A 115,343-nucleotide genomic window follows, 5' to 3' on the forward strand; every position below is an offset into this window, starting at 1 on the left:
AGACGCTAGCGGGAGCGGGGGCCAAAAAAGACAAATTAATTATGAAAAAAATAGTTGTAATAATTATAATTCTACCATTTCTTAGGTATTTTCCATTAAATTTTAATGAATCATTAAACGATTTTTTTGTTAATAACTCTTTCTATTTATCAATTATAGCAATATTCGCACTAACATTTTTTGCTTTTAAGATTAGAAAAAGAATTACTTATATTGGCTTAGGAATAGTTTTATTTCAAATAGTATTAGGTAATCAAATTCAAAACATTTGCAATTATACAGTTATCGAAATCAATAAAGGGAAACAAGTAAAGGATTTTAACAATCCATTTTTAGGAATGAAAATGAAACTAGGAGAAAATAACGCTGTTTTCGATTATGAAAATTATTTCTCCTCATACAAATCGTTGTTATTTGAAAAATCGCACGGCATAAAAGATGAAGACTTAAAAAATGATGAATTAAATTTTGAACTAACCGATGTTATTAAAATATATAATAATGATTGGTATTTAATAAGAGTAGATTGAAGGTAGTGTCAGTAATAGGTCAAACTAGTGCCCCGCCCCTGATGGCGCGGATTTGCAATCCGTGAAACATACCATAACAAAAAACAGTCACTTAATAATGTGACTGTTTTTATCTAAAGAATATAGTATACTTATTCTTTACCATTAATGGATAGCCATTGCTGCATACATTATATTTAGCACATAACATTGCGGGCATAAAAAAAACGGAACGGGTTCTGGTTGTCTGTCATCACCTCCCCCATTGATTTTGGATAATTCTTTTCTATCTAACTTCTTGAAATTTTTAAGATTGTTCATAATCAATTTGTTTTTGTTTACACATTTTTATAGAACGCTTAACCTGCATTTCTAAGCATAGTATAAACCTAATAACAAAATGTTTTTTGAATGTCCGAAATGTTTGAATTTCAAAAAATTCGGACTTTTTAGCGAGCGCTTCTATAGATATCAATTATAATTCTTGCGAAGTTGCGTAGCTTTGACAGCAGATTTAAGGTACAGATCCGTGCTATTTTTTTAACTCCATAATCTTTTTATCAAAGATCGGTTTACGTAAGAAGTACCATTTTAGCCTAAAACCAAATTCTTTATATTCAAAACCTGCTGCTGTAGCCGAAGCAATATTACTATACTTGCCATATATACCTGCTTTAAATCGTTCTGAAAACCGATATCCAAATTTTCCTTCTGCTCTAAAAGTAGATGAACCCGGGTCGTCTTCTACAAATTGTCGACCCAAAGCTGCACTTGCATTATAAAACCACTTTTTTTGTGGGTCACTTACCACTTCTGCAAATAGCTCTCCTAAATTAAATCGTGCAGGACTAAAATAAATTACAGGCACTTGATTCTTAAAAGAAAGGTATTGATAATTAATACCTACTTTTAAAACAGGTCGTTGCAGTACCGTATAGTATAAAGAGGTAAAAAGTAGATTTCTGCTATTATCATCGGTTTGAGAAGTATAGATATACTGGGTATACCACCCCAAATTAAAATTGGTCCCCAGGTTATAATTCAAAAAGTAATTGTTCATTACAATCTCCCGGTTTAATAAATCTGCATTAAAATTTTGCAACTCTCTTTTATATCCAACATCTAAGTTTTGAAGTTTAAAAGGTTTTGTCTTTACTATCGCCTCGGCAACTAATTCTGTATATTCGGTTGTAAATCCATCGGCATTAGTGATTCCTATTTTGGATTGTAGAGAAACTTTTCCATTAAATTTATATACTCCCCCCAGCCAAAAATCATGAGAAGTGGCTTCATTTTTGGTTACTGTATTTTTTGTAGTTCTATAATCGTATTGAATCTCTGATTTGAATTTGGCAGACAGAGGAATCTCGGTCTTTACTGTAATATTTACAGCTTCATTATCTCCGTTATCAAAAGTGAACGCTGTTTTCTCTTCGATAAATGGGGTATGTGATTTCTTTAACGTCTTTATCAATTTTTCTGCATCTTGTTGCTTTGGGTAGTATTCTAATGTTTTAAAGGCATATGTATAGGACTTCATATCCTCCCCCACAGCTCTATATGCATTTGCTATTCCTAAATTACCATCAAAAGATCCCTTATCTTTTTCTAATATCGTATCGTATTTTTGAAGACTGGTTTTAAAATTACTGGTATACATCCCATGAGTAGCCTGTAAAGCCAGTACTCTTGGGTGATCTGGATATAACTGCTGTAATCGGGCTATATCTTCTTTTGCTACGGCAAATTTCCTGTTCCATAATAGCGCTTGTATATATCGTTCTCGTGTAGATAAGTAGAGTTCTTTATCTTCTTTAAACTTTTTTACTTTATGCATCGCCATACCAGCTATAGTTAATGCTTTTTTCTCTTTATGTCTTTTATGCGCTACAAGAGCCAGGCCATTTAGCGATATAATACTATCCTTAGGATTAACTGCCAAAGCAGTATATGCTTTTTCTGCATGATCTAAGTCATTAGTCATGAGATACAGGTTTGCTTTGTTTAACTGGGTATCCTTATCATTAGGAAAATCAATTAGGTTTTGATCTAATAATGCAATGGCCTCATCATATTTTTTGTCTTGTGCAATGGTATTGGCATACCCAAGACGAATATATTTGCGCGATAACAGAGCATTGGGATTTCCTTCTTGTAATTGTAATGCATTGTTAACCATCTTTAATGCATTTTCATATTTTTTGAGATTAGAAAGTGTATTTGCGTACCCCAATACTGCAGGAAAGCTTTTACTATCTTCTTTAATCAATTTTTCATAAAACGTTTCAGCTTTGGCAAACTCGCTATTCCAGAGTAGTGATTCGGCATAATTTAGTTTAATTTCGAAATCATCTGGATATTCTTTTTTTAGCCCTGTAAAAATAGATACCGCCTGTTGCGAATCTCCTAGTAACCCCACTGCTCTTCCGTAACACAAACGTGCTGTTTTGTTATCGGGATATTGTTTTAGAATTTTATCAAAAAAAGATTTTGCCTTATCATATTTACCGGTTTCTAAATACGTAAACCCTTCTTGCATATCTTGTGCAAATAGAAGTGAAAATGAAAACAAAAATATAAGGCTAATAAAAAATGACTTTAGGTGCATTATTTTGTGTAATAGTTGATTAACATCGTTAAAGTAAGAATAACTAAAAAAACAGCAGTCAAAAACTTAATAAGTTTTATAAAAATAATATCTCTACCCTGGATTCATTTAACAAAAAATGTATCGACGTTAACATAATTTTAAATAATTAAGGAGTAAAACAGGGGAAAAACCCCCTTTTTTTAACATTAAAATAATCGAAAAATCATTTTTTTCTTTAACATTTGTAGTATTTTACCTTCTTTTTTAAATCAAAAAATGTTAAAATTTCAGTAAAAAATGTCGATTAATCGACGAAATACACTGTTTTTGGCATTTGCGTAAATATTTTGTGGTTTTACCATAACCAAATTTCAAAAACCAGTATTACTTTTACAACGAGTTGATAACTAGCGCTTAGCATCAATTCGAGATTACAGTAAATTCGTCAAAATGTAAAATAGTCTTCAAAAATCCCCAGAAGAATGTTTAACATGTTTTAAAAGATTAAGGTCTAAAAAAATAATAAAGACCAGTATTAAAAAACCAATACTTCTACTACCCCGGAAGTATGTCCCAAAATCTAAAAAAAATGACGAAAATTACCGGAATTATTATCCCATGCTATAATGAATATAATAGACTGGATCAAAAAAAGTTTTGCGATTTCTTAAGCAAAAATTCTAACTACCACTTATGTTTTGTAAATGACGGCAGTTCTGATGACACTTTAAAAATGTTGTGCGAGCTCAAAGAGTTTGATCCACAAAGGATAGCAGTACTTGATCTCGAACATAACCAAGGTAAGGCTACCGCAGTACAAACCGGAGCAAACTACCTGGCAGATATAGACATTATAGAAAATATTGCTTTTCTTGATGCCGACCTTTCTACATCATTAGAAGAAATGGACAACTTAGTAAAGAAACTAAATAGTGATCCAAAACTAACCATGGTTTTTGGTTCTAGAAAAGCAGCCGAAGCAAACAATATTGAAAGAAATATAATTAGAAAGCTCTTATCAAACTTTGTTGGATTCTTTATCCGATTTATTCTTCAGCTTCCTATTAAAGATACACAGTGTGGTGCAAAAGTATTTAAGAAAAGTATCATCGAAAATGTATATAGCCAACGATTTATAAGCAGATGGCTATTTGATATCGAAATCTTTCTTCGATTAAAAAAACATGTAGGGTTAAAAGATCTGTTAAACTGTATTAGTGAAGAACCACTAGATAGTTGGATTGAAGTAGAAGGCTCTAAAATAACATTAAAAGATTCTTTTCTTATCCCGATCAATCTATTAATGATTTGGTTTAGCTACTTCAAAATTAAAACAAATAGCAAAAGTGCCTCAGATATTTTCAACCTTAAAACAAACTACTATATGGTAAGATAACTACTTTTCTTCTTTAGCAAAATTTAATTCAAAATCTATTTTAACTATCAAAAAAACGTCTGTATTAGTTTTAATACATACGACCAGTATATACTATGAAAAAGATCATTATCCTTTTGATAATTCTCCTAGCGAATATTACGTATGCCCAACAATCTTTTGATTGTAACGAGGGAAAATTTTATCAGGTAATTTCTGGAGCATTACGATCATACGACCCGATAACAGGAACATACTCAGACCCTCTTCATACGCATACAGCGTACAATGCGGGAGGATATAACCCTGTAGATAACTTTTTATATGCAATTAGAAATAGCGATAAGCATTTATTACGTATCGGAACAGACATGGTAGTAGATCTAGGCGCTGTGGCCCAAAACGGAGGTGTTTCTTTTGGTGGTGGTTATGCTGCCGATGTAGATAGCGAAGGAAATCTATGGGTTTTTCAAAACGCACTCGACAAACAATCTTTTCATAAGATTACCAATCTTCAAAGCTATGATGGTTCTTCATCTCCTACATTTGAGATTGTAGTATCTGATCAGGCTTCACCAAGTACTTGTGCAGATATCGTATTTATAGATGGTAATCTATATGGCGGTAGCAAAGGAAATGTGTATAAATGGGATCTTACAACAGCTACACCTGCTTTTAGCTATAAGTCTGTTACAGATTTACCTAGTCATACATTTGGTGCGTGTTATACCGACACCAGTAACCGATTATATGTATCTAGTAATAAAGGTGGATTGTATTTAGTAAATGACTATGAGTCTGCTACTCCTTATGCTACATTATTAAACAATACAGAAGTAACAAATTCTAATGATGGCTTTAAATGTGCAGTTGGAGTATCTCCTATAGACGCTGATAAAGATGAAGTATTAGATCCTTTTGATAAAGATACCGATGGTGACGGAATCCCTGATGTTGTAGAAGGTGGTGGAATAGACCCATATGGAGACGATGACTCTGATGGAATTTTTAATTACCTGGATCCGGATTTTGGTAACACCTGTAATAGTGGAGTGTCTTTGGCTTTTGATACTGATCGTGACGGAGTTCCTAATGCATTGGATCTTGATAGTGATAACGATGGGATATTTGATATCGTTGAAGCCGGACTAGGAAGTTATGACACCAATGGAGATGGTTTTTTTAATTCTGAAGATGATAATTTTGTGGATTCTGATCTTGATGGAATTGCAGACATAGTAGACGTTGATCAAACCGGAGTTGCCTTCTACCCTACCGATACCGATGGTGACTTAATTTATGATCCATACGATATTGATGCAGATCAAGACGGTATTATTGATCTTATCGAAGGGCAAAACAGCGCAAGTTTCGTAACCCTTTCTGGTTCTGATCAGGATAGAGATGGTATGGACGATGCTTTTGATCCAGATCATGGTGGTACTCCCCAAGGATATGTAAATACTGATGGTACTGATAATCCAGACTTTATGGATACCGATTCTAATAATGATGGAACTTTGGATACTGTAGATGGGTATGATACTAACAGTGATGGTACTGCTGATACAGTTGCCGCAGGAAATGATTTTGATCAGGATGGCTTAGATGATAATTTTGATTTAAAAGAAACTGTATTTGATTCTGATAACGGAAACCAAACTCCAAGCAGTTTTCCTGTACTAAGTATCGGTCAGCGATACCAATATCCAGGAACATACAATAGTAACGGAACGCCAGACTATCTGGGAACAAACGAAACACTCGCTTCTGATTATCTCACACGAATCGATAACGCATTACCAGAAGGAAACTCTGTACCAAATCTTAACCCGAATTATATCTACTCGGGATATGACACCAATGTTATTATTGAAAGTACAACGAATGTTTCTGTAACTTTTATTGGTGAAAACACAAATTATAAAAATACACTAGGTTTTTATACCTATGATATCAATAGTCCTTCTGCTGCGGCTCCTAGCCCAGAAGATATAACTATTGTATTTCCTAATGCTTCTAAAACAGGTAGTAATGGTGAATTAAATGCTGGTAACACTGTAAACATAGGAAGTTTTGCAGCAGATACTGGTATTGGCTGGGTATTACTTGTAAACGGTTGGAATGGTAGCACCGTAGACTCTGGGTTATGGCAAATCTATTCTAATCCTGATTACAATCCAGAATGTGATGAAGCCCTACGACCACATAATATCTTGCTTGCTGATACGGCAAATGAGAGTATCGTACTTGGTTTTGAAGATATTAGAAGAGATTATCCGGGAGCAGATCACGATTTTAATGATGTTCTTTTTCATATCAAAGCTGATCAATACTCCTCCTTAAAAACTACAAACATCCCAGAATTAACAGAAGAAGGTGTTGTAACTTCTGGAAACGACGGTGGATTAGAAAGTAATGGTGACCTGGCTAGTTTAATTGCCAAAAGAAATTTTTTAAGATCAAAAACGAACAACGTATACAATCAAAAGAAATTACAGAAACGTTTCGCTCCAGGTCAAAAATCATACAAGTCTGGTAATAACCAAGATTTAAGTATTTATTTCCCAACAACCGGTGCTACAGGAACAGAAACATCTTTTGTTTCTAGCCCAGACGATCTAATTGGTATAACCAATGCTACAGCGGTATTTTCGATAGACTACTACAATCAAAATAAGAGAGTTGGAGCTGCCCTGGCTATGGCAACCAAAGGATCTGTTTATGATCATTCTAAAACGATCTGTGACAGACTTAATGGTTCTGTATTAGAAGATATAAGAACATTAACGATTCGAAATCATACTTTGGTAAATACCAAAATCAGAAGAGTTACCGGAGAAGTTGAACAAGCCTTACATTTTTCTGTAAGAATAGATGAGTTTCAAAATGAATTATATAGCTTATGGAATATCGATCAATATCCAGAAGGCGACTACCTTAACTTCCAGATTTGGGGTGGTTCTATCCCACAGGTAGCAACTATCGCAAATACGATTATCGATAAATTGATCGAACAAAAATCATTAGGTAAAACTTTTATCCCCAATAATATCCCATCTGTATTTGTACAAAAAGGATTTTATAGAGATGGTAAACTTGTTCTGGATATTGTAAATAAATCAGAAGTAAGTCAGTTCAATTTCAGAGGAAACAAAAGAATTACCGAACTTTCTAAAGAAGAACTAATTACCAAAACGATATCCTTATCTGGTAAATATCAAGAAACTATTACTGTAGAAACCGGATACTTATTTGATATTGGATTTGCAATTACGGGAGATAATCCCAATACAGCAGATGTATTATACCTGGCAGATGGTCCATGGGGTATCGATTTTCTTGAGCAGGGAGCTACTGTATTTAATTTTGAAATCATAAAAAATAAAAACAGTGACACGCAAGAAGGGCATTATCAAGTAGAACGAGATGCCAAAGTAAGTGGTAACCTTAAAGAAACCGTGAACTTGTTTAGAAATATTCTTGGTGGTGATCTAACCCTAAATGTTTCTGAGTATGATGCAGTTGAGTTTGAATTATATACAGATAGAGATGTAGAAGTAATTTTAGTAACCAAAGATCTTGTAAACTGGAATGACAGACTTAGATATACCATAAAAGCAAGTGATACAAAAGAAACATATACCATTCCTTTTTCAGAGTTTTCGAGTAAAGCAAAACAAAGTGTTTCTATCGATGAGTTAAGAAGTGTGGTATTTTCTATTCAGGGTGATTACCAAAGCTTTGTTCTTTTTAATCTAGAAGTTGCTAAACTTGCTTTTACCAAGGAGAAAGAAAATACCGATGACACTACCGATGAGGAAGATAGTGATGCTACAATTATTAATAATGATGATATCGAGGACATTGCGCTAACCACAGATAATAATACTGTTATACATAATTCTCCTAACCCATTCAGGACACAAACAACGATCAAAATGCCTACAGTAAATCAAAAAATTACAATTTCTGTAATCGATATGCTGGGTAGAGTTGTACAAAAAGAAGAGTTAGGAAGTGTAGCAGCCCCATCGGATACTTTTACGTTTACTGCCAAGAATTTACAGCAAGGAGTGTATAAGTATATTATTAGAGGAGATGACTTTAAGAAAAGATACGAGGGAAGTTTTTTAATACAATAGCAATAGTTAATAAAAACCACTATACTACCTAAAAAAACAGGTGGTATAGTGGCTTTATAAAAAAGAGATTTTTTTTAGAATAAAATGTAAAGGTTGGAAAATTAAAAACTAACTTTATGAATATGATTCTTAATACTGCTTTAAAAAAATTGAGTGCTGAACAAAAATTTATGATCAGCGTTATCATTGTTAATGGAGGAAACTATCTATATAACCTGATATTAGGAAGAATCTTAGGTCCCGAACAATTTGCAGATGCAGCATTATTAATTACTTTTCTTTTGGTTTTATCGTTTATAGCGATGACATTTCAGCTATCTACCGCCAAATTCTCTGTTCTTTTTGAGGATTCAATATTTAAAAGTTTTATTAATATTATTTATAAATATTCAAGTAGTATCGGGGTTGTCTTTGGTGCACTCTTAGTTATTTTTTCCAAACAACTTCAGTTACTTTTTAATACTCAATCTTCTGCTATGTTTACCATTTTTGGGATTGGTGTCCCTATTTATTTTATAATGAGTGTTAACAGAGGAGTGTTTCAGGGCAGTAAAAAGTTTGACAGCCTTGCAATTACCTACCAGGGAGAGATGCTAAGCAGATTGGTTATTACTCTTATTTTAATTTACACCTTAGGTTTACAATCTTCTATTTTAGTTGCTTTGGGTATTGCAATTTCTTTTTTGTTTGGGTTGCTACCCTTTCGTTCTCAAGATATAGAGATCACAAAAAAACATAAACTACCATCTGCAGAATCTAAATATATCATTAAGTTTTTCTTACTAACAGCTTTCTATGAGCTTACTCAAATCATAATCAACAATAGTGACATCCTGATGGTTAAACATTATTTTGAAACTTATGAGGCAGGTCTATATGCATCCTTAGCATTGATTGGCAGAGTCGTTTATTTTGTTGCCTGGATGTTTGTAATGTTACTATTACCCAAAGTGGTAGAAAAACAAAAAGAAGGAGAATCTCATGCTCCTATCTTGTTTAAGTATGTGTTCTATATCACATTGCTTTCGGCTTCAATTGTTCTGGGGTGTTACCTATTTCCCGAATTCGTGATCAATATCATGTTTGGCTCAGAATATTTAAGTGTTGCGCCACTACTGTGGAAATATGCAATCGCAACTTCGCTTTTTGCTATTTCTAACATTTTTGCCTATTATTTTTTATCCTTAGATCAATATATACCAGTTGTATTATCGGCGTTACTTGGGGTTTCGCAAGTGGTACTTATCATATTCTTTCACGACACATTATCTGATATTGTTATTATGCAAATAATAGCAATGGCTATTCTTCTCATATTTCAGGTCTTCTTTTTTTTAAGCTATCAGAAGATATCTAAAAAAGGCTCAACGAACAATTAAATCAATTCATCGAAGGATACTTGCAACTCAACAGATTTAGCGTAGAGATGCAAAAAAAATGATCCATCTTTGAAATAATAACAACCTACAAAACAAGAAGTTATGGCTTTACAAATTACTAAAAACCAAGGGATTTTTGAAATTAAAGGAAGTATTGTGGCAGAAAATACCAAATCGCTACAGCATCATTTTGAGAAGTTATTATTCAATTCTGATAAAGTGATATTGTGTATTGATAAGGTTAAAAAAATTGATGCTTCAGGTGTTAGAGTATTGACCAAATTATTTAGAAGTGCTATGGAAAGTAACAAGATTTTTTACATCATTGGAAAAGAAAACAAAAAAATAAGTAATGCTTTTGGTAAAGTAAGTTACATACTAAGAAGTGATTTCGTATAAAACATAACCCCCAAATATAAAATATCATGAAACTACAAATAATAAATACCTCAGGAACATTTGAAATCGTAGGAAACTTTACTTTGGATAATACAGAATTAGTAAAAGATCATTTTAACTACTTATTAGATCATTATGAAGAAGTAGTCATGTCTTTAAAAAAAGTAAAAAAAATCGACAAAAAAGCAATAAAAGTTTTAAAAGAAATCTATGCAAAAGCCAATAGAAGAAGTAAAATACTTTTTGTTTTAGGAAAAGAAAATAATGTAATAGCAAACGCTTTCAAAAAAAATAAAGCAGATCATATTTTTAGAGAAAATTACTAACCTCTAGTTATATAAGTTTTGTATCTGTAACACACACAAAACTCTTTCTAATCGACAACATTATAGTTATTCTTCTTATGTTTCAGTTGTTTTTGTTGTCAGGTTATTATAAATTGTAGTTTATTATATTAAAAAAGTAAAGACGTACCCCATTCGTCCTAAAATCTTGAAACCTGTTAACCAACAAGATTTCTACTCGATTTTAATTCGTCTCTGTCTGTTTCTAAAAAAGAATACAAAATTCAACAGATGAAATTAGCAATTGTAACGGCGTATCCGCCTAGTAAGGTGACTTTAAATGAATATGCATACCACCTGGTAAAACATTTTAGACAACATGCCGAGGTATCTGAGCTTGTTTTATTAACCGATGTATCTCCCAAAGATGCCGATACCGTTTTTGAAGAACAAGGATGTAATGTAGTCGTTAAACAATGTTGGAAATTTAATAGTTATAGTAATATCTTCTCTGTTATGAAAGCTATTAAACAAACGCGTCCAGATGCAGTATTGTTCAATCTTCAGTTTATGAAATTTGGTGACAAAAAAATAGCTGCAGCGCTTGGTTTATTATTACCCAAACGTTGTGTCTTTAACAACATACCCACAATAGTTCTATTACATAATATTATGGAGCAAGTAGATCTTGAAAGCTCTGGGTTTACAAAAAATAAAGTTTTACAAAAAATCTATAATGTTATAGGAACAACACTCACCCGGTTTATTTTATCTGCCGATATTGTTGCTGTTACCATTGACAAGTATGTTCACATCTTAAAAGCAAAATATAAAACCGAAAATGTAGTACAGATTCCTCATGGGACGTTTGAGTTACCTGAAGAACCAAAATACACGCTTCCCGAAGGCCCACTGCAGATTATGACTTTTGGTAAATTTGGCACCTACAAGAAAGTAGAAATTATGATTGAAGCGATAGAAAAAATACGATCCAGAACAAATATTGATTTAGAGATTGTAATTGCCGGAACAGACAATCCTAATGTTATTGGGTATTTGCAATCGATGAAAGAAAAATATGCAGATGTACCTCAACTCACTTTTACCGGTTATGTAGAAGAAGCAGATGTACCTCGAATCTTTGCAGAAAGTGCAATGGTCGTATTTCCTTATACCTCTACAACAGGAAGTTCTGGAGTATTACATCAGGCAGGAAGTTACGGCAAAGCAGTGGTTATGCCAGATTTGGGAGATCTAAGTTTATTAGTAAAAGACGAAGGCTACCAGGGGGAGTTCTTTAATCCAGAAAGTGTAGACAGTCTGGCTGATGCAATAGAAAAAATAGTATTGGATCCTGCATATCGCACTGCTTTGGGGCAAGCAAATTATAAGGCAGCAACTGCCCTACCAATGAGTAAAATCACAGCAATGTATTTAGAGCAGTTTAATGCTATCAAAAAAAGTAAAGCACGCAAAATTGAAAAGACATACAAAGGGGCTTCTTTATAAAAATACTTCTGCCGATATACTGGCAGGATTGCCCCAAACTTAATGATTTGTCATAACTGTAAAAACACTTGTACGAGATACAAGTGTTTTTTTATTTATTTATGTACTCAAAAGCAGGTTTCTTGTTGCCATCACGATCTATAAATCCAAAGTGTTTTTGCTTATGTTTTCGCCAGGGCAGCTTGCCTACCACAGTACTAGGCACCTCATCAAAATCATATAAGGTCCAGGAGAGATAATGGATATTATCTTGCTTAATAATCTCTTGAAATTGTTTATAATAATTAGCTTGCCCTTTTTCTGAGGGACCGAAAGGGCTCCAAAACCCTCTATTAGAGGATAATCCAAATTCTTGTAAAACCATAGGTTTCTCAATTTTTGCTCTCATTGCAGTATACGCTTCAGAAAAGGTATCGATATCCAGATAATAATGAAAAGAAATAATATCTACTTCATTTTGTAGTAAGTCAGCAGATGCTGTATCAGACCACCCGATTGTTACCAAATGATTAGGGTCAAATTGTTTGATCTGGTAGATCATTTCTTTTAGCCAGGCCAATACATTTTCTTTTCCTCTGGTATCAAAATCCAGATTAGGTTCGTTCTTTATATCCCAGGCAAGGATAGCATTATGATTTGTAAAAACACTTACAATTTGTTCTGCATGACGATGAGTTAATGTCCAATCCAATACAGAGTAATCTCCATAAAAGTCAAATAGTGTAACAATAACTTTAAGGTTTTTGGCTTCTGCTTTATCTAATACTTGTTTAAGTTTTTCTAATTTTTCAGCTTCTACTTTAGCTTTGCCAAAAACTTCATAGGGTATAAAAATTCGTATCGTATTTAAGCCTGCGTTCTTAATAATATCGAAATCTGTAGCAATCACATTAATATCATAATCATCACCAAACATATCCCATGGTGTTTTCTGTGGGTAATAATTAATCCCTTTGATCTGGTATTCTTCATCTTCAACAAATATTTTGTTTCCCATAACTTTAACCGACCTATTGGTTTGTGTTACTGGATCTGGTGAATGATTTTTTTCTTTTACCATATGGCGTATTCGCCAAAAACCGTCTTCTAGCATTAACAATACTTGATAGTCAGATTGTAATTTTGTTTCTAATAACAGTTCATGATCATGATAAACCCTTTGATATTCTTTTACACCAGTATCTGTTATAACTGCTAATTGGCCATCTGCACTATAAAAATCTAGTGCTACATTATGAGTAGTTGTTGTGCTATGTATAGCAATATTTTTTTCTTTGTTTGATATTAGTGATGCAAAAATGTGTTTTCGTGCACTTTTGGTATAATAATCGTCTATTCCTTTTGGGGTATTAGTTTGATATGCTGTATTACGTATATACCATGCGTTAAGGTAATCTTGTTCTATTTCTAGCAGTGTTTGTTTTTCTATAGGTCGCCCGGGATTGATAGTATCTTTCCATTTTAATTTAGGTAAATACACTTGTTCTTTATGCAAAGCCAGATGTAGCATCGAGCTTCGATCTGCTCCCGTAGTAAGATAGGATAATGTCTGACTGATACCAAAAAGCATTAGTATAATAACTCCAACAAAGGAAATAATGATGAATGACCTATATATATTTCTATTCCAACCCATCATTTTAGTGTTATATTCTTAAATTCTTTTTGTATTCCTAAAGCTTTGATCTGCATATCGTAATTTCCTGAAGCATAGAACCCATCTTGTAACAGGAATCTAACCAACCCATGTGAAGAAGTTTTAACTTTGGTATCTATTTTTTGATTATCCTTAAAAATATCCATCTTTACTATGGTACCGTCGGGGATTAATTGTTCCATAAAACTTATCAGGGGTCCAATAGTAATCTCTCTATTATTGTTGTCAAATTTCACTTCAAAATCATCCAAAACCTGGGTATACGCTATGGTTAGTATATTGCTCTCTGCCATGCCCGGCACATAGGCTTTAATCTGCCACGTATCTTTATGATCGGGATGCAAAATTTTACCTACTGCCTGACCATTAACTGTACTTCCCTGTGTATGTAATAGCTGCCCTTTTTCATCTTTAATTACAAATTTTACAAGAGAACCATCACTTACTATATTACCATATTCATCCTTTATGATAGATGTAATAATCTCGGTAATTTGATTACCATCTGCATATGCATGTTTTCGATTACTTCTAATCTCAAAATTTTGTGGCAGTGAAGGATATACCTCAACAGAAAATTCCTTAGAAACTGTTTCGCCAACCTTCGAAAACAACAATATTCGCCCTGATTGATCATAAGAAAATATGTTTGCCCAACCGATCATATCTTTGCTCTGTAATATCCTTTCTTTTTCTATATCTAAAAATTGATGCCTAATCAATACTGCAGTACTATCCGGCAATGGATTATCAAAAGAATCTGTAGGAACGATAATTTGCATGGTATAATCTTCTCCCCCCGCTATGATACTAGGAGGTCCTATATAGGATTCTAAATGTACTTTTGTTTTGGTATTAGATATAATACGTATTTCGCCTTCATATAAACTCCCCGACTCACCAAGTAAGGTATACGATACTAACCCTTTTTTCTTAGCCATAAACTCTGGAACGGTAAAACGAGCTGTATCATGTGTATCGGGATCGATCACATTGCTGCCAAAAGAGGAATGTATAAAAAGTTGAGTTCGAACAGATGTATTAAGCTTAAAATCTAACACAATAGGATTTCCTGCTTCAAATACTCTTTCTTTGGTTACTAACACTGTAGAAATTCCATCTTGTGTTTTTAGAACAGTCGTAAAAGCAATACTTATAGCACAAATTAATGCTCCCAAAAACAATAGAATGATATGTTTCTTTTTTAGCTTCATTAGTTTGGTGCTCCGATATAGGTATTAATTTCAAACTTAATATAACTAAATCCTTTTCCTTCTATTGGTATAAATTGTACCGATTGGTGTTCAACTTTTCTGCTAGGAACTACTTTATTACTAATTAAAGTATTTAATAACCCATTTACAAAAACGTTCTTCAAATCTTTACTAATAGTTTGTACGCCTGATAAATCCAATAACTGATAATCAAAATATTGTTTGCGTTGTGGGCGAATACCTTCTGGTAAATATTGATGATCGACCCACACTAGCTCATGATCTTTATTGTAATAGGAAACTAATAGTAAAGGAACGGTAACCTCTTCTAGCCCGGAGTTAAACAAGACTCCTTCTACATGATCATTTTTTATAGAAAGCTCATTTATGGCAACGCCTTTATATAAATCTACTGTGGTTACATTTCCTGCACATTGCAAATTAAATTTAGCAGGCTTTTCATCAAATTTCATTGCTGTGAACTGATCGGGGTCAAACGTTTTTGGTTTATGATCTTCTTTATTTATCCAGGCAATTCCTTCAAAATTAATACGGAAACTCGTAATTTCCTTAGGCATTAATTTATGTTTCATTTGGTGTTTGGCATTATACCTAGCTAACTTTTCATCTTTACTATTATACAATGTACCAGTGATTACAACATCGGCTGGTATATTATCAACATTTTGTATTTCGCCTATCAGGCTATATTGATCACTACATTCAACAATTTTTGCTGATAGTACCTCTAATACAGGTTGTTTAAGAACATCTTCATGATAGGTCTGTTCTGAACTAATTCTACGTCTTCCATGATTATAAAAAGCCGTGATGTTTTCTGCAAACAACTGATCAGGAGGAATATCTAAATCATATGGCAATGGTTTTACATACCACTTATTATGATATTTCACCAACTCATGATAGAATGTTTTATCTATTATTTCTAATGGAGTGATCCAATGTGTAATGGCTTTAACTCTGGCAGTACTATCTGTTTGAGTAGTAATACTTACATTAATTGCATCCATTTTGGCATACGAACTCAATAAACCATCTGTTACGGCAACCTCTAACATATATTGATCGACCGTCTTATCACTTTTTGGATCCAGATAAGAATATGCTCTTTTAAATTCTTTAAAATCTAATGCATCATAATATGCTTCTGTTACATTAACGGGACTTATTTGTTTTACATTTTTTATATATATCAAATAAGAACCATACCCTATAATAATTAACATTAGGAACCCCCATAGGTAAGATGCTTTAAAAACTGATTTTTGAAATTCCTTATAGTGTACTCCAAACTTAAAATATACAGGAAAACTCTTATGCTTAGCTTTTAAAGCGTGTATCCATATCAACTGTACATTAATAATAAATGCTAGTAATACAGTGCATATCGGAATCAAACCCCACATTAATTTTTGAAACATAGGAACATCCTCTTTGGGTAAAATACTGGATAGCGGAGGAACATTTAACTTTTCCCAAACCATAATCCCATTTTCTAATTGCCGCAACCTCTGCCAACCACAGAAATACAAAATAGGGTCATAAAACTTATCGTTAGAAAACACATATTTTAAATTATATTTCTCGGGAACCGTAAGAAATTGTTGCAGAGAACCAATGCCTTCTACACCTCTAAATTTTGAATTTTCTAGTCGTTCTACTGCCCTGGTCGTTAGCTCGGGTAATCTCCTTGCAGAGTGATAATTGCCATCAACCGTCATTGCATTAGTTTGAGCAGAAAGCCACGCCATCTGATCTCCAAACCCCAAAGGAAGGTATCTCCAGTGATCGTGTTGATCCTGGCTTAAAAAATTTAAGATGGGTAACATTTTGATTTTTTGTGGCTGCGAAGGTCTAAAATACCCAAGACTCATGGTAAAAAGTGTCATAAAAACAAGAACTGCGGTAAATAGCCCCCCCAAAATCCTATGATAGACACCTCCGTATTTTTCTTGAATCTTTTCTTTTAAATCACCTTCTATAAATCGATAACCAAATTCGCCAAACATGGGTAAAGCCATAATAGAAGCCCATAGGGTAAACCTGTCTAATGTAAGAATATTAAACGCATTGTCTCCCAACATCATTCTGGGGATTGGCGTTGTCCCCCCTGTTCCTAATATCGTTAAAAGCGTTATCGATAATCCAAAAAACAAATATCGTTTACTGTAAAATCGATACCATATATAGGGTAATAAGAATAGCAAAACGCCCCACGGTATCAAAAAGAACACTAATCCCGATGAAGTGACTTCGAGAAAATTATCTCTAGATCCATGTGGTATGGGGACTTGAGTAATTGGGTTATTCTTAGTATTAATCCAATACGGAAGAATACAAACAATGATAAGTAGTAGTGATCCAAAACCAAAACCTACAATTCTTTTAAAAAGTGAAAGAAAGCTTTGTAAAAACAGTAAAAACCTAATTTCTTTATACGAACCTACCTTTTCTCTAGAAACATCCATGATTACCATACCAATTAACGGAAAAATGAAAAATACCATTCCAAAAATTGGGGTTACATGATGAGAAGTCACTGTAACTGCTATTAGACTCAAAGCATTTAATAAATATTTATATTTTCCGATTTTAAGCCATAGATAAATTTCGGGTAACGCATGCAACAGGATAGACAATCCTATAATACTGGGTAATTGTCCAAAAATATGTAGTGTTTCTATAAAAGCGGAAGAGAACACTGCAAGTATAGCTGTGTATCCTGCAACTTTTCTATTAGAGGTAAGCACTAAGGCAAAACGATATATTCCTGTAATAAAAAGAATGATAGCTATAATAGCTACAGTAAACAAACCAAATTTAAGCCCACCAATATAAGAGAACAATCCAATACTTTGATGCACTAATGGTGGATATCCCATTACTGTAAACCCCGTATACCAACTATAGTTCCAGGGTTCGAACCAATTATTGGCATAATGATTTCCAAAAAATAGATGAATTAATGCATCATATGTAGACTCTAGCGTAAAAAAAATGGTGGTACCATGAAAAACCACTCCGATGAGTAATGCACTTATCAAATACTTATTTGTGGTTTTATCCATAAAGACTCGCCATAGTTTTCGATTTAAATATACGATAAAGGTTTCGGTTTAGAACAAGTCTGAAAAGAATGCAAATTAAAAATTAGCAGTTTACGGTTCTGATTGACTACAAATCAGACTTCTATTGAAATCTACAACCTTTTCAAAGTAATCTCACAATCCTCAAAACATTGGTTTTCAAGAATCCCAGCATTCTAATATAGCTATAGACGAATGGTATGTCTTTCGATAAAAACCATTCACCGACAGCAATATTCTACTCATCGAAATACCTTCTCGTACAGCGCAAATCGTGACTACTTTTGGAGTATAAACCTCAAAATACTACCATTATGAAAACAGGAATTATCATACCATGCTATAACGAAGAAAACAGATTAAATGTAACTGCTTTTTTAAACTTTATACAAAAGGAAAACGATTTCCACTTATGTTTTGTAAATGATGGAAGTAAGGATAACACTGTAGAAGTATTAAAGAAGATTCAATCTCACAACCCTCTTAAAGTAAGTGTTATTGATATCAAAAAAAATTCTGGAAAAGCTGCAGCAGTAAGAGCAGGTGCCAGATACTTACACAGTAGAGGTGATATAGAATTTATTGGTTTTATTGATGCTGATTTATCTACAGATTTTGAAGATTTTGACGGACTTTTAAAAACATTAAAAACAAATAAAAGATTAAGTTTTGTTTTTGGATCGAGAGCTAAAAACGCTTCAGATGATATCAAAAAAGATGGTATTAGAGCAATGATTTCAAAACTTATTAATATTCTTATTGTATTCATTTTGGGATTATCTATTCAAGATACACAATGTGGAGCCAAAGTGTTCAAAGCAGACCTGGTTCCTGTGATTTTTAACAAAAGTTTCTTTAGCAGATGGTTATTTGATGTAGAAATGTTTATAAAAATGAAAAAACACTTCGGTAAAACTGAAATTATGAATAAGATTTATGAACAACCTCTTAAAAGATGGGTTCATATGGAAGATTCTAAATTAGGATTAAAAGATTCATTAGAAATTCCTTACAGATTATTATCGATATGGTTTAACTATAATATACTTCAATCTTTACAGGTTTCATTTTCTAAAGAAATTACCGAACCTACAATAGAAGTATACGGAATGGCTACTCCGGCTTTAGCTGCCTAAGGTATAAGAATACCTTACAAAATTTGACTCGAAATTGCCCCTAAATATATCTATCAATAAAGAGAACATACTTTATACAAGTATGTTCTCTCTTTTTTTGCATCGGCTAATATAGTTACTTAGTAAATTTTACGATTGTATATTCTCTATTCACCATATCTCCCGATTTACTTTCGACAGTTTCTATTTTATCAATAATTTCGATTGATCTGAATGGTATTTTATTTGCCAAAGTTTTGACTTTATTAGCATCATACAATTCAAACCTTGAATCTACAAAAGGTAGTGTTTTCATGAAATCCATGCTAGCAAATGCTATAGAACACACCCCATCTTTTTTTAAAACTCTATAAATTTCTGCTAATAAAAAGAGTGGTTTTTCCCAAAAGTAAATTGTGTTTACCGACAGTATTTTATCAAAATAATGATCTAAAAAAGGAATCGTATTCCCATCGTAAAGTGAAAATATAGATTGGTTATTTTTCACAAACTTTTTGTTGAGCTTCTCAGATTCAGATTTCATTGATTCTGATATTTCTAAACCAACATACGATATGTCGTTTGCTTGCTTTAGAATTTCAGTAAGATGAATAGCATTACCATGTCCTAATTCTAAAACATGATTCTCTTTTTCGAGCTTTAAACTCTCAATCGTATTAAGGATCATCCCTAAATTAGACTGATTCATTTTTTTTGCTATTTCCAGACCAGAATCTCCACTAGGGCAACTTAATTGGGATGCTATTGCTTTCAACTCTTTTTCGGTCATAGCTTTTTCTAATATAAATTAATTGATAGTATATACTGCACAATGCCAGGTAAATTGATATGCTACGCTATCATATGTTCCTGGTTGTTTATCTTCGTGTGTTGCTTCAATCACATATCGGGTTTCAAAAGGCAAACCAAATGTTATCATTCCGTTCTTATCGGTTTTTACTTTTTTTGACCAATCCTCTTTTATGAATACTGTAACTTCTGCTTCTGCCAGAGGTTTATCTTTAAAAAGTATTTGAAGTTTAGCCTGTTTAGATGTTGTAGAAAGATCAACTATCGCTATACTTTCGGGATTTATGGCAACCGTTTTATGTGTCGTATTTTTTCCTACTTCTACCTTAGCAACCGAATGGTATTGTGGTCTAAAAATACCATAATCATATTGAGTATAATCTAAAACCTTATATTTCTTATTATCTAAAACGATAGAATATGTACCTTCGGATTTTGGAGTAAAATTAGCTACATGATAAGCTGATTTTGCTTTGGTCTCTAGTTTTATCTTATTCCCTTGTTGATCCACAACCCAAAGTGTAAAATGTTGTGCGTTTTGAAATACTTCACCATCTGTTTTTTCTGCTACTCCGCTAGCAAATTCTCCAAAATACACACGTATTTCGTGCTCTTGGTTTATCATTCCATTAGGATTGGTTTCTATCCAAAAGAAGTGTGCAAAAGTTTTTGTAGTACATAGTAATAATAGAATTACTAATCCTGTTATTTTTCTCATTTCTTATTGCTTTATACTTTGATTAAAAATGTAAAACACTCCTAAACCAAATTGTTCAGGAGTGTTTCTTCTCACAAAGATTAGATTAGTTAGTTACTTTAAAAATTCCTTTAAGTGCTAATCCTTGTACTTTAGCACCTTTGGTGGCTGTAGCTGTTTTAGGATCTACAATATACACATGTGTTTCTGTCCCTGCATAACTACTAAGGTATGCTTTACCATCTTCTACATACATCGGTGATGTATATCGGTTTGCATGGGTTGGCATTCCTTGTACATCGGTAACGGTTTTATTTTCTAAATCAATAATAACCAGCTTGAAAAAATCTCCTGTTTCTTTAAATACGCCCCAAGGCCCAACAGTATCGTCTATAATTATTCTAGCGATTGCTTTACCGTCTCCCACATAATCCATCCAGAATAATTTTCCTCCATTAGGTGCAGATTCTACATCAAAGAAATAACTTTTATCAAATTCTGTAGCTCCGTTTTTTATTCTTAAAATACCTGAAGGTTTTGTAGCAGAAGTAAAACCAGCACTTAATGCTGAAGTAGAAAACGAATAAATATCTCCATTTTCTGTTTTTTCGATCCCTGTGCTATGCCCATTAACTCCTATCGGACTAGTTCTATCATCATAAATTATTTTTTCTAATTCGAATTCGGGATATTTAAAAACTGCAACATAAGCTCTATTCACATCTGGTGTCACATAAGAACCATCGGCCATCCATTTATGATAAGAAACAAACAGTTTTCCGTCTCTTAAAACCATACCTGTTACCCAAGGAATCGTTCCTGGATTTTTTGCAGTACCATCTCCTTTATCAATATCAATAGGATGCTCAACAATTTTTTCTAGTTTACCTGTTTCTGCATTTATAATATGAAATCTCTTATCAGATAATCCACTATAAGTAAGTTCTACAGCCAATAGTGTTTTATCATCTATCGCTGAATAGTTATCTAAAGTTGATTGAAATGCAAAATTTCCTTTTTCTATTAATTTACCGTCTTTGTCTAATCCATAGGCAATACATTTGTCATCATCAGAATATCCTGCAGTAAAAACTGTATTTTTTACGTTATGAAAAAACCTCCAACCTTTTAGTGGTGTTCCTTGTCCTTCTACAGAGATTTCACCAGTTGTAAGTGATGCCAATGATGGCAATTCTAAGATATAGTCTACCGGAGATGCGTCCCCTACAGGAAGTGCCTGAAAACCAACTACATATTTTGAAGTAGAAGTTGGGGTTGGATCTATAACAGGCCCTCCGTCGTCGTCACTACTACAAGAAGTAGCTAGTATTGATATTGCTGCTAGCAACATCAAATATTTAATACAATTTATTATTTTCATTATGATATGATTTTATAGTTATTACTAGTTTTTGTTTGTTAAATAGTATCTTAATTTTACATAGAAAGCTCTTCCTGGCTGTTGTATTTCAAAATTGTCATACACTTTCTCGTCTGTTATATTTCGTGCCTGTACAGATATATTATAGGTTCCCTTTTTAAAAGAGTATCCTAGCTGTACATTATGTGACAGTTGTTCTGGTATAATATCTCTCTCATTTGGATCTCCCTCTACAAAAGAGGTAAGTGGATAATCGTGTACGTAGTAAGAACCCCAGGAGAATGTTACTTGATCGTTTGTAGAAAAAATATCTTTTAAATTACATCCTATTCTGGCATTACCAAATAGATATGGGATATTAGCAATTCGTTGATTTTTTAGAAAATCAACACCAGAATTCCCTCCTACATTACGATCTATAATATTTTGATAGGTTGCATTAAGATCCAGAAATAGAATATCATTATATAATGTTCTAATTTCTCCTTCCACCCCTGTACTTCTTGCTGCTGCAGTATTATAAAATCTAGAAAAAATCCCTTCAGATCGAATTGCAACAAAATTCTCTGATTCTCTAAGGAAAACGTTAGTATCAAAACGCAATTTGAACTTATTAATATCTGTATTTAAAAGAACTCCAAGATTTGCATTATAGCTTTCTTCTGGTAATAATTCGGGGTTTGATTTCAATAGAAACCCATCTCCAAATACCTCATAGCCATCAGGAATTCTAAATGTTTTCTCAAACGAGCCTTTTACCTGAACGTGATCAGAAAATTTATAGGTCGATGCAAATCCGTATCCCAGTTCTTCGAATGTATTCTCAATCTTTGTAAAACGATCTGCTTCTACAGTAGTAAATGAATCTTCAATAATACCTTCTGAGTTTAATAAATATCCTTTAGCGAATAGTGTGGTATTCCAGGTATCATCAAACAAGCCTAAATCATAGGATACACCAAATATATTTTTATCTATAATATGGGGGTCATTAAAAGGTATTCTTCCCACCCTGGCAGGATCTTCACCTCTTCTTTTAATATAATTCTTGGTAAAATTAATATTGAACTTGCTCCAGTCATTGATCTTATACCTTCCAAAAGCATTAATCAAATGTGTATTATCCTTAAATTCAAATAAAGTTTTACTAAATTCAAGTTCTCCTAAGTTTTGGTCTCCCCTTTCTATAAAATTACCAAACCAATCATATTTTCGTGCAGAAGTATCTACTACCTTATCATTATTTTGACCAATAGAAGCATATAACTTTACTTTTAACTTTTCCTTGAGTAGATTTGCTTTTTCATAAATGACAAAAGCCTTAGTTACATCATTCTCTGTAAAAACTTCGCCAAAAGGGTTCTGAGGATCAATAGGGTGCTGAATCTCATTTTTATTGGCTGATGCGGTAATCCCAACCAGTAATTTATCTGCAAATTTTTTATCTACAAAACCGGTTTCAACACTGATCATTTGTGAATTATATGCGTCATGAAATCGTCTTACATTATCACGTCTGATTCCTGTATCATTACCCAGTTCATCTCTTATTTCAATACCATCTATCTTATAATCATTATCAGAATAATTATAAAACGAAGAAACTTTTACAGCAAAGCCTTTTTTGCTATAATATTGTCCATTTATTGTAGCACGATGCGTATTAAAAGACCCCGTATCATAAGATACATCCAGGAAATTATTCTTGCGTTGGTTTGTAATAATATTTACTGCTCCTCCCAAGGCATCTGCTCCTAAATATATAGGAACAACACCTTTATAGACCTCAGCTCTCTCTACCAAAGTTGCTGGGAAATTATTTAGCGATAATGAGCTCCCAAAATTTTCTAAAGGAATACCATCGATAAAAAATTTAACCTGCTTACCAGATAAACCGTTTAATGAAAAGTCAAAACCAGAGCCTAAACCACCTCTCTGCCTTACATTTACACCAGGAATAGTCATTAAAATCGAGTTGACATCTACACTTACATTTTTAAGTCCTTTGGTCTGTACAACTTCAACTTCAAATGCCTTTTCTCTTGTATTTCGAGCGTTAGATTTTGCTTTTACAATCACATCACTTAACTCCTTAATATCTTCTTGTAGAACAATTGTTAAGGATGCAGTTGTTGAATTATCTACTACGATCTTCTTGATGTAGTTCTTAAAACCTACAAAACTAGCTTTTAGAGTATAGGATCCCGGAGGTATTTCTAAACTAAAGTTACCATCAAAATCACTTACAGTCCCTCTATCTTGATGTTCTAAAACCTGTATAGATGCTTCGGGAATCGGATTAGAATTCTGATCCAAAACCACGCCTGTTACCTTACTCTGAGCGTTACAGACCATTGCGTATAAAAACAGAAAAAAAAGAGCGCTGTTTTTTCTTAAAATAATCACTGACATTACAATTTTTTTTAAACAATTTAGTTTAGACTTTATATTATTATTTATATTTGGTCTAAATAAATTTAATTGCAAAATTAGTATCTAGGGAAAGAGAAAAATGACGCATTATGGATAAAAAAAGACGCAATATAGAGTCGTCAAAAACAACAAACTCAAACAATCAAAAAAAATGCACATTACTTACTGTTACAGAACTAATTAATACCCAGGAACACTGTGGTATACTTACAAAAAAATTTCAATTCCTACCTGAATATGGAGATGGTTATATAGAGTATATCCATTTTGATGGATTACATATAGCAATTTTTGATGTATCCTTAAACAAGGATTTCGATATTCATGGTACGTATGCGATAAATGCACTAGAGCTTTCTTACCTAATTGATGGTGAACAAATCATTAAAATTAATGAGAAAAATTATGATCTGATTTATGAAAGCCAGGAAAGTTATCTCGTATATATATCCCAAACTTCTGGGTCTATTAAATATCATAAAAACAAATATTTTAAAGAGATTAAGATCAGAATGAGTCTGGATTTTATCAAAAAACATAAACTCGACTCGGCATATGGAATTCGTGAAAAATATGAATTAGAAAAACAGGATAAAGAGTTTACAAAACCTCTATGTACCAAAACTCAGGAAATACTTGCAGAGCTATTAACCGATACTCGACAAGGCCTATTAAAACGTTTATTTCTCGAATCAAAAGTACTAGAACTACTATCTCTACAATTAGATATACAAAAGAATTCTAAAACTGAAATATTAAACACTGATAACCACCTAATTAAAAAGTTATATGAAGTCCAATTTATTATAAACTCTGATTTAACCATTCAATATTCTGTTCACGAATTAACCCGTATGGTTGGGCTCAATGACTTTATACTTAAAAAAGAATTTAAACGTGTTTTTGGTACAACAATCTTTGAGTATGCTTTGAATTTGAGAATGAGTAAAGCAAAAAAACTATTACAACACGGCAAAAAACCAATATATGAGATTTCAGAATTAGTAGGGTATAAAAATTCAACTCATTTTACTGCAGCTTTTAAAAAACTCGAGGGTATTACTCCTAAAAAATACAGACAAAGAGGATTAGAGACCATACGGTAAAACGACTTAATTATTCATATTAATGTTTCCTAACAAATTGACCTACTAACTTATCTTATTATTTTCTAGGATATCTTTATATTCTTTATGAAATAAAACTCCTAAGACTAATTCTTCTAATCCATCCAAAATTTCTGGAGTTAACTTAAAATTAATTTCTACTTGAGGAGTATTACATTTTATGGTTTTATAAGAGTTTTGATTATCGCAATTCTCACATTGACATCCTTTTCGGGCAGAGCGAATAACAGTAAGAAAAGTTTTTATTTCTTTATTATTCATCAAAACAGCAATATCACCTATTTGCAATTGTATTTTTTGTTGCGCTTCGTCGTCGTCTTCATTTTTTTTTACCGTATAAGCGGCACCAGTACTATTACAATATAATGGATCTAAAATATACATATCTATTAAATTTCGATATTCAAATTTATTGTATTATTTTTATTTAGAATAATTAAAAATAATATATTTTTGTAGAAATATTTAATGATAACCATTATGAAGAAAATAGGCTTGTTCTATGGATCAGATACCGGATGTACTGATGATATTACCAAAGATTTTGTTTCTCTTTGGGATAGTGAAGAGTTAGATGTAAGAGAAATTGATGATGTATCTAAAGAAGATTTTGATCAATTTAAAATCCTAATTTTAGGATTATCAACATGGTATGATGGTGATCTGCAAAGTGACTGGGAGACTTTCTTTGATGATTTTAAAGAAATTGATTTTACCGATAAAGTAGTGGCTATTTATGGTTTGGGAGATCAAATCGGGTATGGAGAATACTTTGTGGATGGTATTGGGATACTTGCCAAAGTCGTATTAGAAAATGGAGGAGAAATCATTGGGCATTGGCCCATCGAAGGATACCGATTTACAGATTCTGTAGCTGTCATAGAAGGAAAAGAAGATTATTTTTATGGTCTCGCATTAGATCATGATAACGAATCTCAATTAAGCGATGAACGTTTAGAAAAATGGATTCATCAATTAAAATTAGAATTAAAGCCTTATCTGGTACTAGAAGAAGCCATTTTAAGTTAATCTATTTTAGATTTCTACTTTAGCTTTTCTAGATTGTGCATTTATGAGAATTTCCATTTTACGAAGGTCAAATGTATTGATTTTCATACATGCCTCTACCCATAAATCTGTAACCTTCAAAAGTTCTTCTTTTTCTAGTGGAAAAACACTTTTCTTACATTGTATGTGATGGTATTCAAAATTGAAGTTCTCGGTTATTCTTTTAATAAAGAGATGTAAAGATACTAGAGCAGTTCCTTTTTCGGCCAATTCTTCAATTAATCCTAATGATTGTAAATATCTTGCTTTATAGATTCTTCCGCTTTTTATTATTGAATTGACATCTATTGCGTTTAATTTTCTATACAGTAAACTATAGGCTCCCATTCCTGGAAATAAATTAAATTTATTTTCGGGTAAACAAAACTGTACTTTTTCTTCCGTAATTATAAAATCATGTGCCAATGCACATTCAAACCCGCCTCCATACGCATTTCCTTCTACCAAAGCTACACTTATTACAGGCAGACCAAAAGAAGTGTAAATATTATAAATCGCATCTATACACAAATGCGCATAAGTCGTTAGGTTCTCTACATTTTTTGTTTTAATATTTTTTAAGAAAAAAGGAAGATCTCCACCCATATTATAGATTCCGTCATGTTCTGAAGCCGAAACAATAAATTTAAGAGGACGATCCGGGTGTGAAAAGTATTCTTTTACCCAAATTGCGAACTCCCTAAATTCCCGAAGACCATCCAGACAAAAATTTGGCATTCCCGTATCTTTGATTTTCCAAAATAAAAGTTCTTGCTCTTTGAAATATTCTATAGTAACACAATTAAATTGTCGCATGATATTAAGGTTTTTGTAGAGATATTGAATTTTTTGTGATATTATTTTGTTTTCTTGTTTTCTTCGACCAAAATGGTTTATCAAACAGTAATTTTTGGATTCCGAGTGTTAGCATTATATATAAAGGGATCAAAATCAGAACTGCTGTAATCCCAAATTGCTGGTATCCTAAAGCTCCCATTCCCCAACAAATAATTACCCATTGAATGATGTATATTGTAGTTACTCGTTTACTACAATAATATAGAAACTCAAAAACTCTGTTTGTCTTTATATAGGTAACTAAAATATGCGCTAACCACATTAGAACTAAATTGAATCCTGCCAGATAAATAGTTCCTCCTGGTCCTAAATGAAAATAATCTCCGAAATGATACTCAAAATTATAAAAACACAATCCGCCACCAATCAGCATCAAAAAAACACCTGCAATAAACATTCTTTTAAATATATGGGCATTACTTTTATTTTTCTCTTTATACCACATTCCGAAGAACATCCCAATAAGTATAAAAGAAAACCAAGGAAATACAGCAAAATATACATTCCACTTTGCTCCCCACATTAGGTCCAGGATATAATCCACACTTCCTATTCCTAATTGGAAACCGTGTACCTCCTTGGTTACTACAGCTATTATAAATGCAATAATTAATGGTACATATTTGTTTTTTGAAAATTTGTTTATAATTCCCATAAATAATAGAGAAACTCCTGCAAGTTGTAATATATCACCAGTAAGCAACATATAGATCATGTTATCTATAGTAGCAGGAACTGTCCAGCCATAGGCTTCTATAAAAGCATCTGGCATTGTCCCAATTAGAACTGGTAAGACAAATTTTAGAAAATTCATAATATACCCTGCAGCCAGAATATATAATGCCCGTTTTATAGACAATACTATGCTTTGATTTCTGGATAAGGTAAATGAAACTCCCATTGCAATTAAAAACATCGGAGTTCCTTTTCCTATAAAATGAACTACTCCTCCTAGCCAGGTATTTGATTGAGTAGGTATATCGCCATATATCCATAAGGTATGTACTATGATTACCATCAACACACTTACCCCTCTTGCCAAATCAATTGCTAAAATTCTATTACTATTATTATTCCTCATCTATATTTACGTTTGTGCTTCTTTTTGTGTTCGCTTTATTAACTCATCTCGTATCCACGCTTCAGATCTATAGTCACTTGCCTTTTTACCTCCATCAATATGGTTCCAACCAGGATACATAATCAAGTATTTTAATTTGTCTGATACTTTTTTTGCTGTTTTCATATCAGCCCAAAGTTCTTTCCATAGTAGCAATTGAATTTGCCATAAACTCTCACTATTTATACTATCTCCCATTAATCCATACACAGGTTTTTCGTCATCTAGTTCTACTTGTAGGGTTCCAAAAATTTTATCCCAAATAGAAAAAGTCTCTCCGTAGTTTGTATCTAAGTATTTATGATTTTTGGCATGATGTACTCTATGCAAAGAAGGAGTTATAAGGATCCACTCTAACCATGGCTGTCTACCGATTAGTTTTTCGCTCACATGTTCATAAAGTCCATACAAATTTGCTATTAACTCGATGATAAAAATCATAAAGGGGTCAAATCCTAATAGAGGAAGCCATAATATGGTATGCGGCATGTGCAAAAAAATAAGAAATGATCCTCGTACCGCTACCGTTAGCTTCATTTCTTCTGCGGTATGATGCACCCCATGGATACACCAAAAGAATCTAATTTTATGCCCTATAAAATGCAATACATAAAACATAAAATCATATAAAAAATAGGCCAGCACCCATATATACCATTCATATCCTAAGGTAAATAAGCGATATTCATATCCCCACATCATTATCCCCAAAATCACAATCTTACCCAAAAAAATGTACGGAATCGATTCTAATATATAGGATACTATATTTACTACACCTTCTTTATGGCTTTCTATTTTTCTGGTTATAAACAGAATAACCCATTCTATAACGACAAGAGTTATAATAACAATTCCAGAAATACTCTGAAACTTATCTAACCATATTTGAATTGTTTCGTTCATGCTTTGTTAGAATAAATAGGTTAAACTGATCTTCTTTTATGAGTTACTCATAGCCGGAATCCTTACTTTATTATTACGATACTCTGCAATAGGGTTTTTAAGGGTTCCTACTAATTGTAAACTCTCTATAGGGTCTGCCAGATTCAGCATTTGTTTTGTATTTTTCAATTGTAATCTATTGAGGCAACATCTATCAAATTCTGGCACAAAAAGGTCATATTTCTTGAATTGTGCTTCTAATTCGGGGTGTTTTTGTTGATATGTGTTAATGCAATCGGCAACCAACTCCCAGAATAGTCCTTCGGGATACTCACAATATTCTTCTAGTATATCTCCCATAAACCTAAAAAAGCAATCAAACACATCTGTAAAAATTGAAAGTATTTTCATTTTATCAGAGGTTTCGGTATACAAGCGTTTTACTTCTTCGGGTAAGTTTAATTCAGAATTAAAAACGATTACTTCTTCGGTAATATCTTTCATTAGCGCCTTTACAGGAGTATGATTTTCCATGACCATAATCAGATTTTCGCCATGTGGCATAAAAACCAACTCATAAGCATAGAAACAATGCAATAAAGGACTTAGATAACACTGTAGATATTTTTTCAACCAGGTTTCGGTATCAAATGAAGAAGCTTGTATCAATTCTGCTAACAATGAAGTATTATCATTATCTATATGTAAAAAGGCTGCCATGGTCATTACCTGTTGACTTTCTTTAATCTTAGACCCAGGAACTTCTCTCCATAAAGCAGAAAGCATCTTATTATGAGCATTTGTCTTACCTAAAACTTCGTAATCAAGGTTTTTATATCCAACAGTAGCAACTTCACCCAGCATGGTAAACCCTGTTTTTTTAAGGTATTTATCATCTTTAAGCAATTCGGTTATCCAAGCAGTGATATGGGGTGTACTTTGCATATAATATGGAGAAAGCCCCCTCATAAATCCCATATTTAAAATAGATAGTGCTGTTTTGGTGTATAATTTATCAGGAGCCGTTTTATTGTATAATGTTCTTATCGATTGTTGCGCAGAATATTGATCTTCTCCTTTTCCCAGAAACACGAGATCCATGTTTGCTATATCGGCTGCAAAAATATGAATGATCTTATTATGCCATTGCCAAGGGTGAACGGGTATAAAAATGTAAGACTCCATATCCAATCCTAAATCTTCTAATACATCATTAAATTTAGCTATAGTAGAAACTCCTAGTTCTCGCCTCATTAATAATTTATATTCAAACCCTTTTACCGCTGTAAATGTTGCTTTATCGCGATGGCCTGCCAGCCATATAATTTGAAACGTATTGTCGGTTTCGGGAGCATATTTAATGTAATCTTCGGCGTCAAAACCTATACGCCCATTATTAGCTACAAAACAGGGATGCCCTTCGGTCATTGCATGTTCGATTACCTGAAAACTACATTGAACCAATTCTCTTGAAGAGCATTTTTTATTATGATATTTATATGCTGCTCCGGATAAAGTACTGGTAATCTCTTCGAGGTAGGTGGGCAACATATCATCAGAAATTCCTAAAGTATATCTAAATTCTAAAATAAAATGTATGGCATCTACAGTCACCAGATTTCCATTTCGTCTTTTTACAAGGCTATTCTCATCGATATGCCAATGATCAAGACTTCGTTTTTTGGCTTTAAACTCATAGGTAATTCCTGGTAAATCTGAGACCAAAACAAAATGTCCCCAATATTTTTCCTGATACTGTGGTTTTGGTTGTAAAAGTAATTCGTGTGTAAATTCACTAATTGCTTTTTTAACAAGAGCTCGATTTACTTTTTTCCAAATATCGAGTCTTAGATGATCAAGATTAACTTCTGGTTGGATTACCATATCTAACTTAGTCATTGATTTTATTTTTATGTGCTATATTTTTATTGTCTTCTCGTAAGAGTGCTTTCTTGTAATCTTTCTTATTGCAAAAAGCTAATGCTGCTGTTTTATGAGGTAATTCAATCTCTTTATGATATTGAAACCCTGCTCGTTTATTGAGTACATGAATTTTTTCATTTCTCACATCTGGTTCTACAACAATGCGATTGGTTTGAGGATCACTAAACAGATATTCGAGAATTGTAGAAAATACATGCCAGGTAAAATTTGGAATCTTTTTTTTGATGGGGCTAACCAAAATATGCATTCCACAGTCTCCTTCCTTTGCTTCATAACAAGCTGAAATAGGATCTTTTACAGCAAGGTAACGTTCCATTAAAAAAATTGGTTGGTTATTTAGCACACCTATAAAAGCATCATGATGATCTGATTCGACTATTTCTTGATACGCAAGTCTTACTTCTTCTAAAGTATGCTCTTGCATACCCCAGTAAGTAGCATAAGGCCTGGTAACCCAATCGTGGATAGTTTCTATATCTTTTTCTATATCCAAAAGACGTAAATGTATATCTCCGAGCTCTTTAATAGTTCTAGAAAAAACTGTGGATGGTATGGTTGCTGCGTTATTCATAAAAAAGGATCTTATACTAGAGGGCTGGGTTTTTCTTTTCTAAAAGCAGCAATAGGGTTTTGTAATCGTCCTGCAAACTGAAGTAAAGCAACAGGATCATCCAGATCAATCATCTGTTTATTGTTGTTTAATTGTAGCCTGTTAAGACACGATAGATGAAATTCTGGCGCAAAAAGATCGTATTGTTTAAATTTGGCTGCTTTTTCTGGATAACGTTGCTGATATTGATGTATATTTTCTGCTACTAACTCCCAGAAATTCTCTTCAGAATATCCAGCATGTTCAACCAGGATATGGGACATGAATCTAAAAAATCCATCAAAAATATCTGTAAAAATAGATAACAATTTCACATCTTCGGGAACAGGAGCATACATACGTTTCAAGTGCTCGGGTAATTTAACTTCCGGACTAAGAATGCAGGCTTCTTCGGTAATATCTTTCATTAATATTTTCACCGGTATGTTATTTTCTAATACCATAATGATATTTTCGCCGTGAGGCATAAACACCAAATCGAAATGATAAAAACAGTGTATTAGCGGACTTAGATATGCTTTAAAATAATTCTGTAACCATTCTGAGATAGATAAGCCTGAGGCAGCAATAATTTTGGGTAGTAATGCTTCTCCGGTTTGATCAATATGTAGAAAAGCGGCCATTGTCATTGGTTTTTGGCCATCATCTATCATACCCATCGGGCTTTCTCTCCATAATGAGGCCAGCATTTTATTATAGTCATTATGTGGCCCAAACTCCTTGAAATATGGATTTACATAACTAACAGAACCTATTTCTCCCAGCATCTTAAATCCTGTTTCTTTAATATAAGAATCATTATATAATAATTCTTCTAACCAAACTGCCATTTTTGGAGCTGTACCCAAATAGTATAAAGGTAATCCTCTCATAAATCCCATGTTTAAGATAGAAAGGGCGGTTTTGGTATACAGTTTATGAGGGTTCGAAATATTAAACAATGTACGTATCGATTGTTGCGCCAGGTATTGATCAGGACCATAACCCAAACAAATCAAGTTTCCTTTGGCAACCTCTGGAGAGAATATATTGGCCAATTTATTAAACCATTGCCAGGGATGCATAGGAATGAAATAATACTCATCTGGATCAAAACCTTTATTCTTTATTATGGTATTAAAAGACAAAATAGTATCTGCTCCTAATTCTTGTTCAATTAAGGTTTCATACGGTAAATCCTCGATAGCAGCATATACGGCACTACTCTTATGGCCTGCTAACCATATGAGGTAAAAAGAATTTCCGGCTTCGGGAGCATATGATCTATAGTCGCTACTATCAAATCCTATTCGGCCATTATTAGCTACAAAACCAGGATGACCTTCCATCATTGATTGCTCGATAGTCTGAAAATCTGCAGAGACCAAATCTATAGCCAAAGGATTTTTTTTCACATGTTTAAAAGCGCTTCCGTACAGAGTGCTAATAATTTCTTCGAGATATACAGGCATTGTAGTAGTATCAATCCCTAATTTTTCTCTAAACTCTTTGATAAATAAAATAGCATCTAGCCTTACCGATTTTTCGGATTCATATTTCTGAATAGAAACTTCGCTAATCCATAAATGATGTAATGCCAATTGTTTTCCTCTAAATTCATATCGAATCTCTGGGTTATCGGCTTCCAAAGTATACCTATTCCAACCATCTCCCAGTTTTTCTACTATTCTGGGCTGTATAAGCAACTCATGGCTAAATTCGCATATTGCTTTTTTGATTAGTAAAGTATTTACTTTAACCCATAATTCTGGTTGTATATGGGATACAGATTGTTGGGGCGAAACGGCGTTGTCTAATGTATTCATTGCACTTCGTTTATGGATTTGTGGAAATAATTTAAGTTGGTTATGTTTTTGTCTGGTTAAGAAAGCGAGTTGTGCTGTTTTATGCGGAAGTTCGACAATAGTATCAAGCTGAAAACCTACACGTTGGCAAATCGAAAACATCTTTTTATTTCGTATATCGGGCTCTACTATAATTCGATGTATTTTTTCATCCTGAAAAACAAAATTCATGATCGTATCAAACATATACCATGTAAAGTTTTCAATTTTACCTTCGGATGGCGGTGCTACTATAATATGAATCCCGCAGTCATTGCTCTGGGCCGAATAATATTTTCCGATAAGATCTTGTTGTGGATGATAACGTTCTAAAACAAAAACAGGTTGTTCTCTATATACACCAACAAAAATATCGTAATGATCTGGTCGTATTAATTTGGCATATTCGGCTTTTACCTTTTCAACCGAACTTTGTTGCATACCCCAGAATAAAGCATAATCTCGATTTACCCAATCGTGTAATACAATACTGTCTGTTTCAACATCAAAATGTCGTATATGAATATCACCAAAGTTCTTATATGATGACGAAAACTCATATCCTTCTTTTGCAGATGTTACTAAACCTGTATGTTCTTGTACTGACATATAAAATCTTTATGTTTTTGCTAGATTCTTTGCTCTTGCTCTAATTGTTGTTCTGATAAACATGAAATAGTACATTGCTAGTGCAATGAAAAAACCTGCTAATGCTACTGTAAATGGAATTTGTAACCCGTGTTGATCTACCACAATCCCTACGGAAAAAGAAGCTAGTAATACTCCCAGGTTTTGAAAAAAATGGACCTTACTGTAATCGATAGCATAAGAATTTGGTGAACTAAACTCAAACAGTAATACATCAAAACGCACTACTCCCTGAAAAATCGCCCAACCATAAATAATTCTTCCTACAATCACAATGGCCTCAACAGGAAGTCCTTGAAGTATGAGTCCAATCATTCCTAGAAATAATGCTGATATGATACTCTTATTTTTATTTTTTGGACTATACTTTGTATTGATCCACAGTGCAATTAATGCTACAAAACCAGGTATCGCATATATGCTTCCAGAAATTAATTTACCATCATAATCAGAGAGGCTTTCCCAGTATAATGAGAAAAAAGGGCGGATTAGAAAATCACTAAAATATAAGATCATCGTTACTAACCCAATCTTAAGGATAAAACCTTGGGGAATAATTTTATCCTTAGCATCAAGAGTCGATTGAGTTTCAATAATTTTATTTGTATCATATTTTTTGCTACGCAGTACATACATACTTATTCCCATTTGCATAAAATCTCCAGCGGCCATCGCCAGAAAAATATAACTGGCATCAACAAAATCTACTGTCAATCCACCAATCACTGCTCCTAAAATCCCTCCTAGATGTACAACAACAGAGAGCACTCCTATCGTGCTTGTGTGCTCTTTTTTGGTAATAATTTTTAAGATATAAGGGTATACCAAAAGATAACTTCCTTTAAATAATACCATAACCAAGGATATGATCCAGAAATTAATATAAGAGGTGGTCCAATAACAGTATAATGCTAATATTCCTGCTACACATTGCGTATACACCAAAATATTTAACTCAGCTACTTTTTTGGATACATATGCCCAAAACGGAAATGCAATCATCACCATAAAGCAAATAGCGGCAAAATAATACCCTACATATTTGGGGTCTGTAACCCCAAAGCGAGCTTCAAAAAACTGTGGATAAAAGGGGTGTAGCAAATAATCGCTTACTACCGCTACCAGAGTCATGAGAATAAGGATTTTTTTTAGAGTCATTGTAGGGTTACAATTTATAGACCTCACAGGTCTTAAAGACCTGTGAGGTCTGTTTATGATTTACCTTAAAACAGGTTCCTCTATACTAATTTCTTCTTCCCGAGTCACTTCAAATTGTTGAAAAGCAATACGTTTTTCTATCGGATAATGCTCTTTTCCTGTTAGTTCTTTAATGATAAAAGAATTGCGATAGCAAGCCATTCCTAAATCTGGAGTTACGAACCCATGGGTGTGCAATTCTACATTTTGTACGTAGATGTCCTTACCTTGCTTATCGATACTATAATTGCGATGTACATCATATCGGTTTTTATCATCCCACTTAATCCGATCTGCTATACCTTCTATAAATTCTGGTTTCTGATAGGTATAGCCAGTTGCTAGTATCAATGCCTCTGTTTGGTGTCGGTATTGTTTATCTTGTTCAATTTGGTGTAATTCGAGATCAAAAGTATCGTGATTTTCATTATACGCTGCAGTGGTCAATTCAGAATTAGTACGCAATGATATCTTAACATCATTAGTCAACTGCTTGGTATAGATTAGATCATAGATATCTGCAATTAGATCTTGATTAATTCCTTTATAGAGATGTTTTTGATTTTGAATTAAATGATCCTTTTTATTCTGTGGCAGATTATAGAAGTAATCTACATACTCTGGCGAAGTCATCTCTAGAGTTAATTTAGAATACTCTAATGGAAAGAACCTTGGAGATCTGGTAATCCAGTTTAATTGATATCCTTTTGTTTCAATATCTTGTAAAAGGTCATAAAAAATTTCTGCTGCACTTTGCCCGCTACCTAAAATGGTAATAGATTTTTTGGATTGTACTACTGCTTTACTCTTTAGATATGATGAAGAGTGAAATGCTTTTCCTTCTAATTGCCTGCAACATCCCGGAACATAAGGTTGAGTCCCTGTACCTAAAACCAGTTTTCTTGCTTTGTATATTTTTAAGTCATCGGTCTGTGTACATTTTGAGGTAACAACATAATACTCTTCTTTTTCATTATATTGTATATGAGTTACTTCGGTATTAAAAAACAAGTTAGGCAGTTTTTCTATTACCCACTGGCAATATTGATTGTATTCATTTCGAAGTAGTAAGAAATTTTCTTTTATATAGAAGGAATACATGCGTCCTTGTTTTTTGATATAATTCAAAAAACTAAATGGGCTGGTAGGATCTGCCAGAGTTACCAAATCTGCCATAAACGGAATCTGTAATGTTGTATCTTGAAGTAACATCCCAGGGTGCCAGTCAAACTTAGAGCTTTTGTCTAAAAAAACCCCTTCTAACCCATCAATAGGTTCGGTTAAACAAGCTAGTCCCAGGTTAAAAGGACCAATTCCTACCGCTACAAAATCTATTATTTTAGTATCACTCATCATCGTATTATTTTAATTATTTGTGGCATAGATTAGCCCTTGTTCTTTGATCATTTTAACAACCTCTATAAGGTCTTCTTTTGTCGTTCTCGGATTTAACAAGGTAAATTTTAGGTAGGTTTTACCATTTAGTTTAGTGCTGGCTACAGAAGCTTTACCTGCATTAAAAAGCGTATTTTTAATATATAGATTCACAGTATCCAAGATTTTTTCATCAGATACACCAGGAATCTTAAACCGAAATACAAGAGTGCTTAGTTCTGGTTTGTGCGCTACTTCAAAATAGATATCATCCTTAATGATGTAATAAACTTCACGGGCTAGATGGTGTACTCTTTCTAGAAATCCTCCCAAATTTTTAGCTCCGGTTACTTTTAAAGTAAACCATAGTTTTAAAGCATCGAATCGCCGAGTAGTCTGAATAGATTTTTCAATCAAATCCGGATGTTCTTCATCCCTGTTTTCTATAGGATTAAGATAATCTGCATAGTAAGAAATATATTTAAAATACTTTGTATCTCTAACCAGGAAGGCACTAGAGCATACTGGTTGAAACAAAGTTTTATGAAAATCGACTGTCATCGAATCGGCATATTCTACGCCATTAAACATATGTTTATGGGTATCGGTTAGCACATAACATCCTCCGTATGCTCCATCTACATGAAACCAGATATTATACTCATTTGCAATTTTAGAGATCGTTTGCAAAGGATCAAAACTTCCAAAATCTGTTGTCCCAGCTGTAGCGACTATAGCAATTGGTATATTACCTCGTTGTTTTTCTTTTTCTATAGCCTGTACCAGAGCATCTACTTTCATTTTCATCTTATCGTCTGTTTCTACAGGTATTACAGCATCATATCCCATACCTAATAAAGCTGCATTTTTTTTGATACTGAAATGTGCTTTATTTGAACAAAAAATACGAAACTTACTAACCTCATCAGACCACCCATTCTCTTTTAGGTTGATTCCATAATGTGTAAATGCGTAATGATCTCGCGCCATCAAAAGTGCCTTAAAATTGGATTGTGTACCTCCGCTGGTAAAAACACCATCTGATTCTGCAGGAAAATTCATTTCATTACAAATCCAACGAATCATCTCTTTTTCTATTAAAGTAGCAGACGTACTTTGATCCCAGGTTTCAATCGCTGTGTTAACAGATGAAGCTATTAAATCTCCTACCAATGCCGGTAATAAAACGGGGCAATTAAGATGCGCTACATAATGAGGATGATGAAAAGAAATGGCATGATCAAGAAATACATCTTTAATCTCTCGCAATGCCTGATCCAAAGATAAATTAGTTTGTGAATTTACTGAAATTCCTTCTTTGCGAGACTTAAGCATTTCTGCAGATTCTCCACTATAAAAACAGTCATTATCTAAAAAGGTTTTAATATACTGAACAGCTTTTTGGATATATTCTTCGTATTCATATTTAGAATGAGCGTCAAAAAGATAGTCAATCGCGAGGTCAGGTTTAAGGGTAATTTGAGTATCCAACATTATTATTTTTATTTAATCTAAATAAATTATAACGCAAAATTAAGTATCAATTGAAATAACTAAATGACGGAAATTGGATAAAAAATGACGTGAATATTTAACTAGGTGTTACTTAACACATATCTTATATTATTTTAAAATTTTTCAAATAAATACTAAGACAGTTTAAACATTTTTAACTCTTAAATAATTATGGTTTGAATGCTAAAAAGCTCAACCTTTCACAATCTACACCTTTGATATTAACCCGTTTAAATAATCTTTAAAATTGTTTACACTTTACCTGTCTCTATATACTATTGCTTAGATCGAAGTATTCTAAAAACTGTATTTCGGTATATAACATGTAGTAATGACCTAGATTCTAAGCCACTCTCTAGTTTAAATAGTCAGAAATTTCAACATATCTAACATCTTCTCTATCCTCATAAAAATCTTTCAAAACTGCTCGATGAGCTCCTCCTATAATAACTAAAAGTCTATCATCTTTTTGAGTTTGCATATCAATATTAGCCATAATATGAAAATTACGTTCCCACCATTTTGAAACAAACTGTACTCCAATATAAGTCGAATCGGAAACAAACTGGGCGGTTCCTTTTAAATATTGATTCTTATTTTTTAAATCTTCTTCATTTGAGTTTTTATACGCAAAGTATTCTAATAGTGTTGACTTTTTTAAACGCTTAGAATCTTCTTGATCATTTTCTTTGATACTTGATAAGAAAGTTTCAAACTTTTGCTTTTCATATTCTTCTGCATATTTCGACAATGGCCCAAAAGGAAGTGATATTTTTTGATCTATACAATAAAGCTTTTGGTGTCCTAACTCTTTGGCAAGACGAAAACCTAATTGGTCAATTTCATTAATACTTAGCGTATATATACCATTGAGATATTCTTTATAATCATCATTGAGTTTATCTTCTTTTCTGTAAGGATATTCGACCATAATTTTTGTTGGCCTGTATGTTTTAAGTGCTTCTATTAACAAACGAATTTCTTTTTGCCTTTTAGTCGACCTAAAATCATCAAGATCCATCGATGAATAATCTGAAGTAGTGGCAAAATGGAATGTACCAAATAAAGCAATACTAGGTGATTTTATTTTTTCTTTAGACGATTCTAATCGTTTAGTTTTCTCACATGACAGAAATGATAAAATAACAGAGAATACTAGTACAGAAAACAGGTTTTTAGGATTCATTAGTAACACGTTTATAGTAAAGATGTTAATTTACTCAAGTTGTTACAAAAAAAGAGAAGAATGATAAATAGCAATCAAAGAATGATAAGTAATGACTGTTTTTTGAAAGAAAAATTTTGAATATTCCTTAAAACACAAGTAAGCTCTCACAAAATGCATTGATAATTATTCATTTGCTTATATAGGAATAAGTAACGAGCATTTTGTGAGAGTTTATCTACTATCTCTTTTGACCAAGAAATGATTATTTTTTTGATTTCACGATACTCTCAATTGGTTTCCCTGCATTTTTAACAGAATATACATTTCCCATAACCGCAGCAACAGTAGCTGCTATTTGGTTGCTATATAATTGTTCGGTATTTTTTACTTCTCCCAGAGTTGTTATTCCTTTTCCAAAAGCAACAATCCATACCTGCCCTGCATCTTTTATCTTTGTTCCATGGCTCTTCCAGGTATCCAGAGGATCTGTTCCTCGACCATGATCTGTAGAGATAATAAAGACGGTATTATCTTTATAATATGCATCCTGCTGTGTAAACTCCCATAATTCTTTTATCATACCATCTGTATTATGAGCAGCTTTTAGGTAGGCTTCATAATCTCCATCATGAGCAAAATCATCTGTTTCACCATATGCAATATACACCAAGTCGGGATGGTTTTTCTTCATATACTCTACTGCATAGTGATGTGTAAAAGCATCTAAACGAACCGTACCCCAAGGGCTCGGAATCTGATCCTGCAACTGGTTTAAAAATACTTCTCTTTGATTAAGGTCATTTCCTGTTGCAGCTTCAAAACCTGCATTAACAGGAACCCCAGAACGATCTTCATTTACGATATACGGAAATACATCCCAGCTTCCAAAGGCAGCTACTTTTCCTTTATAACCTGGTAGATTATTTGTTATTTCCAATACTGTTTTATTTGGGTTATTTATCTTTTTATTACTATTGATATTTTTATCATCAGCAACCCCGGTTAAAATCTCATTGTATCCCGGATATGAAAACCACATATTGTTTGTTAGATCAACTTTACTTCCTGCGTTTCTATTTCCGTGTAGTTGACCCATAGCAGTGATTTTTTTCCAAAAAAATGGCATCAGAGCTTCTCTTCGATCTTTTGCTTTTGATCTCCAAAAATCTGCTTTTAACTTTGTAGTATCATTTACATACGTCTTATTTGTTACTAATAGAGAATCGGCACCTGTATAAAGTTCTTGCCAACGTAACCCATCTAAAGTGATCAAGATTACTTTTGGCGAATTTTCTTTTTGCGCATTGCCATTAACTGCAAACAAATGCAAAGCAAGAAAAACTATAAAGATTATATTTTTTTTCATCTGTTTATATGTATTATTTTAGAAATCAGATGGAATCGCATACTAATCATTTTGACTGGTATTACCTCTCTTAGTTATGCTTATTCCATCTCTTATTTTCTTATTTACTATGCTTTAAACATGATATCATTACCTTAAAACCTGGTGATCATTAGTTTTCCCACCAGCCTTTTATATTAATATCATTGCCTCCCATTTGGGAAACTGCCTGCTCGTAGCTCTCATTATTAAGTGTTTGTTCGCTATCAGGATATAAAAAACGTACGGGTACACGATTACCATTTACATTGTCTGGTCCCGGAACAATTGCCGAGGGTAATCCCGTTCTTCTGAAATCATACCAGGCTTCAAAACCAACCAAAAATGATGCTAACCATTTTTGAGTGATTATGGTTTCTAACTTATCATCATATGCAACACCAATTTGTGCAAGATAAGTATTGATATCTTGATTAACCTCCCAATATTCAAAAGATAATCTCACACCATTTTCATATGATGTTTTAGCATCTGCAGTGATCCAACCTCGTTGTGCAGCTTCTGCAATGATAAAATGAACTTCGGCTGCTTGTATGATTGCTGCTTTTACACTATTTGGAGAATCATAAAAAAAGGATTGATTTATTCTGGATACGTTACTGGCTCCACCATTAAATGTTGATGCATTATCTTCACTTAATCCATTAGTTAACCCTACAAAAAGATTAGGATCATCATCTGGGTTATCTGTCGGCTGAAACCACTTTGATAGACGCTGGTCATTAAATTGTTTCAAAACGGCCTCACTGGTTTCACTAAGTCGGTGTTCATCAAATCCCCCAATTCTACCTGTACTTATAGGCCATGAATCTATTTGTGTTGTCGCTGGATAGGGTACTACAGCATTATCGGCATTGGTAGCTATAAAAATGCCGCTATCTACTATCTCTTTCATTTCTGAAGAAACATCTACTTTGTTCGAAATTCTTAATAGATAACGTAGCCTTAAAGAGTTTGCCAGCTTTCTCCATTTTTCGAGGTCGCCTCCATATAAAACATCGCCACCAAGAATAGGCTGTCCTATTGCCAATTGTTCTTCTGCTTTTTTTAAATCCAGAAGAATTGCAGTATAAATCTCTTGTTGACTATCATATTTAGGAGTAAAGTTATTATTTTGGCCATCTATCGCTTCTGAAAAAGGAACATTTCCCCAATTATCTGTTAGAATAGAAAAGACATAAGACCTAAGGATTAATGCCATCCCTTCATAACTTGTATTTCTGGTTTCTTTTTGTAGTGAAGTCTTCAAAATAAGGTCAATTTCTGGGAGAATCCCGTAGTATTCATTCCATAATCCAGATTCTGATCCCCATTCATAACGGTCAAAACCTGTAAAATTGATCTTTGCAGTTAACTGACCTACAATATTACCTCTATCCCATCCAGATTGTGCTGCTCTATTAGCTACAGTAGAGATAACTGTAGATATTAATAAATCTGAACTTACTTCTTCGGGTTGATTAGGGTTAGCGTTCGTTTCTTCAAAATCATTAGTACAGGATAGCACTGATACTAATATTGCTAGTGTTACTATTATATATTTTTTCATCTTTATTGCTTTAGAAAGTTACATTTAGATTAATCCCATAGCTTCTAGAGCTTGGTAATGCCATATCTTCAACTCCTGGTACGATGGTTCCTCCATTAAAAGAGATCGTCTCTGGGTCAAAATGAGGGTTTTCTGTCCATAATGCTAAATTTCTACCTACCAATGACAACGACAGGCTCTTAATTATCGTTTTCTTGAGGATTTTTTGAGGGAAATTATACCCCAAACGCACTTCTCGTAGTTTTAAGAAAGAGGCATCAAATATTCCTATTTCTTCGTTACCGCGATTATAGCGCCACCAATAATAATCTCGCCCAGAAAGCACTACATCATTTGGTCTATAACTTCCATCTGCATTTTGGATAACACCTTCAGAGATGATTCCTGTTTCTCTTCCTACAGCTGTAAAATCCATCATTCCCGAAGTACCGCCAATAAGGGTTGTTCTAGACATAATTTCTCCTCCCTGTCTCCAATCAAACAAGAACCCGAAATTAAATCCTTTATACGTAAAAGTATTCTGCCAACCCACAGTAAAATCGGGATTATAATTTCCTAATTTCTTTAAGTTTGGATCTCGTACAGAAAAGCCATCTTCATTATGCACTACCTGGCCAAAAAACTGACTGTTAGGATCATCTACTGTTACCAGACCTGTACCATAAATATCTCCCATTCTACCTCCGACCTGAGCTAATACATTAACATAATTAGAGGATATCTCATAAGTATCTAAATCATCAATTAAAGATTTTACTTCACCACGTGCACTAGTAAAGTTAACATTGGTTTCCCATGTAAACCCACCTTCACTTTTAATAGGTTTGGCATTCAATACAACCTCGAATCCTGTATTTTCAATTTCACCTGCATTAATAATCCTTGATCCAAATCCTGATGTATTCGATACAGGTAAGGTCAGAATTTGATTTTTTACAATAGATTTATAATAGGTTACATCAAATCCCAGGCGATTATTAAAAAATCGGATATCTGCCCCAACTTCGGTCGATGAAGCTTCTTCTGGTTTCAAATTTTCGTTGCGCAATATATCCGATGCACTCACTCGTTGAAAATTCCCAAAAGGCTCATTAAATGAGAATGTATTTCTAAGGGCATAGGGATCGGTATCATTACCAACGACAGCCCAACCACCACGAAGTTTTACAAAAGAAAACATCTCTGGCAACTCTACCATATCAGACACGATAGCACTAAGACCTACTGATGGATAGAAATATGAGTTATTGTCTTTTGGTAACGTACTGGACCAATCATTTCTACCTGTGATATCCAGAAAAAGGAAGTTTTTATACGAAAAATTCGCAAATGCATATAATGAATTGATTTTACGGGTATCGTTAAATTGTGTTTTTGACAATGGTTCTGCCGAATTTTCAAAATTATAAATCCCGGGAACTGATAACGAGTTTGCACTAATTCGTTTATATCGGTTTTCTTCTTCTCTGGTATTACCTCCCAATGATAATCCCATTGTAAAATCTTCATTTAGTGCTTTATTATACTGCAGGAGAAAATCGGTGTTCTGCTCTTTAAAGAAAATATCATCTTCACGATACTGCCCTTTTGCAAATCGTTGCGTACTATAGGCACGTCTACTGGCGCGTAGTTCACTAAAATAATCGACACCTGTACGCAACATAAGAGATAAACTAGGTGTGATATCTATATCTACTCTGGCATTACCAAAAATTCGATTTTTATCAAACCCATTAGTATTTTCATTCAATGTAAAAAATGGATTATCGTGCCAGTTATAGTTATAATTAAACTGCTGTCTCCCTTCTAAGCCGGGTTGCCAATAGTTTCGAAGAGAATTCATATCTATCTGACGCCCAAACCAAACCCATAAATACATGATATTCTCTGTACCATAAGAGTTATTTGGTCTATTATTACTTTTACTATTAACATAGTTAACCGATGAAGAAACCTTTAACCATTTTGTTAGATTATAAGAGCCATTTAATGCATATGTTCTTCTGTCATAATCTGTATTTGGAAGAATGCCTTCACTTTCTAAATTGGTTAAAGAAAGTCTTAAATTCCCAAATTCATTACCCCCAGTTAAAGCCAGGTTTGTAGTTATTGTTGATCCTGTTCTGAAAAAATCTTCGATATTATTGGGATTAGATTTCCATGGTGTAGCAATAATTTCATCTGCAAAAGTACCATCGGGATTTCTTGGTCTTACTGCAAAATCTCCTGCTCTAAAACCACTAGTTGTTGGACTATCATGTTGAGGAATTAATTGACCATTTAAACGCGGTCCCCAGCTCTCATCAATATTATCATTAACACCGCCTCCAAATCCATCAAGAAATGCAAATTCTCCTCCTGCTCCCTGACCGTATTGGTTTTGATATTTTGGTATTCGTAATGCATTTTCAAAAGTTACATTTTGAGTAAAACTAACCCCTAATCCTTTTGTTCTTTCGGCAGATTTCGTAGTAATTAAAACGACTCCGTTTAATCCACGAGATCCGTAAAGAGCTGTTGCATTAGGTCCTTTAAGAATAGAGATAGATTTAACATCATCGGGATTAATATCCTGTGCTCCATTACCATAATCTGTTTCGAGATTTCCTTCGGCTCGATTGCTAATAGTACGATTACTTATCGGAATACCATCTACCACAAACAAGGGAGAATTATTTCCCGGAATAAGAGAACCTTCTCCACGTATTGTAATTAATGAGGTTGATCCTACACCCGATCCTCCTCCTGTTATTTGAACCCCAGCTGCACGACCAGCTAATGAGTTCGTAACATTCGTTTCTCTAGCCGTTGTAAGTTGATCCCCCTGCACTTCTTGCACCGAGTACCCTAATCGTTTTTTTTCTTTCTCTATACCCAAAGCTGTGACTACAACTTCATCCAGTGCTTCTGCAGAAGCAACGAGTTCAATACTTCCTAAATTTTTAATTTCTCCTGGATGTATCGTTATTGAAATCATCTTATCTTCAAAACCAAGATAAGAAATAGCAATACTGTATTGTCCTTCCTGAATTCCAATGATTTCAAAATTACCATCAAAATCTGTTACCACCCCTTTTTGAGTTTCCTGAAGCATAACATTTGCTCCGGGAAGCGGGGTTTGACCGTCTGTAATTATTCCCTTAATACTAGATTCCTGACCGCTGACTACCGTAGAAAAAAAGTAAAATAATACTGAAAAAAGTGTTAATGAACTTTTCATTTGTTAAGTTTAAATTTTACTAATACTAAATTTACCAGCCAAAATTGTATATAAATTTTAATATTAGTAAAATAGAAACGTTATTTAATCATTACTATAATAATGACAAATCGTAAACCTAACGTTAAAAAGATTAACTTAATTTAACCTCGATTTCTAGTTTTAAGGAATGAAGTGTTCTTTCTTAAAAAATTACTTCAAAAAGAAATAGCTGTTTAGAATGAAGTATGAATCAATCTAAAGGAAGAGTCTTGGTTATTAATTGAAATTGTGCAGCGCTAAAAAAGGTGAAGTTTTACTTGGGAATGAATACGTTGTTGTAAAAGATCAATATTTTGTAGACAGGGTAGTTTTAAAAATTACAGGTATATAACATTTGTATACCTACTTCTTTAAAAAAGTTTATAATTATCGTCGATTTCTATGTCTTCTTACATCGACAACATTAAAAATTTTGGCAACGTCTTTTAGATGCACTTCAATATCATCATAATAATCATTTAAAGAATGAAGGGTTAGTATTCCTTTTTCAACATCATGCTCAATAATTCTTTTTAAAAGAATACCTTCTTCTTTATGCACGATTACAAAATCCCATTTATTAATATGCAATTTACTACTCCAAAAATCCTGTCTCACGTCTCGACAAAGGATAAGATCACCTTCAAGATAACTTTCATAACTACCATTATCCATCGAATCTCCTTTTACCTCAAAAAACACATAATTACCTTTATATTGCCTATCTGCCAGATAAGGCATTTTTGGTAATTCTCCTACATAACCTTCATTTTCAAAACCACTTAAATACCCTGCATATGCATATTGATTTACCAAAGGAACCATCATAACATTAATAGAGTTTGATTGGACCTGCCCGGTATCATTAGTAGGCTCCATACCATGAATCATTTCGGCTGCATCATTGTTAAGTTTAATATTTTGAACCACAGCCAATAATTCTAAAGGAGGAACTTTTAAAACATCCGATATTTTTAGAAAAGCTTCTAAAGTAATAGCTGTTTTTCCTTTCATATAATTGAAAAGAGTTCCTTTCTTAATCCCCGTTTCTTCAATCAAATCCTTGATTAACTTACCTTTTTCGTCTGCTATTTCCTTAATCTTTTGTAAATCCATATTCAAAAAGTTAATATTATAAACTTTACAATTTAAAAGTATATCATACATTTCAATTAAATCAAAATATTAAACCTTTAATTTGTTTAGTTCAATATTTTAAACTATATTTGTATTGCTCACAAACAAATATACAAAAAAATGAACAAAAAGAAATTCTCACCTCTATTAAGTCCTATCAAATTGAATTATACTCCATACTATTCCATTAAAGAAGTTGAAAATTTTGAATCTTAAGATAAGCTAAAAGCTTATCATAGATCAGAATAAAAGTGTATTAAAAACAGTAATCATAAAAGAAAAATAAGTTATGGGTATTATTATTAAACACATTAAAACTATAGAACGAATAGATCAACTCACTCGTTTACAAGCTACCGGATCACCAGAACAATTGGCATCTCGTCTGGGGATTTCAAAAACAAAACTATACCGTATTATAGATCTCATGAAAGAATTAAATGCGCCTATTAATTATGATGTTTCTATACAAAGTTATGTATATGTAGAAGACGTAGGTTTTAAGTTCGGGTTCTACTCAAAAGAACAAAATTCTAATACCCAATCCCATCTAACATCAGTTATGTGATCCTTGGGTAAGTAAGTCTCATGGCCACATAGATTGCATATTTTGACACATTTTAATAATGTATAATCAAACCCATTTTTTTCAACTTATCTTTTTCAGTTTATAAATGCCTAATTTTTGATGACAGATTGTTAATTTCTGTCATGATTATTTCACTTTTAAGAAAAGTACTCTCTCTTATCAAGTATAATTGTAAACTTTCTGATTTTAAGCAACAACCATCATTTTTTCCCTTCTTTTTTATGGTAAAACCCTTGCTGTAAACTTCAAAAACACCACTGTAAACTCCTAAAAAACACGGGTTTATACCTATAGGAAATGTTCTAGTTTAAAGGTATCTTAGTACAAGAGTACATTCATGCTCAATACACCAACTCACACACACAAATCAAAAAGTAAATAGCAATGCCAATAAATTTCAACTATTTCTTTAAACCGGGGCTTTACGGATTTACAACTAAGAGAATTATATCCTTATATATAGTTATACTCTTTTTATGTTTTCCTAATCAATCATCGTGCGTGTTAGCATCCTGTCCTGTAGTGAAATTTAACACCTCTAATATTAATCCTATTGCTTTGAAAGAATTTCAACCTCTTGCTGTAGCAATTGAAACGGCAAAACTCAATACTTGTAAGATTGAAATTACTAGTTTTACCGGGGAATCAATTACTGTAGCCTTTTCGGGACTTCCTGCTAATCAACCATCAACATACAAAAATTTTATAGCTATTTGGGAATCATCTGTTATTCCCTGGACAGTAGAGCCCTTAAAAATGATAGAAATAGGAGTTAATACTCAAAGTGGCACTGTTACTATTGATGGCCTTACTATTACATACAACAGCTATGTAGTGGGATACGGGGTAGGTTCTGGAACAGGAAATATTTGTGCTAGTGCGATTCTGGGTGCGGGGGGTATTAAAGCACCGTTGTCTAATGTACATATTGGAATTGAAAATTTAGGGCAAACTTCATTATCTGTTTTCTATCAAACTCTTTCAGGTTACCTGCCCAAAAAAAACGGAAATTGGGTTGGATTATGGAAAGGCTACGCTTCGCCATATAACCTACCTCCTGATGCTCTTATTAAAACAAAAATAGATAGTTACTCTAATCAAGGGATTGTAGCGTTAAACAACCTATCGTTAGGTAGGGATACAGAATATACTTTAATATACTTTATGGGGGCAGATAATACGACCGCTGCAGCCATCCTAAATTTTAACACAAGTGATCCGGCGTCGGATAAATAGATACATTTTTAAAACCTAAAATTAACATTTAAATCTAAACAATTATGAGTACTGCAACATTAGAAAAACAAGGAAAATCAACAACGGTATTAACAACAAAAATTGAGATTACTACCATTACGGCCAACTCTCTTGACATTACTTATGATACTCTTTCGGGGAATCAACCAAATACTTTTGGAAACCAAGTAGTATTATGGCAGAATAGTAACGAGATTCCATTTGGTACACCACCACTTCAAAGTAAGATCATACCTAGTAATACTCAGGCAGGATCGTTAAACTTTGATGGTCTGGATCTTAACAACAATAGCTACATTGTTGGGTATGCAGTTGGTCCTACATTAAACGACCCTGCACAGACCTATGGAAACATTTGTTCTTCTTCATTTATTCCTGCTGCTGGACAACCAAATCCTACTAATAATTTTGAAGGAACAATCGTTAACGTAAAACCTGGTACCACTAGCGTGTCTTTTGGTTTGGAAAACTTCCCAAATCAAATCGATCTTAAAGGTAATAGTGCCTGGGCAGCTATCTGGCAAGCTGGAGCTCCTTCTTTCTACGCTCGTCCGTTGTCTGCGGTTCAGATCACCAGTAATAATGGCGGAGCTTTTAATAATGTAAATATCGGTAGAGGTCTTACCTATACCATAGCTATTTTCATGAGTGGGTATAATCCTACTGGAAACAGTAATCAGGAAACTATGGCTGCTGCCTATACGTTTACTAATTAATAACTCAGGTTAATAATTAGTATCTCCTTTACACTATGATTAGGAGTAAGCATTAATTAATGTGTTCAGATAAGTAAAGGCCTATACACATAGGTCTTTACTCACCTGAATACCAACAACTTTACTCTAGTCATTTTCAATGCTTTTTTGTCTAAAAACAAATTAGTAGTGCTCTTATATTCTCTTAAAACAAGGAAAAGCTTATCGCTTTTATCCATCTTAATTAGTTAGACATGACAGTTTTCTCTAAGAAGTTTATCAATCAGTTATATATCGCTGAAAATGCAACAGATGACCGTGGTTTTATTGCTTTTGTTACACCAGAAGGAATAGATCCTCCCGATGGTACTATTTACTTAAAAGATGCTCTGAGCAATGCCTATTATAACGGAAATTTTGTGTTTTCTGCACAGGCACCTTCTATTGAAAATGAAGCAGATGCTGAAATTTTTGTAAAAAACATAAACGAGTTAATCTCCTCTAGCTCTGCCAATAGAGCTATGATATGGCTCGAACAGATTGATATTAATGAAATCGACAAATCTAACACATCTCTCATGGGGCTTAGTGCAGACGGTTCTAGTTTAAACACAGGACTACAGGCACCTCTTACCTCGAGCTTAAATCTTACCATACAAAACGGGATGGGACTCATCTTAGATGAGGCTTCTAGTGTAATTACTCTTAATGGCAACCCAGGTAATCTGGTTATCAATTTTTCGGGAACTTCGGCTCCAAAAACTATTCCTACCAAAATAGGATATATCGATTTCTCAGGAGAGTTACGTGGCTGTATACGCTTTTCTAATTTTTTTATTAACAGGCTTTCTCTTTTAAATGATCTAAAATGGGGATTTCAATACTTGTTTCCAGAAGAAGAAGGTGATGAAGATTCATTATCAGAATGGCTACCATTAGCCCAAAGCACTCCTGCAGGAGATTATCTTGGTTTTAGTGTTGCAATCGACCCTTCTGATGTTACAAATGAAGCCTTTGATCCTTGCCCGAATGATGATTCTTCTGTATGTAATATCAATACAGCATACAACTCAAGAAGAACCTATTTCAACTTTACCGGCAAAAATAGTGATCAAAGAGATACTACCCTAGACTCGTATTTTACTTCTAACTATGGAAATGAAATAATACTGCTACCTAAGCAAGAATCTAACAATATATACAATGCTCGCCTGGTAATTTCTACAGGTGCTATAAACGATAATAGTAATACAGAAGAATTTCATTTTACTCCCGAAGGAGATTTTGAAATTGAATTTCAAAAAGAAACAACTACTGGTGAATACTACATGATGTGCGGCCTACAGGGTACAGAATTTTTCACCTTAAGTCAAAAAGGAGATACCATTCGTTTTATTTCTAAAAATGCAGCATTGGCACCTAAATTCCCTTTTGAAGCTGCCTCCTCTGTAAAAGCACCAGAATCACCAACAGCTCCTTTATTATCTCATACAAAAGAAACCGCCTGGGCAACTATACTAAACACTTCTGGTAATACGGTCACCTACGTATCTCAACCAAAAGGATCTGCTCTTTTTGGAGAAGGGAGCTCTTCCTATAAATATCAGGACTTATTTATTCATAATAATTTAGGCTTTACCTATAATGCCGATAATACAACCTTATTTCCGATAGTTCCATACCTGGGATTAACTGTAGGAAACGGAATCACTTCTTTTTCCGAATCAGACACAGAAACATTTGAAAGTCAAATCATTAGTCAAACTCGAAGAAATAACATCGGAAAAGCAAGTACGAATACGTCATTACTATCTGCAAAACAAATGGTAAATAAAAACGGAGTAACTCCCACTACTTCTACTACTCCGTCAGGGCTTTTGGCCACTACAACACAAAGCGGAGGGCAAACCCTATGGAACGAAGTTTTCTTAGGCCAAAATACAGACCATAGTGAAGAGTACAAACTAGAGTTTTTAAATCCAGAAAACGAACTGGTCGAAGCACTACAAACCAGTGATCTCTTTTTAGTCACTGCAAATTCAAAATATTTAGGAACACTAGGCGAAGAAGACCCTCTAACAGCTACATTTAACAACATCATGAGTATTGATAGTTGGGAATTGCAGGCCAATGTAGGGCAAGGAAGTGAATACAATAACTACAAAAATATTATGATCATTAAAGGGCGTAAAGGCAAATTATATGATCCTAATCCTGACTCAGAAATCAGTGCTAAAGAAAGCCTGGTTGCTAATCCAAAAAAATGGACGCAACGCGATCAATTTGGTTCTCCGTCTACCATTAATTCTGAAGGAGTGCAACAAGATCCAGATGCTGATCAATTAATCATACTATCACAATGGTTGCAATCCTATTTTAAAGAAACATACGAACAGTCTGACAACGAATATTTCTCTAAGTTTAATGAAATTGCTACCGATGAAAACTGGACCGGTATTCTGGTACTACGAATGGATATTAAAGAAATTCCTACAAATCTTCAAGGTATTATGGCTGGGATTACTAATCCTGAAGCATTTAATGCACATCATTTTGCAGTAGAAATAAGCCCAGTAAAAAAAGGAGATGCCAAAAATACAGGGGCTGTTGTTGATCAATCCAGTACTATGTTTGGTTTGATCTATTATGTAGATCCAGACTTTAATGACACCGCCAATCCGCCAGAAACCATCTCTCCCACCACTGCAGACACTTATGATTTTAGGCTACTCTCGCTAAAAGTTTTATTTGAGAATACCGCTGTAAAAAACTTTGAAAGCTATTCTCAATTAACCATCAATAAACTTTTTGATAGTGATGTATTGAGTATGGGAAATCCCAAGAATATTTTCAAAAATATTTTGCTCAAAGGTAGTTTTCAAATTAATAACGGGAATGCAGTATATAGTATGGGTAGTGTTGAGGATAATATCTTTTTGTTTGACAGTAATATCTATAATAAAATAGAGATCACTAATGTATTATTAACTACACGAGACTCCCCTAAAGAAGGGTATGACGAGTCCTGGTTTAGTATGCAGGGATTCATTGATTACAAAATCATTGAGAATACAAGTGATGCGAAAAATGTAACCAATTTTGATATTTTCTCTTTCGGAAGCCCGGATAATGATAACCTCACTCCAAGAACCGGCCTTAATTTCAGCAATCTTGGGATTTCTATGATTTATGAAATTGAACATCCACAACAAAATAAATCTCTGAATTTTGATGCAGGAGAAATCACCTTTGATATCACTACCAGTACTGCTAGAAGCGAAAGTTTATTTATCAATTTTGCATTGGATCTAAAAGGTTTAATTATCGGAAACAGCGAAAAAAGCCCTCAGGACAAAGGTTTCTTAACTGTAATCCCCGACGTTAGATTATCTGGAGTCGATAACTCTGCCTGGTATGGCTTAGATTTTAAACTAAATATGGGAACTCCAGGAGAACTGGCAGGCAAAGTAAGTTTAGATTCTTTTCTACTATTAAGCTGGACACCTGATAGCACAGGAGATACTTATAATGCCAATATTGGTATTTCTCTACCAGGTACGGGCGGTGGAGCAAAATTGATTAGCCTACAATCGGTACTTAAACTCTCGATAGGACAGCTTCGATTAGCTTTTGACGATAGTCAGAAATCGTTCCTTCTTATGTTTACCCAAATTGCTTTAAAGTTTTTAGGCTTACTTAAAATTCCGCCTAATGGTTCTTCTTTATTTTATCTGTTTGGCAATCCTAATTCTGGAGGGAAATCATCTGGATTAGGCTGGTATGCTATGTATAACAAAGATGATCCAAGCACTGTAAAAAGCTTAAAAAGCAATAAGAAAATAGCGACACTAGCAGAGTAGTACAGACATGACATTTATAATCAACATATCATAATTCTGTAAAGAATTACACAAATCATAAAAATATTTTAAGATGGGCGACTTCAATGATCTTTTAACCAAATTAATGCAAGGGCAGGAAGCTAGTGAGTCTACTACCGATGCATCAATAAAGGACATGCTTGCACTTATAAAAAGTAAGGATGAACTACGATTCTATGTAGATGGGACTCCAAATTTTGGACATCAAGCCACTACAGTAAATATTATGAAAAGAATAGTTGATGCTACAGACTATTCTAAAAATATTCTAATGATCTATTCTGGAGCAGATACTCCAGATAAATTGGCTATATTACTTACCGATCTTATCCCAAATGATATATTGACAACCAGTATAACCTATGGTAAAGCCACCATTACCTTTTTAGAATATAAAGACACAAAACCAAACCTGGAACAAATTGATTTTGGTTTTACTGGTGGAGCCGATAACAGCGAAGTAAATTATGCAGATCTTTTTAATGTCACCTATTTTTTAAGACTACAGCCCTATTTGTGGGAAAAAGCACCTAATCAAATAGAGCGTAAAGGTAAAGATCCATACGATTTAACAAAAGAATCGGCTTCATTTGCAGAATTAGCGTTTAAATTTCCTGCAGATTCCCTAACAACTGTTCCAGAAACCTTATGGACATGGTATGCAAAAGATCAAACCTATAATGCCGATTTAAAAATAAGATCTATAAATGCCGAGTCGATTTATAATGCCCATACTACTAAAAAAGAACTTCGACTCTGGCCCATATATGGTTTGCATCAGTTTTCTAGTCCTGCAGAAATGACTTTAAACTTAATCCTTTCTGCTTTTACCGCACAAATGAGCAGTAATACACCCATCGCGCTTTTTATCCTAAGTGATATTGCCAAAATACAAAAAAAGTATCAGGAAATGCCTTTTGATTATGCCTCGGCATTTGCTTTGGATCTAAAAAACAAAAACAGTTCTTTACCCGCCCTTAAAACAAAAATTCAAGAAGTATACATCGATAATGATATGTTTGGAGCTTATGCTCAATTAAGTTTAGATAATTTTATTCTTAAACTGGGGCAACAAGTTAAACCATTAATGGATGGTGGATATACATTATCATTAGTAGAAGGTTATAAAAATGGCAGCTATGTAAAAATTGATGACCTAACCAGTACACTTACCGGGGCAGGAAATAAAGAAATAGTGGCTATCACTCTCGGGCCGGTCCCTCAGGAAGTTTATAATTATTACTATGCCAATTCGGGATTACCCGGAGTTTTTGAAGGTCAAGGATCTTCTAGTTTACCTATTAGTTTAGGACGACCCTTTCTACAAATTCCAAAAACAGGAGAAGAAGATAGGGCTAATTACCCTTCGACTTTATCTGCTGTAAATTATTCGCCCGTCGCAGAAGCAGCAAAAACTGCTGCATTAAACATCAGAAATCAAACTTTTGATACTTATCTAAAAAAAACAAATCCAGGTAAACCCGAAGAGTACTACAATGCACTAGCTGTTTCGGGAGCGTTTATGGTAAATTCGTATACCGAATCTAATGATGTACACACCTATTTCACGAATTTGGGAGTTTATTATCAACAAGATATTCATGATAAACTGATGCTTGGTCTGGTAGGAGTAAAATTGGTCTTACCTATTGTTACGCTATTAGCATCTTCAAAAGCTCGTACCAAAACCAGTTCTGACACTGATCTAATGGTTTTAGAAGAAGAAGCACTTACATTAGAAGGAGTATATAATAAACTTATCAATAATTATAGTAATGGTGGTGTAAATATCCTAAATGCATTACCAAATACATACTTATCCTCTTTTTTCAAACTCGTAACAGGTAATTTGTTTTTTATTACTGTAGCTAAAGAGGATATTACAGAACAAAAAGATGGGGATACGGTAACACAAGTTACTTTATCTAAAGGAACAACAACTGCCTTTGGTCCTGATTTTAATATTACGCTAAATTTCACCAGCCCAGAAGAGTCGGTTGTTACAGAGATTGAAACGGAAATAAATCAAAGTTGGAATATCGACGGAATCCCTTGGATAGGTTTCGAAAAGCCTGGTTTCAGTTTAAAAATTAACGAAGCCGGAAGCGCAGTAGAAGGAGGTTTGAAAGGGAATATTATTGGGTCTGGCAAAGATGCCAATAATGATCCTATAGTACTGGAAACAATGATTAAATACCCTGAAGAAGAGAACACCTGGCTTATTACTGGCGGTTTTAGCAGTCCTCTAAGTGTATCCAGTTTTTTCCAGATGGCCGGAGGTATTAATCTGGTTCAAGTACTTCAACCTCCTTTGAATGGAATGGCAGGTTTTGGTTTAAAAGACATTCAACTACATTATAACAATCAAACTCATGCATTTGATTATATGTCGTATGAAATGAGTACAGATACACCCTGGGAATTATCTGCAAATCCTCCTTTTCAAATTAATCCTAGTGTAGATGTACAAGTCTATAACGTACAGGACGTAGCAAACAGAAAAATTGAATTTACGGTAACAGGTGATTTTACAATAGGCAAAGGAACGGTTAGTGTTTTAGGTACTTATCCTGATTTCAAAGTCCACGGGGGGCTAAGTGATGGCGTTATCCAGCTTAGTGACTTACTAGAATTATTTGGTACAGGACCCTTAGATTTAGAAACTGCTGTAACCTTATTGGATTTTGACTTAAAACCTAATGAAAAATATTATCAATTAAATACGATTCTCGAAGCAGACAAACCCTTAGTTATAGGACCTCTTTTCACAATTAATAAACTAACCGCTAATATCATTCACAACACAGGTAATAATGAAGTGAGTATCGGTGGTGAATTTGTGGTATTACCCGAAAGTATGAAAATTGGGCTATCCCTACAATCTACTTATGCCACAGGAAGTGGTTGGACATTTACCGGCACACAGACCTCTGGAGCTTTAGAGATTGGGCAGTTACTTACTTTTTACATTGCACCGACCTGGAAACCCGAGGATGGATTTGATTATGCAATAGATGGTCTTGGTTTTAAAATCCAAACAAAAACTAAATATTGGGAATTTAGCGGTAAAACTGCTAAACCCTGGGATATTGATTTCCTGGATCTTAGTGTAGAAGGTAATGCTATGGTAGCATATGGTAAAAAAGATGAGGAAACAGAAGTAGGATACTATGGTAATATAAATGCTAATGTTACCTGGTTGGGTATTAATTTTCAGGCATTCTATGATTTTGATCCCAGTGTAAAATCCTTTGGGATTATCTGGGAGTTCTTAAAAGGTGAAGTAAAGGACATTGGCACCAATGGAAAACATCATTATATAGCAGAATTAAGTTTTACTGAGTCTACTACTATCGGTAGTATGGTAGAAAAAATGGTTTCCTGGGCAACAGGAACTCAATTTGGACTAGCTGCTCCCTGGAATCTCCTAGATAAGATACCACTTAACAACCTGAGCCTAAAATATGATTTCACATCAAAACAGGTTGGTTTCAGTCTCGGCATAGGCCCTATTTCACTAGGGTTCGCTACGATAGAATCTATTGGAGTTACTTACAAATCAAACCAACCTGATCCAAAAGATAATGGGGTGATGGTTACTTTAGATGGGAGTTTCTTATGGCAAGACAAACCAAAGGAGCCTTTAACCTGGGATGCCGCCAAACCAGAAACCACGCCTTCTCCTTCGGGGCAAGGTAACAAATATTTGGATTTACGCTTACTGGCATTAGGACAACATGTTGCAATACCTGGTTTCCAGAATGTAGAAAAAGTACAGGATGCTATAAAAATTATGGCTGATCTACCACCTACAGAACCCGGAGAAATTCCTGGTATTACTTTAGACCCTAACAGCAACTGGCTGGTAGGAATGAATTTTGGAGTACTTAAGCTTGAGGAAGATAAAAAATCTACATCGGCATTGGCGTTGGCAAATGGATCTGATACTAGCAGCAGTGATTACTTTATTACCATGCAGATTGTTTTTAACGATCCTAATCTATATGCATTACGCCTAGCTCTCGAAGGAGAGCCCGCTCGTATTTTTAAAGGTCTGGATTTTCAGATTTTATACAAAAAAATCAGTGATACAATAGGTCTCTATAAGGCAGAAATCGCTTTACCCACAGTAATGCGAAAAATACAGTTAGGCCAGGTTAACCTTACATTACCAATTTTTGGTATAGAATTGTTCACCAATGGTGATTTTCAGGTAGATATAGGATTTCCGTGGAAAGAAGATTTTTCTCGATCATTTACCTTCCAAACCCTGATTTGGACACCGATAGGTATCCCAATCCCTGTTATGGGTTCGGCCGGAGTTTATTTTGGTAAACTCAGTAGTGCTACAACCAATAAAGTACCAGATGCTACTAATGGTACTTTTAATCCTGTTTTGGTATTTGGTTTCGGTATGCAATTTGGATTTGGCTATGATTTTGATGCTGGTATTTTGAAAGCAGGATTTAGCCTTACTGCAGTAGCAATTTTAGAAGGAGTTCTAGCTAAGTTTAATCCGTATCAATTAACAACAACCTCTTCATCTAATGATGCCCAGGTAGCAGAAGCGTATTATTTCTGGTTTAGAGGTACAGTAGGTGTCATCGGAAAACTATATGGCACTATTGACTTTGCTATCATTAAAGCTGATCTTAATATTGACATCAGATTATTGGCTCAATTAACGTTTTCTCCTTATGATCCTATTGTAATTCAGCTATCAGCCTCGGTAAGTGTTTCACTAAGTGTAAGTATAAACCTAGGGTTATTCAAAATAAAGATGCACTTCAGTTTCTCTGCTAGCATCAGTCAAAGTATTACGATCAAAGCAATAGCAAGCAATCCACCTTGGCAAACTGCCCCATCTGGCATCGCTTTAAAAGCGTATGCGCAGAATGAATTACAAAACGCGAAACAACTTCGTATCGCTTTACATAACCCACTTACAGTAGCATTGACTCAGGTAACACCAAATTGGTCTAACCTGGAAAAAGCAGCAACAGTAGCCCCACTAACAGGATATCTGGGACTAGGGCTTACTATGGCTGGTGATAAAGCTACCGAACTAAGCGAGCAACAAGCATGTTATATTGCTATGCTTTTCTTAGAATCTATGACACCGCCACAAGAGGATCGTGTAGATGGATACCAAAAAGCTTTTAAAGATACTGCAGATTCTTCTTTTGAGTTGTTAAGTAAAGAAATCTTTAGATGGACAGTCGCTGCACTACAGAATGGTTCTATCACTAGTGAACAAGTAGATAATACTCCTGTCACCAGCTCGCAATTAACACAATTATTAGCGTATTTTAGTGATCCTTCTAATCCTAGTCCAATCCCGACAGAAGCTATAGATTCTTTTATGACAGATCAGTTTGATCTGCATATTCAGGAACAACCACAGCAAGAAACAGATGTCAACGCTACATTTTTCCCAATGGCATTGTCACTAGAATTATCGACACCAGATTATGGTACCGATTATAAAGGAGTGACCTATGATTTTGAAAGTTATAACACTATTTCTTCTACATATATAAGTGATCTTAGAAAATACTTCGATCAATTAGCAATCCAGATGCAAGAGAAAGACCCTTCAACTTTCGCTGCTTTTGCAGAAGGACAAGATATTTCTGTAGGTAACTTTGTATTTAGTGACTATTTCTTACTAATTGCCAAACAAATGGTCCAGAATGCGCAGGATTCCTTAAAAGATTTTAAATATTACACCAATAGCGGAGATAGCCCAGACAGTATTGTAAAATGGGTTAATGATAATGGCGACCTCTCTGGAGATATGGCGTATACTATTGCAGAACTTTTTAACGATAATTCTGGTATAGCATTAAATTCTGGGAAAACCATGTATATCTCTAACAGCACATATACCGTGCAACAGGGAGATACTTTTGACAGTATTGCTAATCAAGCTATTTATGGAAAGAGTTTTGATGGAAATAGCCTGGCAATGCTAAATAAAAAAGTTCAAAACATTCTGCAAGAAGGTATCGCTATTAGTTTTACCTATAACAATTATACATACGATTACACCACTTTACCTTCTCAATCTCTAACCGAAGTCGTTGATGCTATCAATGATACCGTACCAAAAGGAAATCAAATTGATATCAATATTTTGATTACTGATGGTGGTATCGCTTCTATAGCCAATTTATTACTTCCTGTTGCAACATTAAACATTGGATTAATTACATATACTACAGTCGAAGGTGATAACCTGAGAAGTGTAGCTTCCAAATTTAATGTTACTCCAGAAGATCTGGCTAATTCTGGTGATAAAGATCATAATAACGATAAGATTACAGATCTATTTGATTCTGCCACACTGGATATGGCAAATCTAGAGCAGTTTAAAGTAGGCGAATTACTTAAAGAAATTCAAGCTACTCAAGGAATCCAGCACTTGTCTGGTATGACTTCTCGATATTACCTGGCAGGTCTTAAACTTCCGGTAGATGGAGTTACTCCAAACTATAAAGGGATGTGGGTAGAAGATAATAAAGGTGTTTTATCATACGGGGATTTAGAATCTGCAGGACTATATGCACTAGATGGTCAGCAGTTTCCTATCCCCACTCTTACAGAAGGTAATAATTTTGAAATTACCTTTAGCAAACCAGATCCAGATGCATTAAAATGGTTATCATTTAACGGTGATGATCCTGCAAAAATGGTAATTACTATTAAACCCGATAGTGATGATGCTATACGCATAAATAAGGTTGCTGAATATGCTACCAAAAACAAATTAAATACTGGTCTTAGTTTCCTAGGTGTTAATGATTTGTTTACCAATAGCGAAGCCAGTTATCCATATACATCAGAGATTGTCTGGAATGCCGCTTCTTCTATTAATCTTCCGTACGGAGGTACTCCTTCTGGTGTACCGACATTAAGTTTATGGCCGTTACCAGATACATTACTTCAACTACCGGATCTAAGTACCCGAGCGGTTAATCCAAGAATGGAATTTTTAATAGGTCAATATGATGACGTCTCTAAAAAGATGATCAATCATGATGTTGCATATTATGGACTAGGATCCCTGGTAGAGGTTACTATAAAGAGGGTACCTATAGTTTCTGATAGCCCTTCTACACAGACCACTTATGAAGTAGTTGGAGCAAATAGTAACAACGCTAATATTCTTGAAAAAATAGTTAGTGAAATTGGTGATAACAATTCGCTAATTGCCAGTTTGATCCCTGCCTATGCTGTTGATTCTAATGGAAGTACTCCCGATGGTATCCAGACAGATGCACAAAATGCACTCACTATGGGATTAGCCCAGGTAAATCTTTCTACGGAAACCAGGCCTGATATGGCTTTTGATGCATTACTAAAAACTGCATCGATTCCTGAAGAAGAAAAAATGCGATTGCTCAATACGCAAACAGACTTCTTACGATTGCTATGGCAAGCCAGCATTACCAGAAACGGAGGATACTATTTATACTACTATAATACAGATAGTAAACAAGGGCTTCCGGATCGTATTTTTGATGATAACGGGGAGGCTACATTGTCATTTATTGTAATGTACAGCAAACCTTCTGAAGAAAGCCTTCAAAATACAATAACTTCGTATATGAATGTTTTTGCTAATGGAGAGGCCATTAATAAAGATAACTCTGTACTCTTTGCGCAATCCAATCCAAATACCATAAAATTAGCATCTGTCAATACACAAACATTAGGCGAACTGGCCTATACATACTACGGAAATATTGCTGATGTCGCTACTGATAATCAAAATCTAACCCTTAGATCAGGGATTAAATTAAATATCAATGAAGGCATCTACGAAGTTGGAGTTGGTGGTAATACACTTCAGGAAATTGCTAGTCGTTTTGAGACTACTGTTGCTGCTATACAGGAAATCAATAAACAGAAATCAGGTAGCGAATTACCAGATCAGCTGAACTTATTTGATTCTATTTTCTTACCGCAGCTTACCATCACTGTAGGTACCAGTCCTGGTGGCACTACCTTCGCTTCATTATCCGATTTTTATGGAGAAAATATTTCTTCTATAGCCAATTACAATCAAAATGTTATTGGAATATTTGCCGATAGTCAAGACGTTACAATCACTGGTGGTCCAAAAATCAGAACAGCCACTGTTGCTGCAGGCACTACTTCTATAGATGCAATACGACCTATACCTGCTCCTGTTCCCGATAATCCAAAAACAGCAGATTTTGGAGAACTATTCTTACAAAATGTGTATAGTTCGCTCACCTATCAGGTAGTAGCTAATGATTATTTTAACAGTAGTAACATTGGTTTACCTTCTGGCCCGACAACAGATGCAGAAGATCCAGAGAGTATCGATAAAATCCAGGTTCCAAAAACACTAACAGCCGATGATAACTGGAACTATCAGGTAAGCATACCTTATACTCGTTTTAGTAAAGAGGTAGTAGCTTCAGAAAATGATCTTCCTGATGGAAACGACAGTCCATATTTAGGATTAGGTGATATTCTTCAAGTTAATTTTGCATGGCAGGATATTTATGGTAACAGTATTATAAGCGAGTTATCAGATCCATCGGCAACCAGTAATGAACCATTAAATGAACCACCTGTATTAACAGGATATACAGATGCTATTCTTGGACTTAACCAGTGGCCTTCAGTTAGTTCCTCCTGGATGGTTACCGGAGAAGAAGGGGAAGCCAAACTAGATACGGGATTAAATTTTGATCCTAGTTATTATCAGGGGCTAATCTCTACAACAGCAAAAAGCAGTACTACCATTCTGGGACAATATACTGTAACTGTAGATGAGGCCAGTGCTGTAGACAAAGCTAACTATACAATCGATCAAAATGTTAATATCGAGTCTATTGTTCTTAATGCCGATAAAAAATCAGTCACTATTACGGTAGATAACATTCCTGAAAATGTAGAAATAACGGTTACCGTAAGTAACGTTAAAGCCGATATAACGAATCCTGAAGATACTAATGTTCTTGTTTTTAACGGCTGGTCAAAATTTAGCGCCGATAATGATAAAGATCTGGCTACCTCTACAGTGATAGAACAAGCCACCAGGGATCTACAAACCTATACTCAGATTTGGTACCAGTTAACCGATCCTAATGGTATCGCTTTTCAAATAGATACTACATTAACCTCTAATCCTTTTGTTCTAAGCAAAGATGATGTGAGCAAGCTGGTTCAGGAATGGATTGCTTCTATCTATCTATTCTTAGCTAATCGCAGTATGGGAGAAATTACTACTGCGACACCAGATAGTGATCATACCATATCTTTCGATATAGACACTGCACAGGTAAATACCGAGCAAATATTCAGATTAGAGTTAAGTTTTACCATCGAGCGTATCGGAGGTTCTATTTCTGGTGATTTTGAAACTACAGGAGGCATTAAATCTGCAAGTACCAGTATTCCTCCTTTATCAAAAGCAGAATCAGGAGTAACTACAGGTTTAGAAGATTTTGCTGCTGGATTTGAGACTGCTTTATCTAAAAATGATGTGTATCAACTTAAAGTTACTTCTGGTGTAGACCGTGATGAGAATCTAAGTAATGCCGGAGGCACAGAAATATGGGCTACTCGACTAGGTGTTGATTCGACTACCAGTATTGGATATGAGATCAATGATACCAGTAATCCGGTGATTTTTGCACCAAAACCAATATCTAATAAGCTAGAGACAAAAGATCACATTCCTATCTATTATTTTAATCCTAAGACAGGTATAGATTTTTCTACTCCTTCTACATATACCGATTTTAAAAATATTGATATGGATCTTTGGGGTAAACAGATCTTTTCGAGTATTGATGGTGTATTAACCCCAGAATTTACAGCTGCTATTCAATTAGTTGATGATTTCGGAAGTACAACATTCCTCACCGATATGTTGGCCAATAAAAAACGACTGGCAGAAATCCTTAAGCTATCAATGGTTCCTGTTTTTGCAGGGCAGACAGCAGATACATCAGATATTCAGGAAACCTTTTTACAGCAGTTATTAGTTAAACTTAGTAATGCATATACTACTCGCGCCGGAATTCAGTTTGCCGCGACAGTACAGGCAGATACTGTTCCGGAAGGTGCGGACACTCCTCAACTATATGGAAATATAAATCAGAACTTTGTCTTTATGGGGGTAGAATTAGATCAGGATGAAGCTACTATAGTGTATCTTTTCTTCTCTAATTTTATGAGTAAAGAAGAAGCCGAAAAAATAAGTAATTATACTGTTTCTGATGATATACAAGTTGTAAACGCTTCATTGCTTAGTGAAAATAATCGCATTGTACGTTTAAAATTAAGTGGAGATGCCGTAATCGACAAAACTGTAGTAACTATTGTAGATACATTGTTTGATGAAGTTGGAAACGTTATTACACCTCCGCTAAGCCATACTGTACAGAAAAACGTTGATGGCGGTAACTTTAGCACATCCTTTAGTCTAAGTTCGCCAAAATTAGCATTGAGTGAAAGTAAAGATGCCAAGCTGCCCTTCCTGCTTTCTTCTCCAGACATTATTAGAGGTACCGAAAATGAAGTGCTATCCTATGTAGACCTGGATATTACCTATGCTGGTTTTGCTATCGAACATCAAATTAGTTCGGTTCCGGGAATCGAAGATTATAAAGCATCATCATGGTTAAGTTTTATTTCAAAAAACAAAACCAATCCATTAGAAACTTCATTAGGGGTGTTTAAAGTTCCTTTGATCTTAAGGTCCTTCCCTACTGCACCAGCAATGGTTAAGCAAGAGGGTTCTTATCCTTATACTACCAGTACTAATAATGCGATAAATGATATCTTAAATTGGAACTATCAGATTACGTATTCTCAATCTTTCCACTATCCTCAGGATCAGGTTAATTTTGAGATTCTGTTTAATGTTCAGGAGAATATGGCTAAAGCTCTTGGCAGTTTTGAAGATGCATTTGCGCAGATGGCCGAGTTTATTTCTGTTTTCCCTAATATCAATCAGGTATTTAATGATACATTGATCAAGATCGATGCTACCACTACAGATGCATCTGAGTTCGAATCTGCAGCGGTAGCCTTATCGTCCTATAACCAGATGGTTTCAAGAATGGCAGATGCTGCAGAAACCAGTAATGGCTTTGCTCTTAATGCCTTTAATGAGCTATTAAAGCAAGGTTATACTGCAGATCCGTATTCTTTTTACATCAAAGAAAGTTCTACAACAATAGAAACTACTACAGGAGTATTATTAGTTAATATTTTTGGTGCAGTACCAGAAGGAATAGGTATTCCGGTTGTGAATATTCCTGATTACAATGCAATTAGTATTGATCCCGAAGATGGAGCTAGTTATAGTTATTATTATACTTCTAAAGATACAGGCAAAATCCTTGAAGCTTCTATTGGGCAATCTATAGCAGATCGTATGGTACTTATCCCTACGATGAATATTCTAAACAGACAGGATGCCGATACTACTGCAAACTTAAAGCGTAATGTAGAATTAGTCCCTGGTAAACCATCGGCAGATGATTTTGTATATACGACAGGTAATATTGGATTTTCGAATGCATTTCACCCAACTATAGATAGTAGTGAGCCGCTAAATATTGCGACGATCAATAATCCGTCCAGCCCTAACGTGGGAACATTAGAGCAACAGCTTACCATTTTGTTTGATACACTATTAGCAGAAAACTCTCAGGATACCATTAGTATTTTGATGAATGCTAATTATAGCTATCAGGCAAACAGCAAGCTAAGTGATATTTTCCTTCCGGTAATTATGCAACCATTACAGTCGATACAGGTACTGGGTGATGGATCGGATAAAGCATTAAAACAAATGATTTCTGATTGGGCCAATAGCATTAAAGAATGGTTTAGTACAAATCAGGTAGATGATACCGAAGCATCACTGTGGTTTGATCTTACTATATTTTCTAACCTAACTGCACAACCTAAACCATTAATTCGATTAAGAACATTAACATTATCATTAGATTATATTACAGACATGTAATACATATGTAAAAACAGGCGAGCCAACCAAAAACTCCATACGACTAGTCGTATGGGGTTTTTTCTTCTTTCAACTTGAGTTCGATATAAGGATTTAGTTTAAAAAAGCTGTCAAATTAAGTGATCTGATACTTCGGCATAACTCTGTACAGGCCCAGGAAGATTGTATCGAGAATAGTGATTTTCTATCCAAAAAAAGCTATTCTCGATACAATTTTTCTACATTTCATTCTGAAAAACCACTCGAATTGACACTTTTTATGACATTTTAGCTTAGGTCGAATTAAGTTTTTTTAATTAAGGTTTAAGAAAGAGCTTTACATTAGGAGCCATTGTTGTGTGTAGTGCTCTATTTATTATTGAGGTTTAGACTTTTTATATTCCATAATGCAATTGTTGATGCCGTAAAGAAGATAACCAATATAAGATTTAAATAACCTCCACAAATAATAATCCAAATATTACCAGACAAATTTTTACAAATAAAGCCTTGTATTAAAAAAGGTACCAGTGGAAAAAAAAGAATAATCCATCTTGGATATAAAGTTTTCCTTTTCCAGACTTGAATGATAAATATAATAGATAAAAGTCCAAAAATTGGATAAACAAATAGTCTCAATACATTATTTGCTTCAGTAGCTAAAGAGACTGCCTCATTTATATTAAGGTTATTTTCGGTAGCTAATCTCGCCGATGTGGCAATAGCAACATAAGCACCATGAATAACTCCATACGCAATTAAGATAGCAGCAAAACAAATTAAAATTGTATTCTTTATTATAGGTTTAGTTGGTTTAAAGGCATGATATATTTGAACCACTCCTAACATATAAAACCAAGCTGCCAACAGAGCAGTAACAGCACTAGAAATAATTCTGAAATCAGATGCATTCCCCATATTTTCTGTTAAATTGGTATTACCAGGATCATAGTAAAAAAGCATATCTCCAGAAAACAAAATTAGCCCGCCAAGCGCTCCTAGTATTCCTAAAATTCTAATACAAAATTTATTCATTTTCATCTATTACTTATTTTTTGCATTGTATACAACGTTTAGTGTATAGATCGTTGGAAATTCCTATCAGTACCAAGGTAACAAAATTGCAATGAATTCCGTTTAAGGAAATCAGATGCAATAAGCTACATATGTTGTTACTCAGCATTTTTTATCCTGCCTTTTATCTTTTCAATCCAATTTTTATCGGCAGGTTCAACAATAATTGCTTTGAAATTAAACCTCTCACTTTCAATCCCAACACCGTCTAAATCATCAATATGTAAATCAAAACCAAAAGCTGGCGGAAATTTAGACGAGTGAATATTCCGAGAGGTCAAAACTCGTCGATTTTCTGTTTGGTTTACAATTCGATTCACTTTTATTCCATAATATCCTAAAGTCAGTCTTATTTTTCTTTTAGATCTAAATGATGTGGTATAAATATGGATTTTATGACCTTGATTTTGTAAATCAGAAATTAATTTATTTGTCCCTTTTCGTATTTTTTCAATTCCGAGTAGTTTAGCAATTCCGTTACGCTTTTCTGTTTCAAACTCATTCCCATTTGGAATTAAAGTGCTGTCAAGATCAAAACTGATATTCATTTTTTAATATTGGGTAACGTTTAATGCAAACAGTCGTTTTAATACAGTTTATACATTGTTACCAGCTTTGTAATTTGTTTATAAAATGATCTCAATATTTTACTAGGTACGTTCTAAAATACTTTCCAATCCATAAATCCCTCTGTCAATTAAGGTCTTTATATCGTCCATAGCATTCCGTTTCAGCGGGTTTCCATCAAGTGAAATTCCTTTTAAAAATGGGTGATTTATAAGTGGACTTATATCCTGGATATGATTATCTTTAAGGTTAACATAACTTAAATGTTTAAGCTCATTTAAGAAACTGATATCTTTAATTCCTGTATTCCAAAGATGTAAATCTGTTAAATTAGGAAGGTGTTTTAGAACAGAAACATTTTTGATTTTATTATCGTTTAGACCTAAAACTTTTAACTTTTTCAATCCTTTAAGGGCTTCAATATCTTCAATTTCATTCTCTGCAAGCCAAAGTGTTTCTAAGTCTTTTAGTTTTGATAGTGATGAGATATCTATTATCTTATTTGAAGAGAGATTAAGTACTTCTAGTTTTATGCATTCTTTTAATGGACTAATATCATTAATTTCATTATCCGATAAGTTAATTAAATCTAATTGTTTCATGGATGCTAAAGGTTTAATACTACTTATTTTATTGTTATAAGCGTATAAACTACTGATAGTTGAACATAGTTCTAAGCCTTCCAATGAAGTAATTCCTGTGTTGTAGCAATCTAGTTCTGATACATTGATATTTTCAACATAAATATCTTCATCCTCATTTTTGTTGAAAAATGATTTGATGTGATTCTCTAGGGTTTTGTCCTTAAATTTTATTGCATTCATAACAAATTTTATCGTTGAAAGTTCTGATATATGTCTTAGATGTATTGCTGGTACGTTTAATACATGTATCGTAGTTAAGCAATTATTACCTAGTCATCGACATTTTCCGCGCATTGACTGCTAACTTTTCCATTCAGCAAGCATTGTGACTTACCAAAAATACAACAACCATTCGATTAATCACTTAGTTGCTATGATCACATATATCGTGTTGTAAACTGTTTTTAATCAAATTCAGTTTCGATTTTATTTAAACTTGCGATATCCTTATTTAAGTATTTAATACTAATTTTTGGTGGTATTGAAATCTCTATACAGGTTTCGCTAAAAATTAAATCCTCCGTTGAAATCTTGGATTGAAACTCATTTGACATCAACAGCCCTTTTAGAATCAATTTGAACATTTTTTTATTTGAATATTCGTCCATTAATTTTTGAATATGATGTTCATCAAATTCAGTAACTCTGCTAAAATGGATTTCTACCGATGGAGGAATTGATATTCCAACAATTAACCTGTTCGTTCTGAATCCGGCTTTTTCAATTAGGGGTAAAACATCAAAAATATCTTTTACATAATTAACAAATTTATCCTTAGTATTAGTTCCAAGATCACCAATTTTGGATAAACCACTTTTTAGTTGGTTTATTACATTGTCCATTTTATTATTGGATTTGGAAGAATCTGTTACAATTGATTTTTCAGGCATTAATTTGTCAATTTATAATTGTTTACAACAATGTATAAGAAACATAGGGCAGGTAATAAGCACTATGGTTTTGGTTTATTACTTAGCCAAATATAAATATTTTGCTGTTATCTTTTTTTTCTCATAAACGCCAAATTTTATATTTGGCGACTTTGCAAATAAACTCAGACTTTTCGATAAGTCTAAACTGCCCTATGTTTTTTATACATTGTTGTATACCGTTTTTCTTGACAATATATTAATTAGATGATTGAGCTTTTTGTAGAGGTGTTAATATCTTCATTGATACAGATCCCAATACTATCAATTCTAACAGATTTTTTAATGATTCTTTATCTGCCATTCTTTCATTTGAAAGATGAGCATTTTCTGTTGTATCCCAATAATATACGTCAAACCAAGTATCTTCTTCGTCTTTATATAAAGTTTGATTAATAAACCCTTCTAAGTTTTTTAAATCAGGAACCATTTTATTGACTGCATCAATCATTTGTTTATCCGAAACATCAGGTTTCGCCTTCCATTTTACAATTTCTACTACGTTCATTTTATATTTTTAATTTCGTTGTATCTAAAACATTCAGTTGTGTGGTCATTTACCATTCCTACCGCTTGCATAAAAGCATAACAAATAGTTGACCCTATGAACTTAAATCCCTTTTTCTTTAATACTTTACTCATTATGTCTGAGATTTCAGTTTTGGCAGGAATATCTTCAGCTTTTTTCCATTTATTTTGAATAGGTTTATTTTCTACAAAACCCCAAATAAAATTAGAGAAACTCCCATATTCTTTTTGAATTTCAAGAAAAGCTTTGGCATTGCTTACTACAGAATTGATTTTTAGCTTATTTCTAATAATTCCAGAATCATTCAGTAATTCATCTATTTTTTTCTGATCATAGGTTACAATTTTGTTTGCCTCAAAATTGTCAAATACGTTGCGATAATACTCTCTTTTAACCAAAACAGTTAACCAACTTAATCCGGCTTGAGCACCTTCAAGAATTAAAAATTCAAATAATAATCGGTCATCATAGATTGGAATACCCCATTCATTATCATGATAATCCTCTTCAATTTTATGTTTAACTGACCAAGAACATTTTTTCATTTTGTTTCAGTATCATTTTACTATTTATAATACCCAAAATTACTGATGATAAATTTTCAAAGCATTAATCTAGATTAAGATTTCGGTGAAATCATTTTTTTGGTTTCCCTTTAACTTTGCTAAGTGCCTCGGGTGTAATGCCTAGATATGAAGCAATCATTCGTTGTGGAACTCTTTGAATGATTTTAGGATAAGTTTTAATAAAGTGTTCATAACGTTCAAGCGCTGTTGAACACATCATCATTAGGACTCTGTTTTGAAGTGCTTCTAAACGATTAAGGATTTTTTGTAATTCTATTTTGTCTTCTTTTCCTTTTTCAAGAATATATACCTCTGAATTTTCAATGGCATCAATAAATAGTTTACAAGGGGTATTCCTAGCTGTGCTATCTGTCATAACCCAATTTTCAGGTGCAAAAAGAAAAATATGTTCTTTTCCCTTTTCATCTATTACGTAACTACGAAGCAAGCCAGATTTTACTATGTAAATCTTAGTGTTGTTTTCTCCTGCTCTTTGAAGTATTTGTCCTTTTTTTATTCTGATTTCGTTTGATTTTCAATGGTATACAATAATTGGATATATTTCTCTTTTACTCACAAATCTAGAGGATTTTAGATACACCTCAAATTATTTATTGCTACTTGTGTATAGATTTCTGTTGTTTTCGTACTACTCTATACCCCATAAGGTTTGGATATAGCCAGATGCATAGATTTGCACCTTAAATCTGTCATCGGGATGAAACTATTCGATTTATCAAAAATCTGTAGATTTGTCGATAGCTCGGTAACATTTCGTCCTACTTCGACACATACTTATAATGCTGAGACACATAAAAACTGAATGAAAATATATAAAACATTACATATTGGTGAATTTCATACAAATCACTGTGAAGACTTCTTGATTGAGGAACAAATCGGAACGAATGAAAAGCTATTAGCCGTTTTAGATGGCTGTACAATGGGAACAGAGTCTGTTTTTGCTTCAATTCTTTTCGGAAAGATTTTACGAAATATTGCTAAAAATAAATTTTATGAAGAGTTTGTAACAGGTAATCCAATACAATTAAAAGATAAACTTAAGGAAGTTGTTAAAACATTAATTCATGAGATTAAACTTTTCAAGAATCAGCTGGGACTTGAAACAAATGAGCTGCTATCAACTCTAATAATTGGAATTGTCGAAACTAAAGAATCAAAAGCTGAGTTTTTGACAATCGGAGATGGTCTAATTTGTAAGGATGGAGAACTAATTGAATACGAACAAAATGACAAACCTGATTATCTTGGGTATCATTTAGTTGATGACTTTGATAGTTGGTTTGACAGTCAAGAACAAAAAGTATCAATGTCTGATTTTAAAGATTTATCTATCTCTACAGATGGTATCTTTACATTTAGAAACCTGGAGGACAAGTCAAAACAAAAACCTGAAAACGAAATTATCGAATATTTACTGATTGATAATGAAGGCGCAGAATTCGATAATTTCCTGGATAGAAAAATTCGACTACTAAAAGATAAATGGAATCATCTGGTGACAGATGATTTAGCAATAATTAGAATAAAAAACAATACGACAACATCGTCTTAACTATTATGAAAAGAAAAAAATGAAATTTCAGTTTTACATCCTAACAATTATTTCTGTTTTTCTAACTAGTTATATAAGTGCCCAAACTAATGCAATAAAAAAAAATGAATCAACTAATTCGATTTTAAAAGTTGAAATGAGCTTGAGTGCGTTTGGTGTAGAATCGGATAGCTTCCCTTCAATAGATGTTTTCATCGATTTTGAAAAGGATTCGACTAATTGTGTAAAAACCTTTTACAATCCTGCATATAAAGGTTCTACATATACATTGACTAAAAGTGAAATGGAATCAATCATCGAGCTACTAAAAAATTCTGATCTTGAAAAACTTAAAAAAAGTTATACAACTAATATAACAGATCAGCCAAGTTCAAAAACTGTGATTCAAACTAATAAAGCTAAATATACCATTAATGATTATGGGCTAAAAGGGGAATATCCATTACAAGAACTATATAAAATCATATATAAATATTAGTAACTGCTAATAAACGTATAGTAAATTAAAACAAATGAATTCAAAACTAATCATCCTTTTAATTACAGTTCTAATTTTTGCATCTTTCAGCACTGCAAAGAAGAGTTTTGAAGGTGTCATAACTTATAAAGTTGAAACAAAATTCAAAAAAGATAATGTTCCTCATCGAGAATATTTAGAGCAAAAGTTTGGAGATACATTAAAGGTATATTATAATAAAAATGGTGATATTTTTAAAGAATATCTCAATACAGGAGAAAGAGGTTATGATTTCAATTTGTATCTAAACTCTAATAATCACTATTATGCAAAATGGAAAAATTTAGATACTATTTATCATTACGATGTTTCAGAACAAGCTTTAGAATTTCTCGATAAAACAAGTGGAAAATCAGAACAAATTTTAGGAAAAGCCTGTGATTATATCCAAATTGAAGGATTTGAGCCAAATGGAAAACAAAAAGTAATACAAAAATATTCTTATAGTGGTTTTCCGTATTTAGAACCTGAACTTTTTAAAAACTTCAATGATTTTTATACCTATGATTTGATTAAAGAAGCAAAATCACCTTTTATGAAAATGGAACTTGATTTAGGAGATTTTATTGTGACATATACTGCAATTCAGATTGAGCCGAAAGAATTAAATCAAAATATATTCGTAATCCCAAATGACATTCCTAAAAAAGAATATTAACCTAATACATTATAAAAACCAGAATAGTTTAATCCCAGATCAAAAGGTTTTTCTATTGCCAATAGCACTAATTTTTTATAAGTTTAACCAGAAGTAAAATAAATACAGAAACCAATGGATTCGGGTATATTTATCTTGCTTTGATTCATGTATCTAGGATTTACAACAATTAAAATGACACACCCTTTACGACAACATATCGAAGAAATAATCAGCCTTACCGATGAAGAATTCGATTTTGTGTTGAGTCATTTTGAACAAATCAAAAGGCGCAAACATCAATATATCGTTCAGGAAGGAGAAATTGTTAACAAAGAATACTGGATCATAAAAGGATGTTTAAAAAGCTATTTTATAGATCAGACAGGAAAAGAGCATATACTACAATTCGGGATGGAGAATTGGTGGATTACAGATTACGAATCATTTGTAAAACAAACCAAATCCAAAACCTCTATAGACTGTATAGAAGATAGCGAGTTACTCTATATAACTTTTGAAAATAGAGAAAAGCTAACGGCCAAAATGCATAAAATGGAACGTTTTTGGGCCAAAAAAAGTAAAATGGGTCGAATTGCGCTTCAGAATAGAATCTTATCATTATTGAAAAATTCGTCTAAAGAACGATACGAATTACTACTCGAGCACTATCCAAAACTTTTTCAACGTGTTCCCAAAAAAATGATTGCCGCCTATCTAGGGGTTTCCAGAGAAACGCTTAGCAGATTAAACTCTTAATTATTTTTACTCGTTTATTGCTTAAAGTGATATACATCACACCAAAGAAGTGACAATCCTCCTTCTTAATAATTTCATTCTACAACACCTTTGTATGACTATTAATTTAATAAAAAAGTCATGCCATACATTAACATTAAAGTTACCGATGAACAGGTAACAACAGACCAAAAACGTCAATTAATAGAAGGAGCTACACAGCTCGTTGTTGACATACTGAACAAAAACCCCAAAACAACTCATGTTGTTATTGAAGAAGTTCCTATCGAAAATTGGGGAGTGAACGGGAAACAGTATTTAGGAACTAAAAAATAAAGAACATGAAAAACAAAACAGTAATTATTACAGGAGCATCTACAGGAATTGGTAAAGAAATTGCAAAATACTTTATAGCAAAAGAGAGTAATGTTGTTATGAACTCTTCTAACGAAGAAAACCTGAAAAACGCTTATAAGGAACTCGGTTCTCCTTCTAACGTAATCTACCTGGTCGGTGATATCAGCAAACAAGAAACAGGACAAAAACTCGTAAGCCTTGCAATAGAAAAATTCAACACGGTTGATGTTTTAATTAATAATGCAGGCGTATTTTCTCCAAAACCTTTTTTAGATGTTGAGGAAAAAGATTTAGACCAGTATTGGAATGTAAATTTAAAAGGAACCTATTTTACATCGCAAGCTGCGATTCCTCATATGATAAAGCAACAAAATGGTTCGATTATAAACATCGGAACCGTTTTAGTCGACCATGCTATTGATGGCTTCCCGGCAACAGCTCCTCTAGCGAGTAAAGGTGCCATCCATGCCTTAACCAGACAACTAGCCGCCGAATTTGGTAAAAATAACATCAAAGTAAACACCATAGCTCCAGGAATAATTAGAAGTCCATTGCAAAGTAAAATCGGAATTGAAAATGCCGATAGCTTAGCAGGATTACATTTATTAAACCGAATTGGAGAAGCCAATGAAATTGCAGAAGCAGCATATTATTTGGCTACATCAAATTTTGTAACCGGAGAAACGATTAATGTGGCAGGAGGACATACAGTTGGACACGCCATCTAAAAAATAAATTATGTATAAAGAGCATATTAAAGAAATCGAAAACTTAATTACTAATTATTTTGAGGGAATTTTTTATGGAGATGCAACCAAACTCGAATCTTGTTTTCATAAAAACGTATATATCTATGGAGATATCAAAGGTGTAGATTACTTAAAAAGTGTAACCGAATATCTTGAAGGAGTTAAAAATAGACAAAGCCCTAAAGATTTAAACGAGAATCTAAAAATGAAAATTATAGGGATCGATATTATGGGTAAAATTGCTATGGCAAAATTACATCTTCCCATGTTAGGTTATAATTATTACGACTATTTATCATTAGCCAAAATCAATAACAATTGGAAAATTGTAAATAAACTATTCACTCATGTGCAATAAATAAAGTGTTCATATTTTAATAACCAAAAACCAGATTCTGACGAATCAGGATAAAAAAAAGATGAAGAGTTTCTTTTAGAAGACAAAGCCTATTATAGCTATGAATTCTAATAAATCCTTTGAAGGGTTAAAAAATAACCTCATATTTGCGTCATAATTTTGAACCAAAAAACAAGTTTTAAGCCTATGTTATTATTTTTCACATATAAAAAGGACGCCGTAAAGCCGTTTTTAAATCAAGAATATAGGTAGCAAACTATACATAAGATATAAAAAACATAAGCGTCCAATAAATTTGGACGCTTTTTTTATCATCTTTTTTGTATATCTATTTTATCAAATAAAAATGGTATTTGAGAGATAATCATCAGAACAGCAATTGGTTACCAAACAGGCTAGTATCCGTAAAAAAACGGACAGGGATTCTTATGCCTAAAATCAACATAAAATACTGATTATCAATAAATTAAATTTTAAATTTTAGTTGTATAATTAAAAAATAGATTACATATTTGCACCGCAGTTCATAAATTGCAAAACCATAATAGTTAATCTTTAATAACCGAAGTAATATGATTTTTACAAACATATATTGCCACACTCCAAAAGAACCAGGTTCTTTTAAGAGTATGCTTCGGGACTTCGCCAGTACATAATTTCCATTATATATGAGAAGAAGTCCGAAGCCATAAAGTTTCGGATTTTTTATTTTTCCTTTTAATCAGACTGCATTGTCACGCTAAGTCTTTGATACACTCAGGCAGGCTTTGTCAAAGTGTAATTGAAATCTCAATAAAATCTCTCGAAACATTTTATCAAGTTTATGTCAGTAATGAAAATTCATTACATCACTCATTATTGACAAATATCAAAACCTATACTAATGGGAAAGAAACTAAGCGGAAAGGATCTAATTAAATTAGGCTTTCCAAAGAATAATAGTATTAATGTGACTTTGGGTCAGATTAATCGATATCAAAAGAGAGTAAAAAAAGAACATATATTAATTGAAGCCAAAAAAGTATTACTTAATCCAGAAGCTTACCAGGGTGATGGTATCTGGGGAAAGATAGCAGAGAGTTTATTAAAACCCGTAGAGGTTAAAAGGCATGCCTTGAAAACAACTCGATCTCCTTTCCAAATCTATGGTGAGAATGAAATTGATGAACAGGCAAAATACCAGTTGTTTGATGCCTTAAAATTACCAGTTGCAACTGCAGGAGCTTTAATGCCAGATGCACATACCGGATATGGTCTTCCTATCGGAGGAGTACTGGCAACAAAGAATGCTGTGATTCCTTATGGAGTTGGAGTCGATATTGGATGTAGAATGTGTTTAACGGTCTATCCAATAGCAATCTCATATCTCAAAGGAAAAAAGCATCAATTAGAGAATATACTTTCTGAACATACCAAGTTCGGGATGTATGAAACTCATAAGGTAAAGCATGATCATGAGATCTTTGAACGAGATGAATTTAAAACCATCCCGTTAGTCAAAAGATTGAAAGACAAAGCGTATAAGCAGTTAGGTACTTCGGGTGGTGGTAATCACTTTGTAGAGTTTGGAGTAATTACAATTACCGATACAGCTAATGAGTGGGGGTTGAAGACTGGCGAATATTTAGGAGTGTTATCACATAGCGGCTCAAGAGGGTTAGGAGCCAATATCGCCAAACACTATACGTATTTAGCTACCAAGCAATGCCCGTTACCAAAGCATGTACAGCAATTGGCCTGGTTAGATTTAAATACTCACGATGGCCAGGAATATTGGTTGGCGATGAATCTTGCTGGTGATTATGCACAAGCTTGTCATGATGATATTCATGCCAGGATAGCAAAGTTATTAGGGTCAAAACCCATAGCAAAAATTGAAAATCATCACAATTTTGCCTGGAAACAAGAAGTAAATGGAGAGGAATGCATTGTACACCGAAAAGGAGCTACACCGGCCGCCAAAGGTGAATTAGGGATTATTCCCGGTTCTATGACAGCCCCAGGGTACATCGTAAGAGGATTAGGAAACGAAGCAAGTTTACAATCTGCATCACATGGCGCTGGTCGCTTACACTCACGTAGAAAGTGCAAAGAGAAATTTACAAGAAGTGAGATCAAAAAGCAGTTAAAAGCGCATGATGTAACACTTATAGGAGGAGGAATTGATGAAGCTCCAATGGCATATAAAAACATCGAAAAAGTAATGGCAAATCAACAAGAACTCGTAGAAATTGTTGGAACATTTACACCAAAAATTGTTCGAATGGATAAATAAAAGTTAGGGCGTTACCCAAAGGGTCGGGCTTTCGGCAGTCGCTCTCGGCGAGGAGCTTCAACAAAGCCTCAATCCCTAACGCAAAATTAAGACCTCACAGGTTTTAAAACCTGTGAGGTCTGTAAAAAACAATAAAATGAATCAAAAAATTATACAAATAACAGCAGGAAGAGGCCCCGCAGAATGTTGCTGGGTCGTAGCCCAGGTACTTAAGTATTTTTTGGATGATATACGACATACAGGAGTAACCTATAGCATCATACAGAGGATAAAAGGTTTAGAAAACGGCACATTGCAATCTGCTACACTAAAACTGCAGGGCGATCAAATAAACGATTTGGTAAGTTCCTGGTTAGGAACTGTACAGTGGATAGGAACCTCAACTTTTCGTAAATATCATAAACGAAAAAACTGGTTTATCGGGATCTACGAACTAGACCTTATATCAATAGAAAAAATAGCAGAAAAAGATATTGTATTTCAAATGATACGAAGTTCGGGCCCAGGTGGCCAGCATGTAAACAAAGTAAATTCTGCAGTTAGAGCAACACATAAACTTACGGCTACAAGTGTAGTGGTAATGGATAGTCGTTCACAACATCAAAATCGAAAAATTGCTGTCGAACGATTAAAAAACAAAGTACTTGAAGTGCAATTAGAACAATTAAAAAAATCGGTATCAGATGAATGGGAAAACCACTTAAATGTTCAACGTGGTAACCCGATTAGAGTGTTTAAAGGAACTGATTTCAAAAAGAAAAAAGTGACAAAAACCTTTAAAAATAAACGAAATCAATTAAAAACTGATTTATACAATCAATTAAAGAATTAGAAAATGAGTAATTTACTAGACAAATATTTATTTCAGGCATTAGACGCTTATCCTTATAACTTAGAGGAGGCTGTAGAATCTTTGAACTATGCATTGTCTTATGATGAAAAAAATCCAATTGCATTAAGTCTTTTGGGTCAGATATATGCAGAGAGTTTGAAAAACTATGAGGTTGCAAAAGAGTACTATCAGCAGGCTTTAGCAGAAGATATGTATGCATTAGATGTATATCCTAAATATATCAATGTCTTACTTTGGAATGAAGACTATGAAGAAGCCGAAAAACTAGTCGATTTTGCCCTAACCGTAAAAGGAACAGATAAGGCAATGTTATATCTAAAAAAAGGAATTCTTTTTGAACAAAAAAAGAACTATAAAAAAGCATTAAAATGTCTGAAGTTGGCAAAAGAAAATGCCTACAATAATCATTTCATTAATGATATAAAAGAAGAGGAAGAGCGAATTAAAAATAAAATGCCAAAGCAGAAAAAAGCTAAGGATAAGTCTTCTTCTAAAAAGAAAACGAAGAAATCATAAAGCACATCATTCCAGCAAAAACTGGAATGATGTATTGAAACTAAAAAAATGAAAACAACAAATACAATTATAATCATAGACCTAGAAGCTACCTGCTGGAATGGACCTATCCCTGCAGGTCAGGTTAATGAAATCATAGAAATAGGAATCTGCCTTTTGGATACGCAAACAGGAAGCATTTCTAAAAATAAAGGAATACTCATTACACCCGAGCAATCAGAAGTAAGTCCTTTCTGTACCGAGCTCACTACAATTACTCAAGAATTAGTAGATCAAGAAGGAGTTTCTTTTGAAACAGCCTGCGAAATGCTAAGAACTCAATACAAGGGTCATGAATACACCTGGGCAAGCTACGGGCAATATGATCTAAACATGATGAAGAAACAATGTGCTAACAGAGAAATGAAGTATCCTTTATCACAAAATCATATTAATGTGAAAGCACTTTTTTCTGAAACCAAAGGATTACGAAGAAAGGTTGGAATGAAAGGTGCATTAGGGATTTTAAAAATCCCTCTAGAAGGAACACATCACAGAGGAGTCGATGATGCCAAAAATATTGCTAAAATCTTACATTGGTGTATTCGGCAAAATAATGATTAGTTCTTTCATTTGGTCTTAATACAAAAAACGGCACACAAAATTTATGTGCCGTTTTCTTAAAACAAATTATAATTACATCTAAATCTTTATCAAAAAAATCATTTAATTAGTTGTAAAATTCCAAACTCGACCAATAGCCACTCCTTGTTTATCATCTTTGGCTACAACCCTCCAATAATATGTAGTATTTGGAGATACATTTACATCGAATTTTGATACCGAAATGTCCTGAGCTAGTAGTACAGGCGAATTTGTAGTTCCGAAATATAAATCATACAATAATGGATCTCCATCGCCATCAGTAGAATCCCAATCTAATGTTATTGTATTTCCTGATACTGCATCTCCCGGTTTAGGAGATATGACTGATGGCGAATAAGGAATATGATTAACTCCTGCATCGGGTTCGGTAAAAAATACCTGAACCGTAGAATATTCACTCTCACTCTGCTCACTATCTATGGCTTTTACCCTCCAATAATACACTGTTCCCTTTTCAAGGTTGAAAGCTCTTCTAGTCTCTGAGGTAATTATCGAAAATAAGATGTTTTCAAATGCATCATTCGTAGCAATATCGATCTGATAAGCAATAGCATCTCCATTACCGTCTGATGAAGCTTCCCAATCAAACTCAAGCTTGAAATTAGTACAAACCTGGTTATTAGCGGGGAACACCAGATTCGGTATTGTTGGAGTTTCATTTACAGGCTGTGGTTTGGGCTCTACTTCCGAAAATTCTTCGCGACTACATGATAGTAGTACACATAAACCTAATAGTATAATATATATGTTTTTCATTGTATTTATTTTTTAAATAATAATGCTCTCCTATTTTGTTAGATAGGAGAGCGTATTTTATTTATTCCTTTATAATTTTAAGTGTTTTTGAAGTTCCTTCTTTTATCGTCACAAAATATATCCCGGCAGGTAGGTTTTCCATAGGCAGTACTGCTTTACTACCCGCAACAGCATATCTTCTTGTCGAGACACTCACTCCAAGTGCATTATGAATCTCTATTGCTATTGTATCAATTCCTATATTAGGAAGTGTAAGTGTCACTCCTGCTCTAGTAGGGTTAGGATATGCGGTAACATCTGCAAATGCATCAATAGTTTTAGATAATTTACCTTCACACTCGAGGCTAGAAGAAACCTCAATTGTGTCTCCGCTTTGTGCTTCTACCATGAAGCTCTTGGCACTGTATTCTCCTATTATAGCATCATTAATTTTAACTATAAAAGGAGCAGTACCTGTTGCTATCTCGACAAATACTTCTTTTGTACTATTTCCATTTGCACTTATTGTTGTCTTACCATTTAATACCGGAGCTTCTTCAATAAGCAATTCAAAACACTGTTCACAATTAGTAAATCCAGCTATAGCAACACATACAGGGTAGGTTCCTGGTGCCAGATCTGTTACAGTAAGATCTGATGTAAAGTTATATGCTTGACTATTTATCGTTGCGATATAATTCTGAGCTTGACCGGCATTAATAGTAATAATTCCGTTATTTTTATCTGCACAGGTTTCACTAGAAGCTTGTACCTGTAAATTATCTGCAGGAAGATTCGCTAGTGGACAAGCCTCTATAACGGTTAAAGTTTGTATTACGTCTGTAGCTGCGTTCCAATTAACATCTCCTGCTTGTGAAGCGGTAATCGTTGTGGTTCCAATACCTACTATTGATATTGTACTTCCCGAAACCGTAGCCACGGCAGGATTCGAACTGTTATATACTACTCCCAATCCAGATGTCGCGGTTGCATTTAGGTTAAAATCAGGAGCTTCGACACTCACATCTGCCAAAGGAGCAAAGGTAATTGCCTGATCTCCTTTATTCACTGTTAAAGCCTGTTGAACATCTATTGCAGCAGCATAAGTAGCATTACCTGCTTGTGATGCTGTAATCGTGGTGGTCCCTACTCCAACAATAGTCACAGTATTTCCTGATATGGTAGCAACCGATGTATTTGAACTAGTATAGATAATTGGGTTACCAGAAGCGCCACCTGTTGCATTTAATATGAAATCAACATCTCCATAATTACGATCAGTTAACGAGTTAAACGTAATTACCTGTGGGATTAAATTAGTAATATTTAAAGTACCCGGCACAAAAGTTAAATTGTAATTACTATTTACATTTAATGTACCTTGATTAATGGCATAGTTGCCCAATGTTTCTCCTGCAACTCGTGTTAGACTACCTGTCACTACATCAGAGAATTGTAATGCACCATTGGTAATCTGATAGGTCAATGCCGGGTCGGAAGACCCGATAATTTTTATTTGATCATCAGCAGTAATTGTAATCGCTCTTTGCCCAATTGTTAAATCATCACCGACATAACTTAAGGTATAATTACTACCTGCACTTAGTGTACCTTGATTAATAGAATAGGTACCTACAGATTCTCCGGTTACACGGGTTAAGTTTCCTGAAAAGGTATCACTAAACTGTAAGGCACCATTAGTTACTTGATAGGTTAAAGTTGGATCGGTATCACCATAAGTTTTTGATTGTGCATCTGCACTTACTTCTATAGCACGAGCTGTGATTTGAAATCTTACAGAGCCTGCATTAGTGAAGGTTATAGCATAAGAAGATTGCCCTCCATTACTAGAAGTAAATTGAGCCGATAAACCTCTTATCTGATAAAACCCAACATTTTCGCCACTATCTCTAAATGATCCTGTTGTTTCGAGGGTATCGTCAAATGCTAATGATCCTTGAGTTATAATGTGCGACCAAGTTAAAGCAGGATCCGAATCTCCGTACGTTTTTTGAACGGTAGCTGTAGGCACTACTCGTATAAAACGATAATCAATATATAAATTACCTGGTACAAAAGTTAAGTTATAGTTTGCTCCAAGAGATAAAGTTCCTTGTTGGATGGCATAATTTCCTTGTGCTTGTCCAGCTACTCTATCTAAAGCTCCTGTAAAGGCATCACTAAAGGCTAATGATCCATTAGTGATCTGATACGTTAATGTAGGATCTGAATCTCCGTAAATTTTTGTTTTGCCATCGGCAGTTACCGTGATTGCTCTTTTTGTAATTTCTAAATCATTAGAAATAAATGATATTGCATAGTTTGAATTTATCCCTAAAGTTCCCTGATTAATAGCATAGGTTCCTATGTTTTCTCCAGTTGTTCTTTCCAAAACTCCAATAAAAGTGTCACTTCCTGCTAAACTACCACTAGTAATTTGATACGTAAGTGCTGGATCAGCATCTCCATAGGTTTTGGATTTGGCATCTGCAGTAACTTCAATAGCTTTTGCAATAATTTCAAAATCATTAGAAACAAAGTTTACATTATAATTTGCTATTGTAGCATCAAGCGTACCTTGATTAATAGCATAAGTCCCTACATTTTCTCCTGCTACTCTTACTAAATTACCGGATAAAGCAAATGTGTTAAAGTTATATAAGCTAGTTCCTGTTGTTGGTAATGGTGTAACTGTATATGCTAATGTCGGATCTGTATCTCCATAAGCTTTTGACTGTCCTGCATTCGCTGTAACCGTAACTTCACGTGGCACAATCTCTATTGCTGAAAAAGTATATACAAAATTATAATTAGAACTTAAGTATGGTACTGCTCCGGTAATATTAACTTTTGCTCCATTTACATAATTACCCACATTTCTTGGGGTAGTACTCCCGTCAAAATAATTAACATTAGCTAAACCTGTACCACTTAAATCATTCACCGTATCTCCGTTTACAAACCCAGAAACTATAACGGGTATACTAGCAGATGCATCAACTAACAATCCATACTCTATCGTAGTTACATCTGGTCTAATTGTTAGGTCTTTTTTATCAACATTTAAAACTTGTGATACATTTAAAGCTGCATTATAATTTGTATCTCCGGCCTGACTTGCTGTAATGGTTGTACTCCTCCCACCAACAATAGTTACTGTATTTCCAGATATAGTTGCTACCGAGGTGTTTGAACTTGTATAGGTAATTCCTAAACCAGAACTTGAGGTAGCTCCCAAGTTGAAGCTAGCATCTCCATAAGTTACATTAGCTAAAGACGCAAAAGTTATGGTTTGATCTGCTTTGTTAATGGTTAACGTTTCTGTAGTGCTACCTTGATAATTGGTGTCATTAATGGTTGCAATTACCGTATAATCACCTGCATTGGTTGGTACTGTTGTACTTCCGTTATAGGTAATATCGACCGATAATCCATTTGGAGTTGTTACCACTGAAACTGGCTTTGCAGTACCATTGTAGGTTTGTGTAAGATCATTAATTACAACTGCAGCCGTTGCTTTTGTAATCTCAAAATTGTTAGACACAAACGAAAGGTTATAATTACCATTTAAACCTAAAGTTCCCTGACTAATCGCATACGTTCCTACAGTTTCTCCTGTTGCTCTGGCCAATACTCCTGTAAAAGCATCACTACCTTGTATCGCTCCGGAAGTAATTTGATAAGTCAATGTCGGATCTGCATCTCCATATTCTTTTGTTTTGGCATCGGCAGTAACTTCAATTGCTCTTGCTGTAACACTTAAATCATCTGAAACAAATGTCAATGTATAGTTACTACTTAAAGCTAGAGATCCTTGATTGATCGCATACGTTCCTACGACTTCTCCAGCTACTCTTGTTACTACTCCTGTAAAGGCATCACTACCTTGTAACGCTCCAGATGTAATCTGATAAGTCAATGCAGGATCTGCATCTCCATATACTTTTGTTTTGGCATCGGCGGTAACTTCAATGGCTCTTGCGGTAACACTTAAATCATTTGAAACAAATGTCAATGTATAGTTACCACTTAAAACTAGAGATCCTTCATTGATCGCATACGTTGTTCCTACTGCTTCTCCGGCTACTCTTGTTAATGCTCCTGTAAAAGCATCACTAAACTGTAGAGCGCCAGAAGTAACCTGATAGGTCAATGCCGGATCTGCATCTCCATATTCTTTTGTTTTGGCATCGGCGGTAACTTCAATGGCTCTTTGAGTAATGGTAAGATCATTAGACACAAAGGTTATGTTATAACTACCACCGGCACTTAGGGTTCCTTGTTGTATCGCATAAGCTCCAACATCTTCTCCGGCTACTCTTGTTAATACTCCTGTAAAGGCATCGCCACTTACTAAACTACCCGAGGTAATTTGATAGGTTAGATTATCTGTATCTCCATATGCCCTTGAGACGGCATCTGCTGTGATTTCTATATTTCTTTTACTAACCGTTAGATCCTGTGCAACATCGATCGCAGGAGTATAGGTAGCATCTCCTGCTTGACTTGCTGTTATTGTAGTTGTACCTGCACCTACTATGGTTACTGTAGTACCCGAAATAGTTGCTACAGAGGTATCAGAACTTACATAACTAACGGGTAATCCAGAATCTGAAGTTGCCGTTAAATTAAAAGTAGCATCACCATAGCCTTTTGTTGCTAACGAATTAAACGTTATTGTTTGTGATTGTGTTGCAGAATGAGTGGCTGTTACCGTGTTGCTCATAGGCACAAATCCACAAACACTATCGGTAAACAAATCACTTATCCAATTTGTTGCATCTCCTGCTGCATTTTGTAAAGTCCCAGTAATTGTATTACCAGAAGTATCGGTTACACTTGTTCCAGAAGTTTGATCATAGTTATAGTTTAATACTAAGTTTCCTTGTGGAGTTGTAAACTGAGTATTCATATTAGATGTAATGTCTAACTGTGTACGAATCCCATTCCAAATTCTTGTTTGAGCTAAATCGCCACCGAACAGTTTACTACTATTTGAAGTACTTTCATAATTTCTCCCTAATCGAATATTTGAAGTTAATTGAAAAATTTCAAATCCAGAATAAGCTCCAGTTGAACCGATTAAGTTCCCATTAACATAAAAATTGATTGAAGCACCGTTCATTGTAGCCGCTACATGGAACCATGTGTCGACCGGATAAGTATACCCTGGTGTATTATAAGCTCCTCCATCATCAACATCATCATCATAATGACCTGCAAAAATAGTTCCTCCTGATATGTTGATATAAAAAGGAACCACTACTGATGCGATACCAAATCCTGTATAGCTTTCAAAAGAAATGATAGAAGCATTAACATCGGTAGCATCGGCAGCTGGGATTTTCACCCAGGTTTCGATAGTAGCTTGTTGAACATTGCTTAAATGAGAATTGATTGCTGGTACACTTACATAATCATCTACATTATCTAAACGTAATGTACCTCTCTCTCCATGATTAGCCGTTGCATCAGTTCCTACTACTTTATAAGTTCTATCTGCTGTTATTGTTTCTGACGTAAATGAAAGATCAACACCAGTACCTGTTAAAGGACCTTGTAGTACTTCATTAGTAGTATTATCTTGTAAATAATAACTTATTCCTAGTTGAGAACTGGCTACAGATACAACAGCCGAACCTCCATCTGGTTGTGTTAAGTTTACAGTTTTTCCATCTAGTGTTTGTACACTTACTATTGGTGTACTAGTCATTTGCAATGTATTAGTAGCAGATGGTAAGGTTTGATTACCTTGTACTGCCATGACATTATAAGTACGATTCGCCGTTAAAACCTCTGAAGCAAACGAAATTCCACTTCCAGTTCCTGCAACTGGACCTTCAATAATACTATTGTCGTTATTATTTCTTAAATAATAATTTACACTTGCTTGTGAATTATCTAATGATACTGTTGCTGTAGTATTACATAAACCAGAACCAGTAGTGTTTAAAATTACATTTTGGTTAACTAATGTAATAGGGTTTACTGTTAACGGTTGTACTACATTAGGAGCAGCATCATACACTCCATTTCCAGCCTGTGAAGCAGTAATGTTAATTGTTCCTTCTTTATGAATGGTAACAGTATTTCCAGAAATTGAAGCAATTGTAGGATCTGAGCTTGTATAAGTAACTGCTAAACCTGAAGAAGCTGTTGCTGTTAAATTAAAAGCAGCATCACCATAGGTAACATTACTTAATTCATTAAACGTAATTGTTTGTGGTGTACCAATTACGGTTACAGTTACATCTGTTGTTGTAGCATTATATAAGAAATTATCAGGTGTAAAAGCTCGTAAAGTTACGGTTCCTGCACCTCCTGCTGTAAACACATTTCCAATTAATGTGGATCCTGTCCCTCCATCATTTACAATACTATAAGTGGTAGTTTGACCAGAAAAATTTTGAGCTGTTATAATGGTATAACTTTCCCCCGGATTTAAAGAAAAGTCAAACAAATTGTGTGCTATGTCTGTTTTTGGAGAGAATCCAGTGTTATAAAATACTGTTGAATAATAGGCTACTGTTTCACTATAATTGGCATCTGCAGCTTGTGTTACTTTTATTACTATAGAACCCGCAACATTATTTAGATTTAATAAATTACCGTTGATGGTGTACCCTAATGTTTCTCCAATAATTTCAAAAGTATACGCCCCAGTAGAATTAGAACTTATAGTAGTAGTCATATCTAAAGTTGTTGGGCCAGAATTTACTTCATATGCAATACCCCCTCCTAAGGTTGCTAGTGGAGCATTAATCGTCATCGTCATCGTTTTAGAAGCAACCTGATGTGTTGCTGTTGCCGCTCGTAAAGCTTCTATAATTACTGTTCCTGCACTACCTACAGTAACTGTTTCATTATTAGTACCGCTTAATGTGGTTCCTGTACTTCCATCATTAATCATTCGATAGCTAATCCCTCCACTGGGATCAGAGGTTGCATTTAGATTGAAACTTGGATCACCAGCATTAACGGTTACATCATCAAATGTTATCATTGGCGTAAGTAAAGATCCGTTATTTACTACAGAAAACTCATATCCTGTTTGCTGATAGCTATTAAAAAAATAGGGCGTTCCTGAATCATTATGAGCATATATCGTAAAATAATAGGTAGTATCTGGTGTTAATCCTGTTATCACCTGATTAGGAGTTATAGAAGTTCCAAAATATACAACTTGCTCTCCTCCTTTATAATCTGCATCGGGTGTAGGTGTTGGCCCTCTAAAACTATGTGGTGTGAAGCTGTTTACAGTATTCATCTTTACAATATACCCCTTAGGTATCCCCAATCCGTTATCAGCAGCTGCGGCTGCGGTAAATGATGCTAAGGTAAATGCTGTTCCTGTATAATTATTGATTACCGCATTAGATGCTAGCTTATCCGTTACCCCTGGAGTATGTGTAGAAATAACATCAGAAGTATTCGAAAAATAATAGACTCCTGCACATTCAGTATATGAATAAATTTTAAAGAAATATTCTGTATTAGGTAACAAATCATAAGTTGTAAAAGCTTGCCCTTCTGGAAAAGCTCCTGCTAAAACTACTTGTTCTCCAGAGCCAGAATAGTTAATATTTGCGGTTGGTAATGTATTTATGGCTCCTGTAATATCCGTAAAAGTATTCACTGTATTAATTTTCACCACTTGTCCTTCTGCAGCTGCAGGCACATTTGAAATAATTGGCGAAAGTCTAAACTCCCAATGTAAATCCGTTCGAAAAGAATTTAACTCTGAATTTCCTGTTGGTGCTCCGCAAGTTGTTACAGAAACTACGGTACTTCCTGTTGTTTCAAAATAATCGGTACCTGCACAGGTGTTATACGCATATACTTTTACATAATACGTACCATTACTAACCAATCCTGAAACTGAAATATTAGGAGTAGCAGAGTTCCCCACATACATTACTTGCTCTCCTCCAGTAACTGCATTATATACTGCACTTGGCGAACCAGGTACTGATGTTGGTGCTGTAAATGAATTTACATCACTTACTTTAACTATATACGCTAATGTTCCTTGAGATGCGTTAGAGGGTGGTGTAAAAGAAGCTATATTTATCGTAGTTGCTCCTGTTATACTTGTAGCTACATTGGTCACTGCGGATGATGGTGCTGCACATACATAATTGGTAGTTACTACTGCAGAACCTGTGGTTTCAAAATTATATTTACCACCACATAAATCGTAGGTATATACCTTTACATAGTAGTTTGTGTTGATTTGTAAACCCGTAATCACCTGATTAATATCATCTGTGGTTCCTGCAACACCTCCTACTGCACCTGTATACACAACTTGTTCTCCTGTTTTACCAGAATAGTCTGCAGAAGCAGTTGGTATAGTTGTTCCGCTAGTAGGTGCCGTAAAACTATTGGTGTCGCTAAACTTTACTACATACCCTATAGATGTATCTGCTCCTGCCGGTCTTCCTAAGGTATTTATGGTTGCAGTAGTAGGCGATGTCGCTGACACTAAGTTTACTGACCCTGCACCAGGTACAGTACCAGGGCAGGTGGTTACCGCTACCGATGTTCCTGTATTATTATAATTTATATATCCCTGACAATCACTGTATGTGTATACTTTATAATAATAGGTCGTATTTCGTTGTAAATTGGTCATGGTCATAGCTGACTGAACAGCTCCATTATCGGTACCTACATACACAATATGTTCACCCGAGCCACTATACGAATTTGTAGCTGCTACTGTTGGTAATGCCTGATCCTGAATATAATGATCGGTAAAATCTGTAAAAGAATTAGTTGCTGAAAACTTAACTATATAATAACGATCGTCAATGGTATCTACTCTTAAATTAGGTAAAGTTACATCGGTATCGTTTACCTGAAAAGGAGTTGTAGCTGGTACAGTAAGTTCATAACAATAAGGGAAATCTGTTGACGGATTAAACGGTATTGAGTAATTAATAGGGGTTGCAGAAGTGGTAAACACTTCTAATGCATAATAGTTATTACTAATCCCACTTCCATTTAGGTTATTTTGATAATTGAGAGCCACTTCATAGTAAAAAACACCGGGGTTAGGAGATGATTTTAATGTACCTACTACAGAACCTGACACTCCCCAATTACCACCTGTATACTCCCATACCCTAAAATCTACGCTACCGGGGCTACCTACATAGTTTGTATGGACCAATAATTTTATTTGTGTTGCTTGAGTTGATTTTCTGGAAACTACCCAAAAATCAGAATCTGAAGAAGAAACAGTTCCTTCAAAATTCCCAGGGCCATATTTTCGAACTTGCGAACCTGCTAATGCACTACCGATAGTATTATTATTTTCTATCTCGGTAAAGGTCTGAGCCAGGACACCAGGTCCCAGCATTAAGAAGAAGAGCAGCATAATAGGCACTTTCTTCGTTAGGTTTAAAAATTGATTACATTGTTTCATAGGTAAGGGGTTTCATTAGTAATTAAAATTATTTTCATAAAACATTTGAAGGTTATGTACAAAAGCACAGTACCTTATGTATAGTATTTATAGTAAGGATTGTTAAAGAATAATATTGGGCAGATACACCCTCTTATTTAATAACCAGAAATGGTTAGACATCCATCCGACAAAAGTGGTTATATAGCTTAACCAAATTTTAGATTTTTCTGTGAGATAGTAATTGTATTTCATAGTATTTGGGTACTTGGTTATTTATAATTATTTATGGGTTCTTTATAGGTATACAGTTAAGTTATAGGATACCCTATTTTTAGTTGCACTTTTTTTAGAATTTAGGATGTAAAAAGAGAGTATATCTCAATATATTGGCAAGAAGTACGATCAAAAGAGATTCTGGTATCCATATAGTATTCGGTTTTAGATTTGGGATGATAAAAATATACTAGACGCTGTAATCTTACTAAAAACCTACCCCTACAAACACCTCTACAAAAGGTTATCAGTACTAATTGTTATTTGTATACCATAAAAAAACCACTCAATTTCTTGAGTGGTTTCTGCAAAAGTCAATTTGTTGATGAATTCAGACTATTTAGTTCTATAATTCTAAATCTGACTAATTGCAGCCCCTTATTTTTAGCTTTAACAACAACCCTCTACTAGTACATCTTGTTTACAGATACAGTCATTACTATAAATTATGTCTTTTCCTTTATAGCAAAGAGGGTTATTTTATCTATTGTTTGCTTATTCTTATCGTTTTGGATGTACCTTTTATACTCACAAAGTATATCCCTGAAGGTAATGAGTTCATCGATAATTCTACCTTGTCGGCCGTGATGTCATACATTCCAGAAGATACGATTATTCCCAATGCATTATGAATTTCAATGCTCACAGTATCACTACCGGTATTAGGTATATTAAGAGCTACATTATCACGGGTTGGATTAGGATATGCATTAATGTTTCCTAATTCGCTAATAGTTGTTGATAATTTACCCTGACAAGCAGCTTTGCTAGAGAATACTTCTACTACACCTCCATTTTTAGCATCAACCACAAAACTATTGGTATTGTATTCACCTACTACTTTATTATCAATAGTAACGGTATATGGAGGAGTACCAGATTGGATATCAACGAACACTTTGTTATTGATGTTATCCGTTGTTGTTTTTCCTTTTAGTACTGGAGCTTCTTCAATTACAAATTCATAACACTTTTCACAATCGGTAATCCCATCAATGGCAATACATAATGGGTAGGTTCCTGGTACTAAATCAGGTATAACAAGATTAGTGTTAAAAGAATAAACTTCACCATTGAGTGTTGCTATGTAATTAAGACTTTCTATTGCGTCAATACTTAGAATACCATTGTTTTTATCAGTACAAGCCTCGCTAGACGCTTGAATCTGGAAATTATTATCGGTTAAATTATCTATAAAACAATCTCCAGTTACATTTACTATAGCAGTTTGTTCAGCAACGTTACCATTAATATCAGTAATAGTAAGTGTTACGATATTGTCTCCAGTATTTCTGATATTAAAGGTATCAGGAGAAACTACCATAGTATCGATTCCACAGTTATCAAATGCTTCACTAGTAGGTACAAAAGCCACATAATCATTGGTAGTCGACCAAACTGCAGCATTACGTCCAGGAACCACAACTGCTGCAGTACCATCGATATTTTCTATTCCTTGTATTTTATCATTACCAGAATCAAAAGTACTGGTGGCATGTATTTCGATGCGATTAGTACCTTCAAATAACTTTATTTGGGTAGTCGTTGCATCTGGGGTGGTATCATAATAATGTACAGCATCAAAATCTATAATAACTATTCGATTAGGAGCTGTTCCTATGGTGGTATATCGTATGGTTCCACCTTCTGTAGGATTAAGATCAGTCATATCAAAAGCAATGAGGTTACTTGGTGTAGAGGCATCTGGAAGAGGGTTCCAACCACAACATCCATCTTCTCCTTCATCAGAAAAAGTGATAAATCCATTTGATGAGATATAAAACTCTGTATATAAATTTCCATAAAAACCAAACTCAAACCCTATAGGTAATGCTTCAGATACTTCGTCATCATCAAGCGTTACTTCGGTTCCTGTAGCACTAATATCTACACGATCAAATGTGCCCGAAGCTTCTACGGTATAGTCGCGAGCTATTGGATCTGCACCTATAATGTCTTGCGGAGTAACAGTAACAGTATCCTCAAAGTTTGCTAATGTAAGGGTTACATCTTTAGTATTAAACAAAGGTGCTCTGGTGTCAACCACATTAACATCATAACTACATTGCACTGTATTACCATCATTATCCAAAGTATCATAAGTAAACGTTGTTGTGCTTCCAACGGCTAACAGCGTTCCACTTGCAGGTCCTGCAGTAATATTGCTGGCGCATGGATAATTATATACAGCTCCGCAAGCATTTAAATCGGCATCTAAGATAATGTCCCCTGGACAAGAAGGCATAGTAACCGTAACGGTTGTCGTACAACTAACACGATTTCTATCATTATCAATTACTGTAATGGTTACCGAATTATCTCCTAAATCAGCACAACTAAAACTAGAAGGACTTATTCTTACACTACTGATGCCGCAATTATCACTAACACTTGTCAATACATCTTCTTGTGAAATAACCGCATTGCCTGTGGCATCTAGTACTACAGTAAAAGGAGCAGCGCATTGTACCACAGGATCTGTAACATCACCTATAAATATGGTAACATCTCTGGTACTTGTTACGCCACTACTAGTATCTGTAGCAGTTAGCTGAACACTATTTCGCCCTAGATTCTCACAGGTGAAATTTGTTTTACTTAGGCTTAAGGTTGCAGATCCACAATCATCGGCAACACTTGCATTTAAATCCGCCAGGGTAAGGGTAACTGTTCCTGTAATTGGGTCTAAATCAAGGTCAACAAAATTATTGGTTGTAATTACCGGTGGTGAATCTACTATGGTAACAGTTACATCGATGCTTGCTGTATTATTAGAAGCATCTGTAGCAATTAACTGAATTGGGTTGTTACCTATATGAGAACAATCAAAACTAGCTTGACTTAGACTTAAGTTATTAGTCCCGCAATTATCGGTAGCTATATAGCCAAAACTTGTAGGGTCTACAGTTGCATTTCCACTAGTGTCTAAGGTAACTGTTAGATTTGTAGTTATTGAGAAAGGAGATAAATCCCCTCGCACCCATACTCTATGGATGGTGCTATTTGTATTAATTGCAAAATCATCTACTTCCCAACGATTTCCTAACCCTCGAACACCCCAATGATTTGCTCCACCCACATAAAATGGAAAATCGGTAAGAGCAAAATCTCCTTTATTACTAAAATAACCATTAAGACTACTTCCAGGAATATTGGCAGTATGACCAGGAAGGGTATTGAATCTTCCACGTAGACCATTAAAGCTACCGGTTCCTGTTTTTATATAATTTACAGCATTAACATAATTTGTTTTAAAACTGATTACCCGACTATGCCCTGAAGTTTCTGCATAAAAACGCATTTCTTCAAAGTCAATGGCTGCTGCTAGTGTATTCCCTATATGTCCCCAATTGGCAGTTGCAGCCTCATTATCTCCTAGTGTTGAAGATCCTAATAAAGGGAGATCTGTGTTTCGCACTTGTAAAGCAGAATTATCTCCTGCCAGATGTACATAGTTAAGAATCATTAGCCAACCACCACCATCGGTATCGTTGTCCAATACTCCCTGAAAAGTGCTTCCGTTAAAATTAAAATAATAGGTCCCGCTAGGCACACTACCAACTGTTGCTTGTAGTAAATTTCTAAATGGATGGGCCATGGTTCCGTCTTGCGTATTATCTAAAACAGGAGGAGTAGTATCTTCTCCCGGACCACATTGTGCCTGTGTATTAAAAGTGGATATCGTAAATATCCATATAAATAGTAGTAGTTTTTTCATAGTAAGGGGTTTATAAAAATTAATATTCTTTCTAATAAGGAAATTTGCATCTATATATCCTTATTTTTATTCGATCTCTTATGTATGCTTGCTCTTATCTATAATCATACTTCCATCCAAAAATATTTTTTATAGATCATCACTAGTTTTGATAAAAACGAGAATGGGCCTTTTTTAATGAGTATAGTATTCATAAAATATGTTCCTTTTTTCATAGTGGCTAAAGAGTATATAATTTTATTAAAACAGTACATGTATAATTTTGCTATACACTATGTAATACAGCAAAGCGTTTCAATACCCTATTTTTAGTTGTAATTTTTTTGAAGAAATATCAAAAAGCAATGTACCAGTAGTCTTTTTGAGAGTAGAAATGTATAAAAAGTAGATATCATTAATAGATCAAACAATTTTGAAGTTTAAGAGAGGCAAAAGTATACCTAAGCTTATTTCTATATATAAAAACACCTCTACAAATACCCCTACAAAAAAAACAAAACACCTTAAAATCCAGTATTTTAAAAAACGACACTATTATAAAACCTGTAGATTTCCTCTTTTTTTAATAGTTTTGATTATCTTATTACTTTCAAGACCTCATGCCCGAAAAAAAGAAATCTGTTTGTGAAGAAAAGAATTTTGATTCTTTGTTTAATGCCCATTTTGAATCGGCAAGAAATTACCTGTACTATAAATGTGGTGATTTGCAACAAGCAGAAGATATTGCACAAGATGCATTTGTAAAATTGTGGAAGCGATGTGCCGATATTATCTTCGAAACAGCAAAGTCTTTAATTTTTACTATGTGCAATAATGCACTGTTAAATCAATTTGCACATCAAAAAGTAGTATTGCGTTATGAAGCCATACCACGAGATGACAGAAATAACGAAAGTCCCGATTTTATAATGGAAACTAATGAGTTTAAAGATAAACTTGAACGTGCTATCGCCAACCTGTCTACCAAAGAACGTGAGGTGTTTTTATTAAGTAGAATAGATAAAAAAACATATAAAGAAATAGCAGAGATTACTAATATTACAGTAAAAGCAGTCGAAAGAAGAATGAGTAATGCTTTTATTTCACTTAGGAAACTATTAGGAAATGATTTTAATATTTAAAAAATAGGGTAATCTTGTAGTTGTCTGTATTATAATTGTAAAGGAGAAATATTCTTGTAATGCAAACACTACAAATTTAACTTTTAAATACAGAAAGTTGTACTCTTTCTAAATGTTATGGAAAAATACGAATCAGATAAAACATTTTTAGCGCGATGGGTTGCCGGCGAATTGAGTGAAGAGGAATTATCTGAGTTCAAAAAATCAAAAGTATACCACGGATTTAATCGTATCAATAATGAAGCGCAAAAATTTAAAGCGCCTCCGGTTGACAAGAGAGAATCGCTTATAAAAACAAAAGAAAAAATAACCTTTGGTAAGAAAAAGAAACTTCCAAGCATAACACTATATGCTGTTGCAGCTTCTATAGCAATTGTATTAGGAGTTTTTGGAGTATTTAATGCTACCAAAAGTTATACTACCTCTTATGGAGAAAAACTAGCTATCACTTTACCAGATGGCTCCAAAATACAGCTCAATGCCGACTCCGAACTTAAACATAAACGTTTTTTCTGGATGAACAACCGTAACGTTAGTTTAAAAGGTGAAGGATATTTTGAAGTTGAAAAAGGAGATGGCTTTATAGTAGAAACTACATACGGTACGATTTCTGTTCTTGGTACCAAGTTTAATATTAAAACAAGGTCTAAAACTTTTGAATTAAATTGTTTTGAAGGTGTTGTTCGCTTCGACAAATACGCTACAGAAGAGCATCGTATCCTAAAAAAGGATGATCGGGTTATTATTTCTGAAGATGAATTAATAGATCAAAAAAACAAAGAAGTTCTTCCTAATTGGATGAATGGTATCAGTGTTTTCAAAGAAGCTCCTTTACATGAAGTTTTGGATGAGATACGTATGCAATACAATGTTACTTTTCAAGGCGAAGAAACTGATCTATCTCGATTATTTACTGGAAGTTTTTTACACAATGATATAGAAAAAGCATTAAAATCTACACTTGCTCCGATGGGTATTTCTTATACTCTTTCTAAAGACAAAACAGTTGTATCTTTACAATAATTGCACAACCAATACCAATGAACCAACGCTTACTATTTGTATTCCTATTCCTTATTACCTCGGTATGTTATACTCAGGAAAAATTAATAATTGCATATACCGATACTCCTTTAAAACAAGTATTGATCGATGTAGAATCAAAAATGCCTATACTTTTTTCGTATGCACAAGAAGTTATAACTGATAAAACGATTACAATACCTCAACAAGAAATCACAATTGATGACTTATTATCTCGATTAGCCGTACAAACGGGACTTGTTTTTGAAAAAGTATCATCGCAACAAGTTATTATTACACAAAAAAGAATAATTTGCGGTTATGTCGTTGATGCTACTACTAAGGAAGTACTTCCTTTTGCTACGGTAACCATTACACCCGATCGTGCTACTATAACCGATGATAATGGGTATTTCAGTTTTGAAGACATTAATCAGAATACAGAAAGCGTTCAAATAAGTTTTATTGGGTATAGCGAAAAAAATATCACGCTTACGGTTGGAAATCCCTGTACAACAATTGATCTTGATCCTCAATCCTCTATGCTTGATGAAGTCGTTGTATTAGGGTACGTTACTTCAGGAATTGACAGAAACAAGGATAGTTCGGTAAGTGTAGACACAGAAAAATTAGATATTTTACCCGGGTTGGTCAGTCCTGATATAGCACAGAGTATCCAATTAATCCCAGGTATTTCGACCTTAGATGAATCTGCAACGGGTATTCAGATTCGTGGAGGATCACCCGATCAAAATCTGGTGTTATATGATGATATCAAATTATACAATACAGGGTATTTTTATGGTATGTTCTCTTTGTTTAACCCTTTTGCTACAAAAAAAGCAACCATTTTCAGGTCTGGTACAAGCGCTAGTTATGGTGATCGTATTTCTGGCATTATTGATATTTCCAGCGGAGAGCTTATTCCGAAAAAAACAGAAGGTGGCTTTGAGATTGATGGTCTTTCTGTAAACGGATATGTAAAGGTTCCTTTATCAAAAAAAGCTGCTGTATATGCCTTTGCAAGAAGATCGTATTCTGATGTTGTAGAAACTCCTACTTATAACAGTTATGAAGATAAAATATTTACAAACTTCGGGGTGGCAAGAGATAGTAATGGAAATGTATTAAATCTTGAAACCGATGACGATTATAGTCCCGAAACAAGTAATAATGATTTTTCTTTTGCAGATGTTAATACCAAACTTATTCTAAAACCTAACACTAAAAACAGTATCTCTATTAGTGGGTTGTACACTAGAAATCGTTTGGATTTTGACTTCTCGGGAGGTGAAGAATTTGTTGTAGACTCATTAATAACACAAAACAAAGGGTTAAGCCTAAATTGGAAACATAAAACAAGCGAAAAACAACAAGAAAAAGTCACCGCATATTTTTCTGAATATAATTCTTTTTATCAAAATGATGAACTAAAAGACGAAACCGGGAATGGTGTACTAGATTTAGAAGAAATTAATATTCGCAAAAATGATATTATAGATCTGGGTGTAAAATTGATTTCTACTTCTACACTTAAAGAAACACAGCAGCTTACCTTGGGATATGAGCTTTCGTATACCGATTTAAATGTGACTATCAGTAAAGAAAAACCTATTGATGCCGAAATAGAAAACTCGAGACAAGATGATAGTAATCTTAAAAATGCTGTATTTGGTGAATACACCTTCAGTTTTAAAAATAAGGGATTTATAAATACCGGACTTCGGTTTGTGCATTATAGTTCTTTGGGTGAATTTTTAATCGAACCTCGTATCAATTTCGAATACCCTTTAAGCGATCGTTTTAGAGTGAAAACGGCGATTGAAAGAAGAAATCAACCAATTTCTCAATTGGTAGAATTTAATCATACCGAACTGCGTTTAGAAAATCAATTATGGCGTTTATCAGATGATGAACAATTTCCTTTATTAAGTAGCAATCAAGTTTCGGGAGGGATATTGTATCATTATAAAAGTTTAAATATTGATGTTGATGCGTATTACAAAGAATTAGATGGATTAACTACATTTACCAATGGGTTTAGTAATCCTTTGGAAAACTTAGAAGAAGGAAAAAGTACAATAAAAGGCTTAGATTTTTTATTAAAATACAGATGGCATAATTACAAAATATGGGCAGGATATACATATAATGATATTACGTTTCAGTTTCCTAATTTACAGGACACTCCATTTAAATTTCCGGGAAACAATGATATTACACATCATTTTAGGATTTCGAATACCTTAAAGTTCAAAAAATGGCAATTCTCTCTGGGGTGGCAATTTAGAACCGGAAAACCCAGTACTTCTGTAAATAGTTACGAAATTAAAATTGATGCCGATGGCGAAAACGCAGGAGTAGTAAATTTTGGAGCTGTTAATAGTGGTAGGTTACCCGATTTTCACAGGCTAGATGCCTCTGTATTGTACGATTTTAATATTAAATCAGGTAACAAAAAACTAAAAGGACAGTTAGGATTATCATTCTTGAATATTTATAACCGGGTAAAACCTTTAAACTTAATATACAAAGCAGAGCGAAAGCCTTTGGATGATGGCGGAATTGCTATTGAAGGTACAACAGGAGCAACACCAGAAGAACTTGAGTTAATCTTAGAGCAGGTAATTCAACGATTTTCTTTAGGTTTTACACCAAATGCTGTATTAAGGCTATCTTTCTAAGCAATTACAAGTTATAAAGCTTCAAGATATTCGAGAATAGGAGCTCCTTTGGGCGCATTAATCTTTTTACGCAAACGATAGCGACTCATAATTACACTTTCTTCAGAAATGGCAAGCATATTAGCGATCTGATTTGTATCTAACCCCAGCTTTTCCATAGCTACCAGGCGTTCTTCAGATTTGGTAAGATCATACCCTTTGTCTTTTATGGCACTAAAAAAACTAGGGTGTACAGTTGTGAATTTCTTTCTAAAAATATACCAATCTTCTTTGGTCAGAATTCTGGTAGAGGTTAATTCTTCCAGGTTTTTGATTGATTGTTGCTCTCCAAACTCAGATTTTAATTCTTCCAGTTCTTTCGTTAACGCTTCCTGAGCATTACTTTTTTCTATTAATTGTTTTGTGAAATCTGCCAACTCCTGTTTGTTCTTTTCTAGTTCGGTAGTAGCCATCAACACCCTGTTTTTATAGATTCTTCTAATTAAATATCCTATAATTATCCCTCCCAAAACAGTAATGATCAACAATATAAAATACAACTGCTTTTTTGCACTTTCAGATTCGGTTTTCAATCTCAATTCACTTTTTTCTTTGGCAAATTGTAAACTATCGGCCAGCTTTTCCTGATGAAAAGTATACCTAAGTTCTAACGCCTGTATCTTTTTGATACTTTCGATATTAAAAACAGAATCAGAATACTTTTTATAAGATCGATAATCCTCTAGAGCTTGTTTATAATCTCCAAGTTTGTTGTAGATAAAACTTCTTCTGCGATATGATTTTGCTATTCTTGATTTAGCATCTTCATCTTTGGCTATAGTTATAGCTTCATTAATATAATTCAAAGCTGTTTTGTATGCTTTTAATTGCATATAGCTTGAAGCAATATTATAATTTACACGCTGTAAAGAGAGCCTCTGATTTGTTTTGGTATCGTATGCAAGATTCTCTAGATACATATCTATAGCTTTTATATATTCCTTTTGTGTATGAAACCAGGACGCCAGATTAGAATTAACTCTATAAGTGTTTTCTTCGTCCTTTAATTTTATAAAACTAGCTTTAGCCTTTTGGTAACAATACAATGCAGAATCCATCTGTTTCGACTGCCTATACGCCACTCCCATCATATTATAACCTATGGCTACTCCCTTTTCTTCCTGCTGTTGTTCTTTGATTATAATTGTTTTCTTAAAATACTCAATTGATTTTTTATACTCTTTCTGATCTCTATATACCATAGCCATATTGTGGTAGATATCTCCAACATTTGATGAATCTTGTATCTTTTCATAAAAAGTTCTCGACTTCAGATAGTAGTTTACCGCTTCGGGATAATTACCTTTACGTTTGTTTACAACTCCCAAAGATTTATAAACAGTAGCTAATTGTTGTGCTTCATCTTGGTTTTCTTTTTTTTGTAGTAACCTTAATGCCTGTATCAAATGCTTTTCGGCTTCACTAAAATCGTGCGCTAATTGGTACGTCCCTAATGCTATAAGAGCATCTATTTTTGTAGCATCTTTGTCAGCAAGCTCAATCTCCTGATATAATCGAATTAAGAGTGTATCCTTTTCTTGTGAAAAAGAGTATAATGATGCAATTAGCGATATAAATAAAATTAAAAAGCGGCACATATCATGATAAAAGTATCGAATAAATTAAGATTACATCATGCTTTGATCAAAAAAACAATATCATTTTTCAAAAGAAGTGTAGAAATACTATTTTCTTATATGCTTACTACAGAAATTCTTTTCATCAGATTATTTAACTAATTTTGAAACCAATTCATTTCACACATAAGAATGACAAAATTACGGCCTATTATGTTTGTAGGAACAGGATCAGATGTTGGCAAAAGCATTCTAGTCACTGGTATTTGTAGACTATTGAAACAGAAAGGATATACTCCTGCTCCATTTAAAGCACAAAATATGTCTCTTAATAGTTTTGTAACCCCCGATGGATTAGAAATTGGGAGAGCACAAGCTGTACAAGCCGAAGCATGCAAAATTGATTGCGCTACAGATATGAATCCTATTTTATTAAAACCTTCCGGAGCTAATAAATCCCAGATCGTTTTACATGGAAAACCTATTGGCGACCAAACCATCAAAGAGTACTTTTTAGGAAATAATAAGCAGCAACTTTTTGAAGAAGCTAAAACTGCATTTTTTCGACTTCAGGAAAAATATAATCCTGTCGTTTTAGAAGGAGCAGGAAGCATCAGCGAGCTTAACCTAAAGCACCGAGATATTGTAAACATGCGTATGGCACAAGCAGCTGGTGCAGATGTATATCTTATTGCCGATATTGATAAAGGAGGTGTTTTTGCAAGTGTATATGGTTCAATAGCACTTCTCGAACCCTGGGAGAAGAAACTTTTGAAAGGGGTAATTATAAATAAATTTAGAGGAGATATTTCTTTATTTGAAGATGGAAAAAAGATGTTAGAAAAACTAACCGGAATTCCCGTTTTAGGGATTGTACCTTATGCCGGTGACATCTATATTGAAGAAGAAGACTCTGTAGCCTTACAGAAAAAAGAGAAAACCATAGTGAGCGGATTAGTGAATATCGCTGTAGTTCTACTACCTTATATTTCTAATTATACCGATTTTAATGTATTAGAAAAGGATGCAAGAACACATCTCTTTTATTCTAATGATCCCAAAAGTATATCTGAAGCCGATATTATTATACTTCCGGGGAGTAAAAACACTATCCAGGATCTTATATTTCTTAGAGAAAAAGGCATTGCTAAGGTGATATTAGACGCTCACAAATCACAAAAAACCATTATTGGTATTTGCGGTGGATATCAGATGTTAGGAAAAATGATAGAAGATCCTCTGGGAGTCGAAAGTGATATTAAAGCGCTTCCCGGATTAGGTATTTTACCTATAACCACGCAGTTGACTTCAGAAAAGACAACTATACAATGTAATTTTAAGTTTAAAGAGTATCCTGAAACCATTTCGGGATACGAAATCCATATGGGGGAAACTACGGTTGAAAATCATCAACCTCTAAATTATATCGATGGTCAACCTGAAGGATATATACTCGAAAATTGCTGGGGAACCTATATTCATGGAATTTTGGATCACTCTACTGTAATTGAAGATGTGTTACAAAATTTTACCAATACCAAAACATCTTTTGATTATAAAGCCTATAAAGAAGAAAATTATGATAAGTTAGCTGCTTTATTAGAAAAAAGCATTGATATCGATTCTATTATTTCTGAAATGCACATTATATCATGATATACGGACACGGTGATGACGGCTATCGTTACGCAATACCATTTAAAGCAAATTTTAGTTCTAATATTTGGCATGAAGGAACTTCAGAGCTGTTACTTTCATATCTTAGAGAGCAGCTACCTCTTATTGCGAATTACCCAACGCCGAGTGCAGATATATTAACACAACAAGTAGCAAATCATCATGGATTAAATTCATCACAGGTAATAATAACTAACGGAGCTACAGAAGCTTTTTATAATATAACTCCTCTTTTTTCTGGTAAAAAAGCAGCCATAGGCATTCCTACCTTTTCTGAGTATGAAGATGCTTGTTTAAGGAGTAGCATGAAAATTAAGTACTTTGATCGTTCTGAAGTACTACATACTTCTTTTGAAGAGGATCTCGTATTTCTTTGTAACCCTAACAATCCCAATGGGTATAGCAATACGGTTTTAGAAATAGAGAAATTAGTATCCGATTTCCCCGATACTACATTTGTTGTCGATGAAGCGTATATTGAGTTTACTCATAAGATCAAATCTTGTGTTGAGCTTCTCGAAAAATTCACCAATCTCATCATCGTAAAATCGTTAACCAAATTATTCTCGATACCAGGATTACGGTTAGGATACATGTTGTGTAGTACAGTAATAGGAGAAAAACTGCAGCCTACTAAAATACCATGGAATGTCAATACCATGGCAATCGAGGCTGGAAAACACATATTTAAAAACTTTAAGGCTTTATATCCAGATATGGCAACACTTCTAGGATATAGTAGCCAATTACAACAACAAATTGATACATTAGATGGATTTACTGTTACCCCATCAAATACTAATTATTTTGTAGTAAAACTAGAAACACCCAGTGCCCCTATTCTCAAAGATTATTTAGCACACACTCATCAATTATTGATAAGAGATGCATCAAACTTTAGAGGTTTAGATAGTCATTACATTCGTATTGCCAGTCAGAGTCCCGAAAAAAATGAGCTATTAATTAATGCTTTACAGCAATGGAGCATGCTACAGTAATCATTCCCTTGGTAATTGGGTATATTCTTGATTTGATATTGGGAGATCCCCGATGGCTTCCTCATCCTATACGATTATTCGGTAATAGTATTGCTTTTGGTGAAAAAAAACTAAACACAAACCCCTTTGCTTTTATAAAGGGAATGGCACTCACCATTGGATTACTCATAGGTACAATTGCATTCTTTTATTATACTCAAAAACTCATTTCCTCATATACAATTGCCTATTATACATTTACCTCTATATTCGTGTTCTACGCCTTAGCAAATAAAAGTTTGATAGATGAAGGCAAAGCCGTTTTTACAGCCTTACAAGAAGGAATAGCACAAGGTAGAAAACGACTGTCATGGATTGTGGGTCGAGAAACGGATCAATTAAATCCACAACAAATAAAAACGGCAGTATTCGAAACATTATCAGAGAACCTTAGTGATGGAGTCATTGCTCCTCTTTTCTACTATGCATTATTTGGTGTGGCCGGTGCTATGGGATATAAAATGATTAATACCCTTGATTCTATGATTGGTTATAAAAATGAGAGGTATATACATTTTGGCAAGTTTGCTGCAAAACTAGACGATGTGGTTAACTATATCCCGGCTAGACTTACGGCATTTCTAATGTTACTGGTTACTGGTAAACTTCATAAAATTCCTTTTGTAGTACAATATGGTAAACAACACTCTAGCCCTAATGCCGGATATCCCGAAGCTGCGCTGGCTGCGATTCTGGATTGCAAATTTGGCGGACCTAATTATTATCACGGAAAATTAGTTGATAAACCGTTTATAGGAACGAATGATCGAATCCTGAAAGACCAGGAAATAAAAACAGTAGCAAGGATCAATCAAAAAGTAACCTTTACATTTGTTCTTTTAATTTGTATGGTTTACTATTTTCTTTATTACATAGCAAGACAATAATTTTTCGATTTATTAGAAAAAGATCTAAAATCTAATAGTGAAACGGTCTAAATTCTAACATCTAAAAAAAATATGCCCAAAAGATATATCATTACCGGAGCACCGGGAACCGGAAAAACAAGTTTAATCCAGGCTTTACAAGCTAATGGATATCAATGTTTTCCTGAAATTTCGAGAAAAATAATACTTGAACAACAACAGATAAAAAGTAATAAAACTCCGTGGGGAGACCTTCCTTGCTTTGCAAGCCTCGTCTATCAACAAACGATTAAAGAGCTACAGCTTCCTATTAAAAAAAATACATTTGTAGATCGAGGATTACCTGATATTATTGCCTATCTAAAAGCAAAATCTCATCCTATTCCAGAATATCTGCTGGGCTTTCCGTTCAAAACACATTATGCATCTACTGTATTTTTAATGCCTCTATGGGAAGAAATTTATATCAACGATCCCCAACGTCCTCAATCTTATCAGGAAGCATTACAAATTCATCAATGTCTTATACAAGTCTATCAAAGCCTTAACTTTACAATAGAGATAGTGCCTAAAACAACTTTAACAAAACGTGTAGATTTTATCCAATCGTTTATTTAAACAAAAAAAGTATCTTCGCTGCTGATTTACGGTTCTTTTGGAAACAAAAGATGAAAAGGGAATTTGGTGAAAATCCAAAACTGTTCCCGCAACTGTAATACACATATAAAATTATGATCCGTATGCCACTGTAGTACAACTATGGGAAGGCGATCATAATTGTGTAAAGTCAGGAGACCTGCCATAAATCAAAATATAATATTAACTCTCGGGTAAAGAGTTGGTCCTGAATAGCTTTATGAGTATACCTAAAGCAATTCTATTTTTGACTTCTCTTCCTGTTTTTAATTTCTTTTAATTATGGGAAAAAATATAAGTAAAGTAAACACCACCTTTCAATTTTGTGATGGAGGGTCCTGCCGAAAAGCAAATAGTGAAATCGCAATACGAGAAGCCAGAGCATATTTGCGTAATAACGGGCTTTGGGATACTACACATACGATAAAAACAAGATGCAATGGTCGTTGTGAAGATGCACCGACCTGGATTGTACAACCTGGAAACTATTGGTATAAAAACCTGACTCCCGATAAAGCCGTTTCAATTCTGAAATCCCATTTAGAAGAAGATCAACCCGTCGAAGAGTATTTACTATATAAAGAAGGATGGCCAGAATTAGCCACAGAGAATGAGAAAACTATAGCACCAATTGTTTTTAAAGATAAAATAGATCCAGAACTCGGAGAAGCGTTAGTAGCGCGGTCTTTTGCTTCAGATCAACATCTCTATCCTCTATTTAAATACTTATTTCAAGAACCAAAACGTATTGTGGTTCAACAATACGACACAGCTACCGTTGAAATAAAATTACCTCACCATGTCGATTATACTGATGATTATGAGGTAAAAATTACGGGAGAAGAGCTTCAGTTACAATTAACGATTGCCGGAATCCCGAAAGACATTTCAGAAGAGATTGCCGATCGTAAAGTAAGTGTTGCAGAAGTGATCTGGCTTAAAAAATCTACTATCTTTACCAAGGCAATACGTCTAAAAAATAAAAAAGGAAAACACCTGGTCACATTTTGGATAAAAGAAGAGGATACAACCACCTGGGAACATATCCTTACGGTTTATCTGGGAATGTCACCAAACCATATTAGAATCAGTGAAGAAGTCTAAACACATAAGCATACTAGGTTGTGGATGGTTAGGATTACCATTGGCAATAAATCGAATTGCCAATGGGGATACGGTAAAAGGATCTACAACCACAGAAAGTAAAATCGAAAAGCTAAAATCCGAAGGGATTACACCTTATCTTTTTACACTTGGAAAATCTTCGGAAAAAGAATATTTGGATTTTCTATCAGGAAGTGAAATTGTCATTATTAATTTTCCTCCTAAACGAATTCCAAACATTATAGAAGTATACCAAAATCAAATAAAAAGTATACTTCCATCTATTTCTGATACTCAAAAAATAATCTTTATCAGTTCTACTTCGGTATATCAAAATACAAATGCAGAGGTAACCGAAACATTGAATATTGCACCAGAAAAAGAATCAGGAAAGGCTGTTGCCGCTGTAGAGCAATTATTGCAAGAACAATTCGAAAACCGAGTGAGTATTATTAGACTATCGGGTCTTATTGGTGATGATCGCTTACCAGGTCGATTTCTTGCCAATAAAAAAGAAGTGCAGAATGGAGATGTTCCCATTAATGTAATTCATAGAGAGGATTGTATTGGATTAATTAATGCGGTTATAGAAAAAGAAGCCTGGGGAGAAATTATAAATGGTTGTGCAGACCAACACCCGATACGAAAAGAATATTATACACTTGCTGCCCAAAAAATAGGACTTACCCCTCCTACCTTTATCAAACAAGAAAAACAAGCTTATAAGATTATCTCTAATACCAAAAGCAAAACACTTTTGAGGTATTCTTATATTCATCCCGATCCTTTAAAATTAATTTGACTATGAATATTGTAGCCATAGTAGGTGCTGGTCCCGGAGATCCAGAATTATTAACTGTAAAAGCATCTCGCTTTATCAAAGAAGCAGATATCATCCTTCATGATAATCTCGTTTCAGATGCTATTTTAGCGATCAATACAACTGGAGAAAAAGTATATGTAGGGCGTAAATTTGGAGATACGTCTGATCAAATAGAACGCCAGCAAAAGATCAATGAATTACTTTGTGTTCATTACCAGAAAGGTAAAAAAGTAGTTCGCCTTAAATCTGGTGATCCTTATGTCTACGGAAGAGCGGCTGAGGAAGCACGATATCTGACAGAAAAAAATGTTCCTTTTGAGGTGATTCCTGGTATTTCTGCAGCACTGGCAGCTGCTAATATTTTTAATATCCCTATTACCGAAAGGAAGAAGTCTAATGCCATGCTAATATGTACGGCACATACGGCAGATTATTCTTTTGAACAACTCACTGGTATTGCCCATATGCTTAAAGCAGGAAATACCATCTCGATATATATGGGGCTTAAAAGCCTGCATAGAATTATTCCAAAACTTTTAGAAGTGTGTGAGGATGATACTATCCCTGTGAATGCAGCCTCTAATGTATCGCGATCTAATCAGAAAATTATAACCGGTACGCTAGGGACTATACAGGAACAGATTAAAAACAGTACATTGCAAATGCCTGTAGTGTTATTAATTGGAGCCAATCCTATTTGATAAATCAATAGTTGTCTGCCTGAGCTTCTCGAAGATCAATAAAACCTTCTTTTTCAATTATAATTCGACAAGCTTAGTGAGACATTAGAGTACTATTTTTACTTATAGAATAATATTGACAACTGTAGATAAAAACAAAAACAATGAAATGAGCCATAACAATTGAGTTGATACCAACCGAGATGTTCAATGGCGAATTTTATCTGACAACTAAAAGACAATAAAAAAGAACAGATGAAAGAAGGAATATTACTTTGTGGACACGGAAGCCGTAGAGAAGCTGCCATTACTTCTTTTAAACGGCTGGTAAGTATCCTAAAAGAACGTTATGAAAATGACTATGAAGTAGATTATGGATTTTTAGAATTTAATCACCCTACTTACGAAGCTGCAGTAGAGCGTATGTACCTGAACGGAATCCGAAAAATATATGCGCTTCCTGTTATTTTATTTGCCGGATCTCATGCCAAAAATGATATCCCTTATGAATTGAACACCATTCAAAGTTATCATGAGGATCTAACCATTGCTATGGGAAAACATATCGGTGTTAATTCTTTTTTGTTAGATCTTGCTGTAAAGCGAATCGAGGAGACAGAAGCTACTTTATCTACTCTAGATCGAAAAGAAACATGTCTAGTGGTTGTGGGCAGAGGCACTACAGACCCCGATGCCAATAGCGATGTATGTAAGCTAACCAGCATGCTCTGGGAAGGAATGGGATTTGGATTTGCTACTACAGCATATAGCGGAACAGCTTATCCTAAAGTTGACGAATCTCTACAAATGATCGAAAAACTAGGATTTAAACGAACTATCGTTATTCCTTTTTTCTTTTTTACGGGAGTGTTACTAGAGCGTATTTATGGTCATGTTACCGATATGAATACATCTTCTACCCTAGAGTACATCTATACAGATCCTTTTGGTACCGATGAGTTATTGATGAAAGCTTTTGATGAACGCTTAGAAGAAGCTAAAAGCGGTACTGCCCATATGAATTGCCAACTTTGTAAATATCGAAAGCAAGTAGTAGGGTTTGAGCAGGATTATGGTAAAGAACAAGTTGGACACCACCTCAACGTAAAAGGTATCCTTTTTGAAGAAGATGAAAAACCAGGTGAAGTAAAAAACTCATTGGGTAGCAAAATCAAGAAGATGTTGGGGATTTAGATTTTTGAAATTCTATTCCTATAATCCTGGTAAAAATAAGATTCCGAGCTTAGCATACGTACAATACAAGTCTTACAGAATAGTATTAATTCGTTTTTACTAAGCCATTCTATGTGCACTGATATCGTTTTGAGACGATCCCATTCGTTTTTATATCTTCCCAAAGCTCCACCACCTCATTAGATATTGATTATCAGCAGTATAAACAAAAATATTCTTCCCTTATGCATTTATCATTATATGTAATTATGGTGTTATACATGCTATAAAAATATTTATAAAATATAATTTGTTAGTTAAGACTAACTTTTTTAGTTTTATACAACTAATAAATTATATATTTACACATGGACTACGTTATTGAACTATTGGAAATGAAGAAACGGCAGTTAAACCGTGAAGTCATGAATCAAAATCTTCTGCAGAAAGATATTAGAAAAGGAATTTCAGAATTATCAAAAATCACAGAAATAACCAAAGCAATAAAAGTTTTAAAATCAAAAAAATACAAATACAAAAATTAAAACATGAAGATCACACAACAATTACCAGACCTACCGTATGATAAAAAATCACTTGAACCCATACTCACCGAAGAAACTTTTGATTACCATTATGGAAAACATCATGCAGCTTATGTAAACAATTTAAATACATTGATAAAAGATACTCCATTAGTAGACGTCACAGTACAAGAAATAATTCAATACGGGTTTCAACATAATGACACTTTGCTTTTCAATAATGCTGCTCAACATTGGAATCATAGTTTTTTCTGGCATTGTTTATCTCCAGATGAAGGAAAAAAACCACACGGGAAGATCAAAAAACTTATCGAAAGAGATTTTGAGACATTCGAAAAATTTAAAAAGCAATTCTCTACCAGTGCCATTAAATTATTTGGCGCAGGCTGGACCTGGCTTGTACAAAACCAGGAAGGAAAATTAGAAATCTTATCCTTGAAAGATGCTCAAACACCCATAATTGAAAATAAAACTCCTATCCTAACACTTGATGTCTGGGAGCATGCATACTATATAGATTATCGTAATGCACGTCCAAGATTTGTAGAGAGTTTTTGGGAGATTGTAAACTGGAATTTTGCTAACCAAAATCTAAAATAAGATGAGCGAATTATGCACTAATCAAATTGAAAATTATTGGAAAGCCAAAATAACAACTTCTAACACTTTGTTTAATAAAGGTAAATTCGACCAAGCATTATTAGGATATAAAGATGCTCTATATCGAGCCGAAATATTAAACATAAATCAGTCGGATTGTATTCGGGATAACATTCCATTTATACAGATATATATCATTTCTTGTAATAACATTGCTAATACTTATAAGGAATTAAAACAGTATGAAGAGGTCGAAAACACACTTAAAAGAGTTGTTTACTACCTTTTACATTTATCCAGTAATATCGACTTAAACATAGATGAAATTAAAGCAGAACTAAAAAGAGCTACCATTGCTTATGTAAATTTTGTGAAGGAAAACGGAGGAGATAGAAAACAACAGGAAACATTATTTACTGTACTAAAAGAACAATTAATAGAAAGCTATTAATTATTACTAAAGCGGGCTATTTTTAGTATAGACCTCACAGGTTTTAAAAACCTGTGAGGTCTGTCTATACCTTATCAAGGTGATCTTTGTGACATATAAGGTAATTTGTGTAGATCAAAAAGCATTCCTAGTGATCAAAGAACTATCTCTAAGCAACTCACAAGGTAATTTGAAGGGTTATAAAAGTAGCTCGAAGAATTAATGGAATTCTTCAAACTACTTTTGGCTGGGCTCAATCCCTTATCGATATGAGGTACACCTCTGCTAACAAGGGGTATTACAAATGTGTTTGCTCGCTGTTTCACTTGATTTTTGTCATATACATATACCAATTCCATTCCCAGGTTTCTCCATTATCATCAGAGAATGCCTGACTCCAAACCGGCTTGTTTTCATCTCTTACATCCCATCGAAAAACGACTACAATAGGTTTACCTTCAAAAGTATCTTTGGTAAAAAAATAGCCGATATCATTTTCAAAAGATCCAACTACCGGGGGATCAAATTTTCCTCGATTAGAATCTGCCCAGTACATACTCCATAATCGTGTTTCAGGGTCAAAAAGCCGTACTGTCATTCCTTCAAATGGTTGCCCGTCTCTTATTGCAAGAAAATTGTCGATATTACCTAAACCATTTAATACTTTATACATTTCCTGAGTAGATTCGAACTCTGTCCATTCTTCACAATGATTAAGTATTGATTTAAGTTTTTTGTTACGAAGTCTAAATTTTCCTTCAAAGAAATCGAAATCATGTTTAGAAGATGTTGAAGTAGGTGTAATTATTAACTCATTATGAATATCAAAATTTACTTTTGGAATTTCAGAATCATGATTGTTTTTCATATTATTTCATGCTTTTATTGTTTATCTGGCACAAAAATAAATGGGGAGGGTGACAACATTATGTCAGTCAAAAAAGTGAACTCAAAAAATTTTCATATACTCCTGAATAGTGTATGAATGTTCTTTTTTAAAATCCTCTGAAGTGCGAACCAACCTATTGATTTTACTTACGATAAAGTCACGATATGCTTCTCTAAGAGAACACCAGGCTATAAGATGCCATTGATTGTTATAAAAAATAATCCCTATAGGCTCTATTGCTCTTTGAGTTTGATTGTTATTATTATCGGTATAATTTATATTGAGAATGTGTTTGTCAACAATAGCATTCTGAATTGCTGATAAATAATGATTCTGGTTATTAGAATCAGAAGGTAAGTAAACTTCAACTTTTGAAGAAAATTGTTCGAGTTTTTCCCAGTCCTGATATTTCAAAACAGCTTTTATTTTTTCGAGAGCAGTATCTGAGTTTTTCGTAATTGATTTGTCTGCAAATTTATAAGCAAGTGATTGCAATAAAAGAAGAGAATTTGCTTCTTCAATAGTGAATAGAAGAGGTGGTAAAAAATAGCCTTTCATGATACAATATCCTTTGCCAGGTTCAAAATACACAGGAATTCCCACTTCATTTAAAGCTTTGATATCTCTATACACTGTTCGTAAACTAAGCCTGTATTTTTTTGCAAAAGCCTCTGCAGAAACAAATTTTTTGGACTGCAATGTCCATAACATGCTCATCAACCGGTCTACTCTATTCATTTTTTAAAACTATATTTTACGTTTTTTAAAATTACACGAATAGTTTAAATAAGTTCGATGTACATTAAGAAAAATAGTGTAAAAAGAATACATCTTCATTTTTGCCAAGTACCTCTATACAAGCTCACTCCTTATGCATCGATGGGCATAACATTTTTGATTATATATCTTAACTATTTCGAATATTTACTATACAGACCTCACAGGTTTTAAAAACCTGTGAGGTCTCTTAATATATACACTTTTTGTAAATGAATTATTTATGTTTTCAGAAAGTTTATTTTGGTCTGGATACCCATTTTTTTATGACTTCCTCTTCTTTTCCAACACTATAGTATTTCATTTGTTTTCCCTGTATTACTTCTCCAAAGGCGATGTCATTTTTGGGATACCTGCTTTTGTATCCTTCTAGTTGATCAGATATCGTTTCGACCATAGGACGATTTACTAACCCTGCACTAATAGCTTTCTGAACATTAAAATAGTACGCCCCAACAGGTTTTGATCTCCATAAAGGCATTATTTTATAGGGAAGAATACCATTTTGTATAAGAAAATCTCCATCAATCCAATGCAATTTTTTAGGCATATCTGTAGCATGAATAAGACTAGATACATAATCTTTAAAAGGAGTTGGATTAGAAGCGACATTGAATGCTCCATATATTTTTGATGCTGAACAATGAACGATAAAGTTTGCCAAACTTTTTACATCTGTAACCTGCATGTGATGATTATGAACATTTGGCAAGAGTATTTCTCCTCCTCTGTAAAATCTAATCGGCCAGAAAGGCTCTGCATTTGGATCACCTGGGCGAGTAACTCTAAGACTTTTCATTCCATGAGACCTGTATATCGTAAAATTATCTATCCGTTCTCTAATGGTTTCTTCAGCAAATGTTTTTCTTATGGCATATCTAAAGTCTTCGCTTATCGTTTTTGGGAATTTTGGCAGAGGGTTTAAGGCTTCTGATTCTTCAATAAACTTTTTATCCCATTTGTCATAAACCGATATGGTAGATATGTAGTGATAATGCCCAAATTGCCCTTTAAACTCTTCAAGAAAATCTGAAACAGCTTTTGGAGATTTTTGCCATGTATCTACAACAATATCCCAATAGGTTTCTTTATATTTTTTATCAATATTTTTAAATCCTTCTTTATTTTCTTTCTCCCGGTCACAAATGATAACAGGTAAATATTTAAAAAGTTCGGGATTGGTTTTTCCTCTGTTTAATAATGTTACTTCATAACCTAATGCTAAAAATGTTTCGACAATAGTAGGTCCTAAAAATCCTCTACCTCCCAGGATAAGTACTTTTTTATTAATATCACCAAATATTTTAAATCCCGAAGCGGTTATTGGGCTTAAAAAAGTAGCAGTTGAAACAATCCCCAAAGTTTTAATAAAATCTCTTTTATTCATGTAATTCATCTTATGTTAGAATACAAATATGGGGGCAAGTAAGAGAATAACGGAACTCCTTAATTAATCAGTACTTATTTCTTTTTTGAATTGTCCCGGAGTTTTCCCTGTATGTTTTTTGAAATGATGAAAGAAAGTCGATTTAGAGTTAAATCCGCACTCATAGCCTATACCTTCTAAGGTTAACTTTAATTTATCCCCCTCTTTTATTCTGTCTATAGCATACGCTACTCTTTTGGTATTGACCAAATCATAAAAAGTAGTATTCATTTCAGAATTTATGATCTGCGAAAGATGGTGTTTAGGAATATTTACAGATTCTGACAAAATAGCTAATGAAAAATCGGGATATAAATATGTTTTATTTTCCCCAAAAAACCGATTAATAGAATCTATAAACATCATTATCTCATCGTTTTTAAGCGGGCTATGCTTATATTTCTTTTTATCAGTAACAGCATCAAAAGGTACTTCAGGGCGGTATACCATTCCATATTTCAACCCATAAAACCCGATCACGGTTACTAGAATAACATACCGTAAAACATCCCAAACTTGAAAATATGCTACTCCCACCAAAAGTTCTATTGCTAATCTTACAAGACTAATTCCTGTACTTATAAGAAATAAAATTGCTATAACTCTAACCCAGGAGAGCTCTAGCATACTACTATCGGCCTTATAGGTCTTAAAAAACTTATCTGTTTTATAATATGAATATAGTATGTATAATGGATAAAAAGTTAGAGAAATCAATTTTGCAATTAGAATTATTATTTCCCATAACAATTCTGATTCCTGCCTGATAAAAAAACTGAAAAAGGTAAAAATGACAAATGGTAAAAAATGTAAAAGATTGGTTTTGGCAATATATTGATTAAATAAGGATTTGGTATAAAACAGAAAAAAGGGGCCATGCAAAAAGCTAATTGTTGCTATTAATATCCCGGTTACATCAGTTAGGTATGAACTCTTACCTATCCCTAATAATAAATGGACAGAGAATACCAAAAACCAAGTCATCAAAATCAGATCTGATAGTTTTCTTTTCTTTTTCAATACAATGAGTATCGCAAATAAAATACTTTGAATAGATCCAATTCCTAAAATTACGACTAATACATTAGACATTTTATTATAGATTTTGACTTAAGTTGCCAGGTAGTATTAAAAATTAGTGGGAAGATAATATGATTTCTTCTTTAATTTCAAAAAATCTTTAACTCTAATATCTTAGTACAACATTTCTTTATGCCATAATAGGTATTTTAAAACGCTCTTAAAATCTTCATATTTTATCCATCATTTAGAAAATATACTACACTACTGTTTCCTAAGATTTTTTGTCGTTAGATCACTCAAATAAAAAATTATAACACGCCAAAAATCTTTAGGATGTTTAAAATTCGTTTCTATAAAACATAATTAGATGGTTTTATAGATTTTTTTTAAAAAAATCAACTGCAAGGTTTAGTGTTTTTTTGTGTATTTCTTTTCTATTTACTTTGGGGTGATCTATTGTAATTGCAGGAATAATTTTTTTTCCAAATTCTGTAGGCTCGTTTAAAAACACATAATGATCAACATTCTCATCAAACAAATGTACCTCACTAGTCGATATCAAATTATGATAATGAAGAGCATTTTGTTCAACAGGAGTATTGGTGTCTCCTTTACCTGCAACTATACATATAGGGGCCGTAATAGATTGCGTTTGTTTTTTAGAGTGAAATCCAAATCCAATAGCTGGAGACATCACAAAAAATGCTTTTATTCTTTTATCCTTAACCTGGTCTTTATATTTAATGTAAGATGAAACGATAAGACTATCTTTTTCAAAATCAATAACTTCATCTGTATTCGGAAATTCTGGTGGTGCTTTTCTATCAACCTCACTTGTGTTAGCTGTTTTTCTTTTATTTCTATCGACATACCCTCCTGCAAGAGCAATATTAGTATAACCTCCTAAAGAAAAACCAACGCCTCCTATTTTTGTAACATCTATCTTTTTTTTAAAAAATTCATCCTCTAAAACGGTATTAAGCACATACTGAATATCGATTGCTCTTTCCCACCATTTTACAAATTCTCTTGGTAATTTGTTATCGGTAGAATTTCCATAGTGATCTACAGATACAACTATATACCCTTCTTTCACCATTTTTTCAATAAACCAAGTTAATGAAAACCTATTACCTCCAGTTCCATGTGACACTAGCAATAAAGGACGCTTATCGCCAAGCAAACTTGCATTCGGAATCGTTTCAATAGTTTTGAAAAGTGTTTCTTTTTTAGAAACTGAATCTTTTTTCACAAAAGCATCATGAGTTGGATACCATATTTCTGTCACTAACGGGCGATTCCGTGATTTATCTATATAAGTTATTGATTTCTGTCCTACCTGAATACTTTTATATTTTTCTGAAGAACATGAAGTAAATAAGATTATAGTAATAATAGCTGTTGAAAAAATATTCATTTGCCTAGTTTTAATGATAATTAGTCTATAGATGACTAACCATTTTATTTGTTACACTTTCATCAGGCGTTTTATATTTTTATTGTTCATATAGCTTAAGAAAATAGTATCAAGAATCCTCTGTTCTCTAGTTTTTAATACAACGATATTTTACATATCCTCACAAACTTCATCTTTTCTTTCCTGCGTTAAATACATCACATAACATATCCGCAAAGATCCCAAAGTGAGCAGATACTTGTCGTTTTTCTACAGATAAGACTCCAGAACGTTGTGAAATAACGAATTTTACTTTTTCCATGGTACAACGTGGTTCAATCACAAATTTGATCAAACCAGTTACTTCAAAATCTTTTTGCGAGTTAATAATAAGTTTCTGGGTGTAGGTGGTATTACGTTTTACAAAGTTTACCCTTCCGTCGCTCCAGGGATCATACGTTTCTAACGACTTCG

81 protein-coding genes and 1 riboswitch (1 of these 82 running past the window's edge) are annotated in these 115,343 nt (G+C 33.9%); of the genes, 40 read left to right on the top strand and 41 right to left on the bottom strand.

The annotated features are described in order from the left end of the window. The coding region (locus Z053_RS27585; RefSeq protein WP_035094499.1) for a hypothetical protein at window positions 1-530 on the top strand (530 nt) is incomplete at its 5' end. Between the two features lie 144 nt (window positions 531-674). On the opposite strand, the gene Z053_RS31005 is transcribed toward Z053_RS27585, so the two are convergent. Together Z053_RS31005 and Z053_RS0100010 are read right to left on the bottom strand one after the other, a co-directional pair. Further along, complete coding sequence (locus tag Z053_RS31005) at window positions 675-830, bottom strand: bacteriocin-like protein (RefSeq protein ID WP_152538227.1); 156 nt, start codon at window positions 828-830, stop codon at window positions 675-677. Between the two features lie 211 nt (window positions 831-1,041). Then, a complete protein-coding gene (locus tag Z053_RS0100010) occupies window positions 1,042-3,081 on the bottom strand; it encodes a tetratricopeptide repeat protein (RefSeq protein ID WP_316930153.1) in 2,040 nt (679 codons plus the stop codon). Window positions 3,082-3,688: 607 nt separating this feature from the next. Here Z053_RS0100010 and Z053_RS0100015 point away from each other — a divergent pair. The 6 genes from Z053_RS0100015 to Z053_RS0100040 all read left to right on the top strand — a co-directional run bounded on the left by Z053_RS0100015 (window position 3,689) and on the right by Z053_RS0100040 (window position 12,190). Beyond that, complete coding sequence (locus Z053_RS0100015) at window positions 3,689-4,495, top strand: glycosyltransferase (protein WP_035094503.1); 807 nt, start codon at window positions 3,689-3,691, stop codon at window positions 4,493-4,495. Window positions 4,496-4,590: 95 nt separating this feature from the next. Continuing rightward, entirely contained in the window at window positions 4,591-8,619 is a 4,029-nt protein-coding gene (locus Z053_RS0100020) for a DUF6923 family protein (RefSeq protein ID WP_025662979.1), read from the top strand. A gap of 116 nt (window positions 8,620-8,735) precedes the next feature. Continuing rightward, window positions 8,736-9,998, top strand: a complete 1,263-nt coding sequence (locus Z053_RS0100025) for an oligosaccharide flippase family protein (protein ID WP_370540748.1) — start codon at window positions 8,736-8,738, stop codon at window positions 9,996-9,998. Between the two features lie 102 nt (window positions 9,999-10,100). Then, window positions 10,101-10,397: an STAS domain-containing protein gene (locus Z053_RS0100030; RefSeq protein ID WP_025662981.1), complete on the top strand. Its 297-nt coding sequence runs from the start codon at window positions 10,101-10,103 to the stop codon at window positions 10,395-10,397. 26 nt (window positions 10,398-10,423) lie between these two features. Continuing rightward, window positions 10,424-10,723: a hypothetical protein gene (locus tag Z053_RS0100035; RefSeq protein ID WP_025662982.1), complete on the top strand. Its 300-nt coding sequence runs from the start codon at window positions 10,424-10,426 to the stop codon at window positions 10,721-10,723. A gap of 249 nt (window positions 10,724-10,972) precedes the next feature. Continuing rightward, complete coding sequence (locus Z053_RS0100040) at window positions 10,973-12,190, top strand: glycosyltransferase (RefSeq protein WP_025662983.1); 1,218 nt, start codon at window positions 10,973-10,975, stop codon at window positions 12,188-12,190. A gap of 91 nt (window positions 12,191-12,281) precedes the next feature. On the opposite strand, the gene Z053_RS0100045 is transcribed toward Z053_RS0100040, so the two are convergent. The 3 genes from Z053_RS0100045 to Z053_RS0100055 are packed head-to-tail and all read right to left on the bottom strand — an operon-like array spanning window position 12,282 to window position 18,150. Beyond that, the gene (locus tag Z053_RS0100045; protein WP_025662984.1) at window positions 12,282-13,829 is read right to left on the bottom strand and encodes a cellulase family glycosylhydrolase; all 1,548 of its coding nucleotides are present in this window, start codon (window positions 13,827-13,829) and stop codon (window positions 12,282-12,284) included. After that, window positions 13,826-15,061 carry a hypothetical protein gene (locus tag Z053_RS0100050; protein ID WP_025662985.1) on the bottom strand — a complete coding sequence of 412 codons (1,236 nt, stop codon included), beginning with the start codon at window positions 15,059-15,061 and terminating at the stop codon, window positions 13,826-13,828. The genes Z053_RS0100045 and Z053_RS0100050 overlap by 4 nt, the downstream gene beginning before the upstream one ends. Next, complete coding sequence (locus tag Z053_RS0100055) at window positions 15,061-18,150, bottom strand: membrane protein (RefSeq protein ID WP_025662986.1); 3,090 nt, start codon at window positions 18,148-18,150, stop codon at window positions 15,061-15,063. The genes Z053_RS0100050 and Z053_RS0100055 overlap by 1 nt, the downstream gene beginning before the upstream one ends. Before the next feature lie 332 nt (window positions 18,151-18,482). Between Z053_RS0100055 and Z053_RS0100060 the strand changes: the two genes are divergently transcribed. Further along, window positions 18,483-19,304: a dolichyl-phosphate beta-glucosyltransferase gene (locus tag Z053_RS0100060; RefSeq protein WP_025662987.1), complete on the top strand. Its 822-nt coding sequence runs from the start codon at window positions 18,483-18,485 to the stop codon at window positions 19,302-19,304. Between the two features lie 115 nt (window positions 19,305-19,419). Here the strand turns inward: Z053_RS0100060 and Z053_RS0100065 are convergent, their stop codons facing one another. The 4 genes from Z053_RS0100065 to Z053_RS0100080 form a co-directional block, all read right to left on the bottom strand. Beyond that, the gene (locus Z053_RS0100065; RefSeq protein WP_025662988.1) at window positions 19,420-20,073 is read right to left on the bottom strand and encodes a class I SAM-dependent methyltransferase; all 654 of its coding nucleotides are present in this window, start codon (window positions 20,071-20,073) and stop codon (window positions 19,420-19,422) included. Window positions 20,074-20,091: 18 nt separating this feature from the next. Then, window positions 20,092-20,811 (bottom strand): DUF4198 domain-containing protein, encoded by a 720-nt coding sequence (locus tag Z053_RS0100070; RefSeq protein WP_025662989.1) that lies wholly within the window; start codon window positions 20,809-20,811, stop codon window positions 20,092-20,094. An 85-nt stretch (window positions 20,812-20,896) separates the two neighbouring features. Beyond that, window positions 20,897-22,171 carry a DUF4374 domain-containing protein gene (locus Z053_RS27590; RefSeq protein WP_035094505.1) on the bottom strand — a complete coding sequence of 425 codons (1,275 nt, stop codon included), beginning with the start codon at window positions 22,169-22,171 and terminating at the stop codon, window positions 20,897-20,899. A gap of 24 nt (window positions 22,172-22,195) precedes the next feature. Then, window positions 22,196-24,583 carry a TonB-dependent receptor gene (locus Z053_RS0100080; protein ID WP_051475956.1) on the bottom strand — a complete coding sequence of 796 codons (2,388 nt, stop codon included), beginning with the start codon at window positions 24,581-24,583 and terminating at the stop codon, window positions 22,196-22,198. A gap of 110 nt (window positions 24,584-24,693) precedes the next feature. Here Z053_RS0100080 and Z053_RS0100085 point away from each other — a divergent pair, with 110 nt between their 5' ends. Next, window positions 24,694-25,710 (top strand): AraC family transcriptional regulator, encoded by a 1,017-nt coding sequence (locus tag Z053_RS0100085; RefSeq protein WP_152538228.1) that lies wholly within the window; start codon window positions 24,694-24,696, stop codon window positions 25,708-25,710. Between the two features lie 45 nt (window positions 25,711-25,755). Here Z053_RS0100085 and Z053_RS0100090 read toward each other — a convergent pair whose 3' ends face one another. Further along, on the bottom strand, window positions 25,756-26,115 hold the full coding sequence (locus Z053_RS0100090) for a hypothetical protein (protein WP_025662992.1): 360 nt from the start codon (window positions 26,113-26,115) through the stop codon (window positions 25,756-25,758). Between the two features lie 96 nt (window positions 26,116-26,211). On the opposite strand from Z053_RS0100090, the gene Z053_RS0100095 reads away from it, so the two are divergent. Further along, window positions 26,212-26,760, top strand: a complete 549-nt coding sequence (locus Z053_RS0100095; protein WP_025662993.1) for a flavodoxin — start codon at window positions 26,212-26,214, stop codon at window positions 26,758-26,760. 6 nt (window positions 26,761-26,766) lie between these two features. Here Z053_RS0100095 and Z053_RS0100100 read toward each other — a convergent pair whose 3' ends face one another. From Z053_RS0100100 to Z053_RS0100165, 14 genes are all read right to left on the bottom strand, one after another. Further along, window positions 26,767-27,594, bottom strand: a complete 828-nt coding sequence (locus Z053_RS0100100) for a crotonase/enoyl-CoA hydratase family protein (RefSeq protein ID WP_025662994.1) — start codon at window positions 27,592-27,594, stop codon at window positions 26,767-26,769. A 4-nt stretch (window positions 27,595-27,598) separates the two neighbouring features. Further along, entirely contained in the window at window positions 27,599-28,717 is a 1,119-nt protein-coding gene (locus tag Z053_RS0100105; RefSeq protein ID WP_025662995.1) for a heparan-alpha-glucosaminide N-acetyltransferase domain-containing protein, read from the bottom strand. A 6-nt stretch (window positions 28,718-28,723) separates the two neighbouring features. Continuing rightward, window positions 28,724-29,662 carry a sterol desaturase family protein gene (locus tag Z053_RS0100110; protein WP_025662996.1) on the bottom strand — a complete coding sequence of 313 codons (939 nt, stop codon included), beginning with the start codon at window positions 29,660-29,662 and terminating at the stop codon, window positions 28,724-28,726. A 36-nt stretch (window positions 29,663-29,698) separates the two neighbouring features. Continuing rightward, the gene (locus Z053_RS0100115) at window positions 29,699-31,540 is read right to left on the bottom strand and encodes an IucA/IucC family protein (RefSeq protein WP_025662997.1); all 1,842 of its coding nucleotides are present in this window, start codon (window positions 31,538-31,540) and stop codon (window positions 29,699-29,701) included. Continuing rightward, entirely contained in the window at window positions 31,533-32,156 is a 624-nt protein-coding gene (locus tag Z053_RS31880) for a GNAT family N-acetyltransferase (RefSeq protein ID WP_025662998.1), read from the bottom strand. Before Z053_RS31880 ends, Z053_RS0100115 begins: the two co-directional genes overlap by 8 nt. Window positions 32,157-32,167: 11 nt before the next feature. After that, window positions 32,168-34,627, bottom strand: a complete 2,460-nt coding sequence (locus Z053_RS0100125; protein WP_025662999.1) for a GNAT family N-acetyltransferase — start codon at window positions 34,625-34,627, stop codon at window positions 32,168-32,170. A 9-nt stretch (window positions 34,628-34,636) separates the two neighbouring features. Next, on the bottom strand, window positions 34,637-35,824 hold the full coding sequence (locus tag Z053_RS0100130; protein ID WP_025663000.1) for an MFS transporter: 1,188 nt from the start codon (window positions 35,822-35,824) through the stop codon (window positions 34,637-34,639). A gap of 60 nt (window positions 35,825-35,884) precedes the next feature. Further along, complete coding sequence (locus tag Z053_RS0100135) at window positions 35,885-37,216, bottom strand: lysine N(6)-hydroxylase/L-ornithine N(5)-oxygenase family protein (RefSeq protein WP_025663001.1); 1,332 nt, start codon at window positions 37,214-37,216, stop codon at window positions 35,885-35,887. Window positions 37,217-37,228: 12 nt separating this feature from the next. After that, window positions 37,229-38,731, bottom strand: a complete 1,503-nt coding sequence (locus Z053_RS0100140; protein ID WP_025663002.1) for a pyridoxal phosphate-dependent decarboxylase family protein — start codon at window positions 38,729-38,731, stop codon at window positions 37,229-37,231. Between the two features lie 376 nt (window positions 38,732-39,107). Next, the gene (locus Z053_RS0100145) at window positions 39,108-39,938 is read right to left on the bottom strand and encodes a DUF5694 domain-containing protein (protein WP_025663003.1); all 831 of its coding nucleotides are present in this window, start codon (window positions 39,936-39,938) and stop codon (window positions 39,108-39,110) included. A 244-nt stretch (window positions 39,939-40,182) separates the two neighbouring features. Continuing rightward, window positions 40,183-41,286, bottom strand: a complete 1,104-nt coding sequence (locus tag Z053_RS0100150) for an alkaline phosphatase family protein (RefSeq protein WP_025663004.1) — start codon at window positions 41,284-41,286, stop codon at window positions 40,183-40,185. A 151-nt stretch (window positions 41,287-41,437) separates the two neighbouring features. Beyond that, window positions 41,438-42,874 (bottom strand): SusD/RagB family nutrient-binding outer membrane lipoprotein, encoded by a 1,437-nt coding sequence (locus tag Z053_RS0100155; RefSeq protein WP_025663005.1) that lies wholly within the window; start codon window positions 42,872-42,874, stop codon window positions 41,438-41,440. 10 nt (window positions 42,875-42,884) lie between these two features. Continuing rightward, entirely contained in the window at window positions 42,885-46,094 is a 3,210-nt protein-coding gene (locus tag Z053_RS0100160; RefSeq protein ID WP_025663006.1) for a SusC/RagA family TonB-linked outer membrane protein, read from the bottom strand. A gap of 408 nt (window positions 46,095-46,502) precedes the next feature. Continuing rightward, on the bottom strand, window positions 46,503-47,231 hold the full coding sequence (locus Z053_RS0100165) for a LexA family transcriptional regulator (protein ID WP_025663007.1): 729 nt from the start codon (window positions 47,229-47,231) through the stop codon (window positions 46,503-46,505). A gap of 310 nt (window positions 47,232-47,541) precedes the next feature. Between Z053_RS0100165 and Z053_RS29705 the strand changes: the two genes are divergently transcribed. The 5 genes from Z053_RS29705 (at window position 47,542) to Z053_RS0100190 (ending at window position 65,696) form a co-directional block, all read left to right on the top strand. Beyond that, on the top strand, window positions 47,542-47,820 hold the full coding sequence (locus Z053_RS29705; protein ID WP_025663008.1) for a hypothetical protein: 279 nt from the start codon (window positions 47,542-47,544) through the stop codon (window positions 47,818-47,820). Between the two features lie 405 nt (window positions 47,821-48,225). Continuing rightward, complete coding sequence (locus Z053_RS0100175) at window positions 48,226-49,077, top strand: hypothetical protein (protein ID WP_152538229.1); 852 nt, start codon at window positions 48,226-48,228, stop codon at window positions 49,075-49,077. 44 nt (window positions 49,078-49,121) lie between these two features. Continuing rightward, window positions 49,122-49,814, top strand: a complete 693-nt coding sequence (locus Z053_RS0100180) for a hypothetical protein (protein ID WP_025663010.1) — start codon at window positions 49,122-49,124, stop codon at window positions 49,812-49,814. A gap of 233 nt (window positions 49,815-50,047) precedes the next feature. Continuing rightward, window positions 50,048-53,653 (top strand): hypothetical protein, encoded by a 3,606-nt coding sequence (locus Z053_RS0100185; protein ID WP_025663011.1) that lies wholly within the window; start codon window positions 50,048-50,050, stop codon window positions 53,651-53,653. A 73-nt stretch (window positions 53,654-53,726) separates the two neighbouring features. Continuing rightward, the gene (locus tag Z053_RS0100190) at window positions 53,727-65,696 is read left to right on the top strand and encodes a LysM peptidoglycan-binding domain-containing protein (protein WP_025663012.1); all 11,970 of its coding nucleotides are present in this window, start codon (window positions 53,727-53,729) and stop codon (window positions 65,694-65,696) included. A gap of 348 nt (window positions 65,697-66,044) precedes the next feature. On the opposite strand, the gene Z053_RS0100195 is transcribed toward Z053_RS0100190, so the two are convergent. The 7 genes from Z053_RS0100195 to Z053_RS0100225 all read right to left on the bottom strand — a co-directional run bounded on the left by Z053_RS0100195 (window position 66,045) and on the right by Z053_RS0100225 (window position 70,507). Then, complete coding sequence (locus Z053_RS0100195; protein WP_025663013.1) at window positions 66,045-66,716, bottom strand: DUF6796 family protein; 672 nt, start codon at window positions 66,714-66,716, stop codon at window positions 66,045-66,047. Between the two features lie 131 nt (window positions 66,717-66,847). Then, window positions 66,848-67,297 (bottom strand): hypothetical protein, encoded by a 450-nt coding sequence (locus tag Z053_RS0100200; RefSeq protein WP_025663014.1) that lies wholly within the window; start codon window positions 67,295-67,297, stop codon window positions 66,848-66,850. 102 nt (window positions 67,298-67,399) lie between these two features. Then, on the bottom strand, window positions 67,400-68,140 hold the full coding sequence (locus tag Z053_RS27600; RefSeq protein WP_025663015.1) for a leucine-rich repeat domain-containing protein: 741 nt from the start codon (window positions 68,138-68,140) through the stop codon (window positions 67,400-67,402). 224 nt (window positions 68,141-68,364) lie between these two features. Continuing rightward, complete coding sequence (locus Z053_RS0100210) at window positions 68,365-68,850, bottom strand: hypothetical protein (RefSeq protein WP_025663016.1); 486 nt, start codon at window positions 68,848-68,850, stop codon at window positions 68,365-68,367. 238 nt (window positions 68,851-69,088) lie between these two features. Beyond that, window positions 69,089-69,397 (bottom strand): hypothetical protein, encoded by a 309-nt coding sequence (locus tag Z053_RS0100215; RefSeq protein WP_025663017.1) that lies wholly within the window; start codon window positions 69,395-69,397, stop codon window positions 69,089-69,091. After that, window positions 69,394-69,963 (bottom strand): DNA-3-methyladenine glycosylase I, encoded by a 570-nt coding sequence (locus tag Z053_RS0100220; RefSeq protein WP_025663018.1) that lies wholly within the window; start codon window positions 69,961-69,963, stop codon window positions 69,394-69,396. The genes Z053_RS0100215 and Z053_RS0100220 overlap by 4 nt, the downstream gene beginning before the upstream one ends. Before the next feature lie 91 nt (window positions 69,964-70,054). After that, window positions 70,055-70,507: a Crp/Fnr family transcriptional regulator gene (locus Z053_RS0100225; RefSeq protein WP_035094514.1), complete on the bottom strand. Its 453-nt coding sequence runs from the start codon at window positions 70,505-70,507 to the stop codon at window positions 70,055-70,057. Window positions 70,508-70,807: 300 nt separating this feature from the next. On the opposite strand from Z053_RS0100225, the gene Z053_RS0100230 reads away from it, so the two are divergent. From Z053_RS0100230 to Z053_RS0100280, 11 genes are all read left to right on the top strand, one after another. Then, complete coding sequence (locus tag Z053_RS0100230; RefSeq protein WP_025663020.1) at window positions 70,808-71,560, top strand: protein phosphatase 2C domain-containing protein; 753 nt, start codon at window positions 70,808-70,810, stop codon at window positions 71,558-71,560. A gap of 19 nt (window positions 71,561-71,579) precedes the next feature. Next, the gene (locus Z053_RS0100235; protein ID WP_025663021.1) at window positions 71,580-72,038 is read left to right on the top strand and encodes a DUF6438 domain-containing protein; all 459 of its coding nucleotides are present in this window, start codon (window positions 71,580-71,582) and stop codon (window positions 72,036-72,038) included. Between the two features lie 34 nt (window positions 72,039-72,072). Next, complete coding sequence (locus Z053_RS0100240; protein WP_025663022.1) at window positions 72,073-72,735, top strand: hypothetical protein; 663 nt, start codon at window positions 72,073-72,075, stop codon at window positions 72,733-72,735. A gap of 174 nt (window positions 72,736-72,909) precedes the next feature. Next, window positions 72,910-73,473: a Crp/Fnr family transcriptional regulator gene (locus Z053_RS0100245; RefSeq protein WP_025663023.1), complete on the top strand. Its 564-nt coding sequence runs from the start codon at window positions 72,910-72,912 to the stop codon at window positions 73,471-73,473. A gap of 120 nt (window positions 73,474-73,593) precedes the next feature. Beyond that, window positions 73,594-73,788 (top strand): tautomerase family protein, encoded by a 195-nt coding sequence (locus Z053_RS0100250; RefSeq protein ID WP_025663024.1) that lies wholly within the window; start codon window positions 73,594-73,596, stop codon window positions 73,786-73,788. A gap of 5 nt (window positions 73,789-73,793) precedes the next feature. Then, a complete protein-coding gene (locus Z053_RS0100255) occupies window positions 73,794-74,537 on the top strand; it encodes an SDR family NAD(P)-dependent oxidoreductase (protein ID WP_025663025.1) in 744 nt (247 codons plus the stop codon). A 10-nt stretch (window positions 74,538-74,547) separates the two neighbouring features. Continuing rightward, window positions 74,548-74,916: a nuclear transport factor 2 family protein gene (locus tag Z053_RS0100260; RefSeq protein ID WP_025663026.1), complete on the top strand. Its 369-nt coding sequence runs from the start codon at window positions 74,548-74,550 to the stop codon at window positions 74,914-74,916. 883 nt (window positions 74,917-75,799) lie between these two features. Next, window positions 75,800-77,191 (top strand): RtcB family protein, encoded by a 1,392-nt coding sequence (locus Z053_RS0100265; RefSeq protein ID WP_025663027.1) that lies wholly within the window; start codon window positions 75,800-75,802, stop codon window positions 77,189-77,191. Window positions 77,192-77,327: 136 nt separating this feature from the next. After that, window positions 77,328-78,023 carry a peptide chain release factor H gene (gene prfH / locus Z053_RS0100270; protein WP_025663028.1) on the top strand — a complete coding sequence of 232 codons (696 nt, stop codon included), beginning with the start codon at window positions 77,328-77,330 and terminating at the stop codon, window positions 78,021-78,023. A 3-nt stretch (window positions 78,024-78,026) separates the two neighbouring features. Beyond that, entirely contained in the window at window positions 78,027-78,560 is a 534-nt protein-coding gene (locus tag Z053_RS0100275) for a tetratricopeptide repeat protein (protein WP_025663029.1), read from the top strand. 48 nt (window positions 78,561-78,608) lie between these two features. After that, window positions 78,609-79,163, top strand: a complete 555-nt coding sequence (locus Z053_RS0100280; RefSeq protein WP_025663030.1) for a 3'-5' exonuclease — start codon at window positions 78,609-78,611, stop codon at window positions 79,161-79,163. A gap of 102 nt (window positions 79,164-79,265) precedes the next feature. Here Z053_RS0100280 and Z053_RS0100285 read toward each other — a convergent pair whose 3' ends face one another. The 3 genes from Z053_RS0100285 to Z053_RS0100295 all read right to left on the bottom strand — a co-directional run bounded on the left by Z053_RS0100285 (window position 79,266) and on the right by Z053_RS0100295 (window position 93,343). Further along, entirely contained in the window at window positions 79,266-79,961 is a 696-nt protein-coding gene (locus Z053_RS0100285) for a fibronectin type III domain-containing protein (RefSeq protein WP_025663031.1), read from the bottom strand. Window positions 79,962-80,022: 61 nt separating this feature from the next. Beyond that, window positions 80,023-89,370 carry an MBG domain-containing protein gene (locus Z053_RS0100290; protein ID WP_081748188.1) on the bottom strand — a complete coding sequence of 3,116 codons (9,348 nt, stop codon included), beginning with the start codon at window positions 89,368-89,370 and terminating at the stop codon, window positions 80,023-80,025. A 739-nt stretch (window positions 89,371-90,109) separates the two neighbouring features. After that, window positions 90,110-93,343, bottom strand: a complete 3,234-nt coding sequence (locus Z053_RS0100295) for a T9SS type A sorting domain-containing protein (protein WP_025663033.1) — start codon at window positions 93,341-93,343, stop codon at window positions 90,110-90,112. Between the two features lie 599 nt (window positions 93,344-93,942). On the opposite strand from Z053_RS0100295, the gene Z053_RS0100305 reads away from it, so the two are divergent. The 3 genes from Z053_RS0100305 to Z053_RS0100315 all read left to right on the top strand — a co-directional run bounded on the left by Z053_RS0100305 (window position 93,943) and on the right by Z053_RS0100315 (window position 98,171). Then, a complete protein-coding gene (locus Z053_RS0100305; protein WP_025663034.1) occupies window positions 93,943-94,464 on the top strand; it encodes an RNA polymerase sigma factor in 522 nt (173 codons plus the stop codon). Window positions 94,465-94,581: 117 nt separating this feature from the next. Beyond that, window positions 94,582-95,487: a FecR family protein gene (locus tag Z053_RS27605; protein ID WP_025663035.1), complete on the top strand. Its 906-nt coding sequence runs from the start codon at window positions 94,582-94,584 to the stop codon at window positions 95,485-95,487. A gap of 17 nt (window positions 95,488-95,504) precedes the next feature. Beyond that, window positions 95,505-98,171, top strand: coding sequence for a TonB-dependent receptor (locus tag Z053_RS0100315; protein ID WP_025663036.1), 2,667 nt, complete (start codon window positions 95,505-95,507; stop codon window positions 98,169-98,171). Window positions 98,172-98,182: 11 nt separating this feature from the next. On the opposite strand, the gene Z053_RS0100320 is transcribed toward Z053_RS0100315, so the two are convergent. After that, the gene (locus tag Z053_RS0100320) at window positions 98,183-99,808 is read right to left on the bottom strand and encodes a tetratricopeptide repeat protein (protein ID WP_025663037.1); all 1,626 of its coding nucleotides are present in this window, start codon (window positions 99,806-99,808) and stop codon (window positions 98,183-98,185) included. A 171-nt stretch (window positions 99,809-99,979) separates the two neighbouring features. Here Z053_RS0100320 and Z053_RS0100325 point away from each other — a divergent pair, with 171 nt between their 5' ends. The 11 genes from Z053_RS0100325 (at window position 99,980) to Z053_RS0100375 (ending at window position 109,379) form a co-directional block, all read left to right on the top strand. Further along, on the top strand, window positions 99,980-101,443 hold the full coding sequence (locus tag Z053_RS0100325) for a cobyric acid synthase (RefSeq protein WP_025663038.1): 1,464 nt from the start codon (window positions 99,980-99,982) through the stop codon (window positions 101,441-101,443). Further along, window positions 101,440-102,462 carry a pyridoxal phosphate-dependent aminotransferase gene (locus Z053_RS0100330; protein WP_025663039.1) on the top strand — a complete coding sequence of 341 codons (1,023 nt, stop codon included), beginning with the start codon at window positions 101,440-101,442 and terminating at the stop codon, window positions 102,460-102,462. The genes Z053_RS0100325 and Z053_RS0100330 overlap by 4 nt, the downstream gene beginning before the upstream one ends. Next, on the top strand, window positions 102,444-103,388 hold the full coding sequence (cbiB, locus tag Z053_RS0100335; RefSeq protein WP_025663040.1) for an adenosylcobinamide-phosphate synthase CbiB: 945 nt from the start codon (window positions 102,444-102,446) through the stop codon (window positions 103,386-103,388). The genes Z053_RS0100330 and cbiB overlap by 19 nt, the downstream gene beginning before the upstream one ends. Before the next feature lie 72 nt (window positions 103,389-103,460). After that, window positions 103,461-103,985 carry an AAA family ATPase gene (locus Z053_RS0100340; RefSeq protein WP_025663041.1) on the top strand — a complete coding sequence of 175 codons (525 nt, stop codon included), beginning with the start codon at window positions 103,461-103,463 and terminating at the stop codon, window positions 103,983-103,985. A 12-nt stretch (window positions 103,986-103,997) separates the two neighbouring features. Continuing rightward, window positions 103,998-104,185: riboswitch (cobalamin riboswitch) on the top strand. A 100-nt stretch (window positions 104,186-104,285) separates the two neighbouring features. Then, a complete protein-coding gene (locus Z053_RS29710) occupies window positions 104,286-105,107 on the top strand; it encodes a (2Fe-2S) ferredoxin domain-containing protein (protein ID WP_025663042.1) in 822 nt (273 codons plus the stop codon). Then, on the top strand, window positions 105,094-105,909 hold the full coding sequence (locus Z053_RS0100350; RefSeq protein ID WP_025663043.1) for an SDR family oxidoreductase: 816 nt from the start codon (window positions 105,094-105,096) through the stop codon (window positions 105,907-105,909). Before Z053_RS29710 ends, Z053_RS0100350 begins: the two co-directional genes overlap by 14 nt. A gap of 2 nt (window positions 105,910-105,911) precedes the next feature. Further along, on the top strand, window positions 105,912-106,631 hold the full coding sequence (gene cobA, locus Z053_RS0100355; protein WP_035094517.1) for a uroporphyrinogen-III C-methyltransferase: 720 nt from the start codon (window positions 105,912-105,914) through the stop codon (window positions 106,629-106,631). Between the two features lie 234 nt (window positions 106,632-106,865). Next, window positions 106,866-107,804: a sirohydrochlorin chelatase gene (locus Z053_RS0100360; RefSeq protein ID WP_025663045.1), complete on the top strand. Its 939-nt coding sequence runs from the start codon at window positions 106,866-106,868 to the stop codon at window positions 107,802-107,804. A 347-nt stretch (window positions 107,805-108,151) separates the two neighbouring features. Next, a complete protein-coding gene (locus Z053_RS31240) occupies window positions 108,152-108,328 on the top strand; it encodes a hypothetical protein (protein WP_160111999.1) in 177 nt (58 codons plus the stop codon). A 3-nt stretch (window positions 108,329-108,331) separates the two neighbouring features. Continuing rightward, on the top strand, window positions 108,332-108,928 hold the full coding sequence (locus Z053_RS0100370) for a superoxide dismutase (protein WP_035094519.1): 597 nt from the start codon (window positions 108,332-108,334) through the stop codon (window positions 108,926-108,928). 1 nt (window position 108,929) lies between these two features. Further along, window positions 108,930-109,379 carry a hypothetical protein gene (locus tag Z053_RS0100375; protein ID WP_025663047.1) on the top strand — a complete coding sequence of 150 codons (450 nt, stop codon included), beginning with the start codon at window positions 108,930-108,932 and terminating at the stop codon, window positions 109,377-109,379. A 301-nt stretch (window positions 109,380-109,680) separates the two neighbouring features. Here the strand turns inward: Z053_RS0100375 and Z053_RS30620 are convergent, their stop codons facing one another. The 6 genes from Z053_RS30620 to Z053_RS0100405 all read right to left on the bottom strand — a co-directional run. After that, on the bottom strand, window positions 109,681-110,226 hold the full coding sequence (locus Z053_RS30620) for a hypothetical protein (protein ID WP_025663048.1): 546 nt from the start codon (window positions 110,224-110,226) through the stop codon (window positions 109,681-109,683). An 81-nt stretch (window positions 110,227-110,307) separates the two neighbouring features. Continuing rightward, entirely contained in the window at window positions 110,308-110,985 is a 678-nt protein-coding gene (locus tag Z053_RS27620) for a helix-turn-helix transcriptional regulator (protein ID WP_035094522.1), read from the bottom strand. 277 nt (window positions 110,986-111,262) lie between these two features. Next, window positions 111,263-112,411 (bottom strand): NAD-dependent epimerase/dehydratase family protein, encoded by a 1,149-nt coding sequence (locus tag Z053_RS0100390; protein WP_025663049.1) that lies wholly within the window; start codon window positions 112,409-112,411, stop codon window positions 111,263-111,265. 63 nt (window positions 112,412-112,474) lie between these two features. Continuing rightward, window positions 112,475-113,542, bottom strand: coding sequence for a helix-turn-helix domain-containing protein (locus tag Z053_RS0100395; RefSeq protein WP_025663050.1), 1,068 nt, complete (start codon window positions 113,540-113,542; stop codon window positions 112,475-112,477). A 304-nt stretch (window positions 113,543-113,846) separates the two neighbouring features. Then, window positions 113,847-114,890: an alpha/beta hydrolase family protein gene (locus Z053_RS0100400; RefSeq protein WP_025663051.1), complete on the bottom strand. Its 1,044-nt coding sequence runs from the start codon at window positions 114,888-114,890 to the stop codon at window positions 113,847-113,849. A gap of 169 nt (window positions 114,891-115,059) precedes the next feature. Continuing rightward, window positions 115,060-115,343, bottom strand: the end of a protein-coding gene (locus tag Z053_RS0100405) for a hypothetical protein (protein WP_025663052.1). Its footprint extends 322 nt past the window's final position; 284 of the gene's 606 nt are visible here — the last part of the coding sequence; its start codon lies off the right edge, out of view; the stop codon is at window positions 115,060-115,062.

It is taken from the genome of Aquimarina megaterium XH134 (assembly GCF_000520975.1).
Lineage (GTDB): Bacteria > Bacteroidota > Bacteroidia > Flavobacteriales > Flavobacteriaceae > Aquimarina > Aquimarina megaterium.

Bases quoted from the DNA above. Each gene is read 5' to 3' on its own strand.
- Z053_RS31005 (WP_152538227.1), bottom strand. From the start codon at position 830: ATGAACAATCTTAAAAATTTCAAGAAGTTAGATAGAAAAGAATTATCC.
- Z053_RS0100015 (WP_035094503.1), top strand. From the start codon at position 3,689: ATGACGAAAATTACCGGAATTATTATCCCATGCTATAATGAATATAAT.
- Z053_RS0100020 (WP_025662979.1), top strand. From the start codon at position 4,591: ATGAAAAAGATCATTATCCTTTTGATAATTCTCCTAGCGAATATTACG.
- Z053_RS0100025 (WP_370540748.1), top strand. From the start codon at position 8,736: ATGAATATGATTCTTAATACTGCTTTAAAAAAATTGAGTGCTGAACAA.
- Z053_RS0100030 (WP_025662981.1), top strand. From the start codon at position 10,101: ATGGCTTTACAAATTACTAAAAACCAAGGGATTTTTGAAATTAAAGGA.
- Z053_RS0100035 (WP_025662982.1), top strand. From the start codon at position 10,424: ATGAAACTACAAATAATAAATACCTCAGGAACATTTGAAATCGTAGGA.
- Z053_RS0100040 (WP_025662983.1), top strand. From the start codon at position 10,973: ATGAAATTAGCAATTGTAACGGCGTATCCGCCTAGTAAGGTGACTTTA.
- Z053_RS0100045 (WP_025662984.1), bottom strand. From the start codon at position 13,829: ATGATGGGTTGGAATAGAAATATATATAGGTCATTCATCATTATTTCC.
- Z053_RS0100050 (WP_025662985.1), bottom strand. From the start codon at position 15,061: ATGAAGCTAAAAAAGAAACATATCATTCTATTGTTTTTGGGAGCATTA.
- Z053_RS0100055 (WP_025662986.1), bottom strand. From the start codon at position 18,150: ATGGATAAAACCACAAATAAGTATTTGATAAGTGCATTACTCATCGGA.
- Z053_RS0100060 (WP_025662987.1), top strand. From the start codon at position 18,483: ATGAAAACAGGAATTATCATACCATGCTATAACGAAGAAAACAGATTA.
- Z053_RS0100065 (WP_025662988.1), bottom strand. From the start codon at position 20,073: ATGACCGAAAAAGAGTTGAAAGCAATAGCATCCCAATTAAGTTGCCCT.
- Z053_RS0100070 (WP_025662989.1), bottom strand. From the start codon at position 20,811: ATGAGAAAAATAACAGGATTAGTAATTCTATTATTACTATGTACTACA.
- Z053_RS27590 (WP_035094505.1), bottom strand. From the start codon at position 22,171: ATGAAAATAATAAATTGTATTAAATATTTGATGTTGCTAGCAGCAATA.
- Z053_RS0100080 (WP_051475956.1), bottom strand. From the start codon at position 24,583: ATGTCAGTGATTATTTTAAGAAAAAACAGCGCTCTTTTTTTTCTGTTT.
- Z053_RS0100085 (WP_152538228.1), top strand. From the start codon at position 24,694: ATGGATAAAAAAAGACGCAATATAGAGTCGTCAAAAACAACAAACTCA.
- Z053_RS0100090 (WP_025662992.1), bottom strand. From the start codon at position 26,115: ATGTATATTTTAGATCCATTATATTGTAATAGTACTGGTGCCGCTTAT.
- Z053_RS0100095 (WP_025662993.1), top strand. From the start codon at position 26,212: ATGAAGAAAATAGGCTTGTTCTATGGATCAGATACCGGATGTACTGAT.
- Z053_RS0100100 (WP_025662994.1), bottom strand. From the start codon at position 27,594: ATGCGACAATTTAATTGTGTTACTATAGAATATTTCAAAGAGCAAGAA.
- Z053_RS0100105 (WP_025662995.1), bottom strand. From the start codon at position 28,717: ATGAGGAATAATAATAGTAATAGAATTTTAGCAATTGATTTGGCAAGA.
- Z053_RS0100110 (WP_025662996.1), bottom strand. From the start codon at position 29,662: ATGAACGAAACAATTCAAATATGGTTAGATAAGTTTCAGAGTATTTCT.
- Z053_RS0100115 (WP_025662997.1), bottom strand. From the start codon at position 31,540: ATGACTAAGTTAGATATGGTAATCCAACCAGAAGTTAATCTTGATCAT.
- Z053_RS31880 (WP_025662998.1), bottom strand. From the start codon at position 32,156: ATGAATAACGCAGCAACCATACCATCCACAGTTTTTTCTAGAACTATT.
- Z053_RS0100125 (WP_025662999.1), bottom strand. From the start codon at position 34,627: ATGTCAGTACAAGAACATACAGGTTTAGTAACATCTGCAAAAGAAGGA.
- Z053_RS0100130 (WP_025663000.1), bottom strand. From the start codon at position 35,824: ATGACTCTAAAAAAAATCCTTATTCTCATGACTCTGGTAGCGGTAGTA.
- Z053_RS0100135 (WP_025663001.1), bottom strand. From the start codon at position 37,216: ATGAGTGATACTAAAATAATAGATTTTGTAGCGGTAGGAATTGGTCCT.
- Z053_RS0100140 (WP_025663002.1), bottom strand. From the start codon at position 38,731: ATGTTGGATACTCAAATTACCCTTAAACCTGACCTCGCGATTGACTAT.
- Z053_RS0100145 (WP_025663003.1), bottom strand. From the start codon at position 39,938: ATGAATCCTAAAAACCTGTTTTCTGTACTAGTATTCTCTGTTATTTTA.
- Z053_RS0100150 (WP_025663004.1), bottom strand. From the start codon at position 41,286: ATGAAAAAAAATATAATCTTTATAGTTTTTCTTGCTTTGCATTTGTTT.
- Z053_RS0100155 (WP_025663005.1), bottom strand. From the start codon at position 42,874: ATGAAAAAATATATAATAGTAACACTAGCAATATTAGTATCAGTGCTA.
- Z053_RS0100160 (WP_025663006.1), bottom strand. From the start codon at position 46,094: ATGAAAAGTTCATTAACACTTTTTTCAGTATTATTTTACTTTTTTTCT.
- Z053_RS0100165 (WP_025663007.1), bottom strand. From the start codon at position 47,231: ATGGATTTACAAAAGATTAAGGAAATAGCAGACGAAAAAGGTAAGTTA.
- Z053_RS29705 (WP_025663008.1), top strand. From the start codon at position 47,542: ATGGGTATTATTATTAAACACATTAAAACTATAGAACGAATAGATCAA.
- Z053_RS0100175 (WP_152538229.1), top strand. From the start codon at position 48,226: ATGCCAATAAATTTCAACTATTTCTTTAAACCGGGGCTTTACGGATTT.
- Z053_RS0100180 (WP_025663010.1), top strand. From the start codon at position 49,122: ATGAGTACTGCAACATTAGAAAAACAAGGAAAATCAACAACGGTATTA.
- Z053_RS0100185 (WP_025663011.1), top strand. From the start codon at position 50,048: ATGACAGTTTTCTCTAAGAAGTTTATCAATCAGTTATATATCGCTGAA.
- Z053_RS0100190 (WP_025663012.1), top strand. From the start codon at position 53,727: ATGGGCGACTTCAATGATCTTTTAACCAAATTAATGCAAGGGCAGGAA.
- Z053_RS0100195 (WP_025663013.1), bottom strand. From the start codon at position 66,716: ATGAAAATGAATAAATTTTGTATTAGAATTTTAGGAATACTAGGAGCG.
- Z053_RS0100200 (WP_025663014.1), bottom strand. From the start codon at position 67,297: ATGAATATCAGTTTTGATCTTGACAGCACTTTAATTCCAAATGGGAAT.
- Z053_RS27600 (WP_025663015.1), bottom strand. From the start codon at position 68,140: ATGAATGCAATAAAATTTAAGGACAAAACCCTAGAGAATCACATCAAA.
- Z053_RS0100210 (WP_025663016.1), bottom strand. From the start codon at position 68,850: ATGCCTGAAAAATCAATTGTAACAGATTCTTCCAAATCCAATAATAAA.
- Z053_RS0100215 (WP_025663017.1), bottom strand. From the start codon at position 69,397: ATGAACGTAGTAGAAATTGTAAAATGGAAGGCGAAACCTGATGTTTCG.
- Z053_RS0100220 (WP_025663018.1), bottom strand. From the start codon at position 69,963: ATGAAAAAATGTTCTTGGTCAGTTAAACATAAAATTGAAGAGGATTAT.
- Z053_RS0100230 (WP_025663020.1), top strand. From the start codon at position 70,808: ATGAAAATATATAAAACATTACATATTGGTGAATTTCATACAAATCAC.
- Z053_RS0100235 (WP_025663021.1), top strand. From the start codon at position 71,580: ATGAAATTTCAGTTTTACATCCTAACAATTATTTCTGTTTTTCTAACT.
- Z053_RS0100240 (WP_025663022.1), top strand. From the start codon at position 72,073: ATGAATTCAAAACTAATCATCCTTTTAATTACAGTTCTAATTTTTGCA.
- Z053_RS0100245 (WP_025663023.1), top strand. From the start codon at position 72,910: ATGACACACCCTTTACGACAACATATCGAAGAAATAATCAGCCTTACC.
- Z053_RS0100250 (WP_025663024.1), top strand. From the start codon at position 73,594: ATGCCATACATTAACATTAAAGTTACCGATGAACAGGTAACAACAGAC.
- Z053_RS0100255 (WP_025663025.1), top strand. From the start codon at position 73,794: ATGAAAAACAAAACAGTAATTATTACAGGAGCATCTACAGGAATTGGT.
- Z053_RS0100260 (WP_025663026.1), top strand. From the start codon at position 74,548: ATGTATAAAGAGCATATTAAAGAAATCGAAAACTTAATTACTAATTAT.
- Z053_RS0100265 (WP_025663027.1), top strand. From the start codon at position 75,800: ATGGGAAAGAAACTAAGCGGAAAGGATCTAATTAAATTAGGCTTTCCA.
- prfH (WP_025663028.1), top strand. From the start codon at position 77,328: ATGAATCAAAAAATTATACAAATAACAGCAGGAAGAGGCCCCGCAGAA.
- Z053_RS0100275 (WP_025663029.1), top strand. From the start codon at position 78,027: ATGAGTAATTTACTAGACAAATATTTATTTCAGGCATTAGACGCTTAT.
- Z053_RS0100280 (WP_025663030.1), top strand. From the start codon at position 78,609: ATGAAAACAACAAATACAATTATAATCATAGACCTAGAAGCTACCTGC.
- Z053_RS0100285 (WP_025663031.1), bottom strand. From the start codon at position 79,961: ATGAAAAACATATATATTATACTATTAGGTTTATGTGTACTACTATCA.
- Z053_RS0100290 (WP_081748188.1), bottom strand. From the start codon at position 89,370: ATGAAACAATGTAATCAATTTTTAAACCTAACGAAGAAAGTGCCTATT.
- Z053_RS0100295 (WP_025663033.1), bottom strand. From the start codon at position 93,343: ATGAAAAAACTACTACTATTTATATGGATATTTACGATATCCACTTTT.
- Z053_RS0100305 (WP_025663034.1), top strand. From the start codon at position 93,943: ATGCCCGAAAAAAAGAAATCTGTTTGTGAAGAAAAGAATTTTGATTCT.
- Z053_RS27605 (WP_025663035.1), top strand. From the start codon at position 94,582: ATGGAAAAATACGAATCAGATAAAACATTTTTAGCGCGATGGGTTGCC.
- Z053_RS0100315 (WP_025663036.1), top strand. From the start codon at position 95,505: ATGAACCAACGCTTACTATTTGTATTCCTATTCCTTATTACCTCGGTA.
- Z053_RS0100320 (WP_025663037.1), bottom strand. From the start codon at position 99,808: ATGTGCCGCTTTTTAATTTTATTTATATCGCTAATTGCATCATTATAC.
- Z053_RS0100325 (WP_025663038.1), top strand. From the start codon at position 99,980: ATGACAAAATTACGGCCTATTATGTTTGTAGGAACAGGATCAGATGTT.
- Z053_RS0100330 (WP_025663039.1), top strand. From the start codon at position 101,440: ATGATATACGGACACGGTGATGACGGCTATCGTTACGCAATACCATTT.
- cbiB (WP_025663040.1), top strand. From the start codon at position 102,444: ATGGAGCATGCTACAGTAATCATTCCCTTGGTAATTGGGTATATTCTT.
- Z053_RS0100340 (WP_025663041.1), top strand. From the start codon at position 103,461: ATGCCCAAAAGATATATCATTACCGGAGCACCGGGAACCGGAAAAACA.
- Z053_RS29710 (WP_025663042.1), top strand. From the start codon at position 104,286: ATGGGAAAAAATATAAGTAAAGTAAACACCACCTTTCAATTTTGTGAT.
- cobA (WP_035094517.1), top strand. From the start codon at position 105,912: ATGAATATTGTAGCCATAGTAGGTGCTGGTCCCGGAGATCCAGAATTA.
- Z053_RS0100360 (WP_025663045.1), top strand. From the start codon at position 106,866: ATGAAAGAAGGAATATTACTTTGTGGACACGGAAGCCGTAGAGAAGCT.
- Z053_RS31240 (WP_160111999.1), top strand. From the start codon at position 108,152: ATGGACTACGTTATTGAACTATTGGAAATGAAGAAACGGCAGTTAAAC.
- Z053_RS0100370 (WP_035094519.1), top strand. From the start codon at position 108,332: ATGAAGATCACACAACAATTACCAGACCTACCGTATGATAAAAAATCA.
- Z053_RS0100375 (WP_025663047.1), top strand. From the start codon at position 108,930: ATGAGCGAATTATGCACTAATCAAATTGAAAATTATTGGAAAGCCAAA.
- Z053_RS30620 (WP_025663048.1), bottom strand. From the start codon at position 110,226: ATGAAAAACAATCATGATTCTGAAATTCCAAAAGTAAATTTTGATATT.
- Z053_RS27620 (WP_035094522.1), bottom strand. From the start codon at position 110,985: ATGAATAGAGTAGACCGGTTGATGAGCATGTTATGGACATTGCAGTCC.
- Z053_RS0100390 (WP_025663049.1), bottom strand. From the start codon at position 112,411: ATGAATAAAAGAGATTTTATTAAAACTTTGGGGATTGTTTCAACTGCT.
- Z053_RS0100395 (WP_025663050.1), bottom strand. From the start codon at position 113,542: ATGTCTAATGTATTAGTCGTAATTTTAGGAATTGGATCTATTCAAAGT.
- Z053_RS0100400 (WP_025663051.1), bottom strand. From the start codon at position 114,890: ATGAATATTTTTTCAACAGCTATTATTACTATAATCTTATTTACTTCA.